This window comes from Colwellia sp. Bg11-28 (genome assembly GCF_002836245.1).
Classification (GTDB): domain Bacteria; phylum Pseudomonadota; class Gammaproteobacteria; order Enterobacterales; family Alteromonadaceae; genus Colwellia; species Colwellia psychrerythraea_A.
Genome location: NZ_PJBA01000001.1, coordinates 57,672 through 173,014 on the forward strand (window position 1 = coordinate 57,672; position 115,343 = coordinate 173,014).

The window sequence follows — 115,343 nt, forward strand, 5'->3', positions numbered from 1 at the left end:
TAAGTATCTAAAAGAATGGCAACCTGATTTCATCGTCGTTGGTTTGCCACTAAATATGGACGGTAGTGAGCAACAACTGACTTTAGATGCTAAGAAATTCGGTAACCGAATCCATGGCCGTTTTGGTATACAAGTTGAGTTTCAAGATGAACGATTAACCACTGCCGATGCCAAAGAGCAACTATTTGCTCGCGGCGGTTTTAAAAATTTGAAAAAAGATAATATTGATGCTGAATCAGCTAGGTTAATTATTGAGAGCTATTTTGAGCAACAGTACACTTAATAACTGTGTTTAAACTGCCCTTACCTATTCAACTTAGCCTTCCCTCAATCTAGTCTCTAGCTAGAGAATAAATTGACTTTTAACTCATTGAGATTACACTAAAAACTAGTCTACATTTCAATGAGATTAATATTCATGTCTACGAAGTTTTTCGGTACTTGCCCTACGTTATTTATGCTGTTTTTCACGCTAATATTCCTCAACGCTTGTGATAACAGTAAACCTGGCCTTGCCCTTGGTACATTAGAGCGAGAGCGCATAGCTCACACAGCAACAGTGAGTGAAATCATCACCGCTTTACCTGTTAGTGCAGGTAGCCAAGTCAGTAAAGGCACTGTACTGGTAAAGCTCGATGATACCATTCAAAAAGCGCTGGTTGCTAAAGCCCAAGCGGAAATGCAACAAGCTAAGGCTAATTTAGAAAAAGTGCACAATGGTGCTCGTGAAGAAGAAGTTGCTGCGGCGTCTGCACAAGTTGCTGGTGCTAAAGCAGCGCTAGTAAAAAGCGAAGCTAATTATCAACGTACTAAAATACTCATTAGAAAAGAATTAGCGAGTCAAGCAACACTTGATAATGCCCTTGCGTCGCGTGATGAAAACACCGCTAAACTTCACAATGCACAAGAAAAGTTATTACAACTTATTAATGGCGCCCGCATTGAAGATTTACAAATTGCCGAGGCTATTTTAGCGACAACCATTGCCGTAATGGATAGTGAAAAGAAAAAACTTAAAGATTTAACCATTACCGCCAAGCGTGATGGTTTATTAGATAACTTACCCTGGAACTTAGGCGAACGAGTGACGCAAGGTAGTCCTGTCGCAATTGTATTGGCGGGCAACGCTCCTTTTGCGCGTGTTTATGTGCCAGAACCTTACCGTGTAAAAATAAAAGTCGCCGATAGATTAATGGTACACGTTGATGGCTTGAACGCTCCGATTATCGGCACTGTACGATGGATATCTTCCGAACCCGCGTTTACCCCTTATTATGCGCTAAACCAAGAAGAGCGCGCCAACCTCATGTATTTGGCCGAAATACAATTACCCAATAGTGCAGCAGATTTACCTATGGGTGTCCCAGCGCAAGTTCAAATGCCATGATTATTTCAACCCGAGTCGCGGCCAACAATCAAAATTACAGTCCTGAATTTGCTATAAACGCTAAGAACCTTTGCCGAAACTTCGGTCAATTAGCTGCGATATCGAATTTAGATTTAACCGTCGAAAAACAAACTATTTACGGATTTTTAGGGCCTAATGGTTCAGGTAAAACCACTGCTATTCGATTACTCACTGGCTTATTAAAACCTACCAGTGGTCAGATTAGCGTATTGGATTGTCATTTGCCGCAAGAAGCCAATAAGCTGCGCCTACAAATTGGTTATATGACACAAAAATTTTCACTTTATGATGATCTTACTGTCAAAGAGAACTTACAATTTATCAGTAAGATTTACGGCTTGACCGCTAACGAACAAAAGTCACGTTTGAGCGAGTTATTAAGTACTCATCAATTAACCCAACAAAGCCAGCAACTTGCTGGCAGCATGAGTGGCGGTCAAAAACAACGTTTGGCCCTTGCCGCTGCAGTGATACACAAACCTAAACTGCTCTTTTTAGATGAGCCAACATCAGCAGTTGATCCACAAAATCGCCGAGAGTTTTGGGAACAGTTATTTGATCTTTGCGATCAGGGCACCACTATTTTGGTCTCAACTCATTACATGGATGAAGCTGAACGTTGCCACAAATTAGCCATTTTAGAAAACGGTGTTAAAAGAGCAGACGATACACCTCAAGCATTAATGAATAATATGGCGGCACAAGTTGTTGAGATTGCAGCAAGTGACTTACGATATATAAAAGACAAACTGATCCAACTACCGCAAGTCATCTCAGCCGCTCAGTTAGGTACGCATTTACGCGTTTTAGTTAATAAAGCAGAAAGAAATCCGGTAGGGCTATTACAGCGTCAATCCTGTATTAAACCAACAGATCAACTTGCCATTGTTAGGCCTAGTTTGGAAGATGTCTTTGTCAGCTGCACGGGTCAAAGGGAGGCATTGTAATGAAAACATCTTTATTGAGAATTCAAGCAATCGTCACTAAAGAGTTATTGCAACTTAGCCGCGATAGAATGACCTTTGCCATGGTGATCATGATCCCCCTAGTTCAACTATTGTTATTTGCTTTTGCTATTAACACCAATGTACGGAATATTCCCGTTGGCGTAGTTGACCATAGCCAAACATCGCTAAGTCGCATATTACAACAAACAGTTTCTGCAACAGGTATCATAACCTTCACCCACAGCTATCACTCGGTAAAAGCGGCACAAAAAGCGATTGATAGTAACGAAGTGCGCGCGGTACTGATTATCCCACAAGACGTTAGCCAGCGATTGGTTCGTCATCCCAGTGTCGGCTTTGGTTTACCGCCATCAAGTAAACAAGAAACCAGCAGGCCAATTGCACAATGGTTAGTCGATGGCTCAGACACCGTTATAGCGGGTAGTATAAAGAGTTTGCGCAATATGCCACTAGTTGAACTTCTAGATAAACCGGCCAACCGAAATACCCCGACGTTTGAAGTGACCTTACTCTATAATCCAGAACAACGTAGTGTAGTGAATATTGTACCTGGCCTTGTTGCCGTAATACTGACAATGACGATGATAATGTTTACTTCGGCAGCTATTGTCAGAGAGCAAGAGCGCGGGAATATGGAGATGCTCATTACTACACCACTTGCCCCCATCGAATTGATGATTGGTAAAATATTTCCGTATATTTTCATTGGCGCGATTCAAGTCAGCATTATTTTAGGACTCGGTTATTGGCTTTTTAACGTGCCTTTCAATGGTGGATTGGCCCAACTTGCTATTGCTACCTTGCTGTTTATTTGCGCCAGTTTAGTACTTGGATTAGTCATATCAACCATAGCTAAAAATCAATTACAGTCAATGCAAATGACCATTTTCATTTTGCTCCCCTCAATATTATTATCTGGTTTTATGTTTCCTTATGAAGGTATGCCACTGCCTGCGCAATACATTGCAGAGGCGTTACCCGCTACGCATTTTATTCGCTTAATTAGGGGCGTTGTATTACGTGATGTGGATGTTATTGAGATGAACTTTGATATGTTTTGGTTAATTGGTTTTACCTGTTTTGGCTTGCTCGTTGCCGCATTGCGTTTTAAGAAGACACTTGATTAACTACCTTCAAGTTTAAGGCTTGCTGGCACCAACCATAATCATTGCACGTTTTGGGGTAAATGCCGTGCCTTTGTTATCAACAAACTTAAAAGGTATGGCGATATTTTTTAGTCCTGCATTTTTGATGATAGAAAAGTGCAAGTGAGGGCCAGTGGAAAAGCCTGAGGACCCTGATCGAGCTAACTTATCACCCAGTGCGACTTTATCTCCCTCTTTCACTAATGCTGTATCCATCAAGATATGGGCATACGATGAAAAAGTACCATCATCATGTAATATCTTAATAACATTCGCTTTATCTAAAAAATAGTTTGTTGTGCCACTCATATGGTAATCATCTTTAACCCAAACGACTGTTCCTGCTCGCACTGCCGTTAAGTAAGTACCAACATCCATTGCAATATCTACTGCATACTTATTGTAATCATTGGTATGCGAAAACTTACCATTAAAACCTTGCGTGATTCGATGCCCTTTAGGTGAGCTAAAAGGGGCATGATATTGGTAATTTTCGGCAACGCTGTTTGGAGCCCCTAGCGCCCACCGGTGATCAAGGCTAAGTATTTTGTTTTTGCTTTCAAGTAGAGCGATACGGCCCCTTGCAGGGATAACTTTACTGATAAGCGTTTGGCTAATTGGGGAAGTAAAACCGACTTCGATAGGTGCATAAAAGTCATTTTTAGCATAGAGAGTATAACCTTGTTTGTTCTTTACATTATACAGTTGAACTTTATAGCTTGGTTTTTTCGGGCTAATAAACTGTACTGTAGAAAAGTCTTGCTCTATTACTGGTGGTTTATCGCTAAATACCCAGTTACCATTAGCATCTTTATATTTATACATTTGCCCTGCTTGGCAAAGAGTAAAGCACCCCGCTAACAATAATAGAAACCATAATCCCTTCATAGAAACTTTCCTTGTATTATACCAATCAGACTAACTAAATGATCTTTTTGAATGGCCTAAATATCCAATAACATTGTTGCTTTCAATCCCAATAGCCAGCTATTGCTCAATCAAGCGCCTTGTTCTTGAAAATTTGTACTCATAAAAAATTGATCCATTAATTAATCTAATTGGTATTACTTATCCTGAACTTAGAGTATTGGATGTTTGGTGTATTAAACTTGAAAAATTAATCATATCAAGCTGTCACATCCTAATAAAGCTATGTTATGGTTTTAATCGTGGAGTGAATTAACTCTTCCAATTACACCGTAAACATTATATTAACAGTATTTAGATGCTATTTATGTGCACGGTAATAATAGGTAAAGTATTAAGATACAGACATTAGGTTACAAAGGGAATTTATGAAAAACTTAACACGATTAGTCATTATTTTACTAGCTGCAAGCAGCTGTTTGTCATTTAATTTAAGTGCCGAAATTTATACTTGGACGGATAAAAACGGTAAGGTCCACTTTAGTGACAAACCAATAAATGATGAAAAAGTTACTACAATAAAACCGAGAGAAAATAATAATATATCAAAAACTGTTAGCAGTAACAGTCAATGGCAACAAGACTATAATAAGACTAAGCAAGCTAAAGCAAAAGAAGCACAAACAAAGGCTAAGCAAAAGCAAAAAAATACAGGTTACTGCAATCAACTAAAAAGCGAACTTGCCCTGTATCAGCAAGGTGGACGTCTATACCTGATGTCAGCTGATGGTGAGCGAAATTATCAGAGTGAAGAACAACTAACCGCTAAAAAGAAAAAGTTTACTAAGTTAATTAAAAAAAACTGCCATTAGGCTTTTTAGCAAAATATTAGCTCTGAGACTTAGCAAAGAAAAAGTCAGCGAGAGAGGTAATCATGACCAGAACATTACCTGTTATCAATATTAAAGCGCAGAGTAGTCACCATGCGCTTTTTCTAATGCTCGTTGCAGTAATTATCGCTTTCTCCACCCTAGTATTTAGCCAAGGCTATTGCCGACAATTTCAGTTGGTGTTCACCTTTATCTACCTGTGTTCATTAGTGACTTTTATAACTGGTTTAGCAAAGTACCTAGAACCTAAATACAGTCTATGCCTTAATCCTAAGAGCATAAAATATCAGCATAGATATGGTCACTGGAAAATTGATTGGCAACAAATTCAACGGATTTCATTAATAAATGAAACCTCAGGGCTAACGAAAATACAATTACCCTATATTGGTATTCGTTTAAAAGATGTATCTACGCTGGCTGATAAAATATCACCACGCTTAGCTAACCGTCTCATTCATGAACAAAAACCGCTAGTCGCTTTTGCAATGAGTCAGGATTTGCTTCCCCTTGGGCAAAGCCTTCTTAATTTCGAGCCTTTTATTTTACCTTCGGGTGAAACGTTGACTGGGCCACTAGCTGCATTCCTACATCACTGTACCCTTTTGAATCAAGCGTTGGGCTATCACTTGTTTTTACCTGAAACAGCCATAGACCGTGATCTTAATGAGTTCTATACTTTGTTGATGCAATGTATGAGATCTTCTACTGAATATAACTGAGCATAACTGAGCATAATATAGTTCAGTTATAGGGTCGATCGGGGCATTTTATCAACAAGTAAATCAATAAAGCATCGCACTTTAGGTGATAAGTGTTTTCGGCTTGGATAAATTGCGTAGACATCAATGGTTGGCGTAATGTAATCATTAAATAATATGGCTAGCTTATTATCTTTCAATTCTTTTTCCATGACAAATGCAGGCAACCTGCAAATACCATGACCTGCCAGTACCATGGCTAACTCCATACTGGCGCTATTACATAATAATTTGGCTATTACTTCAACTGGGTTATCAGTGCCATTGTTATGGCTGTAAATCCATTTATTAGCTTGCTTTAAGTTACTGTAACAAATGCACTGATGCTCACTGAGTTGCTCTGGTGATTGCGGTAGACCAAAGCGCTTTAAATAATCATGTGATGCGACAGTATAAGCTTTACAGCTATATATTTTGCGACAAACTAAACTTGATTCCGCTAGTTTATCTGTGGCTCTAATGACTAAATCAAAACCATCTTGCACCAAGTCGACATGGCGGTCATTTAAATCTAAAACCAAATTGACTTCAGGGTATTGGTGCATAAATGCTGACACTACCTCTTGTAAATGGTTTTCTGCAAACGACGTTGGACAGCTTATTTTAAGCACGCCTTTAGGCTCTATATGACTTTGTGTTAACAACGATACCGCATCATGGGCATCAAGTACTAACTGTTGGCATTGTTCATAATACACTTGCCCCTCTGGGGTCAAACTGATTGATCGAGTCGTTCGATTTAACAAACGAACACCGACCCGTGCTTCAAGTTTATTAAGTGTTTTACTGATATAAGAATTTGAATGGCCTGTTGCTATCGCGGCACCAGAAAAGCTTCCGCATTCAACTACTTGGGTAAATATCACCATGCCATCAAAAAGTTTAGAGTCGTTATTATGAGTCATATGGAAAAAGTTATAATCATTAGAGGCTATTAATTACATTTGATTATAGCTATATACTAGCTACATATTAAGTTTTAAGTCTAAATCAAAATGTTTAGGCTAAAGTTGTATACCATTAAACCATCTAATTTATAAATACAATAGGAAGCCATTATTATGAAATTATTAGCCTTTGCAGCCAGCAGCAGTTCAAAATCTATCAACAAACAACTAGCCTCATACGCCGCTTCATTAGTGCCCAATGCTACTGTTGAAGTATTAGATATAAATGAATATGAAATGCCATTATTTAGTCAAGATAAAGAAGAGTTATTAGGTCAGCCAGAAGCTGCAAAATCTTTTTTCGCTAAGCTAGGTCAAGCAGATGCTATTATCATTTCATTTGCTGAGCATAACGGTTCATATACTGCAGCTTACAAAAACTTATTTGATTGGACTTCTCGTATAGATCAGAAGTTATTTCAGAACAAACCAATGGTATTACTGGCAACTTCACCAGGTCCTGGTGGCGCTCAAACGGTATTAACTGCCGCGACAGGCTCTGCGCCTTATTTTGCTGGTGATGTGAAAGCTAGTGTATCGATCCCTAGTTTTTTCGATAATTTCGATAGCGAAAAACAAACAATCAGTAACCCAGTTATCCTAGATGAATTAAAGTCTGCTCTTGCCCAATTAAGTTAAACCTAGCAATCGCTCTGATTTAACAGCATAAATAATAACCACCAATCTGTTTTAACAAGGTTGATGGTTACTATTATGGTGTCAAAGGCTGATTTCAATCAAATTCACTTACTGAGAACTAAAAAACATTGGCGGAAGCCTTCCTCAATTGATTCAAGTTATGAGCTATAACATTTTACCTTGTCGATATTGCACTTAGCCCTTGAATAGTGCGACAAGTTAGCATAGATTTAGTTACATTCTGTTTGCTCAATACTCAATGATTATTCTATGACTCCTGTTAGCTATTTCCCGCACAAAAATAATGATATGTTTGTTGAAAATATTGCTCTTAGCGATATTGCCCAGCATGTACAAACTCCCTTTTATTGCTACTCAAGCACAGCCATTGAAACAAGCTTTCAAGCATATAAAAATGCTTTTAGCAGTCAAGATGCTCTGATTTGTTATGCCGTAAAAGCCAATAGTAACCAAGCGGTACTTGCCACCTTAGCTAAATTAGGCTCAGGTGCAGACGTGGTATCAATGGGTGAAATTCGCCGCGCAATTACGGCAGGCATTCCAGCGGATAAAATTGTCTACTCTGGTGTTGCGAAAACTGAAGAAGAAATTCACTACGCGTTATCGTTAGGTATTTTCCAGTTTAATGTTGAGTCTGAGCCAGAGCTAGAGTTGATATCAAAAGTAGCCACTTCCCTTAACAAAACAGCTGCGATTGCTTTTCGTATTAATCCTGATGTTTGTGCGCAAACCCATGCAAAAATTTCCACAGGGAAAGCAGAAAACAAGTTTGGCGTCCCCATTTCTAAAGCCCGAATTGCCTATAAACGAGCCGCATCATTACCTGGTATAAAAGTGCAAGGTGTTGATGTACATATTGGTTCTCAATTAACTAGTCTGGCTCCTTTTGAAGAAGCGTACCAGCGAATTGCTGAACTAGTTAATGAATTAAGAGCAGATGGTCATGAAATTAGTGTTGTTGATGTTGGCGGTGGTTTAGGTATTACTTATCTTGATGAAATCATCCCGAGCAAGCAAAGCTACGCTGATTTAGTTAAGGCACAACTTGGTCACCTTAATTGCAAAATTATTATTGAGCCGGGTCGTTCATTATTAGGTAATGCGGGCATTCTTGTCTCAAGTGTGGTTTTTATAAAAAATGGCGAAGAACGACAATTTTTGATACTTGATGCGGGTATGAATGACTTGATCAGACCGAGTATGTATGAAGCATATCATCAAATTATTGCCGTGAATAAAGGTGCTAACGAATTAAAAACCTACGACGTGGTAGGCCCTGTTTGTGAAACAGGCGATACTTTTGCTAAAGCAAGACAAGTACATAAATCAGATGCAGGTGATTTGATTGCGATTATGAGCAGTGGTGCTTACGGTTCAGTTATGTCATCTAGCTATAATACGAGAATGTTGGCGCCTGAAGTGATGGTGAAGGGTAATGAATTTGCTATAGTAAAAAAACGCCCGAGTTACGAAGAGATTATCAAACAAGATATTATACCAAGCTGGCTGTAATAGTTACTGGTGATTACCCCTTATTATTAGGTAGCTATCATCACACTTATCGTATCAATGATTTTCCTCTACAGTTTCCACATAAAAAATGGCTTTAATCTTACCGATTGAAAGCCATTTTTACCGATTAACTTTAATTATCAACCAGAAGTAGTTAACACCAACTTGCTTCATTAGTCGGTGTCTTCAACTGCTCTTCAATATTTGCCAATAAGACCCGATAACCTACATTGCCATAAAGTACTTGTCTGCCATTATCAATGATATACGTTGGGCTACCTTTTAAAGACAACAATTTGGCTTGTTGATAATCGGCCATCAAAACAGCTATTGCTCTGCCATCATCTATCGATCTTTTTACTTCATCCGCTTTATAGCCAGCTTTTTCAATAAGCCCAAATAATACGGCTAAATGGCTGATATCTTTACCATCAATAAAAAATGCCTGACGAAATAAGAGCGCAAGCTCGATACTAACGTGTGCCCCCAGTGTTAACTCAACCCCCTTTAAAACAAGGTGTGGGTTAGCCGAAGATTTAGGACGAACACTTTTCCACAATTCAGTATTAATAGGCGCATCTGGATACGGGGCCGCTGCCTTTTGAATATGATTAGAAAATCCTGTGAATCCCTCCTTCTCTTGCCACTGGTTAGGAATTTTATTACTCGCATCACCAAATACATCAAGGTAATGATAGCGCCACTCTATTTTGCCCAATAATTTGTCGTTTAGCTCTTCATTGCGTCGCTGTGCTATCCATGCCCAAACGCATAAAATATCACTGTAATAGTCAATTACAACAGGGGATGCCATGTTTACTCCACTTTACTTAACTAAAATTAATTTACTTAGTATTTACCAAACTAACACCAGGCATTGCAAATATCATCTAGGGTTGAAGTGATTACTGAAACATTTAGATAGCCTACTCGCTTCAATTGCTCCGCAGAAAAGATAGCACGTGCGCCGGTCGCGCAGTGTAAAAAAATAGGCTTCGCTTCATTGGGATACATTTGAAGCATTTTCATTTCAAGCAAACCACGAGGAATATTGATAGTGCCCTCGGCTGATTTTTCAGCATACTCACTGGGCTCACGTACATCGATGATCACACCATTTTCTTGTTTGGCTAACAACATAGCCTCTTCAACAGTCATGATGGTTAATGATTTTCTCGCTTGTGCTATTACTTCAGGTATCGTTTTTAACATACTCATTCCTCTATCATTTATTTTGGCTAAATTTTGTTGGCTTATCCACTACAGCTGACGTTCTTATCTCTTAAGCCTAATTTTTTTAAAATTGTCATCATTAAACACCATTTAGTGAAAGATGATTGTATTAAGTTAACAGCAATAAAAGCAGTAAACCATAGCCAATTTTGAGAGTAATTAACCGCTAAAAAAAGTGATAGTAAAATCATGGTACCGGCAATTAACCGGAGCGCTTCGTTGATTGTCATAACTATTTCCTTATGTTGAAGCTAATATTTCAACTTTTTTTCACATACATTATAAGTAAAAAACAAACATTAGAATTTGCTAATAAATACTATATTAGCCTTTACTAATTTAGAAAACAAGTATAAAGTAAAATACATACCTGCAAACAGATTATTACGGATAAAATTATGAACACTGAACAACAGAAACTTTTAGAAAATGCGACCGAAGTCGCTGGAATTTTGAAGCAATTATCCAACCCTTACCGGTTAATGATCTTGTGTTGTTTAAGTGATAATGAATTGACTGTCGGTGATTTAAATCACCGCATTGATCTTTCACAATCTGCGCTTTCACAACATTTAGCCAAATTAAGAGAAAGTAATATAGTCACAACAAGACGAGAGTCGCAGACAATATTCTATCGTATTGCTAACCCAAAAATAGAAGAATTGCTGCGAGTGTTACATGAGAAATTCTGTAGCGATGAGCCAGGTATTAAAGTTTAACAAGTGGATTAATTATGACCATTAAAAAGACTTTTACCACGACGTTACTGAGTAAAGTACTTAACAGTAAAATCCCGCTCTTTATTTTGATCTTATCAATACTGGCTGGCTTGATGGCACTTAACTTTACTCCACGTGAAGAAGAGCCACAAATTGTTGTGCCCATGATCGATATTATCGTCGATGCCCCAGGAGTTAACGCCAAACAAGTAGAACGTTTAGTTACCACTCCACTGGAAAAACTATTAGCGCAAGTAAAAGGCGTAGAGCACGTTTATTCAGTCAGTAATAGCAATCAATCTGTGGTTACACTGCGATTTACTGTTGGTGAAAATCGCGAACGAGCACTGTTAAATACTTATAACAAATTACACGCTAATACTGAGAAAATTCCTGCCATTGTTAGTAATTGGCGGGTTAAACCTGTTGAAGTAGATGATGTCGCTATTGTCATGTTAGCGTTATACAGCACCGATAGTAGCCAAGTGGATGATTTCGCTTTAAGACGACTTGCACAAGAAGTATCTACCTTTTTACAAGCGATTGAAAATACTAGTGAGGTTACTATTGTTGGTGGTCGCGCCCGCCAAATACAAGTAAATATTAATCCCGAACAAATGACAGCACGACAAGTTACTGTCGATGATATTTTTAATGCCATTAAAGTGTCAAATGTACTTGAAAACCACGGAAATATTACCCTATCGAATCAATCAATAACGCTTGAAAGTGGTGACACCTATCGCGATATTAACGCGCTAAAGCAAACTCCTATAAGTGTTATTGATGGCAGCGTTATTTTACTAAAAGATATCGCTAATGTGATAGATGGACCCGCAGAACAAACTAGTTATACTTGGCTCGATTATGCTAACAACTCAGCTAACGGTGCCAATTATGACCTTCCTATGGTAACCATTAGTATTGCCAAACAACGCGGTAGTAATGCAGTAACTGTTGCCAACGCGGTGCATGAGAAAATAGCACAATTACAATCAGCTATTTTCCCTGCCGATGTCGAAGTACAAGTATTACGCGACTATGGTGCAACCGCTAACGAAAAAGTAAATGATTTAACCACCAGCTTAGCGTTTGCTGTTTTTACCGTGGTAGTATTTATTGGCGTATTTTTAGGTTGGCGATCTGCGTTAGTGGTCGGCTTGGCGGTACCTATTTGTTACGGTATCACCTTATCGCTAGATTTAATTTTTGGCTACACCATTAATCGAGTTACTCTGTTTGCGCTGATTCTATCATTAGGTTTATTAGTCGATGACCCGATTACTGGCGTCGATAATATTGAACGGTATTTAGCAAAAATTAAAGGGAAAGCTAATACTAAAAATATCCAAGACGCCATTGTCTCAGCCATCAACGAAATACGCGTGCCTTTGTTAATGTCTACCGTCACTATTGTACTTGCCTTTATTCCACTTGCCTTTATAACCGGAATGATGGGACCTTATATGGCACCAATGGCCTTTAATGTGCCGCTAAGTGTCATCAGTTCAACCTTGGTCGCTTTTCTAGTTACCCCTTGGTTAGCTGGAAAACTTATTAAAGCTAAACCTGCTTCAACCAACCCCCCTCAGGAAGTAAACCAACAAGGTTTTCAACGCTTATACCGTAAAATATTAACGCCACTGTTAGATAGTCGTGCAAAAGGAAAAGCAATGCTCGGTTTGGTATTAGTGCTATTTTTACTTGCCGCTTTGTTACCTGTTATGCGCTGGGTGCCCCTTAAACTATTACCTTTTGATAATAAAAATGAAGTACAAGTCATTATTGATATGCCCGAAAGTGCCACCCTCGAGCAAACGGCTGCCATGGCAAAAAAAGTGTCCGTCATATTACAAAAAATTCCCGAAGTAACCACCATTGCCAGTTATGTTGGGCTGCCCTCACCGATAGACTTTAACGGTATGGTTAGACAGTACTACCAACGTCATGCACCTTATCTCGCTGATTTGCGAGTACTACTGCTTGATAAAAGCCAACGTGAACACCAATCTCATGCCATTGTATTAAGAATGCGAGAGCACTTAGCACTACTAAATAATGCTCTAGCACAAGACAGCGATATAAAAATACGTGTGGTAGAAGTGCCTCCGGGTCCACCCGTATTAAGTACATTGGTGGCAGAAATATACGGCAATGAATTTACCCAATATGCAAGTTTACAACAAGCAGCAAGCTTAGTTGAACAGCGTCTAACGTTAGAGCCTTTTGTGGTCGAGATAGACTCTACTGTCGGCGGTGAACAAACACAATTACGCTTTGTTAGTGATAAAACCAAAGCAGCACTGTCTGGCATATCAACGGCAAGTATTAATCAAACCATTGGCGTGGCAACAAAAGGACAAGTTGCTGGTTATTTACACCTTGATAATGAAGCATCTCCCTTAGCTATTAATATAAAATTACCGCTTGAACAACGCCAGTCATTAAGTGATTTACAACGCTTATCTTTGAAAGGGCAAGCAGGAATAGTACAAACCAGCACTCCGCAAGGCATTGATATGGCGCCACAACCTCTAGTGTCTTTAGGAGAGCTTGGCGAGTTTATTAAACACACCCGTGATAAACCGATATTCCATAAAGATTTAAGACCTGTTGTTTATGTCACTGCTGATATATCAGGCAGAACACCTGCAGAGGTAATTGCAGACATTAATAGCGATTTAGTTCAGTACCAACCTGATATCAATAATGAGAATATTGAGCCTAGCGATCAAAAGAACTGGCAAGACCGAAGTTTCTTCGCTAATGGTGGCGGTACTGTTTGGCAGTTACCCGATGATATTGAGCTTTCATTTAGTGGTGAAGGTGAATGGCGCATAACCATCAGAGTATTTCGTGATATGGGACTAGCTTTTGCATTCGCACTAACAGCCATATTTATTGTTCTTCGCATACAAACAGGCTCAGCAGCATTATCAGGCATTATAATGTCAGCCATTCCATTAACGGTTATTGGTATTATGCCAGGGTTCTTTTTATTAAATCAATTTGGCGAACGCCAAGTTGCCGGTGCCCCTGATCCTATTTTATTCACCGCAACAGCAATTATAGGCATGATTGCCCTAGCAGGCATAGTAGTTAGAAACTCCTTAATCTTAATTGAATTTATAAACCAAGCTCAACAGCAAGGAGCCCCAATAAAAGAATCATTAATTCAAGCAGGCGCAGTAAGAATGAGACCGGTGTTACTGACCGCAGGGACAACACTGCTGGGGAATTTAATTATCACCTTAGACCCTGTATTTAGTGGACTTGCCATAGCCATAATATTCGGCATTATCTCTTCAACGGTATTTACCTTGCTCGTAGTTCCTATCGTTTATTCCTTAGTTTTTGATGGTAATAAAGCGATAGACAACGAAGTAGATCACCAATTAGACGCTCCATTAGATAATACATTGAACGATTCATTAGAAAATAAGGCTTCATCATGAGTACACCTCAAGTTCAAAAAGAGAATACAGCTAAAAAAATTATTATTCCTTTATTAGCACTTATTATATTACTCGTCATGGTGGCTTGGTTAGCAGGGGCTTTTAACAAAAAAGTATCCCCTGGTTTTGAGGCCCCTTCCCCTACATTAGTTAATTCAATTAGTTATGTTGTAAAAAGCAGCACAGAGGCAATATTTGAAGGTGTTGCTGCCAGTATTACCGCAAAGCAAACAACGATTATCTCTTCAAGACTGCTGGCACGTATCGATAAAATTAACGTACGAGCAGGTGATATTGTTAAACGAGGCGACGTATTAATCACCTTAGAAAATAACGATCTATCATCCAGAGTTATTGAAGCCCAAGAACAAGTTAATGCCATGATTGCAAGATACACAGAGGCACATCAAAATTTTCAACGGGCTAAGGAGTTATTTAATAAAAAAATTGCTTCTCAGTTTGATTTAGATAAGAGCAAGGCTGACTATCAAAGCATTAAGGCGGAGCTTACCGCTGCCAAACAAAGCTTAGCTCAAGCGCAAACAACATTAAGCTATGCAACACTGCGCGCGCCAATTAATGGCAAGGTTGTTGATCGTTTTGCTGAGCCGGGTAATACAGCGCAAGCGGGCGAGAAATTATTATCACTATACAATCCTCTTTCTTTACGTGTTGAAGCTCAAGTGCGTGAACAACTTGCACTTACCCTCACTCAAGGACAAAGTATCAAGGTTGAATTACCAACGATAAAGCAAAATATAGTAGGTCTAGTCGAAGAAATAGTACCTGCAGCAAATACTGGATCTCGTAGTTTTTTAATAAAAGTAAGCTTACCCTACCAAGAAAACTTATTACCTGGCATGTATGCTCGCTTATTAATTCCTGCCGGTCAGGCACAAAAGCTTTATCTACCAAAAAATAGTGTATCTCATGTGGGTCAACTCGACTTTGTTCATGTGCTTATTGATGGGCAAAGTCAAAAGCGTTTTGTACGAATAGACACAAAGGTTAAACCAGGCTTTATTTCAATTATCTCGGGTCTTGTTGATGGAGATATCATCGTTACTACCGATTAAAAATTTGCGATAACTATTCATTGGCAATGATTGGGCATTGAAGATCTTTTTGGTATCAGTGATGATCGAGCATAGCCATTCGCCCGCAAATAAAGTGCTAATACGTGGTCTTATTAGCTGAAATACGCCGATAATGCAAAACTTGATACAATTTATCCTCTCACACTTAGTTACACGTTGGCTATATAGCCAAAATTTGATAGGATCGCGTAAAATTTAATACATCAAAATTTTAATCATTTAATAATCGATTAATAAACCATTTTTTAAGGATGAACATGAAATCTAAAATAGCCATGGCTGCACTGCTTTTATTACCATTTTCAGGTCAATACGCTCTAGCGGAAGAAGCGGCGACTGAAGAAGCATCTGCTTTCACTATTTCTGCCGAATTAGGTATGTTATTTAAAACAGGTAATACTAAAAGTGGCGATATCAAAGCTGGTTTAAACATCAAACATGAAGAAGGCCGCTGGTTAAGCTTATTAGCTTTCAATGCACTAGCTAAAAAGCTTGAAGAAGAAGATGAAATTACGGGTAAAGATTCATTTGAAAGCACTGATAATAAGTGGGACATCCTAGGTCAAACTAACTACTCACTAGAAGAAGGTGGTAAAAACTACATCTACGGTAACGCTTATTACGAACAAGATAAGTTCAGTGGCTTCTCTTACCAAACTTCTGCCTCTGTTGGTTGGGGTCGTCACTGGTGGGAAACTGAAACCAGCTCACTTTTTGCTGACATTGGTCCAGGTGTAAAATATGACGTTCTTCGCGCTATATCTGCAACAGGTACTGATCCTGCAGTTAAAGAAACGGGTGAATCAGCTGTTATTGTTCAAGCTCAAGCTTTATATACTAAACAAATCAATGACTTTGTTGAATTTAAACAGTATTTTGTTGCTAAGCAAGCATTTGAATCTGATAAAAACAGTGTTTATAAATCAGAAACCTCATTGACTACTAAGTTAATTGACTCATTACAGTTCAAATTCGCTTTTCGTGTTGATTACGATACTGAAGTAGAAGAAGGTTTTGAAAATACTAACACTGAAACATCAGTAACTTTAGTTTATAGCTTCTAAACTGTAAGCAATACCTCAGAGGTTGTTGCTTGTTTACTAATAAAAAAGGCTGTCACTTCATTTTAGAAGGCAGCCTTTTTTTGTGTCTTAATTATTTATTCATCAACTAAAACGTACTTCTCATTCTGCTAAAAACAAAAAACCAGCCACTAAGGCTGGTTTTTATTAGTCAATTAGGAAAACCTAATTGGAACTAGTTTCTATTAAAACTGGTTAGACGTATTGTTAGCGCCGCCTGCTTTAAGTGCGTTCTCACCAGCAAAGTATTCTTTGTGATCATCACCCATGTCAGAGCCTGACATGTTTTGATGTTTAACACAGGCGATACCTTGACGAATTTCTTTACGTTGTACACCTTCAACATAACCAAGCATACCCGCATCACCGAAGTACTCTTTAGCCAAGTTATCAACAGACAATGCCGTTGTATGGTAAGTAGGAAGTGTGATTAGGTGATGGAAAATACCGGCTTCACGTGACGTATCAGCTTGGAAAGTACGGATCTTGTCATCAGCTTTAGCAGCTAATTCACTTGAATCGTAATCTTCATTCATTAAGTCAGCACGAACATAGCTAGATACATCTTCACCAGCTTCAACCATTGCGTCGAATGCTTGTTGACGGAAGTTTAACGTCCAGTTAAATGATGGGCTGTTGTTGTAAACAAGCTTAGCATTTGGAATCACTTTACGTACTTCATTCATCATACCCGCGATATCTTTCACGCTCGGTGTTGCAGTTTCAATCCAAAGAAGGTCAGCGCCGGCTTTAATTGCTTCGATGCTATCAAATACACAACGCTCTTCACCAGTACCTTGACGGAATTGGTATAAACCAGAAGGTAAACGCTTAGGACGTACTAATTTACCGTCACGATTGAAACATACATCGCCTTCAGCCATATCAGCTACGTCAATTTCTTCAACGTCTAGGAAAGAGTTATATATATCGCCTTGATCACCCGGTTCTTTAACAACAGCGATTTCTTTAGTAAGACCAGCACCTTCAGAATCAGTACGTGAAACGATAATACCGTTGTCGATACCTAGTTCTAGGAAAGCATGACGTAATGCACGAATCTTAGAATGGAAATCAGCGTGAGGAACCGTTACTTTACCGTCTTGATGTCCACATTGCTTTTCATCAGCAACTTGGTTTTCAATTTGAAGAGCACAAGCACCCGCTTCAATCATTTGCTTAGCCATTAAGTAAGTCGCTTCAGCATTACCAAAACCAGCATCAATATCAGCAATAATTGGCACAACATGAGTAACATGGTTATCAATTTGATCTTGGATAGCAGCTTTATCGCCAGCATTTGCTGCGTCTAGTTCACGGAAAAGACCACCTAGTTCACGTGCATCAGCTTGACGTAGGAAGGTATAAAGCTCTTCAACCAAAGAAGCTACAGAAGTTTTCTCATGCATAGATTGATCAGGAAGAGGACCAAATTCGCTACGTAGTGCTGCAACCATCCAACCAGAAAGGTATAAATAACGACGGTCTGTTTTGCCATCAAAATGCTTCTTGATAGAAATCATTTTCTGTTGGCCAACAAAACCATGCCAGCAACCTAGAGATTGAGTGTATTTAGAGCTATCAGCATCATAAGCTTCCATGTCAGCACGCATAATGTCTGCAGTATACTGAGCAATCTCTAAACCAGTTTTGAATTTGTTCTGTGCACGCATTCGAGCTACAGATTCTGGGTTTATAGCATCCCAAGAGCTACCTGCATTTGCTTTAATCGCTTGAACCGCTTCTATTGCACTTTGATAGTTAGACATAACATTCTCCAAAAGTCTTGTTGTAGATAAAATAATATTTATTAGTAAAGGCTGATTAACGTTCTACTTAGAGTAACTAAGCCAGAGGTATAAACCTCCGAATGAATCTCAAAAAAGAAGCTTTCACACCGGACTACAAAAATAATACCCATGTTCTCAGTATTTTTGAAATATATAACCTACATTGCCGTCATTCACGACATGAATAAACATCGTCATTGATCGATCTAATTAGGTACTTCTTATTACTATAATGATAAAATTTCATTGAATTAGCCCCGCATTTAGCTTATATCTACCTGACTTATATTTATTAAGAGAGCCATTAATCACATGAATATTTCTAAAATTGATTTAAATTTGCTTATTTATTTAGACGTATTGCTACGAGAGAAGAATGTTACCCGGGCAGCCAGCCAACTTAACATCACACAACCGGCAATGAGTAACGGCTTAAAACGACTAAGGACTTTATTTAACGATCCTATTTTAGTACGAACTTCTGACGGTATGGTTCCCACAGAGCGGGCTCGAGCGTTAGCACCTAGTATTCGTAAAATATTGCTTGAATTAGAAGAAGCATTGCAAGGTGAAGAGGAATTTAACGAATTAAAGAGCCAACGTGTATTTAGAATAATGGCCAGTGATTATGCCGCATCAACCTTAATTCCCACTCTATTAAGATCTTTAAATAAAGTTGCTCCCAACATTACTCTTGATATCATGACTCCGAGTGATGTGACCTTTCATGATGTTGAGGCAGGTAAAATTGATATGGCGATTAATCGCTTTGATGAATTACCGCAATCCTTTCACCAAAAAGCCATTTGGCGTGACTCTTTCTCTTGTTTATTAAGTGCTGATAGCCCATTGGTGAGTAAATTTAACTTAAATGCTTATCTAGGTGCAAAACATGTCTGGGTTTCAAAGACCGGCTTTGGTGTTGGCGTGGGGATGGATCCTAAAGATGTTCAGAAACTCGGTTGGGTTGATGAAGCACTTGCCCGTTTAGGTAAGAAACGTGACATAAAGGTTTTTACTCGTAATTATCATGTTGCTATGCAGTTGGCTTATGAAGATAACTTAATTGCAACGTTGCCGACCAAAGCTGCGCAGTTACACAAGAATGACAGCAACTATACTATTATAAAACCGCCTTTTGAAATCCCTGAAATAGAATTAAAAATGATCTGGAGCCCTTTGCTTCATCACGACGCCAGCCATATTTGGTTTAGACAATTAGTGATTGCCGCGGCCCTAAAATGCCAGGAGAATATGTAACTCACCATGAAGAATGTGCTCTATACCATTTTCGCTATCAGTATATGTTTGATGCTAGGAAAGCTTGCTAATTATCTATTAGCAGCTTTACCGGCTAGTTTATATGGCATGATTATTTACGCGCTATTTTTACAACTCAATTGGTTTAGTCCCGATAAGATAACCAAAACTAATCAGTGGTTTATTAAGCATATGGGGGTCTGTCTAGTACCTGCAGGCATGGGGATAATCAACCATTTCCAACTCATTCAACAACATGGTATTGCTTTAGTGGTTATTATTTTTAGCTCAACGTTTATCTTACTCACCGTTATTGGCTACTTGAGCGAGCGTTATTTAATAACGCCGGATAATATCAAGAGCAAAGCACCGACAGGCTCAAGATAATGCTGACTACTTTCATTGTTAACAGCCCTATATTGGCAAGCATAGTTTTTACCTTAATCACTATAGCAACTTATCAGTTTGCCTCCGCTTGCCAACAAAAATGGCAATACATTTGGTTAAACCCTATGCTGTTTACTATTAGCATATTGGTTCCTTTCTTACTGTTAATTGATATTAATTACCAAGAATATAGTCAGACAACAGAGATACTTAACCTTTTACTAGAGCCAGCTATTGTTGCCCTCGGCTTGCCTCTTTATCAGCAATTTAAGCAGATACGCTTCTATTGGCGAGAAATGACCGCTATTTTAGTCTTAGGTATTACAGTCGTTATTACCGTAAGCTTTTTACTTGCTATGTGGTTAATAAAAGCACCAGAGATTGCCATCGCTTTGTCATTAAAATCTGTCACAACCCCCATAGGCATTACTTTAACAGAACAGTTGTTTGGTGATAGCTCTATCACGGCTTTTGCTATCTTGATTGCTGGTTTATTTGGTGCATTACTGGGACCTCAATGGCTGAGTTTTATTGGCATAAACTCAGCTAAAGCACAGGGGTTAGCCATTGGTAGCGCCAGTCATGTTATTGGCACTGCAGTACTCGTTCGCAAGAGCGCAGAGCATGGCGCATACAGCTCTGTTGCACTGATTTTATCCGCTATACTCACCGCACTGATCAGCCCTTGGTTAATACCTCTATTACAGCGGTTAGTTACCTAGTCCTTTAAAGTAAGCTCAAACACAGGCAATCATCAAACACCATTCACAATATGAATGGTGTTTATCATAAAGTACAATAATGTGTATTAATGTACTAGTGCGTCACTTAAAATTAAAAAATATTAATATTTAACAAATACTTACTATTTGATGTGCTCTAATTAATGTTTCTCAAGTCCCTTAGTTATTCTAAAGCACTATTGCCAGCAGTGATAATAAACCATAGGATTATCACTAATATGTATTTCTAGCGCTACTTTGACCTAATAATTGTTAAAGTGGTGATTATATAGCAGTGTGTATACCCGATCTACTTGAAGATGCTCGTTTCAGGGAGTCTGAGCGATTCATAATCAAGGCGCATTTTTTTATTAAGGGTCATTCCCTTAAAAAGAAATGTAACACAGAGTATGATTTGCTCAGCCTTCCCCAAGGGGCTGTTTTAGAAACGCTTTATGCTGCGTTATTGATTTCGACAATAGAATAACTATTCTCTTCAATCAATGCCTTGCCTAAAGGCGTTTCTAATTCCAGCTGAATCATGCATCCTCAAGTGGAACGGGTATAAACAAACATTCTTGACGCTTTAACATAAAGTTTTTGAAAATAAGGTGAAGTAATAATGGTAGCGACAGTAACGATAGAGAACTTAACAGTAAGCCAATGTCTTTTTGATTTTATTGAAAATGAAGCCCTACCTGACACTTCTATTAGCTCAAGTCATTTTTGGCAGCAATTTTCCAGTATAATTCATGATCTGAGCCCAGAAAACAAACAGCTTTTATTAAAACGTGATGCCTTACAAGCAAGCATAGATAGCTACCATCAAGACAATAAGCCACTTGATTTTTCTCACTATAAAAAATTCTTAGCGGATATTAACTACCTTGTACCTCAAGTAGATGATTTTAGTATCAACACCAGTAATGTTGATAACGAATTAGCGTTGATGGCAGGGCCACAACTTGTTGTGCCAATAATGAATGCTCGTTTTGCGCTAAATGCCGTAAATGCTCGTTGGGGAAGTTTATATGACGCACTCTATGGCACTGATGTAATCAGCCATGAAAATGGTGCACAACCAGGAAAAACATATAACCCGGTGCGTGGTAAAAAGGTTATCGCGTTTGCCAAAGATTATTTAGATCAAGCCATTCCGCTGCTCACTGGTAATCATAGCCAAGCAATTAGCTACCACTTAACCGAACACCAATTAATGGTAAGTTTGGCTGACGGTCAGCAAAGTCCTCTGAAAGACCCTTCTGCATTTATAGGCTTTACTGGCAGTATAAATAAGCCAGATTCTCTGATGTTTACTCATAACGGTTTACATTTAAACCTACTGTTTAGCGATGACAGTGCAATAGGCAAGGAAGATGCTGCCGGATTAAGCGATGTAGTACTTGAATCAGCGTTAACGACCATTATGGATTGTGAAGATTCGGTTGCGGCTGTTGATGGTGAAGATAAAGTAATAGCTTACCGAAATTGGTTAGGACTAATGACGGGCAAGTTAAGCGCCAAACTGAATAAAAATGGTAAAACCATAACCCGCACCATGAACAATGATTTGAGTGTTCAAACACTAACTGGCGACACAGTTACCCTCAAAGGTCGTAGCTTGATGTTCGTACGTAATGTTGGCCATTTGATGACGAACAATGCCATTATCGATAGTCAAGGTAATGAAGTACCTGAAGGTATACTCGATGCTATGATCACTTCTTTGATTGCCCTGCATGATTTAAAAGGTAATAGCGCATTTAGCAATAGTAGTGAAGGTTCTATTTACATTGTTAAGCCCAAAATGCACGGACCTGAAGAAGTTGCTTTTGCTGATACATTATTCTCACGTGTAGAAACTGCATTATCATTACCTCAAAACACCGTCAAAATGGGCATAATGGATGAAGAGAGACGTACCAGTGTTAATTTGAAAAACTGTATTTTTGCTGCTAAAGACCGTGTGGTTTTTATCAATACTGGCTTTTTAGATAGAACGGGTGACGAGATTCATACCTCTATGATGGCCGGACCTATGGCAAGAAAAGCAGATATAAAACTAACACCTTGGATTGGTGCTTATGAAGATAACAATGTAGATGTTGGCCTCGCTTGTGGTTTTAGTCAAAAAGCACAAATAGGTAAAGGCATGTGGCCTATTCCAGATCAAATGGCAAATATGATCGCAACCAAAATCAATCATGTTGAAGCTGGAGCAAACACTGCTTGGGTTCCTTCACCTACCGCTGCTACATTGCACGCGCTGCACTACCATAGAGTGAATGTATTTGAGTTACAAAAGCAACTTGCTAAACGTCAGCCGGCTAATATAGACGATATTTTAACAATTCCATTAGCAGAACATACTAATTGGACTGAGCAGGAAATTAGTGATGAGTTAGACAATAACTGTCAAGGCATTTTAGGCTATGTAGTTCGCTGGATAGATGATGGCGTTGGCTGCTCTAAAGTTCCGGATATAAACAATGTCGGCTTGATGGAAGATAGAGCCACTTTACGTATTTCTAGCCAACACATCGCTAACTGGCTTACTCATAACATTTGTACTATTGAACAAGTTCAAGCCAGTTTAGAGAAAATGGCAAATATTGTTGATAAACAAAACGCTAGTGATAGTAGTTATCAAGCGATGAGTAATGACTTCACCCATAGCATTGCTTTTAAAGCTGCCGCTGCATTAATATTTTCAGGCGTAGAACAACCTAATGGTTATACTGAACCTTTACTGCACCAATATCGCTTAGAAAAAAAGCGCCAACTTAGCTAACTTCTAATTATATTAAAATTCAGCAGTTCAAATTGAATTGTGAAAATAATCAACACTGTCGCTATATTGAGTTCAACAATAGCGCCAGTGTTGATTTTCATTTTTAGGCATCATATTAATCATTGTTGTTGTTATTTGTACTGGTATAAACCAGTCATAAAAAATGATAAAAGTAACTAACTCAAATTTGTTGTTACTCATTAAAATGATTTGAAATATTTAATTGCTTTAACAGTTCTAATATTAAGAATGCTTCTGTTTAATGACTGACGGTTTTTATTTAAAATGTTGCTTTAAAAGGCTTATGCCATCTACCGTATGAAAGAAGCGACTTGTCTCATCTTGCTAGCATAATGATTGAATAGACCTTAAAGTAATAATTGTAACAATTTAGTAAAAATAAATAGCACGATACTTAAACATAGCCAGGCATAGCTACAAGGATATAAGCAATGAATTCATTTAAATTACTATTAGTTAGTTTTACCATCACATTCATAGCCTTGATGACTATTTCCCCTGCCAATGCCAAACATGCAGTTAACGTACAGCATTTAAATGTTAATAATACACTGACGACCAAATTTAATAACAACGATATGATTAACATTACTGGTAATTATGGTAGTAGTTTTTCAACGGGTTTAATTTTATCTGCTCCAATAGTACTCAGTGATAGAAACTCAAAACTAACAATAGATGTTGTTAATAAGTCCAATGATTTTTTTACTAGCGCAATGGTTTTTAACGATAAACTGCATCAACTCATTTCGTACTTCACTACTCCTAATAATGAAACACTTATTGAACCAACAACTTCAACGCCTGAAAGTGAAGTGATAGAAAAGAAATGTGAAAACACTTTTAGTTTTAATTTTAGCTAAGAGTCCATCACTCCCCTCAAAATAGGTCGTTCTGTAGCAGCCCTTAGGGCATTCACCTAGTCGTGTTCATAGTAAACACTATTTTGGACCACCCCGACAATCATCAATTCTAAAATAATGGGTACTTCCCCCCATCCGATAACCCTGCTCTTCATTTTAAAGCTTTTTTTAATAAAAATGTTAACTAAAAATATTCTCAAGGAGTATTTTACGTTACTCTACTTTACTCTTCTTTAATAGCTTGTTTACCTATGAAAAAATTGAAAAAAGTGCTCACTGGCTCTTTACTCATCAGTCTGTTGGTTATAGCAACAGCATCAACTTGGCTTTACAGCAAAATTGATGGTGCTTTACCGGTACTCAATGGGGAAAAAACAGTCTTTGGTTTAAAGAAGTCAGCCATCATTGAGCGTGATAAACAAGGCATTGTCACGATTAAAGCTCAAAATCGAAGTGACATTGCTGTAGCACTTGGTTTTGTTCATGCTCAAGAACGTTTCTTTCAAATGGACTTACTAAGACGAAACTCTGCCGGCGAATTAGCTAGTTTATTTGGTATTCGAGCACTTGATTATGATAAATCAATTCGTAAACATCGCTTTCGAGAAAGAGCAAGAGCCATAGCGGCTCAATTACCCCACAAAGAACTCGAATTAATTAAGGCGTACACTCGAGGGGTAAATCAAGGGTTAAAATATTTAAACTCATCTCCATTTGAGTACCTCCTATTGCAACAAGAACCCGTTCAATGGAGTGAAGAAGACACCATTTTGACAGTTTTTAGTATGTACATAGACCTGCAATATCATGATGGAAGACGCGAACGTACACTCGGTTTAATGGAAGCAGTCTTATCCGGAGACGTTTACGCATTTTTAGACCCTAAAGGCAGTATATGGGATGCTGCTATTGATGGTAGTCAATTCACTCAAGCTCCAATGCCCACAGATGCTTGGCCTTCAGCTTCAAGCATCAACATTGACAACAAAAATCGAAATAACACTAAATTAGCCAATCTCAATAAAGATAAATATCAAGGCGATCATTTACCAGGTTCAAATAGTTTGGCTATTTCTGGGGCTTTAAGTACTACCGGAAGTGCTGTCATTGCAAATGATATGCACCTTGGACTACGTATACCTAATACTTGGTTCCGCGCTTCTTTTGAATACCCAGCCACCATGCCTGATAGGTCAATCACAGCTAAAGATTTGATCAAAGTTACTGGTGCCACTTTACCGGGTACTCCTAATATAGTTATAGGTAGTAATGGTAATATAGCTTGGGGATTTACCAACAGTTATGGTGATTATAGTGATGTTATCCTCTTAACGACTAATCCTGATAATAGCCAATATTTGACACCGTCAGGCTATCAAAACTTTACGACCCACAAACAAATAATTGCTGTTAAAGGTCAAAAAGCACAAGAAATAACTGTCACTGAAACTATTTGGGGCCCAGTTATTGGTAAAAATCATCAAGGGAAGTTGCTAGCATACCGTTGGGTTGCACATGATAAAGAAGCAATCAATTTGGTGGCAACTGAGTTAGAACAAGCACAGAATGTCTCACAAGCTTTTAATATAGCTGCCCGTTCAGGTATACCTTCTCAAAATATGCTGATTGCCGATAAACACGGTGATATTGGCTGGACAATTATAGGGCCTATCCCCAACAAAAATGGCATGATTGGCGAAACACCTAAATCATGGGCTTCAGGGGAGAACAGCTGGCAGGGCTATTTATCGCCAGCACAGTACCCAAAGATTATTAACCCAGAAAACCATAGACTTTGGACAGCAAACTCCCGAGTCATTGGTGGTGATATGTATAAAAAACTTGGTAATGGTGGTTACGCACTCGGTGCTCGCTCAAAACAAGTTAGAAATAACTTATTCGCTCTAAAAGAATTTGATGAACAGTCCCTGCTTAACATTGGCTTAGATGATGAGGCTATTTTTTTACAACGCTGGCAGCAGTTCATTCTTGACGACGTGTTGACGAAGAATGTTGTCGCAAAAGATAAAAGCTTTAAACAAATAAAGAAATTATTAGAAAGCGCCCCCAAATTAAGAGCAAGCGTAGAATCTGTTAGTTATCGCCTAGTTCGAAATTTTAGAATAAACATCAGGGATAGCGTTTTTCTCGAATTAAATAAAAGCTTGAATAAAATTGATGAAGCTTTCAACTTCAAAAGCATTCGCCATCAAATAGAAGTACCTTTATGGCAACTAATTAATGAGCAACCAGAAAACTTTATGATGCTAGGTGAAAGTAGTTGGCAAGATTTATTTATTAAGGCACTAGAAGTAACGATTGCGGACATGACGGTCAACCAAACTTTAGATACTGCCACTTGGGGCCAACAAAATAGTTCGGTAATAAAGCACCCACTCAGTAGTGCATTACCTTTTCTAAACCATTGGTTGGATATGCCAAGTAAAGCATTAGCAGGTGACAGTTATATGCCAAGAGTACAAGGTAAATCTTTTGGTGCATCAGAACGAATGATTGTATCTCCTGGTTATGAAAAAAATGGCATTTTTCATATGCCAACTAGCCAATCAGGTCATCCGTGGAGTCCATATTATGGCATGGGCCATAGTGACTGGGAAAATGGTATAGCCTCATCATTTTTACCCGGTAAAACGCTCTACAAGCTGACTTTACTGAGCTATTAAATTACATCGTATTTATACCAATAAACTTACCAATGAGAAATGACGAGGAAAAATGACTATTCTGATTATTTGCTTATTTTTAGCACTACTTTTACCACTGCTTGCAAAAGGCCCTGTAGCTTATGCTATGGCCAAACTAGGTGGATATAATAATAGCCACCCTAGGGAGCAACAAAGCAAGTTAACCGGGTTTGGTGCACGTGCCCTAGCAGCACATCAAAATGCCTTTGAATCGGTTATCCTTTTTGCTCCTGCAATTATTTTAGCACTGGTAACAGGTAATACCCACCAAACAGTGCTCGTATTGGCCATTGTTCATATCATCTCAAGGGTGCTATATAACATTTTCTATTTATTAAATATCGGCCTATTAAGATCAATCGTATGGGGAATTGCGACCTTGTGCAGCTTTGCCATAGTCTATCAATGCATTCCTTAACATGCCCTCAGGAACAAAAAACGTCTAAAGAAACAGTTGACACTATTTAGCTAAGCTAGCTAGAGTAACTACTCAAAGTAGATAATTCACAATAAAAAGGTAAGCAAGTGAGCGAAAAGTTAGATTTAAATGAAATACGCCAAGAAATAACGCTTTTAGATCAAGATTTATTAGCCTTGTTTGCTAAACGTCGCGCGTTAACACTCAATGTGGCAAAGAGTAAAGTACAGCAAATTCGCCCTATTCGTGACCAGCAACGCGAACAAGAGCTTTTAATACGTCTAATTAAGCATGGTAAAACCTTAGGTTTAGATGCTCATTATGTTACCAGTGTATTTCAAACTATTATTGAAGACTCTGTATTAAACCAACAAGCTTTTTTACAGAGTTTAGCCAATCCAGATATTCAAGTGCCAACGGTTAGCGTTGCATTCTTAGGTGATAAAGGATCATATAGTTTTCTTGCTAGCCACCGATATTTTTCACGTCGTGCAGAAAAGATTATCGAATCAGGTTGTCAAAGCTTTTACGATATATTGCAGCAAGTTGAATCTGGCCAAGTTGATTACGGTATGCTCCCTATAGAGAATACTAGCTCAGGTAGTATCAACGAAGTTTACGACTTACTACAACACACGAATCTTTCTATCGTAGGTGAAATTACCCAACCAATCGAGCATTGCTTGTTAACATCTGTAAACACTAGCTTAGATAAAATCAAAACAATTTATGCGCACGGACAGCCGTTCGCACAATGCAGTAATTTTCTAGATAAGCAGAGCAACATACGCATTGAATATTGTGATAGCACAGCTGATGCTATGGCAAAAGTGGCAGAATTACAAGATGATACGATAGCTGTAATTGGCAGTGAAGAAGGTGGACAACTTTATCAACTTCATGCTCTTGAGCAATCTATTGCTAATCAAACTGAAAACCATTCACGCTTTATATTAGTTGCTCGTAAATCTGTCGATGTAGCGGAACAAATACCAGCCAAAACAGCTATCATTTTATCTACAGGTCAAAAAGCGGGAGCCTTAGTTGAGTGTTTATTAGTACTCAAAGATAAAGGTATTAACATGTGTAAACTCGAGTCTCGCCCTATTCAAGGACGACCTTGGGAAGAAATGTTCTATATTGATGTAGAAGCCAACTTAAAGAGTTTTGCTTTACAAGAAGCAATTAACGACATTACTCCTCACACTAATTTTATCAAGGTATTAGGCTGCTACCCTATCGAGCATATCAGCCCGACGAGTGTCCCTAGCGGTGAGATTTAAATAAAATAACATATAGTGCTGTATTGTCGTTCATCGTAACGATATATAGCACTAGCGAGTTTAAGGGGGAAATGTTATATATATTAGATTAGTTGTATTAGTTGGTTAAATATTATGTGTGTCTTCTCTTTAAATTCAAATAAAAAAAATTACGATTACTTATCAAAGTTACCCGCTCCTTCCTTAAAACCCAAAATACTCAATAAGACTGAAAACCATCATCAGAGCCGAGGCTTTACCATAGTAGAGCTGATGATAACGATAGCCATTGCCGCAATAGTGATAACAATAGCCATTCCTAGCATGAGTGGTTTAATCGCAAGGATGCGTGTTGATAACGAAGTAAGTCAACTTAATAGACTCGTATTAACTGCGCGTAATAGTGCCATTAGCATGGAGCAAAACATTATTCTTTGCCCATTAGATAATGGTGCTTGTACTAATAATTGGAATAATGAATTATCTGCTTTTATAGATGATGATGGCAATGGTGTATTTAATGATGATGGTAATGATGCAAACCTTGTAGCTAATGATAGACTTTTGAAAGTAAAAGCCGCCACTACATCAGGGGACAACATTACTTATGCTGGTCAAAACAGAGTTGCTTTTGCACCTACCGGAGCCTTAGCTTCTGTAGCAAGTGTTTTTGTATACTGCCCGAGTAGTGATAACACACTAGGCCGTGCTGTTGTATTATCTATTTCAGGGCGAAGCTATGTCACTTCGGATAATAATGGTGATGGTAGGGATCAGGATAGAACAGGTGCCAATGTGGTTTGCCCATAATTAATTAGTGTTGATGTAAGTTAATTAGACCTCTGATCAAAAGAGAAAGCACGTTTATTAAGTCTGGTAACATCCTCTTCCTTTGATATAGGTATTGACTATACTATCTTGCCACTGAATTATTTAGGCTCTTTGCTCGACTACTACTAAACTGCTCAGTGGATTCAACACACTCATTTACTTTAAATATGCTCTTGTTGATGGTGCCATTCATTTTAATAACTTTACGGCCATGCAATATTCCTTTTGCTTGATTTGGCGTTTTAAAATCTCCAATAACAACGCGTATATCATCACCACCACCTCGATATTCTACATAACACTTTACTGTCATCTTTGTACCTGTGGCCCCTACATGCTTTTGTAGCTGTTTCTCTTCAGCATTAGCGGCAAACGAACTGCTAACGACCAATATAGCTAAAGTGACTGAGAAAATTAATTTAAGTGTTGTCATATTATTGCTCCCAACAATTGCCTGTGGTTGGGATTTTTTGCCCAACTTCATTTAGAGTTAATGAAGGACACTTTGTGTCCTTTATTTGGCCATTTATCGCAGTAGCCGTTAAAGTAAATACAGTGTTATCTGCACTAACTGCTGTAATACGGTAATTAGCTGATGGTGTTTCATATGGGTCAGCCACCCCCAGATCCGTTAAATCAGCAGTATAAGCTCTCCAATCAACAAATCGTTGTTCCTGCAAGTTAGCTAGACGCATTAGCTCACGTTGTGCTTCGGCTCTGTTTGAGCGCAAAGCAAAGTCATTGTATGAAGGGTAAGCAACTACGGCTAAAATGCCAATAATCGCCACAACTATCATTAACTCAATTAAGGTAAAGCCTCTAGCTTTGATAACTTCAATCATTATTGTTGTTCCGTGCGGTAAAGGTAATTTCGTGAGGTTGATAAATCAAAACCAACAGGGATGACTCCATCGCCAACAATGATATCTCCCTTGCCGTCGTCTTTGGTAGTGATGTCACCATCATCTTCAGGTAAAACAATCAAGGTAGGTGAGCCTAACCACTCGTCATTTATTTTAATCACCCTATCATCATTTTCACGTACATCTGTTTTGACTAGGTGTTTACTTACCCCTAAGACGAGATCAACTGCATAGAGGTTGCCGCTCCCTTCTGGGGGTTTGCAATCAACTAAGCCACTAAGTACTGCCGGAGTGTAAGTGGTGAAGTAAGCGATACCATTTATAACAAGTCCTGATGCAGAGTTTTTCTCACCACTTTGTAATAAGTCCATATACCAACCAGACTGTGCACTAACCGCAACTTGCAACGTTTCTTCTTCTTGCGTGGTCATCGTTTTGCTAAAAGGATTGTTAGTATAATTATACAAATTAGTTTTAGTAAAAGCTGTTGGTGTTGGCGGTATCGTAATGCCAGAGAAGGTTTGACTAACAATATAATTATCCTTAATCATGTAAAGCGTATCCTTGGTATCCTTACCAAGTGGATTTGACCTATCTCCTGAGCCAATGAGCACAGCATCATAAGGAATTTCCTGATGGACTGTTATAGTTTCAGTACCACCATTGCCATCACTTACTGTAGTTTCGACTGTTTCAGAAATAAAAGTTCGAACTATAGTAGGTTCATAGAAAAATCGCTGGTCATGTAAATCATCTGTTTCACTACCAAAACTGGCTAATTTAAAAACTGAAAATTTAGTTTTATCCGCTCCAGGCATATCCACACGCCAAACATTGCCACCAGTATCTCCAGCATACAAACGGTCAACCAAGCCATCACCACTGCTATCTAACAAACCAATTGTCGATGGAATGCTATCTGTACCGGAAAATATAGTGGTTGCATCAGCTGGAGCCATGCTCCATAAAAGAGCGCCAGTCTTAGCATCGAGCATGTAAATTGCTCTACCTTTTTCATCTTCAGAACCCAGACCTAAGTAATCTTTATTCGTATCGTAGCCGCCACCAATAAATAATACCGGACTTGCCGTGTAGCCTGATGTATTTAATTTTGAATAACCTACTTTAGGCTGCGACCAAGACTGCCCTAACTCTCCAAAGCCAGTACTAGTGTTATCAATTCGCCACATTAATTTAGGAGCTGTTGGATCAGAAATATCTACTCCGTAATATGAATTACCACCTCGTCTTAAGCCAAAAAATAGCCATGCTGTATCATCACCATCAATCTTGCCATCTCCTTTTATATCATTGAGGTGCAAAGTTATTTCACCATCAATACCATAAACTTTATTAGCAGAAGTATAATTATCACGCAGTGACTTAATATTATGAACCAATTCTTTTGGTAGAAAAGCCCAGTTTTCCTTTACAGTAGTACCACTATCTTCAAACATATGTAAAGCACCTGCATTGGTACCGACCACAACTCTAATACCATACGTTTCGCCGTAATTGACAACGAGAGGCTTGGAGTGTAACGGATCCGCAAAGGCGTCCTCGCGCATGTCTACATAACTTCCATCATTATCCTCATCATCGACATCAAGACCTTTTGCCCAACTTATTTGCTGATCGATATTGGCACTTTCAATTGAATTACCATTGTCATCTTCAAGCCCTAATACACCTAACTCTTTCGCCAAACCCGTAGCATCAGTAAAAGCGGTTTCAAGATTTGCACGGTTAAAATCGACTAATGTCCCGACACCAGCATCCATATAAAATTTTCGAGTGGTGGTTTTATCATCGGTAAACCAAGAGGCCACATCCCAAACTGGTGCATCGGTATTATCAGCACTGCAGACATTACTATCACTTCCGTAGCCTACTATTTCACCGTCTTTAGCTTTATATTTTTTCAAGTTACCTTGCCATCTAGAACCAATTTGAGGCTCAAATAATGAAAAATAAACTGAGTCTAAGGTTTGTGTTCTATCTAAGTTATTTGCCGCAACAGAAGCTGAAGTTAAACTACTTGTTGACGGTGGCAGCTGATTTAAAATACCAGTTATTGCATGTGTTAATTGCGAACCATTTTTTGCTTCAATAAACTTACCTTGTCCCTGCTTTGCTGTTTCTTTTAATAATTCGATCGCCTGAGCAGCTCCCTCACTAAAACCTATAGTATGAGTAATGACTGTTTGTTTGCCATCATGAGTAAGGTTTATATCATAATTACTCATCCAACCAGCTAAAGCAGGTAAGTAACTATTACTACCGTCTAGAGTATAACGTTCGCCACTAAACGTAACATCCTCAAGTGTACAGACATCACCTACTTTTGGCGCTTTAGACGTCAGGCCTTCAATTTTCGCATCAGCACCAAAATCATTAGTTGGTACACCATCAGTGATTAGAATAATATGTGAGACACTCGAAGAACACTTAGTAAAAGGAGTATTGTAGTTGCCATCAGTGACAACATTGGTATCCATAGGTGGTTTGTTTTTCTGGTACGAACCACCAATATTTATGTCATCATCGCCGAATTCAACAGGTTTACCGGCAAAATATTGTGAAGCCTCATAAACTGATTCACAAAGTGGTGTCCAAGTATCGGCACTGACTTGATTATTGATAATATCAAGCAAGCTAGCCTTATTAGCCGTTGTCATTTCTGTTATGCCCTGAGCAATACGACCACCATTGCCATCGCTATCCCCATCACCTTTATTATAGTTAAAGACCTCTATACCAAAATCTATTGACGGAGTACTATTAATAACAGAAGTGATACTATTTTGGGCTGATTGCAAACGAGAGGTGGGCACTTCTGAAACACTTTGACCATAGTAGTAGCGTAAGTATTTAGCAGTATAAAGTGTGACATAGCCGCCTGAAGACCAGTCGACAGTAGATGTGCCTTCGTCGGTAGTATGATATTCAGGGGAGCCTTTATTGCCTTTAAAATTAACCGGATAACCCTTTGGAAGCCCTGTTGCATTTTCTGTAGAGCCTACATTTACGCCATCGACAAGCTTGTAAGCGTCATCCTCACAATCAAGTACTTCAATATTTAAACCATTGTTATCAGGAACTTCATTCCAAGTACCTTTATTACCTTTAAAGGAGTACTCACGAATTCGACCATTATAAAAGCCCTGAGTTGCTAAAATTTGTTTTGAGGCTTCACAACTGTTAATTTCAGCTAAGAATCGACGGGCATCACTAGGACTAGTAGGAATAGAGCTACTATCATCTGCGCCACCTTTATTGAAATAAGTAGCTTCATCATTATAGGCATGTGAGGCACCCTCAGCAAGATATTCTTCAAGCGGATCAAACCGTGGCAACTCATCAGAAACTGCCCCCATACTACCAGAGTTATCAAAGATAATCAGTACCTTAGTACTCTTACCTGCCTCTCTAACTTTTTCGCTGACATAAAGTTCAATATCTTCACTTAAGCTCATGTTTGACACACAAGCAAGTGATATTGCCAGTAAACTTCTTAATTGAAACTTGTTCATTGTTAGATCCCCATACAATTGTTATACAATTGCAATATCATCGTAATAGTTGCTGAGCGATACCCGAATTAACCTGGATGGTGCTATTTTGTTTTCGACCATATACTTTTATTATTTGCACTCTAAGCATGTTACAAGTGAATACTTGAGTTGAAGAGGCTGATCTTGAGTGGGGACAGTCAGATTCTAATACAAATTCATTATTCGCTAAGCCTATTGTTGCTGAAGTAACATCATTTTGAGTATTACTTTGCACTAAATCAACTAAGACATCCCTATTACCATTTGCAAAGGTGATAATGGGTAAAGCAAAATCATTTCTTCCACCTGCAGCTGGTCTAACCTGTCGAAATATAAGTTCATCAGTGGCAGCAAAAGCCTCTTGATTGGCAACTACCTTTGCTTCACTTGCCCCTGACATTTTCATATCTGTAGTGGTATTTAACATCAAAGCAGAAGCTACTGCTGTTAATGCTACAAGAAATACCAACGATACCACCAGCACAACACCGCGCTGCTTATTTCTGCTTTGATTTGAACTATGCCCATATTGGATGGGCTGTTTTTTAACTTTGTTAGCTTTTACCATGTGTCAGCACTCGCATTATATAAAGTTACCGTTGAGCTAAATAGTAAACGTCGAAAATTATCATTTACAGGAAACGCCACATTACCAAGCTGATATGTGTTAGTGTTTTGATATTTATTATCGGGTAATATACCTCTTGCTAAAACATATATCTTAACAGCTAAAATTCGTGTACCTCCAGCATGATCCCATAAACCTGCATTCATAGTCCCCGCAGAGACAAATCGATCAACGACACCCGTTGCTTCAGGACCAATACCATACATAAATCGAATGACTTCAATACCATCAATAACTGGTGCAAAGCCCATTCTTAAATTGGCAATACGCCCTTGCATTAAAACAGGTACTACATTATTACCAACAGTTTCATCTCTGACATAATAAACATGATGCTGATATTGCCAAGTTCGGGCATTATTAACCACTGGAGCTGCGCCGCCAAAAGGGAATATTCCCCCTGTAACTGTATTGGTTGTTAAAAAATAGTTGCCCGCAGTAGCTACAAGTAAAGGAGCGGGGCCTACAGGGTTAGCAATAACTCTTTTTATTTGAATAACATCAGAGCCTACGCTAGCTTGACTTCCTGCTGGGAAGCAGCCAAGTGGGTTAGGTTGCGCAGCAGTTAATGTTTGCCCCCAAAGTGTTCTAAAATGACCTACAGCTAACGGGAATGTCGCGTTATTCCCCTGCGCACCGACACAATCATTGCCTGGTGGTGCTGGAACAAGAGTTAAATTAGCTGTGCCAAAGGTACCTGGATAATCTCCCCAAAAATTCTGATTTAATAGATCATCCGTTAACACGCTGATAGCAAAACGACCATTTTCTTGTAATTCACCATAGCTTGAAGTTTCTTCTGTCGTTACTCTCATACCAACAAAAATACTCATCACACCAGCAAATAATATTAGGCCGATAGCCATTGAAATCATTAACTCGACCATAGTAAAACCCTTTGAAGACTTAGTTATTCTTCCGGACTTAGTTATGAACCGACGTATTAATGGCTTACTTATTTCACTATGATTACTCATTAATATGCTCATCTAAAAAATAAAAGCTTGTACAATAACTTGACGCCGCTTTGTTCCGCTTATCCCACAAGCTCCAGCCCCCGCACCAGCATCAACTGTATTTGTTCTGCCTTGCCAGCTAACAACGACTGTATAAGCATTGCCAACTTGGGTAATGCAGCCCCTGCCACCAACTAAACCACCAACACTTACTACACCTAACATGGTATCGCCCCCCATTAGCGCACGTTCCCATTCAAACATATCGTTAGCTGCCATCTCTGCTACTGTGCAGGCAACTATCCCAGCACAACGATTCCCAGGAACGGCATCTAGCGTGGAACCATAATCAGTTCGTGCATAAGTATTTAATGCTAAATTAGGATTTAAAGAGGGTGCATGTGCACGCATTCTAGCGATAATATCTTGTGCTACACTCGAAGCTAAAGAGCGTTGCATGGCATCAAAACTGCCTTGTTTAGCGGTAACTTGCATAGCAACAGCACCTAAAATACCCGTTACCATAATCACTAAAGCTATAAGTACCTCAAGGAAAGTCATGCCCTTTTGAGTACTCTTATAACTAGATAGCGTTGAAAATTTATTCATATTTACTCCACAAGAGGTATAAATTAATGTTATAGATAAATAAAGAAGAAAATATTTTATTAATAGAAAAGTGGTGAGAAAAACTCAACGAGGGAAAATAACAAAAAGAGAATAGAAGTCGATAAAAGTTTTTTGTGAGAAAACTAAAGAGGTTTTGATTTACTGTAAAATTCACCTGCATAACACTACTACCCTACCACTTTAGTGGCTATATTATAGTTAAACTGAATGCAAAAAATCAGCACAACCTATTAAGAGTAGTATCCTAACACTTCATCATTTTTTTAATGTTTACAGCGACTACTCACGATTCAAGTCTAAAAGCTAACCACAACAAAAGCTTTTATTTAACAAAAGCATAACGACTAATAAGACAAAAACCGACGTCTGTACATTAACACCATACCAAACAAATTTACTGCACAGTGATAACATAATAAAAAGTTAACATAACAATTTATATTAACTTTTTACAATTGAATTAAGACTAGCGTAATTCAGCTGGGACTGCAAATACTATACTTTCTTCTTTGCCTGGATGTTCAATAACTTGATGGCCACCATAAGTTTTGAGGGCTTCAACCACTTGCTTGATTAGCACTGCTGGTGCCGACGCACCTGCGGTTACCCCGACTTTATTAACACCTGTTAACCAGTCCGTTTCAATATTCTCTGCCGTATCGATTAAATATGAGGTGACACCCATTTTACTTGCTAGTTCTTTAAGACGGTTAGAGTTAGAACTATTTTTGGCTCCTACAACCAACATAAGATCAACTTTATCAGCTATTTCACGTACCGCATCTTGACGATTTTGAGTGGCATAGCAAATATCATCTTTACGAGGACCTTCAATCAAAGGAAATTTAGCTTGAAGAGCAGCGATTACGTCCATAGTATCATCTACAGATAGCGTAGTTTGGCTACAAAAATATAATTTTTCTGGATTTTTAACGACTAAACTTGCGACATCTTCAGGTGATTCAACTAAATAAATACCCGCAGAGTCACTACTATACTGGCCCATAGTACCTTCAACTTCAGGATGTCCTGCATGACCTATAAGTATACACTCAATATCTTTACGGCTAACACGGGAAACTTCCATATGAACTTTCGTTACCAGTGGGCAGGTAGCATCAAATACTTTTAATGCTCTCGTTTTAGCTTCTTGTCTTACAGCCTTGGAAACGCCATGAGCACTAAAGATAACCGTATTATCATCAGGTACTTCATCAAGTTCATCAACAAAGATAGCACCGCGGTCTTTTAGACCATCGACTACAAACTTATTATGAACAACTTCATGACGAACATAGATAGGGGCACCAAATAAGTCTAAAGCGCGTTCGACAATACTAATGGCTCTATCAACACCCGCACAAAAACCACGAGGGTTAGCTAAAATAATTTCCATACTTTTCCTTCAAAATAAGCGACAACAATTGCTGTCATGCATTATATCAATGAAACTAAATAATTATATATATATTAACGGAAGTTATTCAGCTGACACAACTGGGTATAAATTAAAGTGGTAAGAATAACTGAAGTGTAATGGAGCGAGGTGAAATGAATAGGGCTAGCTAGCGTTATAGCTTGCCCTATTAAAGGTACTAATAGTTGTAAGAATTATAGACCTAATTTTTTATATTCTTTGGCAACAACTTTACTTGGTAAAGGTATATAACCATCTTTTTCAACAATTTTTTGACCTGTTTTAGATAAAATCATTTTTAAAAATTCAGCTTCCATTGGTGGAAGCGCTTTATTCGGGTGCTTGTTGACATAGACGTATAAATAGCGTGATAACGGGTATTTACCTGAAATTGCATTTTCCATATTAGCTTCAATAAAAACTTGGCCTTTTTTAGCTAACGGTAAAGCTCGCACTCCAGAAGTACGGTAACCTATACCTGAATAGCCAATTCCGTTAAGTGAGGCGGATACTGATTGCACAACGGATGCTGATCCAGGCTGCTCATTCACACTGTTTTTAAAGTCACCTTTACATAGCGCTTTCTTCTTAAAGTAACCGTAGGTGCCAGAAACAGAGTTTCTTCCATATAATTGTACATCTTTACCTGTCCATGCGCCCGATAAACCAAGATCTCCCCAACGGTCAATATCTTTATCAGCACCACACTTACGGTTATTAGAGAAAACAGCATCAACTTGCGCAATCGTTAACCCTTCTAATGGATTATCTTTATGAACAAAAACAGCCAAAGCATCGATAGCAACTCGAACTCGAGTGGGTTTATAACCATAGCGCTTTTGAAAAGCTTCTATCTCACGCATTTTCATTTTACGACTCATAGGCCCAAGATTTGAAGTAGCTTCAGTTAAAGCAGGTGGCGCTGTTGACGAACCAGCAGCCTGAATTTGTACATTTACATTTGGGTAAGTACGCTTAAAATCTTCTGCCCAAAAAGTCATCATGTTCGCTAAGGTATCAGAGCCAACTGAAGATACATTGCCAGAAATACCACTAACTTTTTTATATTCTGGTAATTTTTCATCAAGGGCAAAAGCAGATAAACTAACAAGACTTGATAAACTAATAATACTTATAACTTTTTTAAAACTCATGGTCTCTCCAATAAGAGCTTGAACTGTTTGATTGGTCACACTATACGAAGTGAACATGACAATTATATGTCTATTTTATGACAGAATTATGACGAAACGAGAGGGGTTAATTTTATATTAGTTCTTATGTTCACTAGTCAATAATTACCGTGAGGGGTTAGACAAGGTACTCGGATCAAAATAGATTGAGAATTCACTCCCTTGTCCCCAGTGGCTATTAATAATTAGTTCAGCTTGATGGTGATGCAAAACATGCTTAACTATCGCTAACCCTAAACCTGAGCCACCAGTATCTCTAGATCGAGATCTATCTATACGATAAAAGCGCTCAGTTAATCGATTAACATGCTCAGGTTTAATACCATCGCCATTATCTTTGACCGAGAAAATAGCTTTATTGCCCATTAAACGCCAACTGACTTCGATACACCCTTTAGGCGGAGTATAAGCAATAGCATTAGATAATAAATTGGCACAAGCACTTTTTAATTCAGTTTCAAAACCTAAAACAGATACATCAGTAGAAATATCTAGCATGATTTGGTGCTGTTTTTCCTGATTAAGCCAAGTAACCTCATCAACTAATGTGCGAATTAATTGTGCCATATTGACACATTGTTTTTCATCATCACTATTATTTTCTACTTTAGCTAAATTAAGTAATTGTTCAACTAAACGATCCATCCGAGAAACTTGTCCTTCAATTGTTTGAAATGCTTTTTGCCAATGGGGATCAAATGCTTCTGGTGAAGCTTGAATCATTTCAACATATCCGCGAACAACGGTTAAGGGGGTTTTTAATTCATGTGAGACATTGGCAACAAAATCACGCCGCATGTCCTCTAAACGCTGGAGATTAGATATATCTCTTGCTAAGAGTAATACATGTTCGCTGCCATAGGCCATAAGGCGTATTTCAAGTTGCACGTCAGAGTGAATGGGTGAGACTAATAAACAAGGGTATTCGAAATTCTCATGCGCTAAATAATCTGAGAATTCGGGTGCTCTAAGTAAGTTATCTATACGCTGACCAAAATCATCTGGCCAACGAACCCCCAAAAGCCGTTGTGCTTTTTTATTTCCCCACTCAATGGTGAGCTCTTCAGATAACATTAATGCTGCATCAGGAAGCGCCTCAGCGCCATCTCGAAAACGTCGGATTTTTTCATTTAATTGTTTTTGCTTATTGCGTTGCTGCTTAACTTGTCGATATAAGCCATCATATAAATATCCCCAGACCCCTTTTGCTTGTGGAGGAGATAAAGCTTTCGATTGCCAGATCCAATTAATCAGTTTAAACAAATGGTGATAATGCCAAACCAATAAAAATATACTGGTTGCAAGCATGACTAACAAAACATAATCGAATAACCAGCCTACAAAAGCACTTGCCAGCAATATGCCTAGTAAACGATAAATAATACTTATAAATGATAAACGAAAATGCATACTTGCCTAATTACTTTTCAACAGAGAAACCGTTACAGTTAACTAACTTTTTTTAATTTGCTTGAAAAACGATAACCAGCGCCACGGACAGTCTGCACAAAGTCTTCATGTCCTTCACCAGAGATGGCTTTGCGTAAGCGTCTGATATGAACATCAACAGTTCGATCTTCAACATAAATATTTGTGCCCCAAACATTATCAAGTAATTGTTCTCGTGAATATACTCTTTCTGTATGGGTCATAAAAAAGTGCAATAAGCGAAACTCGGTAGGGCCTAAATCTAAGCTATTACCGTTAATAGCTACACGATGAGCAACAGGATCTAATTTAAGACCATGAAAATCAACTTCTTCTTCAAGAGATGTAGGGGATACACGACGGATTACCGCCTTAATACGCGCAATTAATTCTTTTGGTGAGAAAGGTTTAGTTACAAAGTCATCAACTCCGGCCTCAAAACCTTTTACTTTATCATCTTCATCACTTCGAGCAGTCAACATAATGATTGGAATATTACGAGTATACTCATTTTGTTTTAGTTTTTTTGCTAACGAAACTCCCGTGCCACCAGGCAACATCCAGTCGAGTAATATTAAATCGGGGTACGGTTCGTGAATTTTAGCTAGGGCTTGTTCTATATCACAAGCTTCAATCGCATTAAAACCATTTTGATCCAATACAAAGCTAATCATCTCCCTGATAGGAGTTTCATCCTCAACAACTAAAATTTTTCTACTCATGATAAACATCCTAATAATATAACTAACTGATGCAATCTACTGTTAATAAACAAACATTAACAAAAATTCACACTTGATGAGTTATTGTGCAGAAGTTAAGTGACAGTTTTATGACAAAAACAAAATTATCAAACAAGCTTAACGTTTTAGCAAGTAAATACCCAAACTACATGAAGTTGCAGGTTTCAGCTGGAATTAGAAACACCTTTAGGCAAGACATTGATTGAAGAGAATGGTTATTCCCTTATTGAAATCAATAACGCGGCATAAAGCGTTTATAAACCAGTCCTATGGGGACGTCTGCGCAAACCATGCACTTCGTTGTCTCCTTTTTTAAGGGCGATACATGGATGTTGCTTCTTAGAGAATGCAGGAGCATATTCTCCTGAATACCCCTTAATAAAAAGAGACGTCTTGAGCATGAATCGCTCAGGCATCCTGAAATACGCATCTTCAAGTCGCTTGGGTATACACAAACAAAGCCGTTAATTCACAAGAAATTAACGGCTTTGTTTGAATTAAAGATTAAATCTCGCGATAAACCTTAGAATTTTTGTTCCATACCAAGGGCAAAATACTGTCCTTTTGTGGCAAGAATGTAATCAACGCCATCATCACCGGCAGTCACTTCATTGCCTTCTCTATCTGTAAACCAAGCATATACTTTAGTATTTTTACCTAGTTTATAATCTGCACCAACACTTATCGAATCAGCGCCTGAAAACTCTTGATATTGAACCTTCGCAAGCACCTTGCCTATTTTATAAGAAACATTGGCCGCATAGCCTGTTTCAGACTTACCTGTATTGACAACTTCAGTATCTACAAACATCGCCCCTAAACGTAAATCACCAAATTTATACATACCCGTTACACGCGTATTTGCTAATGCTTCAGTTCTTGAACTCTCACCTGAATCTACCGGTTTAAATTTAACTGGCATATTTTCATCATGAGCAACGGATAAGAAAAAATCAGTTTTTTTCAAGCTCAAATCACCAAAAAATATCCCAACAGAGTATGGGTCATCGGCTTCGATATCATCGGAAATTATATAACTGGTTAATAGTTGAACATTACTAAAAACAGGTGATTTATAGGTAATTGAATCAGCTACACGGTTTTCACCGATAAATAAGTGCTTTAAATCAGCTTCATAATCATTGAATAAGTCAAATTTTCCTTGTGAAACTTTTAAGGTTGTATCTGAACGACCTACCGTAAGCTCACCAAATCCACCTCTGACACCAACCCACTGATTACGCGCAGTTAGTGTATCTTTACTATCATCATTAACATTAACCTGCCATTCAAGTTTATAAATAGCCGTTAGATCATGGTCTAATTCATATTTACCCTTTACCCCTACTCGAGAAGCATTACTTTTTAGCTCATTAAAAGACTCACCTTTTTCTTCGCTTGCCTGTAATGAAATATTTAATTTGCCATAAAAATTAATAACTTCTTCTTGTTTCTGTGTCTTCTCAGATGCTTTATCGGCCGCAAATGTTGGCGCTGATAATAAAGAACAAAGAGTTATTGCAATACAGCTTTTAACCAGTTTCATAAATATCCCTAGATAATTAAATTTTAAATTGTTGAGTAATAGAACTAATACGAAATATTTTACAACACATACATTACAGTTTTGTTACAGATGTAAGGTTATATTCATAAAAAACACCTATTTTTGTCATAGTATCTATTTTTTTTAAATAATGTTTCAATTGAGTAATAGCTGTTAATCTTTCAGCGTTGTCATTAGTTCTGTCGCTAAATGAATCTACGTATGGATAAGCAAGATGAGTAAAGAGGACTCAAAACATGGCCTTTTTTTTAAATCATTCTAGAAAAAAATAGCTGTAAATTATATGAAAAAATAATTTGAAATTTTTTATATTTATTTACTAGAATTAACAATAACTTCCTAAACCAAGCCATAAGATAACTGATAATGAAAAGAACCAGCATATCGCGTAAGCTGCTAACAAGAGTACTCTCTGTTTATTTTATTTTAACTATCAGTGTTACTGGCATTCAGATAATTGCAGAATATTTTAATACCAAAAGTCACATAAACAGTGAGCTACTTACTTTGCAAAAAACCATTAGTGGTAGCTTAACCCGTGCGGTATGGGAACTTAATACTCAACAAGCTGTTGATATTTCTGAAGGCTTAATCGCCATACCAATGATAAAAGGGATAACTGTAACTGACGAAGCGAATAATGTTATCACTCAACTGGGTGAGGTATTATCAGCCCCCTCTGAGACCTCGCAAGACACGTTCAGTGAACACCAAAGTATAAGCTCCTTAGCAGAAGGCCTATTCGGTCACTCTTTTCCATTAATATTTGAATTTTCTGGGCGAACAACAACGGTTGGTACTGTCACTTTATTATCAAGTAATGATGTTATTTTTAGCCGTATTGAGGTCGGAATTTACTTTCTAATTGGCAATGCCATTGTAAAAACAACTTTTTTAGTTTTCTTATTTTTATTGGCTTTTTCTAAGTTGTTGACCGAACCTCTACAAGAGCTTACCGATCAAATGAAGCAACTTGATTTACATGATCCCGAAGCTTCTAAATTCCATATTATGAACGACGAGAAAAACGAGCTAAATATCCTTGAAGATGCTTATAACAATTTAATTGATGAACTTGTTGAATTCAAAGATAAACTTTCATTATCCCAACGAGAAACTAATTTAGCTAATGACAAATTAGATGAACAAAATTTATTGCTTGAGCAGGAAGTCGCTAGAAAAACGTCGACATTAAGTAGCACGTTATTACGAATGGAAGTTCAACAAAAAGAAATGCTAGAGCAACAAAACGAATTGAAAGCAGAAAATAATCGTCGCCGAAAAACAGAAAGTACGCTTATGACGACTAACAAAGAGCTAAAGAATTCAATATTAGAATTAAATAAAGCTCAAGATAGATTGTTAGAAGCAGAAAAAATGGCATCGTTAGGCCAACTAAGCGCTGAGGTTTCCCATGAAGTTAATACACCTATTGGTATTAGTATCACTTCAACAAGTTATTTAGCTGATATTATTACTAAACTTCAACAAGACATCAGCGCTCAAAAACTATCAAAGCGGACAATTGACTGTTTTATAAGTAATGCTCAACACAGCATTACGTTATTATCAAATAACTTGCAAAGGGCTGCTGAATTAATTACTAGCTTTAAGCAGGTTGCAGTTGATCAAACCAATGATAAAGTTAGATTAATAAATATCTCAAAATATCTTGATGAAATCATCCAGTCAATTCATCCCAAATTAAAAAAAACCAATCATTGTGTCAAAATAAATTGTGACCCACATATAGAAATTTATACTCACCCAGGTGCTATTGCCCAAATAATTATTAATTTAATTATTAATTCTATAATCCATGCATTTCATGATATTAACCGAGGCACAATCACTATAGATGTGACCGTAGAGCAGCAAAGGTTAATAATACTTTACCGAGATAATGGCACTGGCATTAATGAAGAGCAGCTTGATAAATTATTTGACCCTTTTTATACCACTCAAGCAGATAAAGGTGGGACGGGTTTAGGGACTCATATAATTAAAAATTTAGTAGTTGGTACACTTAATGGCTCTATTGACGCTTACTCAGGATCAGAAGGCGGCTTAAGCTATCGCATGACTTTACCCGACATGAGGTATAGCTAAAAGCTGCTGTCTTAACATTAGAATTCAGGTATGATAATCGACAAAATACTCTTATACCCGTTCTACTTCAAGATGCAAGTTCAGGAACACAGAGCAATTTCACTGCTAGGCACACCAATGAAGTCATGGCACTCCCTTACAAATTGGTGTAACAACGAAGTGATGTTGATCTGTGTTCCCCTTGGTGGGTTTTAAAAGACTTTATTCAGCGTTATTCATTTTCAGAAGGGATAACCATTCTTTACTATGAATGCCTTGCCTAAAGTCTTTTAAATTCCCACTGAATCCTGCATCCTGATGTGGAACGGGTATATATCAACCTAGGATTTACTTATGTGGTTTAAAAACCTTTACTTTTTTGCTTTTACTCGCCCTTTTGAATGGTCAGAGCAAGACTTAGAAAAACATTTATCTGAACATCTTTTTACTCCGCTAGGCTCCACAGAAATATCTCATTTTGGCTGGATAAACGCATTAGGAAAACATGGTGATACAAGTGTTCATAGTGCAAACGGTAACTTTCTAATTTGTGCACGCAAAGAAGAAAAAATGCTTCCTGCTTCTGTTATTAAAGATATGATAGAAGAGAAAGTTAATTTACTTGAACAAGAACAAGGCCGTGGTGCTACGAAGAAAGAAAAGGAACAATTCAAAGAAGATATAACTTTTGAGTTACTCCCTCGCGCTTTCTCTCGGATAACAGATACTCATGCTTATATAAGCCCGGTTAATAATATTATCGTTATCAATTCAAGTTCTCGTGGTAAAGCAGAAGATTTATTAGCTTTATTACGTAAAGTACTTGGTACCTTACCTGTTAGCAGTTTGGAACCTGACGTTTGTGCCGATGAAACAATGACTGACTGGCTGAACGAAAAAAGCTTAGGTGGTAAGTTTACTCTAGGCATGGAAGCTGAATTTAATGCTTTAGGCGATGATGGCGCAGTTGTTCGTGTAAAAAATCAAGACCTCTTAAGTGAAGAGATTAAATCGCATTTAGATGCCGATAAGTATGTGGTAAAGGTAGCTCTAGAATGGGATGAATCGTTATCATTCATTTTGTGTGATGACTTAGCGATAAAACGAGTGAAGTTTTTTGATGTTATTCACGAACAAAATGATGATATTGATAGTGATGATGTAATTGCTAAGCTTGACGCAGATTTTGCTCTTATGTCAGGTGAGTTAAACCGTTTTATTATCGAACTATTAGCTGAGTTTTCTATGAAGACGACGGACTTATTAGAAAAAGATTAAACGATTACTTTTTATTAAATAAAAATGGCAGCTTACCGCTGCCATTTTTATTACTGTTATATTTATTCATAAGTTAAGTAATAATTAAATAAACATAGCTCTTACGTCTTCACACATGCCTTTAAACTCATCACTATCCATGTAATCAACTTCAGGTAAAATGCCTTTTTTGGTATAATTGTTCAATAATGCTACTTTGGTTGACTCATTTTTAAAGACATTATGATAAATGGCCCCTGCTCTAATGAAATCCAAATAATGCACTTCGCTAGGTAAAATAGTTAAATCACTCCAACTTTCGGCTAATAACGTAAATTCTTCAGAAAACCCCCACTTTCGAGTTATAGCTCCACCTACTCGCCCTGATAACTTAATAATGGCTTGTTGTAAAAAAGTCGGGTTGGCAAAAACATCAGGATGGTTTTCTGCTTCAGTTAAAATAGGTAAAACACCAATATTATGTATTAACGAAGCTAAAGTAATAGTATCTAAAGAGAGTGACGTATGTTTGTTTTCTTTTAGGTATATATTCATCAAGCTAATGGCAACTGATGCTATATCAATAGTTTTAACCCATGCCTTGTTCATATACATAGCCACAACATCATTGTTAGAAACAAAGACTTGTTCAATAGCCATTGCTGTAGCAATACTTTTAATTTGGATTAAGCCAATACGAGTTACAGCTTGTGGTACCGTTTCTACTTTTATACTACGACCCATAAGAGCATTATTGGCAACTTTGAGCATACCTAAAGATAAAGCGGGGTCTTGAGCAATGATGTCACTCATTTGATTTAAATTAATATCAGGATCATCAGCAGCACTTCTAACTTTCAATGCCACTTCAGGTAAAGTTGGAAGTACAAGCGTGTCTTGTTTTATTTTTTCAGTCAAAATCTCATATAGAGCATTTTCAGTTGCCATAAATCCACTTTCATTTTTATTGTGATGATTATTTAAAGTAGCACATTTTTTTACAATGTAATTATTTTTATCAATATTTTTCAAGCTAATAGAAATAATAAGTCTTCTTTTTGCCAAAATAAATTGCAAGCTCTCCTTGCCCAAGAAAAAGTAAGTCTTGATCTAGATCACGCTTGGTATGATTTGAAATAGTCGGCATGGACCATATTGAGTATAATTCGCCGCTGATTTTTTCTTACGTTTTCATTCCATCATACATTTGAGTACCCCATGATAAAACCTGAACTTCTCTCTCCTGCCGGTAGTTTAAAAAATATGCGGTATGCTTTTGCTTACGGCGCAGATGCTGTTTATGCTGGCCAGCCTCGTTATTCCTTAAGAGTTAGAAACAATGAATTCAGTTTAGAGAATATTCAAATTGGTATAAATGAAGCACACCAATTAGGTAAAAAGTTCTATCTCGTTAACAATATCGCACCACACAACGGAAAACTAAAAACCTTCCTTAAAGATATTGCACCTATTGTTGCCATGAAGCCAGACGCATTAATTATGTCGGATCCCGGCCTTATTATGTTGGTAAGAGAGAAATTTCCTGACATGGCAATACACTTGTCAGTACAAGCCAATGCAGTCAATTGGGCAACAGTTAAGTTTTGGCAACAACAAGGCGTTGAACGAGTAATACTATCTAGAGAACTTTCCCTTGATGAAATTGAAGATATTCGTTTTCATTGTCCAGAAATGGAATTAGAAGTATTTGTCCATGGCGCGCTTTGCATGGCATATTCTGGTCGCTGTCTACTCTCTGGTTATATCAACAAAAGAGATCCTAACCAAGGAACATGCACTAACTCTTGTCGTTGGAAATATGATATTCATGAAGCTAAGGAAACAGAAACTGGCGATATTATTGCAGTAAAACCTGAGCCTGTTGAAGTTTATATGCCTGAGAAAGAGATCATTATACCTGAGCAAAAACCTATTGATGATGTAATTTTACTGCAAGAACAAGGTCGCCCTGGCGAATATATGCCTGCTTTTGAAGATGAGCATGGCACATATATCATGAATTCAAAAGATCTGCGTGCTGTTGAGCATGTTGAACGCTTGGTTAAAATGGGTGTTCACTCCTTAAAAATTGAAGGCCGAACTAAATCCTTCTATTACTGCGCAAGAACAGCGCAGGTATATGGTAAGGCGATTAATGATGCGATTGCAGATAGAGCATTTAATCCAAGCCTTAATACCGATTTGGAGCATCTAGCGCATCGTGGTTATACTGAAGGCTTTTTAAAGCGACATCGCCCTAGTGATACTCAAAACTATGAGTATGGTTACTCAAAAAGTGACACTCAACAATTTGTTGGGGAAGTGCTAGGACGAAATGAAATAAATGGTCTAATACAAATTGACGTTAAAAATAAGTTTCTTGTTGGTGACCAACTTGAGTTGATGACACCTAAAGGCAACCAGACCTTTACATTAAACAAGATGATCCATAGTAAAACGGGTGAAAGCATTGATGATGCTAAGGGCTCTGGTCATAAGGTAGAAATTGAGCTTGATACTGAATTAGAACTAGATTTTGGTATTATCATGCGTTATTTAGATGAAGGTGGCACTACCCGTCACCCATTCGCACAAAACCAAAAAACTTAGGCGCTTATCAATTGCTAATGTTAAAAGGTCAACAATGATATGGCATTAAAAATATTAGACTCATGCATCAATTGCGATATGTGCGATCCAGAATGCCCCAATGGTGCAATTACCCTTGGCGCTAATATTTACGAAATAGATGTGGATAAATGCACTGAGTGTATAGGTCATTATGACCAACCAACGTGTGTCAGTGTCTGCCCTATTGATTGTGTTAAACCTGATCTGGACCATGTTGAAGATGAGGATGCATTACTAGCAAAATTTGTTCGATTACATGGATAGTTAGCAATTAGAGTTTGCAAAGGTGTTATGGCGAACTACGAGTAACAAAAATCATTACTCGTAGTTACTACGACTTTTAACGAGTCGGTAATTTAATATCTTTTAAAAATTCATCAACTTCATGGTTATTTTTCAATAACATCGCACGAGTGACAATGTCTTTGGTTAAATGCGGTGCAAATCGTTCAATGAAATCGTACATATAAGCACGTAAGAAACTACCGCGTCTAAAACCAATTTTAGTTGTACTTGCGTTAAATAAGTGACTCGCATCAATGACAACAAGATCACTATCAATACGTTCGTCAATCGCCATTGAAGCAATCACACCAACACCTACACCCAAACGTACATAAGTTTTTATGACGTCTGCATCTGTGGCAGTAAATGCTATTTTAGGTTTTGCTCCAGCAGCATCAAAAGCAGCATCGAGTTCAGAACGACCAGTAAAACCAAAAACATAAGTGACTAATGAATATTTAGCAATGTCGACAATAGTGATATTTTGTTTTTTAGCCAATGGATGATCAGGTCGAACAATTATACTGCGGTTCCAATGGTAACAAGGGAGCATGACCAAATCGTTATACAAATGCAAAGATTCAGTCGCTATGGCAAAATCTGCTTCACCTTTGGCAGCCGCATCACTAATTTGTGCAGGAGTCCCTTGAGACATATGTAACGAGACTTTGCTATATCTCTTGATAAACCCCTGAATAACATCAGGTAAGGCGTAACGAGCTTGAGTATGTGTGGTAGCAATCCGTAATTTACCTTCATCAGGCTGAGTATGTTCTCGAGCAACCGCTTTAATACCTTCAACTTTCGAAAGTATTTGAGTGGCAATATCAATCACATCTTGGCCAGCTTCAGTTACATGAGTTAGATGCTTACCACTACGACCAAAAATTTGAATACCTAGCTCATCTTCAAGCATTCTTACTTGTTTGGAGATGCCCGGTTGTGAGGTAAACAAGCTATCTGCAGTAGCGGATACATTCAAGTTGTTATTTAATACTTCAACGATATAGCGTAGTTGCTGCAATTTCATATAAATACTCATTAGCATTAAAATGCGTTATTTGTAACGTTCTTATAATAAAATAATATACTTAATCCAACATTTATTCCATTATATTTTTTAGTTTTTGTAAATAAAATCCTCCACTTTGCTATTAATTTCATAAAGATTATTCTTTACTTAGTTATACGCGACTGCAGAACAACTTTTATAGGTCATTTTTAACTTAAATATACAACTAGTCCTATGCTAACCAAAACATTTTTTGTAGACTGCCTAGTAGTTTATTTATTCAAGAGAATCTTAGATGATTGCTATTATTATAGGGTTAATTGTTGCCTTAATTGTAATTGTTGTTGTAGTTAGCTCTATTCAACAACATAAAGAAAAATTAGAAGCAGAAAAACGCATTAAAGTCGCAAAACAAAAAGCAGTTATTGATGAAAGTGAAGACCTTATTTTTAACTTAGCAAATTTACCAAATAACCCAAATATCGTTAATATATTAAATCGCCGTAGCCTCAATGCAGCTAAAACTATGCAAGAACTTATGCCTGAAGTTAAAGGCATCAAAAAAAGAGTTCAAGAATTACAGTCTCGATTAAAAGCCTCAGAAGATCTTGCTAATAACCAAGCTTCGGTTGAGGAGCATTTTACTTTACCAGACAATGAGCAACAGCTTGTTGGCATATTACAATGCATTAAGAAATTACGTGCGGTACTTAAATCTGAACAAAATAAAGGAGCTCTTGACGCACAAACTTTTACTGCAGAAGATCAACGACTAGCGACCATGCAATTAAAAATCAATATTGAAAGCTTAGTTAAGCGCGGTACTCAAGCTTTTAATAAAGAAATGCTTGGCTCTGCTAGACAATATTTTGAGAAGGCCTTACAAAGTTTAGCGAGTAGCACGGTAAAAAATGATTATGTCACAACAAGGCAATCTGATATTTCTCAACAATTAGAAGAAATTACTGATGCGTTAAAACATACCAATGCTAAAGATGCTGCGAAAAAAGCAAAAAGCGAAGAAAATGAATTGGATTTATTATTTCAACCAAAGAAAAAGTGGTAAATTATTTTTCGTACTTTTATACCATTAGCTTACTTTAACTTTCAAGGTTTAAAGTCCTGTGGAAAAAATCAACACAATTAACCTGCCCTCCTTTCTTCGCCGTACCTTGAAAGCATATGCTTTGAAAGCTCATATCAGGCAGTTAGGCTGTGATCTAAGTCGTATTGGTCGTTCAAGGAACTGGCAACTAAAAGCCAATTTTGATCAAATTCAAAGCATCATTGAGTATATTGAACAAAAAGATGAAAAGAGCTGGCTATGGCTTGCCAAGTTACTCAAAAAAGAATATCAGCATTTAAGTCACGATAACCTTTTAGTCCTAGCGACACGCCTGGAAAGTGTAACTATTACTGCCTTGATAGCACAAACTGACTGTACTTTAGCACAGGCAAGAAAAGTATTAGATGAGTTAGAAGGCTTAGATTAAAGTACTAAATAAAAAATTAAGTTAAGGTCTGCATTAAGAGTAGAGTAGAGTAGACAAAAAAATAGATACCCTAAGGTATCTATTTTTATTTTCTAGCAAGGAATATTTTATTCTGCTGCTGTTTTAGCTTTTTTCTTTGCTGCTGGTTTTTTGGCTACTTTCTTTTTAGCCGCCTTTTTCTTGGGAATGTCTTCAACCCATTTGCCATCAATGTATTTTGCAGTCCAACCTGTTGCTTTAGGTTTGCCTTCTTCAGTCGCAATCTCGGTCATCACGTACTGCTCTTTCGTTTTACGGCTGTAACGTACTACCGATAAATTTCCTTCATTATCTTCTGCAGGTGCATCAGCTAAATAATAGAATTTTTCTGAAATACGATCTCTGAACCTTTGCAATTCTGCTACTTTTGGCGCTCGAGTTTCTCTTGAGCGAGGAAAAGTGTGCGCAGCTAAAAAGATACCTGCAGCGCCATCACGAAGCACAAAGTGAGCTTCAGACTTTTCACACTCAAGCTCAGGTAATTGCACTGGGTCTTCTTTTGGCGGCGCAGCTTCACCACTTGCGAGTAGCTTACGAGTATTTTTACATTCTTCATTGGTACAATCGAAATACTTACCAAAACGGCCAGATTTCAACTCCATCGGCGATTCACAACGGTCACAATCTAAAATTGGTCCATCATAACCTTTAATTTTAAATTCGCCTTTTTCAACTTCAATGCCATCACATACGGGATTATTACCGCAAACATGCAACTTACGTGTTTCGTCAATAAGGTAACTATCCATCGCAGTGCCACATTTATCACAACGACGCATTGCCATGAGCGCTTCAGTTTCAGCATCTTCAGCTAAAATACTTACCGCTTCTTCACCAGCGGTTAAGTTCATAGTTTTTGTACAGCGTTCTTTTGGTGGTAAGGCATATCCAGAACAGCCTAAAAACACACCTGTTTGGGCGGTTCGAATGCCCATTTTACGATTACAGGTAGGGCAATCAATATCCGTTAATACGGGTTCATTGGTTTGCATACCACCATCTTCAGAGGGTTGGTCAGCTTTTGCTAATTGTTTGGTAAAGTTTTTATAAAACTCGTCTAAAACCCCTTTCCAATCAGCACTACCACCTGCTATTTCATCAAGTTCTTGTTCCATGTTTGACGTGAATTCGTAGCTCATTAACTTTTCAAAGCTACCAGATAAACTGTTAGTAACAATTTCACCCATTTTTTCAGCATAGAAACGTTTTTTGTCCAACCGAACATAACCACGATCTTGAATCGTTGAAATAATTGACGCATAGGTTGACGGACGACCAATTGAGCGTTTTTCTAATTCTTTAACTAAAGAAGCTTCACCAAAACGTGCTGGTGGCTTAGTGAAATGCTGGCTTGGTTCGATTTTATCTAACGTTAACGCTTCGCCAACTTGTAAATCAGGTAAGTGTGTATCATCACCTTTACTCAGTTGTGGATGAACAATTGTCCAACCATCAAATTGCATCACTCGGCCTTTAGCTTTTAAGTCAAAGCTAGCAGCACTAATAGTTAAAGTACTAACAGTATAACGAGCAGCGGTCATTTGACAGGCCACAAATTGGCGCCAAATTAACTCATACAGCTTCTTCGCATCTGGTTCAATACCCTCAAGAAATGCAGCTTCAAGCTTAACATTTGATGGGCGTATTGCCTCATGCGCCTCTTGTGCCCCCGCTTTAGAACCGTAAGTTTTTGCCTTTTCTGGTAAGTAATTATCACCAAAACTATCGCTGATGTACTTACGACACATTTCTACCGCATCTTTACTTAAGTTTGTTGAATCGGTACGCATATAAGTTATATGACCGGCTTCATACAAACGCTGGGCTAAGCCCATAGTACGCTTGACACCATATCCCAGTTTAGTACTGGCGGCTTGCTGTAGCGTTGAGGTAATGAACGGTGCAGATGGTGTACTTTTTGACGGCCTATCTTCACGTTTACTAACAGCATAATCCGCTGGCTTTAAGATTGCTAAAGCAGCATTAGTCTCTTTTTCAGTAGTCGGTTTAAACGCTTTGCCATTTTCATGGGTCACATCAAGGGTTAGTACTTCACCTGTCGATGCGTGCGTATCTACGGCAATTTCCCAAAATTCTTTGGGATCAAATGCTTTGATTTCACGTTCTTTTTCAACGACTAATTTTACAGCAACAGATTGAACACGTCCGGCAGATAAACCACGGGCTACTTTTTTCCACAATAATGGACTGACCATAAAGCCAACCACACGATCGAGAAAACGTCTTGCTTGCTGAGCATTAACACCCGGCATACTCAACTCACCCGGTGTAGCAAACGCCTGTTGAATTGATGATTCAGTTATTTCATTGAAGACAACACGACGGAACTTTTCATCTTCCCCACCGATAATCTCTTTTAAATGCCAAGCAATCGCTTCTCCCTCGCGATCCAAATCCGTTGCGAGATAAACAATGTCTGCTTTATCCGCTAACTTTTTAAGCTCAGCAACAACTTTTTCTTTTCCTGGCAGTATTTGATAATCGGCTGCCCAGTTTTTATCTGGGTCAATGCCCATACGATTAACCAGCGCTTGTTTATCACGCTTGGCTTTGTATTTAGCTTTTGCTGCTGGTTCCATTTTACGCACTTCCGCTGGAGACTTGGCAGCAACTTTTTTACCTGTGCTACTGTGCGGAAGATCACGTACATGACCAACACTAGACTTTACAATAAAGTCATTACCTAGATATTTATTAATTGTTTTCGCTTTGGCTGGCGACTCGACAATAACTAGTGATTTTGCCATAAAAATTTCTAATCCTTCGATAAAGACAAATTATTTTTTGCCTTTTTATTCAAACGCTAAATTAATCAAAAAAGTGCGAGCGTACTTGTTCTGACTTTGCTAGCGATAAAAAAAACATTTTATTTAAAGTTATTCTTTGCATAACTATTTATAGGTATATCTATAAATATGCAAACTGACAAGTAATTATTTTACTTCACAGTAATTGCTATTCACCCAGTTACTGGTTTTAGCTATAATGGGCAATAATTAATATTACTGTGCGCTTAGTCACATTTTGCCTACATTTAGCGGCAATCATAATCGACTTTACGATAAAACATAAGAGCATAATGTTAAAAATATTTAAATAGTGAAAGCATAGGGGTCACCTTCCTCAATCGATAACTCATATAAATAATCAAATAGAGACCTTAAATGACAACAATTACATCAACATTTTATAACAAACTAAGCAATTGTTTGTGTCCTCCCGGCAATGGCGTATTTACCGTAAATACCGCTAAAGAGCGTAAAGAGCAATTACACCAAACTATTTTCGGGCAAGCGGTCGGAGTTGAGGATTTGTGGAAAACATCATTAAATCAACTGCCAGAAGCGTCTAAAGCAGTTATTTTAGGTATAGCATCAGATTGTGGTGGTGGTATTTTGCGTGGTGCTAACTGGGGGCCTTTATTTTTACGTTCAACTTTACTTGCAACTTACCCTGAATTAACTGCATTTGATTTAGGTGATGTCCGTGTTATTCCACATTTATTATCAGATAAATATTTAAACGAAGCGACGTTAGCTAACTGTAAAAAAGCTTTATATCAAGATGAGCATAGTAAATATGCCATTAGCCCATTAAGCATAACAGAAGATGTTTTACATGACTTTTATGCTGAATTCCCGGAAAAGGGCATTTTCGGCATTGGTGGTGATCACAGTGTTAGTTACCCTTTAACCAAAGCCTATCTGCAAGCTAAAAAGAAACAAGGTAAACGTGCAGCAATAATCCACTTTGATGCCCATACTGATTTATTGGTTGAAAGGTTAGGGATAGATTTATGTTTTGGCTCTTGGTGTACCCATATTTTAGATGACCTGCATGAAAAGCATCACCTTATTCAAGTGGGTATTCGCTCAAGTGGCAGACCTCAAAGTCATTGGGAAGAGACTTTTGGTGTGAGACAGCATTGGGCAAAAGATATTAAAGCACATGGTATTGACCAGACGATTGACAATATTTTTGCTCAACTTAGAGATGAAAATATTGACGAGCTTTATGTAAGTTTTGATATTGATGCTATTGATGACAGTTTTGCCTGTGCAACAGGTACGCCAGAGCCTGATGGTTTAATGCCAGAAGATGCCATGGACATATTACGCGCCTTAGCTGCTGAGTATCCAATTACAGGTGCTGATATGATGGAGATAGCCCCGTTTACAGATAGTTGTGGTCAAGGTGTCGCTGGACAAGAAAAAACCTTAAAAGTAGGCGCTGAGATTTCAGCATTTTTACTTAAAGAGATGGCTAAGTAATTTATTCTTAGTTAATCTATCAACTAAATTTGTATTACTCATTTAGTTGATAGATACAAAAAAGGCTCCTTAGGAGCCTTTTTAATAAGTACTATTTAACTTAAGTAAAGTTAGCCTTCATCAGCAATACTCTGACTACAAATATTACTGTGTCCAAATGGACTTGTAGTACCAATACCTTGACTAGGAGGAGATATAGCTTCTTGAATTATATGTGCATTTAAAACAGGTAGGGTAAAAATAGTCTGAGTAGAGCCTTCACTACCGGTGACTTTCCCTGAAACAATTAGCTTAGCATCTAACCAATGTGCATAACTTTGTGGGTAATTTATACGTATAACTGATCGCCCATCGCTATCGGTAACAAAATTACCACTGATAGAAACTATATTACCAGGGGTGAGTTCATCATCTCCATTAAAGTCTTCGGTATCTAAAAGTCCATTTAAGTTAACATCTTCCCCTGGATTTAAAATATTATCATTATTAATATCTTCAGTATCTAAAATACCGTTAAAATTTATATCTTCATTACTACACTTTTTCTTTATTGCCGAAATCGTAGTAGGTTTTATTGCAAATACATCACCTCTTGCAGCCCAGCTAACAAACTTTTCTTCTTCATAAATTCTTGTCCAAGAACCTTTATAATAACTTTCAGGAATGGCAGAGACTTTGAGCTCAACGTTTTCAACTGCATTAGAATCAACATCAGTAACAAAGATAGAGTATTCTTTTATATAATCGGTGGTGCCAAGTTCTTCAATATAATTACCAGTACCTAATGATATAAATAACTCACGATCAGATACAGTTAATTTGACAGTATCACTAATTTCAGGAGAATCCTCAACAATGGCTGTTATTGAAACGGCATCTTTCGCAGATGTACTATTTGAAGTATAAATAGTTGAAGCACTACCGTTACTATCTGTCACAGATGTAGCAGGAAATATTTCCCCTCCACTGGTATCGTCTAAAACAAACTTAATTTTTTTATTTTTAACTAAATTACCGTTAACATCTTTTACTACAACAGATATGCTCGAAGTTTGCTTATTAGGACCAATAGAGTTGGGTGATGCCTGTGCCTTTATTGTCGAAGCAGTATCAGCAAAGAATTCAAATTCGAGCTGATTAGTGAGCTCTATAATTCCATCTGAACCCACTAAAGTAACCAATGCTTTACCTGCATCGTCAGATGTAAGGTATACAGTTACTTCACCATTTATATTAGTAGTTTCTTCACTTATTATATCGCCAATTTCATTCTTTAGAACGCCTCGAGTGGTTGTAAATGTTACTTCCTTTCCCACTACAGGTGCTGAATTTCTTTGCCAAGTAAGCGTTACTAAAGCCGATTTTTCTAAAGATACATCAGGGACAATGGGAGTATTAGAAGGATTTACTGTCTCTACGCCATTATTAAAATTAGTAAATAGAAAGGAATCTGATTGAACTGAAACGTCTTGACTTGCTGATGCATTCAATGCTTCCACAATAATACTGTTAGTACCGCCACTCGTACCCGTTACTTTTATTGTCGCTTGACCGTCACTGTCTGTAGTTACAATGCTAGAACTCGGAATTGTTATTTCAGCAACATTCCCCGCAGGAACCTCAGTCGACACACCGGATAACGAAATCGCTACATCTGTTTTTGCAACACCATTACCATCTGAGTCTAAGACATTGACAATATAAATTGCTTCATCGTTAAGTGCTAAAGAGGTTGTGCCTGTTAAGGTTAAAGTCGTACCAAGTACTTCTATTTCTAACGAATCAGAAATATCCCCACTGATAACAGTTACCGTTATAACTCTATTACTTGGCTCTGCTTGAGTAGATAACGTCATAACAACTTTACCATCAGGACCCGTTATATCGGAACTATCACCACTTTCATCAAGTATTTTCCCAAGAGCACCCGAATCAGTTGAAAAGTTAATGGTAACGCCTTCGAGCAAGTTATTACTTTCATCTTTAGCAATGGCGGATAATTCAATGAACTGAGCACCACTTGAAGCCAGTTGTTGAGAGCTGGCAAATAATCGAATAGAAGCTGCAACAGGTTCTCCTTCAACTACTTTCACACCATCACCAGCACTGGTAAAACCAATACTAGTAGAAGCTGAATCTGAGTCGGAACCTGTAACAGTAGCAGTTACTTCAACACCGCCAGCAACATCGGTTACTTTAACCGTCATAGTTGCGATACCCGAATCATCGGTAATAGCAGTACCTGTAATAGGGTCAAAAGTTGCGACCGTAGGGTCATTCAAAGTAAAAGTAATGAGTTTACCTGCCACACCAGCACCGTTACTATTTAATAACAACGCTACAGAAAGGGTAATATCATTAGTCGCCGATAAGTCCCCTTCTGACTTTGAAATGGAAATTTTTGCTGAATCCGATGCTCCGCCAGTATCATCATCGCCACCCCCACCTGTTAGGTCACCATCTCCACCACCGCACGCTACGAGTGTCATCATTGACATCAATAACATGGTAAAACTTAAACGTCGAAATAACTGCATAGAAGCATCCTAATTTTTCTTTTTATAAATAGACCTAATAACTCATATTAACTGATAAATAACAAAAAGGTACTGCTTATCATAAAAAAATCACAATCAATGACTAAGTTAGTGAGTTTTTAGTTATGAGTACGCCTAAAACGGTCAAAATAAATTAGTTTTTAATCTACGCGATTATTGCTAACCTAGGTGATTAAAATTATTTGTATAGTAGATACATAATAATCACAACTTAACCTTATACCAGTCAAAGTAACTAAGTGATCTATTTTAATGCCCTAAATGCCCAATAAAATCGTTGCTTTCAATCCCAATAGCCAGCTATTGCTCAATTAAGCGCCTTTTTATTGAAAATTTACTCTCATTAAAATTTGAGCCATTAATCAATCTGATTGGTATTACAACCTAGCTGAAGTAACATAGACCCTATGACAATTGAAAAAACAATGTCCCCACCCTCCAAAAAAAATAGCTTAACCAGCCGCATTGTTATCGGTATGGTTGCTGGTATTTTATTAGGAACTTTCTTGCAGTGGCTTATGCCCAATGGCTCTGACAAAGTTATTAACCTTTATTTATTTGATATTTCTCTTAAGGGCTTATTCGTAGATGGCATATTAGAAGTGATTGGCCAAGTTTTTATGGCCAGTTTACGTATGTTAGTTGTTCCCTTAGTTTTTGTATCGTTAGTCTGTGGGGTATGCTCCTTAAAAGATACCAGTAAGCTTGGCCGCATAGGTGGCAAAGCGGTAGCCTTATATCTCGCCACTACAGCTATTGCTATAAGCTTTGCTATTTTTGTTGCGCTAATTATTGCTCCGGGTGAAGGCGTTAATATGGTAGCTAACAGTAGCTTTTCAGGTAGAGAAGCACCTTCTTTAGCACAAGTTATTATTCAAATGTTTCCTACCAATCCTTTCGCATCCTTTGCACAAGGTAATATGCTACAAGTAATCGTTTTTGCATTACTTTTTGGTATTGCTATCGCTCTTTCAGGCAAAGCTGGTGAACGTGTCGCTTTATTATTTGAAGATTTAAGTGAAGTGATCATGCGTCTGGTAACTATTTTAATGAATATCGCTCCTTATGGTGTATTTGCATTATTGGCAACCCTATTTACGACTGTGTCATTAACGACTTTTGGTAATTTAATTGAATATTTCTTAGTAGTATTTTTTGTTCTTGTTGTTCATGCTTTGGTTACTTACCCTATTATTTTAAAATTATTTACGGGTTTAAATCCGATAATCTTTTTAAAGAAAATGCGTGACGCAGCTATTTTTTCTTTCTCTACCGCCAGTTCAAATGCCACTATTCCTGTTACTTTAGAAACAGCAACAAAGAAGATGGGCGTAAAAAACTCCATCGCATCATTTACCGTGCCGCTTGGCGCCACCATTAATATGGACGGCACAGCAATCATGCAAGGTGTGGCTACTGTCTTTATCGCGCAAGTTTTTACTCAGGATTTAACCCTAGCTGACTACTTAACAGTTGTGCTTACTGCAACCCTAGCTTCTATAGGCACAGCAGGTGTACCTGGTGTTGGTTTAATCATGCTAGCTATGGTGTTAGAGCAAGTAGGTTTACCTGTTGAAGGTATTGCCCTTATTATTGGTGTTGATAGATTACTGGATATGACACGTACTGCGGTCAATGTTACTGGCGACAGTATGGTGAGTCTTGTTGTTGCTAAAAGTGAAGACCAATTTGACCATGAAATGTATCTTGACCCACAAGCAGGTCATAACATCGAAGAAATCGACTTTAAGCACCTAAAAGATAATTAATATTTTGTAGAGTGTCTTGTAAAAAAAAATGTAATTGTTAAACAAAAAAAGCCTCACTGAGTTAACTCAGTAAGGCTTTTTTATATCACTTAGTTTCTTAATTTAATAATTAACTAATCCCGTGATTGATAACTAATGGTCAACCAACTGCTAACTAGGGAAGATATTATTGCGCTGTATTAGTTTACCTAAAAAGCTTTCAGCTGATAACGAAGCTGCTTTAGAGAACTTTTCAGCCAAACCTTTTTTCACTTCATATTTTATAGCAACGACTTTATGGCTTTTACTTTTACCTTGTAAATAGTCATCACTTGTTTGGATACTATCAACTAAGCCAAGTTCTAACGCTGTTGTGCCAAACCAATGCTCGCCCGTTGCAACTTTAACAATATCTAAACTTGGTCTGCGCTCACTAACGAAGTTTTTAAATAGAACGTGAGTTTCTTCTAATTCTTCGATGAATTTTTCTTTACCTTTTTCTGTGTTCTCGCCGAACATAGTTACTGTACGTTTAAATTCGCCAGCAGTAAATTGCTCAAAATCGATATCATGCTTCTTTAGTAGTTTATTGAAGTTTGGTACTTGGGCAATAACACCAATAGAACCTAAGATAGCAAAAGGTGCAGAAATAATATTATTTGCTACACAAGCCATCATATAACCGCCACTAGCAGCTACTTTATCTACTGATACTGTCAGTGGAATATTGTGCTGACGAATACGATCAAGCTGTGAAGATGCTAAACCATAACCATGTACCATACCGCCACCACTTTCTAAACGAACAAAAACTTCATCTTCAGGTTTCGCCACAGAAAGTATCGCAGACACCTCTTCACGTAAAGAACTAACTTCTTTAGCATCAATACTGCCGTTGAAATCAACCACAAATACATGTGATTTGCTAGGTTCTTTGTCTTCACCAGCTTTAGCTGATTTTTTATCTGCTTTCGCCTGCTCTTTAGCAAGCTTTTTATCAGCCTTTTCTTTCTCTTTAAATTCATCTTTGCTCAATAACGCATGAATAATATCTTCTTCAGTCTCAGTAAACTGCTCAGATAAATCGGTGATATCAAGCTCACCTTTTTTGTGCTGCTGTTTCGTCGCTGCACCAGCAATCGCAATAATAATGGCAATAACAGCCAAAACAAAAGTAATGGCTTTCGCTAGAAACAAGCCGTATTCATATAAAAATTCCAAGGTAACTCCTGAGGATATATTGGTAAATATAGGGATAAAAATAATTGACGTAATTCTACACTATTTTTATGTCTTGAAAACCATTGATAAAACGCAAGAAATTCTAGACAAAAAAAAGCCCTCATCAGAGGGCTTATAAAACAACTTAATAATCGAAATTATTGAACAACGTCAGTATTGGTTACTGTTATCAGTTGTCCCATTGTAGCAAAGAACCCTGCAACTTGTCCTTGCATCTCTTGAGTGGCTGCACCAGTCACTAGAGGATCTTGAATAGAAGAACTGTTAGGAGCTGGACTTAAGATAGAGCCATGATGACCATAAATAAAACGTACCGCACCAGAGCCTTCGGTTGTACTACTAACACTTGGTAAACCTAACAAGGCAATTGCACCTTCAGTACCACCAAATGGAGTAGTTGTAACAGTATTAGGTATAACTTGGTCAGAACAGTTATCTGTATCTAATATATCTTTACATACCACACCATTACTATCGGCACCGTTACCAACTACTTCAATTAAGTGTGTTGGTGTTTGAGTCGCTTTAATAATACTTGCATAGTTAGCTGGGTCACCCGCATCTGTCACTGTTTGCGCCGCAAAAACAAATTTACTAAACACAGCTTCTATACCTGCTTGCTGTTCAGGTGTAAGTGCAGCATAAAACGCTTGATATGCTCCAACTAACTGAGCTTCAGTAGCAGTAGAGTTTCCATTTTCATCAAGAGGATAAGCTGCATCAACCATGCCCTTAAATTCAGCAGATGAGCTATATACCAAGTTCGACTTAATTACATCACCAAATGCACCAGACTCCATTAAGAAGTTTGCAATCATCACACCAGGCATTGCCTGCGAATTAGAGGTGATTTTGAACATAGGATCTAATGGATCTAATGGTGAATCAAGTGGTGCATTAGCTAACGCTACTAAATTAATACCTGTAATAGCACCTAATGAATGACCTAAAAAGTGCACATTCTTTCCATTGATCTTCGCGCCAGAAACAGCATTCAACCCTAAGCGTAAACCTAACATATCACTTGCAGATTGACGTAAATTATCACGTGTGGTCAGTAGACTTGCTAAATTCATGTAATGCGTTGCTGAAACAGTAGAAGCATTAATATCATCAATGCCATCAGGAACTTTGTTAGGACCCGTTATATCAAAGCCTCGGCTACCATGTAAAGGGTGGTCAATGGCTACTGTAGCAAAACCAAAGGTTGATAAAACACCGGTAATTGCTAGCATCTGTTCTTTTGTTCCGGTGATACCATGCTGTAAAATAACAACAGGCCAACCATCCGTAGGCTCAGCAACCAATGGAGGTAAACCATAACTAGCACGTACAGCATCAGTAAGGGGAGCAATAACTGGAGTAGTCATTTGTACGGCCAGTATAGATGGGTCAGTTACACCTGGAATATCACTTACACCACTTGGTTGAGGTACAGGATTAAACTTAGTTAAATTACGTTCTACATCTAACTCAATACCTGCAGGTCTTAAATCACGTAAACCTACTGCCGAACAAACAGCATCAGACCGAGAACCTGCAATAGGACCTTCAGGAATAGCACCTGGATTAGCAGCTGCTAAACCAGCTAACATAACACCTGAATCACATAAGGCTTTCCACCAATCAGTAATAGGAGCTTTAGGGTTAGCTTGAGTTGGCACGCCTAAATAATAAGGTAACTTGATAGAACCTGAATATAATTGAGCTGTTGAGTATAGATTTTTTAAGTTATCTGAAAGTACTACACCTTGCATTTCCAGAGCTGTAGCAACATTGATCATTGTATCAGTAACAGAAACAACAGGTGGCATACCACCCTGTGCTAAAGGTGCAGCAAGTAATTTTTTAACCGTAAATAATACATCAACGGTTGATTGCGTAGTCATAGCAAATGTATAAATTAAACTATCTTTATCAGCACCAGCACTAACAATCGCGTTTTCAAAACTATTTACTAAACCTTGGAGTTGTAATTGGCTTGCTGTTGCCAATGGTTTAGTTGCTATATCTTGTCGAACAAGATCATAGGTTATTGAAGCAGCAACTGATTTACCATTGTTATCTTTCAGATTATTGGTTAACGCAACCACATAAGTGGTTTTTCCTTTTAACGGTTTCATTGGAACAATAGCAATACTATTGCCTTTAGCTTGCGCGACAAAATCCACACCAAAAACTAACTCACCAACAACCGTGCAAGCAGCACCGCGTGGAACAGCTTCACAGCCGGCATCGCCACCCATTAAGGTTTCATAAATTTTTACAGAATTGCCATCAAAAACACTCACGGCATCTAATGAAGACCCTGCTGGAAAATCTACGGCAAGTACAAACGGGTTAGTCGTTGACCAACCATCCAATGCACTCATCGCTACGGTAGGATCACTAAAGTCAGTTGCATCAGCTACAGGTAAATTTAGCGTACCATCTTGTGTCCCTGAAAATAATAAGTCATTAGGGATAGATAAACGTGGCGTAGCAGCACCAGGATCAAAAACGACTCGTGCAAGGGAGGTAACAGCCGTGCCATTATCTGCGACTTCTTTTTGTACATCTTCGATAGTTTCGCTATCACAGGCACTTAAACCAAGTGCGCTAATAATCGCAAGACTGAGAGCTAGCTTTTTCATATTGAATTCCCCAATGCCGTAATTTTTATTATGTATTTTTTAAGTTATTTTTATTTTATCGTTCAAATCAAAATTCAAACTGATGTTTTAATAACTAGTAAGACCAGTTAAAGTTACCCCAAGATGTCGCAAGGTGCTAGTCATTTTTTACTTTTTCGTCGAATATTTTCATGTTAACCAACTTTTCTCTCGTCAATGAAAATGTCAACGCGTAGAATAGGGAAGTAACTTTCTCACTCCTAACGATAAGACCTTAAGATGTTTAATTATTCAACAAAAGATGCCAATTTAAGCAACAAAACCATTCTAGTTACGGGTGCTGGTGCCGGTATTGGCCGCACTGCAGCATTAACCTATGCACAACTTGGTGCTACTGTTATTTTACTTGGTAAAACGGTGAGTAAACTTGAAGCTGTGTATGATGAGATTGTTGCTTTAGGGCTTGCTGAACCCGCCATTATCCCCCTTGATTTGAAGGGTGCGACCAAACAAAATTATATTGATATGTCTTCGACAATTTCCAGTCAGTTTGGTCATTTAGATGGGGTATTACTAAATGCTTCTATTTTAGGTGAACTAACACCGTTCACTCAAATGCATGAGCAAGTATTTAATGATGTGATGAAAGTCAATGTAACAGCACAATGTTTATTAGCTCAAACATTAATACCGACTTTATTGTTAGCACCAAATGCTTCTTTAGTATTTACTTCTTCAGGCGTTGGTAGCCAAGGTAGAGCTTACTGGGGTCAATATAGTATCTCAAAATTTGCCACTGAAGGCATGATGCAAGTAATTGCAGATGAATATGAAGGATCAAATTTACGTACCAACGCGATAAACCCTGGTGCTACAAATACCAACATGCGCTCGTGTGCTTTTCCAGCAGAAGATAAAGACGAACTTGCTACACCAGAAGACATTATGCCTTTATATGTTTATTTAATGTCTGATGATAGTTTAGAAATAAATGGTCAAACGTTAAAGGCTCAATAACCTTTAATGTGATATGTAATCTTTGTGCTAATGCTCATTTTAAAGCTCAAAAAAAAGGCAAGCTATTACAGCTTGCCTTTTTGTTTATTGATTCGAATTTATTACGTAAGTCATATCCGTTTTATTTCTAGGTTGCCTTAGCGTAACTCTCTTCTTAAAATTTTACCTACATTGGTTTTAGGTAATTCTTTTCGAAACTCAACCAGTTTTGGCACTTTGTAATTAGTCAGGTTTTCGCGACAATGTTTGATAAGCGTTTTTTCATCTAAATCATCTGATTTTTTTACCACAAAAATTTTGACAACCTCGCCTGAAACTTCATGGGGTACACCAATGGCCGCAGATTCTAAGACGCCTTCATGCATGGCAAGCACTTCTTCAATTTCATTGGGATAAACATTAAAGCCAGAAACGATTATCATATCTTTTTTACGATCAACGATAGTGAAGAAACCTTTATCATCCATCATGGCAACATCACCTGTAGCAAACCAACCGTCTTTCAATACTTCTTCAGTCGCTTCTACACACTTGTAATAACCTAGCATTACCTGAGGGCCTTTAACCCACATTTCACCTGATTCGCCAATATCAGCTTCACTACCATCTTCACGCATGATTTTAACATCCGTTGAAGCCGCAGGAAGACCTATGCTTCCGTCATAAGCGGCAAGATTATAAGGGCTTATCGTCACTAAAGGTGCGCACTCAGTTAAACCATAACCTTCTAACAATCTGGTACCCGTTATTTGCTGCCAACGCTCTGCAACAGGTCGTTGTACTGCCATTCCACCACCAAGTGACATTTTCAACGTGCTGAAGTTAAGTTCACTAAAGCCAGGCGTATTCAATAAGCCGTTAAATAAGGTATTTACACCCGTAATGGCTGTAAATGGGTATTTTGATAATTCTTTTACAAAATTAGGCATATCTCTTGGGTTGGTAATTAATAAATTAGTACCCCCCATGGTAAAGAACGTTAAACAATTCGCCGTCAAAGCAAAGATATGATAAAGCGGTAACGCTGTTACCACTAGCTCATTGCCCTCTTCTAACAATGGGAAAATAGCAGCTTTAGCTTGCTGTAAGTTTGCCACCATGTTTCGATGCGTTAACATGGCGCCTTTAGATAAACCTGTTGTACCACCGGTATATTGCAAAAATGCGAGATCATCTCCACACAACTCTACCGGCGATAATTTAAGTGCTAAGCCTCGCGATAAAACAGTATTAAAACGTACCGCGTGTGGCAGTTTAAAAGCAGGTACCATTTTTTTAACGTATTTGACCATGCAATTGACAACAGTGCCCTTAACTAGGCCCAACCGATCACCTAAAGATGTCATGATGACATGTTTAACCGCTGTTTTATCAACTACCTTCTCAAGAGTTTGAGCAAAGTTTTCTATAATCAACATTGCTTTAGCGTCTGAGTCTTTTAATTGGTGCTCAAGTTCACGGGCTGTATATAAAGGGTTTACGTTTACAACAGTAAGCCCTGCTAATAAAGCGCCAAATAATGCTATTGGGTATTGTAAGCAATTAGGCACCATGATGGCGAATTTATCACCTCGCTCTAAGCCTAAATCTTGTTGTAAGTATGCTGCAAAGGCGGTTGCTTGAACTGAAAGTTCTGCATAAGAAATAGAAGCGCCCATATTGATGAAAGCTGTTTTGTCACTAAACTGAGTAGAGTATTTTGTGAACATAGCCACAATGGATGGATATTTATCCGCATCTATTTCAAACGGCACATCACTAGGGTAACTTTTTTCTAACCAAATCTTTTCCACAATGGCTTCCTCAATAGGTAATTATGTTGCAACTGACTTAATAATTATTTTATTTGCAGCAACTCTTATTTTAATACCACTGTTTTATCAAATTTTTTAGCAATGCGCCACAAATTTAAACGCTTGTTTTAATTTCACTGAAAAAATGATGAAGAATAGGCAATAACTCTTCCGCTTTTTCCATATGAACGTGATGACCGCCTGACAGCTTGGTAGTTTGTAAGCTATTAACACCTGAAGAGAAGTTTTTCAGCCCCGTGACAACCATTTTCATGCCTTTATCACCATAGATAAGTTGTAAAGGACACTTAATGTCACTAAACAATTGTTGCCCTTGTTTTAGACTTAAGCGATAAGGTGAAACTGACCGTAAACGCGGATCTGAACGCCAACGATATAAAATACTCGCGCTATCAACACCCACTGTATCCATTGACTTAGGTTCAATTTCTATCAATGATCTTTTTACTATTAATTTTGCATGTTCAACGGTCAAGTCTGAAACATGCAGCCGTGCTTTTACAGCCGTTTCTTCAGTAAATGATCGGGTAGTATTAGCTGATTTCACTCGACTTAGCAGACCACGTCGAAGCTGATCCGTCATTTGTTCTTCTGGGGCACAAATAAAACCAAATGAATCGATTAAGGTGAGTGATTTTACTTTTTCAGGAAAAGCTGCGGCAAATGCACTTGCAATCATGGCTCCCATTGAGTGCGCAACAATATCAATTGCTTGCCAATTATTAAGTGAAAATAACGTAACCAAATCACTAACATAATCAAAAAAATGGTAATGAGCACCGACACTTCGATGTTCTGAGTGACCGTGGCCGGGCCAATCTAGCGCAATAATACGCCTATCACTTAGTAAATCACTTTTCTGCATCATTTGCTGCATTAAAGGTAAGTAGCTTGCGGCATTATCCAAATAACCATGTAAACATAGTACTGGTTCATGGGCTTTATTCCCACAAGCTAATGCGGTAAGCGTTAAGTCATCTAGTTGGTAGCTAAGCTCATAAATTTCGTTGGTATCTGCCATTGGATTGTACCTTTAAGAATGCAACTTTAAGTTAAGCCCTTGATTTAATTATAAGACTTTTTGTTCGTTTTTATTAAGGAGTAGAGCGCAACAACAGCCAGCACGCACCATAACAATACCCAAACTAATTCAGGGACCATTGTAATTGAAGCTAAAGCAGCACCATCACCTAGATCACGACCATCAAATAAATACGTTGGGCTAAACAAACTATTTAATAAAATACTCAAACCAAAGAATTTTAACAATACCTGAAGAGTGTATAATCGGCGCATTTTTATCGTTAGCACAAACATGACAGCTAAGCTTGAGATAATAATTATAGTGAGGAGATCTCTTGCCCAAAAAATAATTGAAACAAGCAGTAAAACGATCATGAAGCCAGAAACAATCTGCGCAGTCCGTTGATGACTATTTGCTAACTTAAAGAGTAACCAGCCCCAAAAGGTGGCTCCAGCATAACCAAAGAAACTAATAATGAAACTTAAACCACCTCGAGTAGTACATAAACCAGCACCATTGGCAAACAATTGAATGCGCATAATTTCGCCACCTGTTAATAGTGCAGCAATGCCATGGCTTATTTCATGAAAGTAACTTTCCAGCCAATTAAGCGGAATAGATACGATAGGAATTTGCCTGATGATAATCGCGGCTACCAGGAGAAAATACAGCTGATATTTTTGCCAAAAACTGGCTGAGCTATTGTGCGAGGTACTTGCCATAATTTGCTTCCAGAATTTGCTACCGTAAGAATTTTATATTATTTACCCGGAAGTTTTTGCCAGGAAACTGTATCGCGAACATATACTGGTTGAGCATGTTCTGCCGAAACGCCCTGCCCTAGCTCTAGTTTTACTTTACCTATTGCTAACATTGCTTCAGCGCTCGGGAAAAGTATATCTGGGCTACCTTCATTAATTTTCAATGCCAACAATTGTTCGCCTGATTTTTCACTTAACTTTTCAGGGTACGCATCCCAACCTGTACCAACAGCATAGAAAGGAGCAACGACAACGTCTGATAGTTGTTGTGCTAAATTCTCAGGCGGGGTAACGGCTTCACCTTTCTGCGCTTGCATAACATTGTTTTCATCAAGTACAAAATAGCCATTATAAACTTCCGACATACGGGCATCTATTGCTGCTAAGACCTGTTTTTGACCATGTTTTATATAAGCTAATTGAGCCATAGCCTGTAAACTTGATACACCAACAACAGGTAGGTTAGCAGAAAACGCTAACCCTTGAGCTACGCCTACACCAATGCGGACACCGGTAAAACTGCCAGGTCCTTGACCAAAAATAAGGCCATCGAGCTCAGCTAACTTTATACCCGCCTCGTGAAGTACTGCATCTATCATCGGCAGTAGATGTAAACTATGCGACTGTGGGCAAAGCTCATAACGAGAAAAGGTTTTACCGTTCACTTGCAACGCAACAGAGCATGCTTCAGTTGAGGCATCAAGAGCCAAATAATTCACTATATTTACTTACCTATATAAAGTTGGACAGAGACTTAGCATTAAAGACTCATTAAATTAATATTTGTTCGAATTAAATACTTTTTTTCACGGCGCTAGAAATGAAGCATAGTTTATCTATGTGAATGCCTAGCAACAAAGAAAAAGTGAATTTAAGCGAATAAATTAGTTTAAAGGATGTCTACAAGGTCAATTACAAACGTTACTGTTTGACCTGCAAGCGGGTGATTAAAATCAATAGTAACCGAGTCACCATTGATTTCTTTAATCATGCCCGGTAAATCACCACCTGGTTGAGAAAAAGTAATAATATTACCTATTTTTGCTGGCACCTCAGCGGAAAATTTATCAAGACCCATATAATGAATATTGTCTGGGTTTGTCTCACCGAAAGCATCTTTTGCTTCAAGGGTGAACTCTCTTGAATCACCTTTATCCATACCAATCAGCTGAGCTTCGAAAGCCGGTGAGATACTGTTATCGCCCATGATTATTTTTGCTGGTTTATTATTGACTTTAGTACTATCTGCAGCCGAACCATCACTTAATTTCATAGTTATATGAACAAGAATACTTGAGTCACTTTGAATCTGAGCTTGCGTTGAAACGGTCATGATTACTTCTCTACCTTATTTGTTTAATTCTTTTGTATTTTGTTATCACTATTGCTTCAATAATGACTTTCATAACTATTTTATTTCTTGTTTTCTTGACTAGGTTCTTTATTAGCTTCTTTATTATTTCCCTGATTAGAGAAGGATTCAAAAATCATTAGTGCTGCACCAATGAAAATAACTGAGTCGGCAATATTAAAAGCGGCAAAGTGGTAGCCCGCCCAATGAAAATCAAGAAAGTCGATAACGTAACCAAATAAAGCTCTATCGATCAAGTTACCTACGGCGCCGCTTAAAATCAAAGCAAAAGCAATACTTAATAAACGTTGCTGTTTAGGTGTTTTTGCCATCCAAACGAGAAATACAATACTAGCTATACTGGCAATCCCAGTAAAAAACCAGCGTTGCCAACCACCTTGGTCAGCTAAAAAGCTAAAGGCTGCACCAGGGTTATGAACGTACGTGAGGTTGAAAAATGGCAAAACCGACAAAGTTTCACGATAATCAAATGTACCTGCAACCCAATGTTTACTCACCTGATCAATGATTAAGCATAGTAAGGTTAGCCATAACCAACGTAATCCGGTATCACTAAATAATTTTTTCAATGGTGGTAATCTCATATAGCGCAATTAAATAAGCTACTAGCCACTACCTATGAATTGATAGTGGCTAGTAGCCCGATTAGTTACTTAAGTTAGTTAAGTTAGTTAACAAAGTTAAGCAACTTTTAATGCAATCTGACGGTTCGAATTAAGCAAACTGTCTTGTTTCACCTTCACCATCAATATTAGTTATGCAACGACCACATAACGTTGGGTGTTTTTCGCTTTCGCCAATGTCAGTAGTGACATGCCAACAACGCTCACACTTAATACCTTCAGCAGGTGCCACAGTTAACCATAAACCTTCAACCTCAGTTTCAAGGGCATTTTCTGGTGCCGACGTTACTGTTTCAATAGTCGCTTTAGAGGTGATTAAAACAAAACGAAGCTCATCACCCAATTTAGCTAATTTAGCGGCTAGGTCAGCAGTTGCGAACAAAGTAACTTGCGCTTCTAGTGCTTTACCAACAGACTTATCTTTTCTTGCTTGCTCTAACGCGCGGTTAACTTCACCACGAACAGTCAGCAATTCAGTCCAGTACTCATTACCAAGCTCATCTGAAGATTCAGTGCTTTCGTCTTGCTTACTTTCCTGCTTCATAAGGCCATCAAACCAAACACCAGTGAAAACAAACTCATCGCGTTCACCGTTTACAGGTAAAGGCAGTGCTTCCCAGATTTCTTGTGCAGTAAATGACAAGATTGGTGCCATCCATGCAGTCATGGCTTCAGCAATTAAGTACATAGCTGTTTGACATGAACGACGTGCATTTGAATCGCTCTTAGCTGTGTATTGTCTGTCTTTGATAATATCTAAGTAAAAGCCACCCAATTCATTCGTACAAAAGTTCATTAACTTATGTACAACTACATGAAATTCATATTCATCATACGCGTTGATAATTTCTTCTTGTAAACGAGCTGCTTTATCGATAACCCAGCGATCAAGCGCAACCATATCTTCAACAGCAACCATGTGGTTAGCTGGTTCAAAACCAGTTAAGTTAGATAATAAGAAACGTGACGTATTACGAATACGACGGTAAGCATCGGCTTGACGTTTGAAGATTTCATCACCCGCAGTTATTTCTTGCGTGTAATTTACTGAAGCAGTCCACAGACGTAAAATATCAGCGCCTAAGTTGTTAGTAATTTCTTTTGGCGTAATAACATTACCTAACGACTTAGACATTTTGTGACCTTTAGCGTCAACCACAAAACCGTGAGTAAGTACTTGCTTATATGGCGCTGCACCATTCATCGCTACTGATGAAATCATTGATGACATAAACCAACCACGATGTTGATCAGAGCCTTCAAGATATAAATCTGCAATACCGTCAAATTCGTCACGCGCTTTGATAACTGATTCATGGGTAGTACCTGAATCAAACCATACATCTAACGTATCAGGTACTTTAATGTATTCTTTCGCATCATCACCAATTAACTCGCTCGCCTCTAGATCGAACCAAGCTTGAATACCTGATTTTTCAACAAGAAGAGCAACTTCTTCAATAAGCTCAATGCTACGCGGATGCAATGCACCCGAATCTTGATGAATAAACAATGCCATAGGCACGCCCCACGTGCGTTGACGTGAAATACACCAATCTGGACGACCTTCAACCATAGATTCTATACGGCGTTGACCCCAATCAGGGATCCACTGTGTTTTTTCGATTTCGTTTAATGAATCTTGACGTAAACCTTTTTTGTCCATGCTGATAAACCACTGCGGCGTAGCACGGAAAATTAGTGGTGTTTTATGTCTCCAACAATGCGGGTAAGAATGATCTAACGCATGATGATGTACTAAAGCACCCTTTTCTTTTAACAATTCAACAACACTAGCATTGGCTTTAAATACATGTTGTCCAGCAAGTAATGGCGTATCTTCAAGGTATACGCCGTTAGCGCCAACAGGGTTAGCCACTTCTAAGTCATATAGTTTACCAACAACAAAATCTTCTACACCGTGACCTGGTGCAGTATGTACACAACCGGTACCTGAGTCTGTCGTTACATGTTCACCTAAAACAACAGGAACCGTGAAGTCATAGAACGGATGTTGACATTGTACTAGCTCTAACTCGCTACCTTTACAGAAACCTAATGCATGGTATTTATCAAAGCCAAAGCGATCCATACAGGTAGTAACTAAATCAGAAGCAATGATTAAACGTTGCTTTTCACCTGCCTGTTCACATTGAACTAAAGTATATTCAACCTCAGCATTCACTGCTATTGCACGGTTAGCTGGAAGTGTCCAAGGTGTTGTTGTCCAAATCACAGCGCCGATTTCACCTTCGCCTTTATGGCCTTCTGGGTGAGAGAATTTATCTGCTACGGTTTCGTCGCTAATAGTAAATTTCACATCAATAGCTGGAGATTGCTTGTCTTTATATTCAACTTCAGCTTCAGCTAAAGACGAACCACAATCAGTACACCAATGCACAGGTTTAAAACCTTGATGTAAGTGACCATTTTCAGCAATTTTACCTAATGAACGGATAATATTGGCTTCTGTACCAAAATCCATGGTTAAGTATGGCTTTTCCCAATCAGCGAAAATACCTAAACGTTTGAAATCTTCACGTTGACCATTAACTTGCTTAGCGGCGTATTCACGACATTTTTGACGAAAGTCGCTAGCGCTAATCTTATGACCAGGTTTGCCTACTTTTTTCTCAACCATTAATTCAATCGGTAAACCGTGACAATCCCAACCAGGTACGAAAGGAGAATTGAAATCAGATAAGTTTTTTGATTTAACAATAATATCTTTTAAGATTTTATTAACGGCATGGCCTAAGTGAATATTACCATTGGCATAAGGAGGACCATCATGAAGAATAAATGACTTTTTACCTTTTTTGGCTTCACGAATCTTGCCATAAAGATCTTTAGCTGCCCAATCTTTGAGCATATTAGGTTCACGGTTAGCCATATTGCCTTTCATAGCAAAGGAGGTGGCTGGTAAATTCAGGGTCTGTTTGTAATCACTCATTTAAATCATTATCCGTTTATGTTGGCTGATAAACTTAACAAAACGCTATAAATATCAACCAAGTTTATAACTGTTAATTGAATATATTATTTTTAATCATTACAAGTAAAGCATTAAGCTAATACTTGTTTTGCTTGTTCACTGTCTTGACGAATTTGCGCGGTAAGCGCTTCAAGGCTGTCAAACTTAATCACTGGGCGTAGTTTTCTTTTAACGACCACTTCAATGCATTGCCCATAGAGATTTTCATCAAAATCAAAAATATGTACTTCTAATTGTTGCCTAATGCCGTTAACTGTTGGCCTAGCACCAATATTTGCAACCCCTTTAAATTCGCCATTATTTGTTTTTACCATCACAGCAAAAACACCACTAAGGGGAGAAACACGCCTTTTAAGTAAGACATTAGCGGTTGGAAAACCTAACTGTCGACCTCGCTTGTCACCATGGAACACGCGACCAATTATCGAATATTCTCTGCCTAGCATCTGTTTAACTGACACTAAATCATCTTGTTCTAATGCTTGACGAATAGCGGTTGAACTAATGCGGCAATCCGCCATTTTATAACTTGCGGTATCTGAAACATCGAAGCCAAACTTTTCTCCTGCTTGACGTAACATAGAAAAGTTACCGGTTCGATTCTTACCAAAATGGAAATCATCGCCGACGATAAGATGCTTTATTCCTAATTTAGCTACCAACAAATTTTCTATAAAATGTTTAGCGCTTTGATTAGCAAATTTAGCAGTAAAATTGACACAAATAAGTCGCTGCACACCAAGTTTTGCTAATAAATTATATTTATCGCGTAGACGGCATAATCTAGCAGGTGCTGTTTCTGGTGAAAAAAGCTCTTGTGGTTGTGGTTCAAAAACTAACACTGCAGCCACACAATTCAAAGCTTTCGCTTTACTTACCAACGCCTTAATCACTTGCTGATGTCCTAAATGAACACCATCAAAATTACCAATAGTTAACACACAACTATGATCATTTAATTGAATATTATGTATTCCGCGAACTAACTGCATTAGCTATTATTCTGCCTTTTTACTATCACGCTAAATGACTCAAATAAGTCACTGACGAACATCAACTTTGACATTCGCATAAATAGTACCACTCCATATAAAGAAGTAACCACTTAGAATGACATGGACGACATTAAAACAAATAAAATATGTGTAGGTATAGTTATTCTATATCAAACAAATTTTGTGCTGTTATCATGGTGTCCATGCATTCCCGAAGGGTGGTTTTAAAGGCTTACAAGCTTCGTTATTGACCTTGATAAGGAAGTACCATTACCTACGTTCAATGTCTTGCCTGTAAGCCTTTAAAATCTCACTAAGAGGCCACTTTCTTATATGGATTGGTACAAATCGACGAATTATATAACAGCGCGCGCGAATAATCAGTAGCCCGAGCACTTTATTTATGCTTATTTTTATCTTTTTATAACCTTAAAGTCACTAAAACGTACACCTAACAAAATAATCATTACCAAATAGCTAGCAACACCGGCAACAATGCACAGGGTTAGTTGCTCTACTTGTTCTAAAAATTTCATCGTTAGCCAAACATCAAAGCTGCTGGATAATTGATAAACAACCAATGCCATAACCCCAGCACTTAACACTAATTTAGCAATAAAAATGAGTGTTTTAGCCGATAATTGATAAACACCTTGTGCCTTTAAGCCTCGATATAACAGCCAAGCATTTAATGTTGCAGATAATGAGGTTGCTAAGGCAAGCCCTACATACCCGATAAAAGGTGCCAGCATTAAGTTAAATATCATATTGGCAACCATAGCTATAATGCCGATTTTAACTGGTGTTTTGGTATCTTGTCGTGCGTAATAACCGGGAGCAAGTATTTTGATAAACATAAAACTCAACAACCCTGATAAATAGGCAAATAATGCCATGGAAACTTGTAATACAGTTTGTTGGTCAAACTCGCCCCGCATAAATAGCACCATAATAATAGGCTGAGCTAACACCATTAATCCTGCCAACGCTGGCCAGCCAAAAAGACAAATCACTCGGATCCCCCAATCTAAGGTGGCACTAAATTCTTCTGGGCTATTTTTACTGTGTAATTTTGACAAGCTAGGCAGTATCACTGTCGCAATACCAATACCAAAAAGACCCAGCGGGAATTCAAGTAGTCTATCGGCATAATAGAGCCAGCTGATAGATCCTGTAATTAAAAAGCTGGCAATAACGGTATCAAGCAATAAATTAATCTGTGTTACTGACACACCAAATAACGCAGGCACAATCAGTTTTCGAATCTTTGTGACTCCTTCACTGTGCCAAGCCCATTTAGGTTTTACCAACATGCCCACTTTGTACATAAAAGGAATTTGAAAAAGAAATTGTATAAGACCACCTAAAAACACGCCCCAAGCTAACGCGTGAGCAGGACTTTCGGCATAAGGGGAACCAAAAATGGCCATTCCGATAATAGCAATATTTAGCAGAACAGGCGTAAAAGCAGCAACGGCAAATCGGCCCAAGGTATTAAGCACCGCCCCCGTTAGTGCTGCAAAACTAATAAACCATAGATAAGGGAAAGTGATTGATAATAAGTTACTCGCTAAATCAAACTTCTCGCCTCCTGGCGCGTCATTTAACCAATCGATAAACCAACCAAAGCCAAAAAGCATTACAAACAGAGGTGAGGCTAACATACCGAATAACGTCACTCCGGTGATAATTATGCCTAGCGTACCGGAAGCCTGTGCTATCAGTAATCGTGTTTGCTCATGGGCATTTTGTTTATCGTTTTGCTCTGCTTGTTGTTCATCTTTTACCTGATATTCACTGAGTACAGGTACAAATGCCTGAGCAAATGCTCCTTCAGCAAATAGTCGCCGAAAAAAGTTTGGGATTTTATTGGCAAATAGAAATACATCGGCCATCACCCCTGCGCCCATCACATTGGCAATAACGACATCTCGAATTAATCCTAATACTCGAGAAATCAACGTCATCACACTGACAATCATCCCTGATTTAATTAACTTTTTACTCAAAAAAACATCCTCAAACCCAAGTTAAACATGGCTATTTTATAACTATTCACTCATGTAAAAGTAAAAAAAAACACAGCAAAAATAAATAATGTGTATTATGTGATGATTTTAGCTATTTAAACAATGTATACTTAACGCTGTTCACAACATGTTTTGTTATATCGGCATAGTTCTAGTCGTAAACATCAACCATATTCTTTTTAATTGCTTTTTATCGTTAACTTTTACCGTCAACATTAAATTAAACAATTAAAACATTTGACATATAGCAAAAAAAAAGGCATATTTCGTCGCCTTAAATTTAAGCTTATAATCACTCTTTTAGGAGAATACCTTGGCTAACTCAAAGCAAGCTAAGAAGCGCGCAGGACAATCTGAAAAGCGCCGTCAACATAATGCAAGTCGTCGCTCAATGATGCGTACTTTAGTAAAAAAAGTACTAGCAGCAATTGAAGCTGGTGACAAAGAAGTAGCAACTAAAGAATTAGCTGCTGCTACACCAACTTTAGACCGTTACGCAAGTAAAGGTCTTATTCATAAAAACAAAGCAGCTCGTTCTAAGAGCCGTTTAAATGCAGCAATCAAAGCACTTTAATTATTGCTTTAGCTGTACTGTTTTATGAAGTGAAAATATGGTGCACCTTATTTTCCATTGAAAAACCGACTTAGGTCGGTTTTTTTATGCCTAAAATTCCTCGTTCATGCCTATTTGAACATGCCCTATTGAAGTACACCGTTAGCTTTACAGTCAATACCACATTATATTACCCTCCACTATTGCACTCCCGTCAGTTTTTTTTTAACCTTTACGCAACTTATATGTAGAGATCTCTTATGAAAGCACTAAAACTTACAAAAATAGCCGCCGTGGTATTACTTGCAGGCGCAACGTTAACCGCTTGTAACTCTGCCACTGAAAATAATGCCAAAGACAAAACGAGTAAAGAAAACATCACCCAAAAGGCTGCTGTAGATGCACAAAGTGATAACCTCTCAAGCCAACCTGAACTTCTTTCAGGTTTTGAACAACGTTTAAATATATACAAAGAAGTCACCTTAACAGCAGATTTAAGCCACTTATCTGCAAACCAAAAGCAGATGGTAGCGCTACTTATTGATGCTTCAAAAATAATGGATGACTTATTTTGGCAGCAAGCTTTTTCACAAGACAAAGCAAGTTTTTTAGCCAGTATTAGCGATTTGACCGTAAGACGCTTTGCTGAAATAAACTATGGTCCTTGGGATCGTCTGAATGGCGACAAAGTATTTTTAAGTCAAACGACGACAAAAGCACATGGCGCCGAATTTTATCCTGCAGATATGACTAAAGCAGAGTTTGAACAAAGTGAATTTAGCGATAAGAAAGGACTTTACTCCGTTGTTCGTCGTGATAATGACGGTAAATTGATGAGTGTTCCTTTCTCTGAAATTTATCATGACCAAATGGCTCGTGCAGCAGCCATTCTTGATGAAGCTGCAAAGTTTGCCGACGATAAAGAATTTGCTAACTACCTAACTATGCGAGCTCAAGCATTACGCACTGATGAATATCAAGCATCAGATTTTGCTTGGATGGATATGAAAAACAATCCAATTGATGTTGTTATAGGGCCTATTGAGAGCTATGAAGACCAACTTTATGGTTACCGCGCCGCTTTTGAATCATACGTATTAATTAAAGATTTAGCTTGGAGCGAAAAGCTTGCTAAATACGCCCAGTTCTTGCCTGAATTGCAAAAGGGTCTACCTGTAGCCAAAAAGTATAAAGCAGAGGTCCCAGGCTCTGACGCTGACTTAAATGCCTATGATGTTATTTATTATGCGGGACATTCTAATGCGGGTAGCAAAACTATTGCGATCAACTTACCAAATGATGAAGAAGTACAGCTGAAAAAAGGCACCAGACGTTTACAATTGAAAAATGCCATGCGTGCCAAGTTTGATGCCATCATGTTACCTATCGCTGATACGCTTATCGTGCCTGAGCAGCGTAAGAACGTAACTTTCACTGGTTTCTTCGCTAATACCATGTTTCATGAAGTTGCTCATGGCCTAGGCATTAAAAACACCCTTAATGGCCAAGGCCCAGTTCGCCAAGCATTAAAAGAGCATGCATCTGCATTAGAAGAAGGTAAAGCCGACATTCTTGGTTTATACATGATTCGCCAACTACTTGTTAAAGACGCGATCACTGACGGTACATTAGAAGATTACTACACCACCTTTATGGCTGGAATTTTCCGTTCAATTCGCTTTGGCGCAAGTTCAGCACATGGTAAAGCCAACATGGTTCGTTTTAATTACTTCCAAGAGAAAGGTGCTTTTAGCCGAAATGAACAGGGCTTGTATAGCATTAATGTTGATAAAATGACCGCTGCAATAGACTCTTTGTCTGAGCTTATCTTAACCTTACAAGGTAATGGTGACTATCAAGGCGTTGATAGCTTAGTAAAAGAAAGTGGCGTTATTGGTGAAACACTTGCTGCAGATTTAGCCCGCTTAGAGGAAGCTAAAATCCCGGTAGATATTGTCTTCAAACAAGGTAAAGAAGTTTTAGGCCTTTAACGAAAAAACAAAAAAGGCGCTGTTCGAGTTTAATCGATAAGCGCCTTTTTATTAAGTAACCTGAACTATGGATAAGCAGCACTTGCTCAACATTCCTCTTCATCCAATTCTCAGCGTTAAAACGTCGATAAATAGCCGGCTATTCATAAACGTTTTGCCTTGATAATTGAATAAAATGAAACATTGGTAAAGCTTATAACTACTTTAACTTTATTACTTTTTATACGTAACAATCTAAGTTGTTGATTTTACTTAAACATCAAACACTCATTATCCAGAGTTCAGGTTAAGTAAGCAAAAGGAAGTTAGCGTTTACCTAAGCTAACTTCTTAAAGCAAATAGCAGCCTAGAAAGAAAAATCATCTGCATCGAGTGCCATCATCGATTCTGCACCATTTTCAACACAAGCGGCATGGCCATTGGCACGTGGCAGTATACGTTGAAAATAGAAACGTGCTGTTTTAATTTTTGCTTGATAAAAAGCTTCATCATCACAACCCTCTTTGAGCTTATCTTGCGCAACTTTTGCCATTTTAGCCCAGAAGTAAGCGAGGGTTAAATAACCTGAATACATCAAATAATCAACAGATGCAGCACCAATTTCGTCTGGGTTTTGCATTGCTTTTTCACCAACTTTTTCTGTCATTTTCTGCCAATCACCACCAAAACTCATGATAGGTTGAATGAACTCTTGCATAGCATCGTCTTCAGCATTTTCTAAGCAGAACTTAGTAACTTCACTACCGAAAGGTTTAAGAATTTTTCCTTTTGAGCCCAAGATTTTTCGCGCTAATAAGTCTAATGCTTGAATCCCTGTAGTACCTTCATATAAACAACTAATTTTTGTATCGCGCATTAGTTGTTCCATGCCCCACTCTTTGATGAATCCATGACCACCAAATACTTGCACGCCATGACTAGTACATTCTAAACCAAGCTCTGTGAGGAAAGCTTTAGCAATAGGTGTTAATAAAGCCAGCTTAGCTTCTGCCGTTGCTTTTTCTTCTTCGCAGGTACTCGCATGACCAATGTCTACTAACTGTGCTAAATAGGCGATCAGTGCTCGACCTCCTTCTGCAATAGATTTTTGCGTTAATAACATACGACGAACATCAGGATGAACTATGATTGCATCTGCCGGTCCATCAGGATTTTTAACACCCGATAAAGATCGCATTTGTAATCGGTCTTTTGCATAAGCTAATGCACCTTGAAATGATGCTTCTGCCGCTGCAACGCCTTCAGTAGCTACGCCTAAACGCGCAACATTCATAAAGGTAAACATGCAGTTTAAACCACGATTTACTTCGCCAATTAAATAACCTTTAGCGCCATCAAAGTTAATCACACAGGTTGCGTTAGCGTTGATACCCATTTTGTGCTCAATAGAGCCACAACTAACCGCATTACGATCGCTCGTTTCACCTTCGTTAGTAACATTAAATTTAGGCACAATAAATAGCGAAATGCCTTTACTGCCTTCAGGGGAACCGGGGATCCTTGCAATAACAATATGAACAATATTGTCTGATAAATCATGTTCACCCGCAGAGATAAATATTTTAGTACCGGTTAACGAGTAACTACCATCATCGTTTAACTCGGCTTTTGTACGCAACATACCTAAATCTGTACCACAATGAGGTTCAGTTAAACACATGGTGCCTGTCCAGCTACCCTCAACTAACTTAGGAATGAACTGATTTTTTTGCTGTTCGCTACCATGTGCTTCAATGGTTGCTAATGCTCCATGACTCAAACCTGGGTACATAGCGAAACTATGGTTCGCACTAGAGAAAAGTTCTGTAATTGCAGTATTTAATGAATGCGGTAAACCTTGACCACCAAAATCTACATTTTGTGCTAATGTTGGCCAACCACCTTCAACATATTGTTGATAAGCCTCTTTAAAACCATCAGGCGTCGTGACTTCACCATTTGTCCAAGTACAACCTTGTTCATCACCACTTTGATTGATAGGGGCAATAACTTGTTCAGTGAATTTTGCCGCTTCGCTAATTATGGCGTCAACCATATCTAAACTAGCATCTTCATAACCTAACTTTTGATAATGATTATCGCAATCAAGTAATTCTTGCATAACAAACTTAATATCTCTGATCGGTGCTTTATACTCTGGCATGACTTTCTCCAATGGTTAACTTTTTTGGCTTAACAAAAGCCAACTGGTCCGAGGTCTGACTTTCAAACAGGTGTTTGATTAAATCACGTTATTAACACTTTTTAAAGTATAAATAACAAAAGCTGTGATATTTCACTCATTTTAAGTCACGATTTTTTAAATTTAAGCGATAGAACACTTTAATATCCCAGTACATTTTCACCTATTTCATTTATATCTCATCGCCTTATCAACTGGGCTACAGCGAATTTAAAACTCAACACGAACAAAATTATCATTTTCGAAAAACAGTTTACACACCAACATAAAATCATCATTTTTATAGGGTTCAATTGAAGGAGCACCTAAAATATCTTTAGCAATCTTGACTGAATAATTTAAATTTCTTTGTCTATTTACGAGCAGAAAAACAAAAAAACCAGCTAAGTGAGCTGGCTTTTTACTAAAAGTGGATAATAAAAAAGCTTAGTAACGTTAATTACTAAGCTTTCTTTGTCTAAATTTTTATTTCAAATAGATTCATTTAAAATGAATGATTTAAAACTTATAGCGCGATAAAATATTAATCTTCTTGATTATTATCTTCAGAGTCTACTCTATAGGCATTGTTTTGCGATTCTAAATAAGCAAAAACAGTAGTAAATGCTTGCTCTTGAAATTGCTTTAAGCCAGTATCACGAAAATCAATGTCGATTTGACTTTTCGATAATTCTTTCTTAATAAAAGTACCTGATAAAACTTCAACTTCTAGTTCAGCAATTAATTGAATAGCGGCTTCAATTTTAAAACCAATAGGTCCGCCAGCAAACTTACCTTTTAAAGCACGACCTTTAATTTGCACATGAGTAACTTTGTAATCTTCCATTAACTTGGCAAAAGTAAATTGAAACTTTTTCACTTCTTCTGCATCGCCTGCATTATCAAGGCTAATTTTTTGTACGCGCGTATGAGGGATATCATACAAGTTGTTTTCTTTTGACACGATACAAATAATCGCATCATTACTTTTAATTTCTACGCCACAAGCTCTCATGGAAAAACCTCATTAATCTAATTGCCAATATTATATACTCATTATCATTCAAAGTGCAGGATTTCAGTGGGAATTAAAATGACTTTAGCCAAGAAAAATAATTCAGGCATAGTCATTCTATATTTTGATTATTTAGCTGGGTATAAACACGCAAATTATACAAAGAAGTAATTGGAACTGAACTTTATGGAACTTGATGGTGCTTACAGGTATCATTTCTACTAATTGCGTTAATTGAGTAAATTTAATGAAAAAAGTGTGTGTAATCACCGGTGGAAGCTCTGGCATTGGTTTAAGTATTGTAAAATTATTCATCAAGAATAATTACCAAGTCTTTAATTTAGATTTGTCCCCTTCTGCTGAAGGAGATTTTCGCCAGTGTGATGTTACTAACGTTAGCCAGGTAACCGAGATAATTAATGATATTACTAAGCAACACACCATAGACGTTTTAATTTCAAATGCCGGCATTCACTTTTCAGCCACGATTGAAAATACCAGTGAAGCTGATCTAGATAAAGTATTTAACATTAATGTTAAAGGTGCTTATGCTGCAATTAAAGCGGTGTTGCCATCAATGAAAGCTAACAAAAATGGGTCGATTTTGTTGATGGCCTCTGATCAAGCATTAATCGCCAAGCATAATTCGTTTGCGTATAACTTAAGTAAAAGTGCCCTCGCCTCTATCGCTAAAACAACAGCGCTTGATTACGCAGCTTTTAATATTCGAGCTAATGCCGTTTGCCCGGGTACCATTGAAACACCGCTGTACCACAAAGCCATTGATAACTATTGTCAGCAATCAGGTGCTGATAAAAGCGAAGTGCATAGGGATGAAGAGAAGTTGCAACCGTTGCAGCGCATAGGTCAACCAGAAGAAGTTGCTGAGTTAGTACTATTTTTAGCATCAGATAAAGCTAAGTTTATCACCGGTAGTTTACAAGTGATCGACGGCGGTTATACCGCACAATAGTTTTACTTGAAACTAAAGTTGAACTTGAACCTGCTAGCCATTGAAATAATAGAAAGTTAAACACTATGACCGTAAATATTATTGATCCACATCTGCATTTATTTGATCGCTCGCGTGGAGATTATCATTGGCTTAAATCAGAAAACCCACCCTTTTGGCCCGATAAGTCACTTATCCAACACGATTTTGATATTGAAGCATTAAATAATACCTTACATACCAACAGTAAAATAAACTTGGCTGGTTTTGTTCATATTGAAGCAGGTTTCGATAATGCAGAGCCTTGGCGTGAACTTGAGTATATTGAAAGTTTACCCTGTCAAAAAAATAGAACTATCGCTAGCATCGACTTATTAGCAACGCCCGAGCACTTTCAAGCAACATTACAAAGATTACAGCAATATCAGAGTTTAATTGGCGTTCGTCATATTTTAGATGAACAAGCGGCGGCTATTTTAACGAATAAAAACGCACAACAATATTTTGCCAAACTTAATGAAATAACTGACTTTATTTTTGAACTGCAATTACCATTAGCTGATGAAAGTGCGATTAACCTTATACCGCTATTAACCCAAACCATCACCACAAATAGCCAACTCCGGTTCGTGATCAATCATGCTGGCTTCCCTCCTAAAAGAGTACCTAAAGACATAAACTGTCATGCTTGGCAGTTATGGCAACAACATATCAGTGAACTTGCGAAGTACCCCAATGTCTTTATTAAGTGCTCTGGTTGGGAAATGCAAGACCGAGAATATAAAATGTCATGGTTTAGTGAAGTAACCAGTTTTTGCATCAGCACCTTTTCAATTGAGCGAGTGATGCTAGCCAGTAATTTTCCGCTGTGTTTACTCGGTAAAAAGCTAGGTAAAGAGCTAAGGCATAAGAGCTATGTTAGTTATTGGCAGGATATTCTTGAATCCACAGTAATTGAGCAATGCAGTAAAAATGAAAAAAACGCATTACTTTTCAGTAATGCGCTTCGTATTTATCAACTTTCTAACTGACAAAGCTAGCAGCTTAAACTATCTACTAATTCTTTATTTGATAGTTACGTTTGGCGACTTCTTAACGATTGCATCATTAAGTTCTATACCAATACCTGGTACTTCAGTCACTTGGAAAAAACCATCTACTGGTTGTGGATCTTGCAAACATAACTCCCTGTTCCAGTCTTTAATCGCGTAAGTATGGTGTTCATGAATCAAGAAGTTTGGGATAGCAGTTTCTAAGTGTAATGATGCCGCTGTTGCCACCGGACCACCACATACGTGCGCTTGTATACGAATATCGTAAACGTCAGCATAATCACAAACTTTTTTCGATTCAGTAAAACCACCACATAAACCCACATCTGGTTGTAATACATCGATACTCTGATCTTCAAAATAAGGTCTTACATCCCAACGATGATACAAACGTTCACCACCGGCAATCGGTACATTAACGTTATCAGACACTTTTTTATGTACGGCTGGATTCAAATAGTTAACCGGCTCTTCGTACATCATACAGCCAACTTCTTCGACAATTCTGCCCATTTGTATTGCTGAGGCTGCGCCCATTAATGAGTGCGATTCAAATATAATATCAACATCTTCGCCTACAGCATCACGAATAGCACGTAGTCGGTTACCAAATAAACGCATTTGCGGTTTGGTAAATAATTTTGTTCTATCAAAAGAAGAACTGCCATCACCGTTATAAACTATTGGGTCAACTTTAACCGCATCATAACCTTGTGCAATGGCTTTTAATGCGGCTTCAGCATATTGCTCTGGTTCAATTAGCTTACTTATCTCAGTATCCCAATCAAACTGAAGTTGGCTAGCATAAGTACGCAATTTATCATTTACTTTACCACCCAATAATTGATAAACCGGCACGCCTAGTGCTTTACCTTTAATGTCCCAAAGTGCGGTATCAATTGCGCTCATCGCTGAATATAAAACAGGTCCGCCGCCTAAGCCCCAAAAACTTTCGCGTAACATGCGAGACCATAAAAGCTCGGTATTAAACGGATTAAAACCAATAAGTACCGCTTCACTGATTTCTTTAATCATGGCTGCGGCGGCACTATGCCCCCAATCATAAGCTAACCCTGCCTCACCAACACCACTAATACCTTCATCAGTATGTATACGTATAAAAACTGGGTTCCAACCAATGCGCTTAGGACAGTGGATATCAAAAACTTCAACGTGAGTAATCTTCATATTTTTCTCAACTAAGTTAATTCTTTATTTAGTTAACCTCTATTTAGTTAACTCTCATTTTCAAATAATTTGTTATGTAACGTATTCATAAAACTAGAGACAGTAGTTGCTTATCTTGAAGGTGTATCATTCTATTTAAAGGAAAACGCACGGAGTTGACGTTAGTCAATGAGTACTTTTGACGTGTAAATTGGACGATACAACAAAAAGATAATAACTACTCTGCAAAGGTTGGATCATTACGATAAACTCTTCGTAACATCGCTGGCCATGCTTTTTGACCGCCAGTTTCCCCATCGTGCACAATATTAGCTTGCGCTTTAATACCATCAATAATGCTTTGCGGGGCATAAATAGGTTTCATACCCGTTGCCATTACTTGCAACTGTATTTGGCAAGCACGCGTTAAATCGTACATATGCATAAAAGCATCACCAATGGTTTTGCCCATGGTTAAGGCACCATGATTTCGCAATAACATAAAGTTTTTATCACCTAAGTCATTTTGTAATCTAAGCTTTTCATCATCATTCACCGCTAGGCCTTCATAATCATGGTAACTCATCGAAGCTAACGCAAACATAGAATACTGGCTTAACGGTAACAAACCTTCTTCAACACTAGCAACGGCAATGGTTTCATTGGTATGCACGTGCAAAGCACAAATATCATCATGGCGTACTTCATGTACTGCACTATGAATAGTGAAACCAGCAGGGTTTATTTCAAACGGGCAGTCTTTGTCGATAATATTCCCCTTGATATCAATTTTAACTAAATTTGAAGCGGTTATTTCTTCAAAAGCTAGACCAAAAGCATTAATCAAAATATGTTCTGTACCAGGAATACATACAGAAATATGGGTATGAATAAGGTCATCCCAACCATGCATTTGCAATAATCGATAACAAGCCGCTAAATCAACCCGTAATTGCCATTCTTGGGCTGATACTTTATTTTTTAAGTCGAGTTTAGGCAATTGTTGCATCACAGATCTCTTTGTAGGTAAGACAAGGGGTTTATTGCACCATTTTACCTGATGATGAATAAGCAATAAAGTCGTTTAAAACATGGTTTTGATAATAGCTGCCACTATCAGAACAAATACCAATATTCGTATGATTTTACTGTATTTACCTTGTTGCTCATCGGTCATGGGTTTACCAAATTTTTCCCCCAAAGTAACCATCAAAAATACAGCAATGAAGACACAAGCCAAAATAATTATCAATGTCATTTTTATCTCTCTTCTCGTTATTTTTTTATACCCAGTTTTAGCAAAATCGATTACCATAGCGAACAGTGCAACTTACCATTTTATATCGCAATGCAGAAAACCGATAATTTTTACCAAAAACGCCGTTTTATCATCAAATTAGGCAAAGCTTTACATAAGCTGGGTTCTACGGCTTATCGCCTAGAAGACAACTTATTATCTATTGCTAAGTTTCTCGAACTTCGAGCTTCTTTTATCATCACGCCTACCGCATTAACATTCATCTTATCTGATGATGAAGATGATCAACAATATAATCACTTAGTTCGAGTGAGCCCTGGCGATATTGATCTTGGCTCTTTAGCACGTATTGATGAACTCGTTGATGAGTTAATTGATGGCCAACGCACGCTCGAAGAAGCGATCGAGCGTTTAGCCGAGGTAAAAAATAAACCAGCGCCTTACGGCACACTGTTATCTTTTTTAGCTTTTGGTGCATCAAGTGGCGCTTTCGCCATGTTAATGCATACCAGCTGGCACGATGTCTTTTGGTCAACTATTTTAGGTTGGGTTACCTTTGCCTTTGTACTTTGGTCAGAACGTTCACGGCGCATGTCAGATTTACTCGAGCCTATGGCAGCGCTCACGGCATCTCTATTAGCCTCCGCAATTTCTATGATTGACCCTAGTATTAATATTCCTATGGTTATTCTATCTAGCATCATTGTTTTTATTCCAGGTTTGTCTTTAACGGTCGGTTTATCTGAACTTGCCGCTCGACATTTAATGTCTGGTACAGCACGCATCATGGACAGTATAATGGTGCTGTTTAAGCTTTATTTCGGCGCGGTATTGGGTATGGCTTTAGGTAACTTAATGTGGGGAACCGCAATATTCCTGCCCCCTGAAACAATGCCTGTTTGGACTTCTTGGTTAGCGGTAACCACGTTATCAGTAAGCTTAGTTATTCTTTTTAAAGTCCGATTAAAAGATGCACCTTGGGGTATGATTGCTGGTTATATTGCTTTTGGTGTCAGCATATGGGCTACCGAATATTTAGGCGTGGCGCTAGGTGCATTCGTTGGCGCTTTTGCACTTGGCTTATATAGCAACTTATTCTCTCGACTGATGAACCTACCTTCTAGCATTGTAAGACTGCTTGGTTTAGTTGTGCTTGTGCCGGGTTCAAAAGTATATATTGGTTTAAACAGCGCAGTATCAGGTCAAAATATGCTAAATGTACCCGATTTAGGCTCACAAACATTTTTAATATTTATGTCTCTGGTCGCAGGTATAATATTCTCCAACGCAGTATTGCCCCACGGTAAAAACTTATAATGAGTTAGCCGTTAACTAATGTTGTGAACATCAATATTAGTTCCAATAAGGCTTGTTAACTCAATGTTGCAAGCCTGTTAACCAAACAAAACCAACGACTTACCTTCAATAGCGCTTTCATCATGAATTCTGGCTATTTTTCCAAATAAAACAAATATGTAAAATGATGTTTCACTTGCTGGAAATCCTTAAAAATTCCCCGTAGAATCGAGAAATCGTGCGCATAAAGCATGTTATAGCAAACAAATTAAAAGTATAAATAATTAAAAAAATTAAAATACGATTTATATTGTGCGCACTTAAACACATTCTATGACTTATAAATAAGGACTTTTCATGAAAGCAATTATTACTAGTGCAATTTGCTCATCATTATTACTAATGAGCGGTTGTACTACTCAAGCTGATAGTAGCAATAACGCACCATTAGTGACTCAAAAAACGGCACTGGCTTCAGGCATCGAAAAAGCTAATTTAGACACCAGCGTTCGTCCACAAGATAATTTCTATCGTTATGTAAATGGTAACTGGCTAAAAAGCCACGAAATTCCAGGTGATAAAACGGCTATTGGTTCATTCTATGATCTTCGCGATCAAGCCGATGATGATGTTAAAGCAATCATAGAAGAGCTTGCTGCAGAAGATAACTTAGCTAAAGGTAGCGATGAACAAAAAGTAGCTGATATTTTTCGCTCATACATGAACACGGAAAAACGTAATAATTTAGGTGTTAAACCAATTCAACCTGTTTTTGATGCTATTAACAATATTAATGACAAATCAGAATTAGCGACTTTTTTTGGTAAATATCAAGCCGTAGGTGTAGGCAGCCCTTTAGCTTTTTACATTAGTGTTGATGCTAAAGACTCTAGCAGCTATGCCACTCACATCTGGCAAAGTGGCCTAGGTCTACCTGATAAAGACTACTATTTTAATGAAACAGAACGTTTTATCGCTTTACGTGCTGGTTATATTGCCCACATTGAAAACATGTTCAAACTAGCTGGTCTTGCTAATGGTAAAGAAGCCGCTGAAACTATCATGTCACTAGAGACAAAGTTAGCTAAATTTCACTGGACCCAAGTTCAAAGTCGCGACAGTGAAAAACGCTACAACAAGTTTGCTGTTAATAAGTTAAATGAATTAACAGATGCTTTTGATTGGTCAGCTTATTTAGCTGCGCAAGGTGTTGCCTCTCAAAAAGATATTATTATCAACCAACCAGATTTTGTTGCTGGTTTCGGTGGCATATTTGCCGAAACTTCGTTAGAAGATTGGAAAACCTATTTGAATTTCCACAGCTTAAGTAATTTCGCTAGTTACTTAAGTACTGATATTGATAACGAAAACTTTGATTTTTACTCTAAACAATTAAGTGGTAGACAAGAGCAACGACCACAATGGAAACGTGGCGTTAGTGTCGTTAACTCAAATTTAGGTGAAGTCATTGGCAAAGTATATGTTACTCGCCACTTTACTCCACAAGCTAAAGCACGCATGAGCGAGTTAGTTGAAAATTTACGTACCTCTTATGGCAATAGCATTGATGATCTTGAATGGATGTCAGCAGATACCAAAAAAGCAGCCCATGTTAAGTTAGCCGCTTTCACGCCTAAAATTGGTTACCCTGATAGATGGGAAGATTACTCTGGACTTAGCATCGACGCTGACGATTTAGTGGGTAATATTCTACGTTCTTCACGCTTATCTCATGATAAAGAAGTTTCAAAACTTGGTGGTCCAATTCAAAAATGGGAATGGGGCATGACACCGCAAACAGTTAATGCTTACTACAACCCAACGGTAAACGAAATCGTTTTCCCTGCAGCTATATTACAAGCGCCATTTTTTAATATGAAAGCTGATAGCGCTGTTAACTACGGCGGCATCGGTGCAGTAATTGGGCATGAGATGGGCCATGGTTTTGATGATCAAGGTAGTAAATATGACGCAGAAGGCAACCTTAGAAATTGGTGGACTGAGCAAGATTTAGCTGAGTTTGCTAACCGTACTAAAGCCTTAGTTGAACAGTATGATGCATATCACGTTTTTGACGACTTAGCTGTAAATGGTAAATTGACTTTAGGTGAAAACATTGGCGATTTATCGGGTGTAACTATCGCGTATAGAGCCTATAAAGCATCATTGAATGGTAAAGAAGCACCTATTATTGATGGTTTAACCGGCGATCAACGTTTCTTTATGGGTTATGCTCAAATTTGGCGCGCAAAAATTGTAGAGAAGTCTGCACGTAATCGTGTAGCGACTGACCCACATTCACCTGCTGAATTCCGTGCACTTGGCTCTCTTTCAAACATCAATGAATTTTATGAAGCATTTGATGTTAAAGAAGGGGATGCTATGTATATAGCACCAGAAAAACGCGTTAAAATTTGGTAATTAGTTTACGAATATAACGATAAGAAATAACAATTAAAAAAGGAGCTTCAGCTCCTTTTTTTTGTCCTCATTTTAAAGCTAAACTCGGAAATATTCCCTATACATAAAAATTAAAGCAGATAGAGAACCTGACTTTCATTCAAAATGAGTTATTAACGTCCCTGATTGAGAAAAACTTTATAGAAAACTCTCTTTGATTTAACACAAAAAGACTAACTTATTAATTTCATTACGAAACAATCTTATTGATAATTGTTATCATTAAGGTTACTATATGCATCATTAATTAAGCAATATTTTTTGAGTCGAGAGTTTTTCTATGTACGTTTGTATTTGCCATGGTGTTACCGATACCCAGATAGAATCCGCTATTGATAATGGCGTAGAAACTATGAAAGGGTTAACCCAAGAGCTTAATGTAGGATCGCAATGTGGTAAATGTTGTCAATGCACTAAACGCGTACTCAACAGAAAGTTAATACAAATTGCTGAGGCACAGCCACAGGTCGCTTAAGTCCTATTTAACGGATAAAATAATTAGCTAACGTTAAAGCTGCACCTCGCATATTCAAATAACATAAAAAATTAACTCATCATGGATTGTAAGTAATTCTCGATACCTGCATGATCAATTATGTATTGTTGCGATTCAATCCAATCAATTTGCTCTTCTACATTTTCCAGTAAGTCTTCAGCTAAGTCTCTACTGATATAATCTTGCACTTTCTCACTTTCTACAATTAATGTTTGTAAAGCCTGACGAGAGACATACTCTAAATCCATATTTGATTGCAGCATCTCTGTCGTATGTTCACCAATATGTAAGCGGCCTAAATCTTGTAAGTTTGGCAGGCCTTCTAAAAATAATATACGTTCAATAAGATCATCTGCTTGCTTCATTTTCTCAATGGATATTTTATAATCTGTTTTATTGAGCTTTTCTAAGCCCCAATTTTTATACATGCGTGCATGCAAAAAATATTGATTAATCGCGATGAGTTCAATTGCCAACGCACTATTTAATAACGCAATAACTTGTTTATTACCTTTCATGACAACCCCTTAACCCGGTAAATGCTGACCCATATGAGATTGGATGTAATTTTGCAGCCCTATTTTATTAATAAGTCCAAGCTGCTTTTCAAGCCAGTAAACATGATCCTCTTCGGTATCTTCCAGTAGTTTTTCTAACATCTCTCTACTTTGAAAGTCCCCTTCGCTTTCACACAAGGTAATAGAGGCTTTTAATGCAGCGACAACTTCCATTTCAAGTGTTAAGTCATTAGTGAGCATGCTAGGAACATCGTCACCTATAATTAAATCTCGGCGGTCGGCTAAGTTAGGAATGCCTTCAAGAAATAAAATCCGCTTTATCAAAGCATCTGCATGAGTAATTTCTTCTTGCATTTCATGATCAAGTTGGTCAAAAAGTTTATCTAGTCCCCAATCTTGATACATTCGAGAATGAATAAAATACTGATCAATTGCGGCTAACTCGTTATGTAATAAGCCATTTAGACTTGCTATAACTTTTGGATTACCTTTCATTTTATACCTCTTTAATATTTTGAGAACATATTGAGAATACTGAAAATCAGTTGCCTTAAAGCGTAGTAGATGGATAAGAATTTATCGAATTATTAAGAAGAATTAATGTTACTAACTGTTTATATTTTAAGTGAAAATAATTTGTATTTTCATTAGGTATAAATAATGAAAAGTGTATCTAAGAATATCAAAGGCCCTCCTAATTATAAATATAGGCAAGCATAACTAATAGCCATCTAAACATCTAAAGTTTGCTAATGATTCTGATTCAAGATAGAATTCGTTCTCAAAGGTTTTATTGTGTTATCGAAGATGGTGTAAATCCATCGCTGTACCCGCAACTGTGAATGAACTGATGTTTATTTTTACAATAAATATTAAATCAAAGTCAGATAGCTAACGAACAAAACTATACTTATTACCGTGCGGGAAAACACGAGTCTAATTATGTCTACTCTGCTAAATATCTCTGGGCTCAGCTGGAAAGTTCTAAATAAAACGATCTTGCAAGACATTAATTTTACTGTCCGCAAAGGTGAAGTGATCGGTATTATTGGCCCTAATGGTGCAGGTAAAACCAGCTTATTACGTTGTATAATAAACCAAGCCAATATTCTTGCCAGTGCAAACGTTAGCGGCTGTGTACATCTTAAAAATCGTCTTATAACACAATTCAGTGCTAAAGAAATTGCTCAACACTTCGCTTTAGTTATGCAAAAAAATGACTCTATCTTTGCTTTATCAGTACAAGACGTGATGAAAATGGGTCTCTTACCGCACAAAAGTTTGTTTTCACTCGATAGTGATTATGATAAGTCTCAGATTGAATTAGCTCTAAGTAAAGTAGGATTAAGTCACGCCCAAGAGAGTCTCTTTAATCAACTCTCTGGCGGTGAACAGCAACGCGTATTAATTGCTCGAGCACTGGTTCAGGCTAGCCAAATATTAATTCTTGATGAGCCGACCAATCACCTTGATGTTTATTACCAGCATCAAGTATTACAGTTAGTAAATAAGCTCAATATTACCGTGATTATGACAGTACATGATCTCAATTTAGCCAGTTTATATTGTCAGCGATTGTTGCTATTAGATAAAGGCCAATTAATTTGCGATGGTTCCCCTAAAGAAGTTTTGGCTCCAGAGCAACTAAGCAGAATTTTTGGCTTACCCTGTCAGCAGAATGTTGATGTTATCACTGGTGCCACTCAAGTCTCTTTTTATCTTGAAGAAAACAGCATGCAATACAGCGCCATTTCGGAGCCTTTAAGTGAATAAAGTATCAACTAGTTTATTCGCATTAGCGATACTAGTCATTCTATCTGCACTCGCAGCCATAACATTTGGCCCTGCCGACATCGATTCATCTCAGTTGATGGCCTGCTTAGTCGGATCTTGCCAAAACCAAATAGCGAACATTGTTATTTGGCAAGTACGTATTCCAAGGGTATTAGTTGCGCTAGTTGCAGGAATGGGCTTAGCTATAGCCGGTGCTATTTTACAAAACACTACACGTAATCCGCTCGCCGACCCTTATCTTTTCGGGATTGTTTCTGGTGCCGGTTTAGGTGCAACAATCGCGAATATTTCCTTGGCCGATAATCTCACTATTGCGCTACCACTAGCGGCATTTCTCGGAGCACTCTTTTCAGTCATCATAGTGGTATTCATTGCTAAGGTACTCCAACGTATGGAGCAGTTATTACTCGCTGGTGTAGCCGTATCATTCATGCTTGCATCAATAACCCAATTCATTCTCTATTTTGGCGAACCTTTTGCCACCAATCGTGTCATTTTTTGGTTAATGGGCAGTTTAGCGCGCGTTGAAATGAGTAACTTTTATGTCATCGCCAGTATTTTATTAATCGCAATGATCACCGTATTTGCACTACATAGACAAATTGACGCGCTATTATTAGGCGATGAAAGTGCTGCTAGTTTGGGCGTTGATGTAGATAAGTTACGTTTACTGATGTTAGGTATTTGTGCTGCACTTACCGCGACTATAGTGGCTTATTGTGGAGGTATTGGCTTTGTTGGTTTGATGATCCCTCATATTGTTAGGCAACTCATTGGCGTAACAACGCTAAAATTAATTATTGGCAGTGCGTTAATCGGCGCTATATTTCTTATCTGGGTCGATGTAATTGCCCGATCATCACTACCTCATGCCGAGATCCCTATTGGTATTATTACCTCAGCACTAGGTAGCATATTTTTCTTATTTATCATGTATCGCTCGAGAGCGACAACTTAATCAACTTATGTTTAACAAACTAATCTTTAATAAATTAGCACAGTGGAGATAACCCTATGACTGATAAAAAAACAACTGACAGCAACATTGCTGATAACCACAAACAAAGAATGCAAAAATTAAAAGAGAAAGTTGATTCTCGCATTGATAATGCAACGGATGAGCGCGGTTTACTTATTGTAATAACAGGTAATGGAAAAGGAAAAAGCACCTCTGGTTTTGGTACGGTTGCCCGTGCGGTTGGCCATGGTCTTAATGCTGCAGTAGCCCAATTCATTAAAGGTACATGGGCTTGTGGCGAGCGACAATTACTTGAAAATGCTGGTGTAAAATTTAGTGTCATGGGTACAGGTTTTACTTGGAATACTCAAGACAAAGAAAAAGACATCGCCGCTGCGAAACAAGTATGGATTAAATGTAAAGAGTTACTCAGCGATACAAATCTTGATGTGGTTTTACTCGATGAAATGACCTACATGCTGTCGTATAAATACCTCGATTTAGATGACGTAATTGAAACATTAAACAACCGTCCTAAACATCAACATGTAATTATTACTGGCCGCGCATGTCATCGCGCCATTATAGAACTTGCCGATACGGTTAGCGAAGTACAATCTATCAAACATGCTTTTGATAACGGTATAAAAGCGCAAAAAGGTATCGATTGGTAACGACTGTTCCCTTTTGAATTAACTAAGAGCTAACGTTTTATGAGTTAGCTCAATAATTGATGACCACATAGAAACAACCTAATGAAATTAATCTCTCTACTTTTTATTTTACTCTTTATTTCAAGCGCATCGTATGCTGAACAGAATAAAGAAACTGATAAAAAATTAACTAAAGAAAAAAGTAAACCTACCATTATCGCCCTTGCCCCTCATATTGTTGAAATGCTTTATGATGTTGGCGCCGGCGAGCAAATTATTGGTACAACATCATTTGCTGATTATCCCGAAGCAGCTAAGAAAATACCGAGAATTGGTAATTATGTACGTTTACAACTAGAACGAGTGATTGAACTACAGCCTGACTTAATTATTGCTTGGAAAAGTGGCAATCCAAGTGATGACTTAGCGCGATTAGAGCAACTTGGTTTCAACATCATATACTCCCAACCGCACACGTTTGAAGACATAGCAAACGAAGTACGCAGCTTTGCTAAAATTACTGGTCACACGACACGGGGTGAAGAAGTAGCAACAAAGTTTGAACAAGCGTTAATAAAAATAAAGCAGCAATACCAACATAAAACAGAGATAACTGGTTTTTACGAGCTTTGGTCTAGACCTTTAACAACGGTTGCAAAAGGAAGCTGGCCTCAGCAGTTCTTGAACATATGCAAAGTAAAAAACCCATTTGAGCATGTGATCACTCCCTACCCTCAAATTAGTATTGAGCAAGTACTACCCGCGTCAGTGGAACTTATTATCCAACCATTATCAGTAAATCAAAAAGAGCGCGAAGCCTTTAACTGGCAAGATTGGTCAATAATACCAGCCGTAGCTAATAAACAAATACTACAGCCTGATGCCGATGCTATGCATCGAATGACATTACGTAGCTTAACGGCATTAAAAGATTTGTGTGCAGAAATAGATCAAACAAGATCATTTCTACAACAAAAGCATAGCTAGCCTCAACGCTAGTCACTAAGAAATATTTTAGGTGCCTATTAGCTTTACATGTGAGTAAGAGAATAACTTCAGTAATAGCTAAAGGTGAAACGGGAAATTGGTTAAACCAATACTGCCCCCGCAACGGTGTGAGCTGCCAGCTATACCCAAACTACATGAAGATACAGATTTCAGCTGGAATTAGAAACGCCTTTAGGCAAGGCATTGATTGAAGAAAATAGTTATTATATTGTCGAAATCAATAACGTAGCTTAAAGCAATTCTAAACCAGCCCAACGGGGACGTCTGAGCAAAACATGCTCTTCGTTACCTCATTTATTAAGGGGATAACCCTTAATAAAAGGAAGCGCCTTGATCATAAATTGCTCAGGCGTCCTGAAGCACACATCTTCAAGTAGTTTGGGTATATTGGTAACTCAAGTCCGGAGACCGGCCTGAAATTTAATTTATCATTGTAAGCACGGTGGGTGCTTATAACTGAGGAAAACATGAACAAAACAATAATAGCACTAAGTATAAGCAGCCTACTTTACTCATCACTTTCTTTTGCAGAGCAAACTAGCCCTACAACGATTGATAAAGCAGACGAAACCATTGTCATTACTGCTAACCGCAGTATTCAAGACAAATTTGATACCTTAGCTTCGGTGAATATATTCACTAGAGAAAACATAGAACAAATTCAGCCTTTATCTATTAGTGACTTACTTGGCCGAGTTGCCGGTATCTCTATTAATACGCAAGGTACTTCTGCGCATAAAACGTCTGCCTTTGTACGTGGTACTAATTCAGACCACGTATTAGTATTAGTTAATGGAGTTCGGATTGGCTCTGCCACACTTGGCTCGAAAAGTCTTGCTTCGATACCGGTACAGTTGGTTGAACGTGTAGAAGTCATTAAAGGACCTAGAGCTGCCTTGTGGGGATCTGATGCCATTGGTGGTGTAATCCAAATTTTTACCCGTGACTTAGCTGCAGGTGAAGGCCAGGTAGGAATAAAAGTAGGCAGTGATAGCTTATACCAAGGTTATGGTGCATTAGGCTTTGGTAATAAAGAACACGGTTACACATTAAGCGCAACGGCAGAAAAATCTGATGGTTTTGATGTAGTTGTCCCTGATGGTAGTAGCCAATATACCGTAGATCAAAACGATGACGATGGTTATGACCGTCAATCAATAGCACTTTCTGGTACCAGTCAGTTTACTCAAGCCTATGCACTTGAGTTAAATACACAGTACGACCAAGGCACTACTGAATTTGATGCTAACACCAAATACGGTGGTGACGAAACCACGTATGAAAACTACCACTTTCTATTACGAAACCATCTTCAGCTAGAACAGGTGTATTTGCAATTAGGTTTAAGTACTTCAGAAGACAGCACTGAAGATAACTACAGCAAATACAACAGTCAAAATAGCGCCAGTAATGCAAATAGCTTATTCACTACCAATCGTGAGCAAGTTACCGCGTTAGCTCAACTGCCATTAGCTGACTCATCAGAAATCACTGCAGGATTTGAGTGGTATACAGAAAGCATTGAAAGTAATAAAGAATATGATGAAACCGATAGAGATGCTAACGCAGTTTTTGTCACGGGTCGTCATGATATTGAGCAAGTGAAATTAGAAGCTTCTGTTCGTTATGATAAAGTAGGCGACATTGATAGCGAGACAACGTATCAAGTAGCTGCGGGTTACCAAGTTAATGATCAACTACTATTCTCACTAAGTCACGGAACTGCTTTCAAAGCGCCTAGCTTCAACGACTTATACTACCCTTGGCAAGGCAACCCTGATTTAATATCAGAAACCGCGGATACCTCGGAATTTTTAGCACGTTTTCAAAACGATACTCTTTCTGCTGAAGTATCTATTTACCAATCAGATATTGATAACTTAATTGAGTGGGCTCCTACTGCATCAGGTGCATATAAGCCTTCAAATGTTGCAAAAGCTAAAATATTAGGTGCTGAAGCAACTTTTACTGCTGCTATTTACAACACCAATAACACATTAACATTGAGCCATGTTGATGCTGAAGACAAAACGACAGATCATCAATTAGCTAGACGACCAAATTTTTCTGCAAATTATAACTTCGTTTACTCACTCAAGCAGTTTGATTTCACCTTTGATGTAGACTATCAAGGTAGTAGATATGATGGTGCTAACGATCCAGTAAAAACATTGAAAGCCTTTACTTTGCTTGATGTTGGTTTAAATTACCGACTAAACAACCAAGTAAGTTTACTAGCGAAGGTAACAAATCTAACTGACAAAGATTATCAAACATCAAGTGAATATCCTGGTTCAGAGCGTGGTTATACCCTTACTGTAGATTATAAGTTTTAACCTAACCTTGTATTAATCAAAGCCTAATTTTCATTCACAAAAAAGCCTGCAATTGCAGGCTTTTTTTATGTAGAAATAATTAAACTATTTCAGCTTAATGCTAATTTCAACTTCATTAAGGTTTTTAACAAAATCATTGCTAGCATCTAAAGCATTCTCAACCGTATTGCCGGCTTGATAATACTTTATATAGTCTTGATAGTTATTTGTCATCATACTTTTCATTAAGTGGATATCAGTAGATTTTTTATCGGTATCAATATTAATAATGTCGGTATAACCTGTCAGGTCAGCACTGATTGCCAACATGCCTTGCTCTGGCCCGTAGAATGTCCATTTAGCAGGCATTAACAATTTAGTTGTCGGATCAAAAGTGGTAAAAGTAAAGCTTATCACTGCCACAGGGTAACCTGAGACGGCCGAATAATCGTAACTACCATCTTCTTTTATTTCTGAAAAATTTCTATCATCAATAGGTGGTTTTTGCTCATTTGCATTCACTAAAAACGAGTCTTTTGCAATGGTCGAAATCAATTGATGATGGGTCTTAATGACTGAACTACCGAAGATAGAACTGCTTTCATCAAAGGTCACACTGGCTTGAGATTGATAAAAAGTTTTACTGATATGATCATGGGTGCTAAAAACTAAGACACTATCATCGTCTTTAGTGACCGCTATAGGAAAATGCGTAGTGCCTTCAATCAACTGATTAGTATTAAAATCCTGATGTGGCATGACTAAGTCAACCGCATCCGCTACTTGAAAAGCCGATAAAGTCCAAACGCCTGCTACATTTTCCGTAAAGTCATCTGAAAAATCGGCAGCAGCTATCGCTTTTTGATTTGCATCAGTGCCCTTCACTGAAAAAGAATGTAACGGCCATTCACCCTCTACAGCACGACACACCTTCACATCTTCAAATAAGGTTGTACTATCATCAACCTCTTTCCAGTTATCAAAGGGTAATGAACTAGTTACTTCCGTTTGTGTAACAAAAGGACGATGTGAAAGTTCAAGGTTCTGCGTTACACACTCACAGCTAGTATTATCGACTAACTCATCAAACTGGGCTTGATAGTGCGATGGCGTGGCACTGCTTGCTTGATAAAAACTCACCACATTCAAGCCTTGTGCTTCACTACCTTGCTGATCTTTCGCCACTAGCGTGTAGTTTATAAACTCACTGGTAGTAACAAAACTGATCACACCACTGTCATCTGCTTTATAGGTATTAAGCGTTTGCCAAGTATCATCTTGAAGTAAAAGTTCCACGTCACTAAAGGCACTTGCCACGCCACAATCGTTAGTCAATTGTGCGGTTAATGAGAAAGTGTATTCAACTGGGTCTACTGGCACTTCAGGCGATGATGATGAACCACCACCGCAACCTTGAAGAAAAAGGGTTAACAATAAAGGAGAGATTAAATGTTTATGCAAGGGGGAGATCCTCAAGATGTTATTTCAAAATAACGGATAAGTGAAAATAATATATACCCGCTCTACTTCAAGATGCAAGTTCAGGAACACAGAGCAATTTCATTTCTAGGCGCATCAATGAAGTCATGGCATTCCCTTACAAATTGATGCAACAACGAAGTGATGTTGCTCTGTGTCCCCCTTCGGGTGGGTTTTAAAAGACTTTGTGCAGCGTTATTCATTTTAAGAAGGGAATAACCATTCTTTGCAATGAATGCCTTGCCTAAAGTATTTTAAATTCCCACTGAATCCAGCAGCTTGAAGTGGAACGGGTATAAGTATTGTATTTTTCGCATACGAATCAAAAATTTAATATGGTAAAGACAACGTAATGCCTACCGAATTATACCCAACTTTAACTTTAATTAGCTAACTTTGTTACCTCTATGCCGATGTAATCATCTAAGAAAGACTACAAGACCATTCTTTTTGTAAAGCATACTTGACTTACAAAACAAAACCCCTACAATAAAGTCAAATAAACTTTACAAAAAATCAAAGAGAGCTGACTTATGACAAAGCAAGATTGTGAACATAAGAATTACCAATCAAAAAATAATGCTAATACCAGAACATTAAGAAATTGGACAACTGTTTGGGTTATTACTATGGCCATCGCCGCTTTTGCGCCAAGATTTATTTGGGATTTTAATACAAGCTTAACCATTATTACCTTGTTAATTAATTTAGCTGTTGGTTTTCGAATGTTAGTTGCTAATAGAGACTATTTACGTGGTTTAGACGAAATGCAGCAAAAAATACTTTTCGATGCAATGGCTTTCACCTTAGGTGTTGGATTAGTATTAGGTCTAAGTTATGAATTGTTAGAAGATATTAAACTGATTGGCTTTGAGCCTGAAATATCTCATTTAATTATTGTTATGTGCCTTACCTACTTAACTGCGATTATTGCTGGCCATAGGAAATATCGATGAAAAATCGTTTAAAAGTACTTCGCGCTGAACGAGACTGGACTCAAGCACAACTAGCTGAAGCCTTAGAGGTATCAAGGCAAACAATTAATGCTATTGAAAAAGGTAAGTTTGATCCAAGCTTACCACTAGCATTTAAAGCAGCAAGACTATTTAATTTAATGATTGAAGATATCTTTCATGATGAAGTTGAAACACTATAACTTTGTTTGAAGATACACTAGGTTACAAAACTGTCGCGCTAACCATGGTTAACACGACTTCAACCTATCCACTACTAGCATTAATCACTACCCATTTAGTTTGTTAGTCTCGATAACTTGATATGCCTAGCGCAAGCCCCCATCTAACACCAATAAATATTAATCACTACCAGATACACTACCCTATTATGCGTTTACTCAAATCAACTATTCACCCTGACATCAACGATCTTTCTGCCAAACGTTTCACCCGGAATGCGACTAGAGCGATTGTGCTTAATGGGGATAATATATTACTGCTATATACGCAGCGATATCACGATTACAGTTTACCTGGTGGCGGTATAGATGAGGGTGAGAGTAATATCGAAGGACTCATTCGTGAGCTAAAAGAAGAAACGGGTGCGCATAGTGTTAAAGATGTTGAGGCGTTCGGTCTTTATGAAGAATTCAGGCCATGGCATAAAGAAAGCTTTGATATTATTCATATGCAATCTTATTGTTATACCTGCACCATTGATGATGAGTTACTTGAACCTGAACTTGAAGCCCATGAATTAAGTAACGGTATGCACCCTGTGTGGATGAATATCCATCAGGCCATTGAACATAACGAAGAAACAATCGCTAAAAGTGATAAAAAAGGTCTATCGATAGAACGTGAGACTTTTTTATTAAAGCGTATTGTCTGTGAATTATTAAGCTGAGCTAAACGAAGCAGAGCCTGCTATATCTCGTTAGACCTCTCATTAGTTAGCACCAAATAACACATCTTGCTGGTTATCTAGCCACAAAGGATGCTTCGCCATCACTTTCGTAAAAACAGGACTTTGCAAATAGCTATTTAACCATCGCCTTACCATAGGGTAAGGTGATTGCAAATACCACTGACGCTCAACGCGAGCAAACTGTCGAATGAAAGGGACTAGCGCAATATCCGCTAAACTTTCTTTATCTGACATTAAGAATGTATGTTCAGTTAAACATTGTTCTAATTGTTCAATATACTGCTGACAAACAACTCGGCACTGGGTAACATTATCTTCTTGATAACGCTTAGCGCACTTGTAAGCTTCTAAACTGGTTTTAAAGTCATTATCGAATTCATTAATAAGTGAGAGCATTTCAGGTAATGCGCCCTCTTGTTGACAATGAAGCAGATCATCAGGATCCGTTTGTTGTAATGCCCATAACATTACCTCTAAACTTTCTTCGATTACCGTGCCATTAGCTAGCACTAATACTGGCACTGTGCCTTTAGGTGAAACCGCTATCATTTCTGCTGGTTTATGACTTAATACCAAATCTCGTAGTAATACCGCCTGCTTCGCTTTAAAAATAGCGAGTCTTGCCCGCATGGCATAAGGACAATTTCTTAGCGAATAAATAATGGGTAACATACTCGTGTCATTAGTCTTTTTATTACTTTTTTCATGAAAAGTGTCATTCATTGATAGGGTATTCCAGTACAGTAATTATTAATGATCATAAAAATCAGAATAAATAAGCGACTTAAACGGTATTCATTGCCTCATTTTACCAGTAAAATCCCCCCTTTGAAATTTAACCGCCGTTTAATTGGCTAAAGTTGTAAAATGAGTCCTAAAATAGAATTATTAGCCCCCGGTGGTGATATCGATGCGATCAAAGCAGCCATTATTGCTGGCGCAGATGCGGTGTACTGCGGTTTAGATACCTTTAATGCTCGAAATAGAGCTGCTAATATTTCTTTTGATGAACTCGTTGGGATTATTAGACTTGCACATGAGTATGAATGCCAAATATTCTTAACGCTCAATATCATTATTCTAGAGCGAGAATTTAAAACGCTTGCTAAATTATTAAGTAAATTAGCAAACACCACGCTCGATGGTGTCATTGTGCAAGATTTGGGCATGCTTTATATCCTTAATAAGCATTTCCCTACTCTAGATATTCATGCCTCGACGCAATTAACAACCCATAACATTGGTCAAATCCCTTTTTTGAAAAAACTAGGTGCTTCACGTGTTAACTTATCTCGTGAATTAGACTTAAAAGAAATCAGCGCCATTACTGCCGTATCACAAAAAGAAGAAGTACTTACCGAAGTATTTGTGCACGGCTCATTATGTGTTGCCTTCTCAGGTTTATGTTATTCCACCTCAGCAAGTGTTGGTAATTCAGGTAATAGAGGCCGTTGTAGTCAAGCGTGTCGTGAAGAATATAAACCTACCGAATCAGGTAATAAATTTCCATTAAACATTAAAGACAACTCGGCATTTTTTGATTTACCTGCCCTAATCGAAGCAGGTGTTCATTCATTCAAAGTTGAAGGACGCATCAAGGGTGCTAGTTATGTGCATACCGTTATTGATAGCTTCCGTAAACAAATAGACGGATTTGTAGAAACAGGTGAATTACTTGAAGATGGCGAACGCCTTTACAAAGTATTCAACCGTGATTTTTCTAATGCCTTTTTACGTGGTGATTTAAACCAATCCATGTTTATTGAAAACCCGCGTGATAACTCTAAATACCACGCCATTGATAAAAGTAATGCTATTTCTGTCGTACAAATTCAAGACGTTGAACAAAGCTTAAATGATGAAAAAGAACAAATACACGCTGATGTATTTGATAAAATAAAACACCTAAGTATTGATAAACGTAAGCTTTCATTAGTATTCTCAGGTGAAGTAGGCGAACCATTAGCAGTAACCATAAAAATTAATGAGGCCCATGACCAGAAAATAACCCAAGGATTCAGTGAAGAAACGGTACAAGAACAAGTGCATGTTATGCATTCACAACGCGCACTTGTCGCGAGTGATAAAAACTGCATTGATCATAGTGCCATTGAAAAGCGCTTTAAAAGCTTCAATAACGCAGAATATAACTTAACTGAGCTAAGTACTGATGATATTCCAGCAAGTGCTACTATTCCTTTTAAAGAGCTTACTGCGCTTAAAAATAAAATAGCAGCTTTACTCAATGATGGTAAATCGGTATTAGCTGAAGTGGAGTTACCCAAACTAGTACGCCATGCTAAAAAAGAAACTGGTGCAAAATTATCGCTGTTAATATGCGATGAAAATGACATCAACCTTGGCGATGTAACTGATGCCGACATCTATTTCAAACTGCCTGATGCGTATAAACGTGGCTGTACTAAATACGTTAGCTTTTTCCAAGAAAACCCTCGTCTTATTCCATGGTTCCCGTCGGTATTAATTGGCAAAGACTACGATGTTGCGGTAAATATCTTAGAGCAAGTTAAGCCTAAGTTAATCGTCACCAATAATACAGGTATCGCCAATAGAGCCTTTGAGTTAGGAATCGAGTGGATTGCAGGTCCTTTCTTAAATACCACCAACTCCTATGCATTATTAGCGATGAAAGAGAGCTTTAACTGTAGCGGCGCCTTTATTTCAAACGAAATAAACCGTCAACAAATGAAAACTATCGCCCGTCCTGAAAACTTCAAAATGCTCTACAGCGTTTACCACCCTATTTTATTAATGACCAGCAGACAGTGTTTCTTCCAGCAAAGTGTTGGTTGTGAAAAGCCACGTATTGATAATGGTTGTATGTTGTCGTGCGATAAATCAACGAGCATTACTAATCTTAAAGGCGTATCTTTTGCTATTGATAAACAAAAAGCTGGCTATCCAAGTATTTATAATAAAGATCAATTTTTAAATACCGAAATTATCCAAGACCTAACGCAGTTATTTGATGGTTTCATGATTGATTTAACTAATATTGGCGCTGGTGATAAAGAATCACCTGATAAAACAGTGCTCATCAAACAATTTGAACAATTACTTAACAATGACAGTAACAAAGAAAATAGCGAATCGGTTGGTTACTCAAATACATTATCAAGCGAGCAAACAGAAGCACAATCAATTGCAAAAGAAACGCTAAACTCACTAGTGCCAGATTCAACCAATGTGCAATACCATAATGGTCTGTAATTAACTCTACTGTGATTAATCGAATTTGACAGAAATTGAAAAATAAAAGAGCCGCCAGCATTACCTGTTAGCGGCTTTTAAGTTATAAATAACGAGTGAATCATAGGAACTAAGCTATTAGCACAAGTATTATAAGTTCATTTCTATAACACTTAGCAGAGCCAGTGCATCTAACCCAGACTAACCGTATAATGCGATACCACTAAGACTTTACGATCAAGACCAAGTTAATGCCTACCACTAACCAAAGCAGTTTAACAGAACTCGCTAAGCCTACTGAAAATCACCAGCACTTCAAAATATTTAAGCCATATGGTTTTTTAAGTCAGTTTGTACCCGAATCACGCAAGAAGAAACATCTACTAGGCGAACTATTTAATTTCCCCGATAAAACGATGGCCATTGGGCGATTAGATCACGACTCTGAAGGGTTATTATTACTCACAACTGACGGGATGATGAGCTACAAAGTCAGAGACAAAAGTATAGAAAAAGAGTACTACGTACAAGTTGATGGAGAGATCACGACAGACGCAATATCACAGCTGCAAAATGGTGTTGAAATTGGTATCAATAGCACTAAGTATCTAACCATGCCTTGTAAAGCATTCAAGCTGGACTGTGAACCTCAACTCCCCGCACGTGGTCGTAAAATCCGCGATCCGAAACATGGCCCTACTAGCTGGATCTCTATAACGCTCTGTGAAGGAAAAAATCGTCAGATAAGAAAAATGACGGCTGCTGTGGGCTTCGCCACATTAAGACTGGTCAGAGTTCGAATTGGCGACATAGGTATCGATAACTTAATTGCCGGTGACGTTGTTGCACTACCTAATTTTGGCGCTGCACTTAATCGCTAACGCATTACGCATACTCCTTTATTCTTCAGAACACCAACTCGATAACCTTCCCTTTAATTAATTATCATATTTGCAGCCATAACTAACAATAACGCCGAGAATATTCTTTTAATCGTTGAAACAGGTAAATAATGTGTCGCTTTTGCGCCTAACGGCGCGGTAAACCAAGAAGTACACACAACACCTAATAAGGCAGGTAAATAGACAAAGCCAGCAAAACCATCGGCTAAAGAAAAATGAGCACTACCTGAGCTGATGTAACCTATCGAACCAAATAATGCGATGACAATGCCGCAAGCAGAAGCACATCCTATGGCTTTTTTCATATCCAGCGAGAAGAACGTCAACAAGGGCACTAAGAGTGCGCCACCACCGATACCTATCATGGCAGACAAGCCACCGGTAATCGTGGTAAAAAAGGTTAACAGACCTTTATTAGGTAGTTGACGTTTGCTAGGAGCATCACTTTTACTGCTGTAAAACATTTTCACCGCAATAAGTACCACAGTCACGGCAAACACGATACGAACAACTTGCTCTGGTAATAGTGCCGCTATAAAACCACTGATTAGCGCGCCGAGGGCAACGCCCGTCATTATCCAAGGGGCTAGGTTCCACGGCACATTACCATTTTTATGATGAGCTATTGCTGAAGAGGTTGATGTGAACAATATTGACGCCAATGATGTTGCAATGGCAACGATAACCACCTGCTCTGTTGGTAAAACGTCAAAGTATAGTAAAAGACTGCTCAGCACAGGAACAATAACTAATCCTCCGCCAATACCTAACAACCCCGCCAAAAATCCTACGCCACTGCCAAGTATATAATCAATAATATTAATTCATTCATTCAATTTACTTCTTTATTTACTCTAGGGATTATTTACTACATAACTGCTGTTATGTTCACATTATGCTAATTAATATAACTGAAAAACATCCGAACATTCAATTAGATAAGACATGAATATTTCTCATGTACGGTGTGAAATAAATGCGCTTTTCATCATGCATCTATCCAAGTATAAATCCTACTCAGCTATTAATTCTCGACAAAATCACCATTGATTCTTAGTTAGGTTAGAAGCACAAATCAAATAAGACTGTGAAGATGACTGATTAAGAACATTAGAAAATAGGATACGGATCACAATGAATAAAGATTTCAGCTTTACTATCAAGAGCATTTGTCTCGATGAAAATTATCACCCGTCAGACAAGACGCGTATCACTACTAACTTTGCTAATTTGGCAAGAGGAAGCTACCGTCAAGCAAACTTACGCAACGCTTTAAAGATGATTGATAATAGCTTTAATGCCTTGGCGCATTGGGATAACACCAAAGGAGATCGTTATTCTGTTGAACTTGAAATCATTTCCGTTGATATCGATATTAAAGGTAGTGGTCAAGCTTTCCCATCGATTGAAATATTGAAAACGAATATTGTCGACCATCAAACTAACAAACGCATTGAAGGCATTGTAGGGAATAATTTCTCCTCTTATGTGCGAGATTATGATTTTAGTGTATTACTGTTGGATCATAATAAGGATCAACCTAAATTTAGCATTCCAAATAACTTTGGCGAACTACATGGCAAACTCTTTCAGTATTTTGTTAATTCAGATGTTTATAAACAAAATTTTACTAAAACACCTGTTATATGCCTCAGTGTTTCGGATACCAAAACCTATCATCGAACTGAAAATCAGCATCCGGTATTGGGTGTTGAATACCAGCCAAATGAATCTTCTTTAACTGAGCAATATTTCAAAAAAATGGGCTTACAGGTTCGTTATTTCATGCCGCCAAACAGTGTTGCGCCTTTGGCTTTCTATTTCTTTGGTGATTTACTTAATGATTACACTAGTCTTGAGCTTATAAGCACTATTAGCACGATGGAAACTTTCCAAAAAATATACCGACCTGAGATTTATAATGCGAATGCTGTGGCTGGAAAATCCTATCAACCAAACTTAAAGAACCTAGATCATTCATTAACTCAAATTGTTTATGATCGAGAAGAGCGTAGTCAGTTGGCTAATGAGCAGGGAAAGTTTACTGAGGAACACTTCATTAAACCGCACCAAACTGTACTTGAGCAATGGTCTGCTAGTTATGTTAATAGTTACGCTCAATAGCTAGGTTAAATACTTACCTTCAATCATTACGTTCAATACTTACCTCAATAAAAACGTTCAAAAGTTAACCCTTAATACGGCATCATTTATTATGAAAACTAATATCCTTAAAGCACTACTACCTACTTCAACTGCTGGCAGTTTACCTAAACCTGCTTGGCTTGCAGAGCCTGAGACACTTTGGTCACCTTGGAAATTGCAAGGTGAAGAATTAACAGAGGGCAAACACGATGCATTACGTTTGTCATTGCAAGATCAACAGCAAGCAGGTATTGATATTGTCAGTGATGGCGAACAAACGCGCCAACATTTTGTCACTACATTTATTGAGCACCTCAACGGCGTTGATTTTGAAAAGCGTAAAACCGTTAAAATTCGTGATCGTTATGATGCAAGTGTACCAACAGTCGTTGGTCCGGTTAGTCGTCAAAAGTCTGTTTTTGTTGAAGACGCCAAGTTTTTACGCCAGCAAACCAAGCAACCGATTAAATGGGCCTTGCCTGGTCCCATGACGATGATAGATACGCTTTATGATGACCATTATAAAAGTCGCGAAAAGCTTGCTTGGGAGTTCGCCAAGATTCTCAATCAAGAAGCTAAAGAATTAGAGGCGGCTGGTGTTGATATTATCCAATTTGATGAGCCTGCATTTAATGTCTTTTTTGATGAGGTAAATGATTGGGGCATTGCTTGTTTAGAGAGAGCAATTGAAGGACTTAACTGTGAAACTGCAGTGCATATTTGTTATGGCTATGGTATCAAAGCCAATACAGATTGGAAAAAAACCTTGGGGTCAGAGTGGCGACAATATGAAGAAGCTTTTCCCAAACTACAAAAATCGAATATCGATATTATCTCACTAGAATGTCACAACTCTCATGTGCCAATGGAGCTACTTGAACTTATTCGCGGTAAAAAAGTGATGGTCGGCGCCATTGATGTGGCAAGCAATACTATTGAAACACCTGAGGAAGTAGCCAATACGCTACGAAAAGCACTTAAGTTTGTAGATGCCGACAAGCTCTACCCTTGTACTAACTGCGGCATGGCACCTTTATCTCATCAAGTAGCGAGAGGCAAGTTAAATGCATTAAGTGCAGGTGCGGAAATTGTTCGAAGAGAACTGTCGACCTAGGCCATGATTGATAGCTTTGCTGTCTATAGAATGAAAGTAGACTACGTCTTTACGCTGTAAATAGCCCAGTCCTTTTGTCGGGTGAGATGTCGTTAAAAGATATAGTCGCTTCCAACAATAAACATCAATGCTATCTCGGTTTTTACCTCGTTCACTGTTATGTTCAATTGGTAGCTGGTTAAGGGAGTAAAACTCCCCTTCTTCGCTAATTAATGACTACACGTACTGCAAGTAATAGTAAAACTATGCCAGTAATTTTATCAATAATATGACTATTCGCTTTCAATTTTTCCAATACGGGCCCTCTTGTTAAGCCAAAGACCACAAGGCAGTACCATAGTGTATCGAGCCCACCAACGGTAAAAATCATAATTAATTTATGGGTTAAGCTGGCATTAACATCAACAAACTGACTGAATAAGGCTAAAAAGAATATCGCCAACTTAGGGTTTAAAAAGGCCAATAAAAAACCGTCGCGCCAGCCATTTATACGTTTATCGTTTTGACCTTGTACAACATCAAGGTCAATATTACTGCCATTGCTTTTTAGCGCGTTGAAGGCCAAATAAAGTAAAAAGGCGGCACCTGCATACTGAATAATTTGAAAAACTATGGGTGACTGGACAATCACAAGGCCAATGCCAGTTACCGCAATAGCCGCATACAAGCCAACGCCAAAGCCATGACTGATGGCGGTAGCTAAACCCGGTTTATGGCCACCCAACATAGTATTACGCACAACTAATGCCAATGAAGGACCGGGTGATAATGCTCCTAACACACAGATAACAACTAACGATAACCACAACTCTAAACTCATAACTCATTCTACTATTTGATTAAAATTACATTTAATTAATACCAATTTGCTTAATTAAATGAGCTACTTTTTCATAAGAAAAATGAGCAGATAGTTATGCAGATTGGTACGGATACGGATATATACCCGCTCTACTTGAAGATGCTCGTTTCAGGAAGTCTGAGCGATTCATAATCAAGGCGCATTTTTTTATTAAGGGTTACTCCCTTAAAAAGAAATGCAACGCAGAGTATGATTAGCTTAGCCTTCCCCAAGGGGCTGGTTTAGAAACGCTTTATGCTGCGTTATTGATATTAAGAAGGGAACAACCATTCTCTTCAATCAATGCCTTGCCTAAAGACCTTCAAATTCCAGCTGAATCATGCATCTTCATGTGGAACGGGTATATGCTTATCTAACCATAAAAATCGGTAATAAAAAACAGGCAACTTACTATAAAGAAGATGATTACCAATCAAGGCCCTTTTGCGCCTTTACCCCAGCTTTAAATGCATGCTTTATTGGTTGTACTTCTGAAACGGTATCAGCCAGCTCTACCAGTCGGCGGTGACAGGCACGTCCAGTAATTAATACATGCTGCATTTTAGGCCGATTATTTAGTGCGTCGATAATATCATCTAATTCAATGTAACCGTACTTGACCATGTAGGTCATTTCGTCCAGTAACACGATATCAAGGCTTTCATCCTTCAACATCTCTTTACTTTTTTGCCACGCAACTTTGGCTGCAATGGTATCTGTTTCAGTATTTTGTGTTTCCCAAGTAAAACCCGTACCCATGACATAGTGTTGAACATCGAATTGCTTTAAAATATTCATTTCGCCACATTCCCACTTAGTGCCTTTAATAAATTGCACTACACCTGCTTTTTGTCCATGGCCAATAGCGCGTAATACCGTACCAAAACCAGAGGTACTTTTACCTTTACCATTACCAGTTATCACAACCAATACACCGCGTTCTTCGGTGGCTTGAGCAATACGTTTATCGACATTTGCTTTAATCTTTTTTTGTCGCTCAATATGTTTTTGTTCTTTAGCTTCAGCTAATTCATCTTGTTTTTCAATTTCAGTATCTTTTTTAATATCATTCATCACTTTCTCACTCTCTATTTATTCATAGCAATTAGAAAACACACCACGTTTTTATTATTTTTCATTACTAATCAAGATTAACTTACCTGTTTCAGGGGCGAGATACACTTGCCCTATAGATTGATAACCTTCTTGGCTATACAGCTTTTTTTTAAGGCTTCTGGCGCTGAGGTTAGCTCTTTACCAACAAAGTCTACCGGCTGAATTTTGGCCGACGACTATTTACTTGCTGAAGACTATTGATTAACTGCGGACTGCTGATTTACCTAAAAATGTTGTTATAAATATGGACTTAACGCGACAAGTACCGCGATCAATCCCTACGAAAAAACGAGCATAATATCAATTAAGTTTGCTAACGGACTTAAAGGCTGTTTTGCTTGACTGTCTAACTGGCTGCTGCGCCATTACTAGAGCTAACGACTACAAGTAACGTGCTTTATCGAAAATTCGTAACGTTAGACTCGGGTTGCTTGGGAAATACCAATGCATATATGAAGCTAAAATATTGTTGTGTTGGTAAACATACTCGCCTGCACGCTCACTTGGATGATGAGTAGTTTGACTGCTAGGCTCTAATTCAATCTCGGCGCAAGAGTAATGGAAGCTATGCCCTCGCATAATGTTGTCTGCGCTATCTTCAGCAGCATCAGCAAATGAGGGTAAAGGAACCCATTGCGATCCAATGGCCGCAAGTTTTTTCTGCATAGTGGCTTTACCCGGCATAAGACCTAGCATTGAAAACTGTTGCCCTTCCATATCGGTAAGCTGTTCAAGCAAATACAACATGCCACCACATTCAGCAACAATGGGTTTATTACTGGCAGAAAATGCTCTTATATCACTAAGAAAAGTTACATTGTTCATGAGTTGTTCGGCATAAAGCTCAGGGTAGCCACCTGGAATATATAAGATATCGCCATCAGGTAAATGGACATCAGCCATTGCCGAGCAATAAATTAATTCCGCTCCTGTTTGCGTTAAGAAGGCAATATTGGCGGCATAAATAAAGCTAAAAGCACTATCTCTAATGATAATAATGCGCGTACCCGCTAATGCACCTTCAATAATGTTTTCTTGGTTATCATCTTCTTGAGCAAAAAACTCAACTTGCGACGGTAACTCTGTTAAACCGGTATTAGCAATGTGACTGGCCGCTTTATCAAGCTGAACATCAATATCACTAAGTTCTTGTGCTTGCACTAAACCTAAATGACGCTCGGGTAATGTTATGGTGTCATCTTTAGGAATTCTGCCATAGAAACGAAACGCTTTAGGTAAACTAACACTGAGTAATTCTGCATGACGTTCGGTATTTACTCGATTTGCAATTACGCCTGAAAAGGGCAAGTCTTCGCAAAATTTTGCTAAACCAAAGGTCACTGCAGCAAAGGTTTGTGCCATCGCTTTTGCATCAATTACGCCCAGTACTGGGATATTAAAATACTTAGCTAAATCGGCACTGCTGGGTGTGCCATCAAACAGCCCCATAACACCTTCAATTAAAATAAGATCTGAATCCATAGCCGCTCGATGCAGCAAAGCTCGACAACCTTGCTCCCCGACAAGCCACAAATCTAATTGATACACTAACTCACCACTGGCTTGGCGTAATATCATGGGGTCAATAAAATCGGGACCGACTTTAAACACAGTGACTTTACGCCCTTGATCACGATGATAACGCGCTATTGCGGCTGTTACAGTCGTTTTACCTGAGCCAGAATGTGGTGCGGCAACAACAAGGGCCGAACACATAACACCACTGCCAATTTGCTGCTCTGGCTTATGTTGGAATGCTGTATTTTGAATTACTTTATTTTTTGCTGATGACATTAAATTTGCCTTTAAAACACCTGTAATATGAACTTAGCCGTTGTGAGAGTAACCGACTAAAGTTTGCCGCTGTTATTAGCACTTTCACTAGCCGCAGTACTGGTATTTATCGCTTTGTCAGTGAAAAAATGACTGACAGTATAATCAATAACAACCGCCGAAATCACATAGAAAACAGGATTAGAAATAGATTTAAAATAGTACTTATCAACACGTGTGCCATATTCTGCCCACGATAACTCTGGGAACTTACCCGACAGTGTGTAATAGCTACCATTTGAAATAAAGAAGGCAATTGAACTGGCAATAAATAAAGCGAGTGCCACTTTAATAATATTGATTTGCCAACTATTTTTTTGCCAGTTTGGTTTGCTGTAATAGCCAACCGTAAACATAGCGCCATAACTTAGCACTAACATAGGGTAAGAAGAGGTGATGCAATCGCCAAACTGACCGCGAGAATAGGATGAAGCCAAATCGATGGTGATTGATAAAGTATAAAAAAACCAGAAGGCTTTAATATTTCTCAAGTACATTCCTGCGAGGAAAAAAATTGCAATTGATGCGCTTGGCAGGTGATTTAAACTGGCAAAGTGATGTGTACGAGTGGCAAGCATAAGTAATGTTAACAAGGCAAATACAGCGATAAGCAAGCTAACAGGAGATGTTTGGTTGACTGATTTCATAACGTTCCCGTTGTCAAAAATGTACAAAAGAGTAACGGTGTAGGAAATCAAAGTCAGTAAATGCTAAGGAGCAGGCCTACGCTATATCCTATATGATAAAACGCTATCAACAACTCAATCATCGAGCAATCAATAGGTAAAATCAATAGTCAGGTAAATCAATAAACACGTGTTCATGCGTTAACGATCACTCTTTATAGCTATTAATTGCTGTAATTCAGCGCATTTACTTTTCTCTGAATTACCGCCCACCGCAGTTGTCGAGTAATAGTTATTTATCATTGATAAATAACTATAATTTAGGCCGGTCTCCGGACTCCTGATCATCGCACTTGCAACACCTTCCCATACGTTCATTATTGTGATGACCTAATAATGATTCAATACAGTGGTTTTGTTGCTGCTCACAGTTACCGTTGCGGGGGCAGTACTGGTATTTAACCAGTTTCACGTTTCATCTTCATTAGTGCCATTTACCTAATAACGTTTATCAGGATAAATTAACACCGAAGACACCTAAATCTGCGCGGATACTACGTTATACATGATACTTATTCAACAATTAACGATGTCATAGTTAAACATGTTAATGAAAAGAGAATAGCCACTAGAAATAATATTTGCGTTGAACCTATGTAACGATTTAGTTATCCTCCCTCGCTTAAAGGATAAGAAAGCGTCATAATTGCTATTGGAATAAAATGAAAACAACTTTATATTTAGCTCGTCATGGGCAAACAAAATGGAACAAAGTCCAACGTTTTCAAGGCCAATTAGATAGCAATCTGACACAAGTAGGTAAACAACAATCTGAACAGCTTGCCTTAAGCCTTGCCAACCAACAAATTGATTTAATTGTTTCATCAACCCTAGGACGTGCTGTTGATAGCGCTCTAATTTGCCAGCGCATATTAAATACTCCTATTGCACGTTTAAATGACCTCACGGAAAGAGATTTGGGGTCTTGGCAAGGGCAATATATTGCTGCCATTAAATCCGACGAAAACTACCATGAAATATTGCATCAATTTACCGAGATAACACCGCCAAGTGGCGAAAGTGCAATAAGCTGTGGATCACGTATTTATCAAGCACTTAAAGAATTAGCCAATAATCATTGTAATAAAAACATATTGGTTATTTTCCATGGTGAAGCGTTGCGCTGTTTTTTAGCTAAATTAGGCCATAACTCAACCGATAATGCCTATGAGTTATTCGATAATGCTTGTCTATTACCATTAACTTACCGCCATGATGATGATAGTTTTCAGCTAGCAAGATAATTTATTTTTATACCTCAAAAAGACGTAAAAAAAATTAATATAACGAAGCATTTAATTACTCAACCTTGAATAGTACTAGAGCGTCTTAACTTCATGTCAGAATTTATCGCAAACATCTACCAGCAAGCCATAACGCTACTACCTGATTTTGCTACGTTCATTACCTTACTACTGGCGCTATTGCTTGATAAATATTTAGGTGAAGCAAAGCGTTTTCATTACTTAGTTGGTTTTGGTTGGTTAGCAAAAAAACTAGAGACTAAACTAAATCCTTATCAGAAAAAAGCTCAATATCAAGAGAGTAACACTGGCGATAAAGCTACTTTAAAAGCAAAGTTACTGGGTACTTTGGCTTGGTGCCTATTGGTTTTACCTTTGCCGCTGATTTATTTTTATCAGCTGACTCATCTAATATGGTATTGGCAAGTATTGCTCGATGCTAGTGTGATTTATCTAGCCATAGGTTTAAATAGCTTGCATCAACACGCTATGCAAGTATACAAGCCCCTTAACGCTGAAGACTTAACAAGCGCCCGGCATTTCACCGGGTATCTGGTAAGCAGAGATACCTCCAACCTGTC

General features: G+C 38.0%; 97 protein-coding genes and 3 riboswitches (2 of these 100 cut by a window edge). Of the genes, 51 read left to right on the forward strand and 46 right to left on the reverse strand.

Features of this window, described 5'->3' with window-relative positions; translation table 11 throughout:
• The 4 genes from ruvX to CXF79_RS00235 form a co-directional block, all read left to right on the forward strand.
• Positions 1–283, forward strand: the 3' portion of a protein-coding gene (gene ruvX, locus CXF79_RS00220; RefSeq protein ID WP_011042088.1) for a Holliday junction resolvase RuvX. It extends 164 nt beyond the left edge of the window; the window shows 283 of its 447 coding nt (coding positions 165–447); its start codon lies off the left edge, out of view; its stop codon occupies positions 281–283.
• A 135-nt stretch (positions 284–418) separates the two neighbouring features.
• Positions 419–1,387, forward strand: coding sequence for an HlyD family secretion protein (locus CXF79_RS00225; protein ID WP_011042087.1), 969 nt, complete (start codon positions 419–421; stop codon positions 1,385–1,387).
• Complete coding sequence (locus tag CXF79_RS00230) at positions 1,384–2,355, forward strand: ABC transporter ATP-binding protein (RefSeq protein WP_011042086.1); 972 nt, start codon at positions 1,384–1,386, stop codon at positions 2,353–2,355. Before CXF79_RS00225 ends, CXF79_RS00230 begins: the two co-directional genes overlap by 4 nt.
• Positions 2,355–3,503 carry an ABC transporter permease gene (locus CXF79_RS00235; RefSeq protein WP_011042085.1) on the forward strand — a complete coding sequence of 383 codons (1,149 nt, stop codon included), beginning with the start codon at positions 2,355–2,357 and terminating at the stop codon, positions 3,501–3,503. Before CXF79_RS00230 ends, CXF79_RS00235 begins: the two co-directional genes overlap by 1 nt.
• A 12-nt stretch (positions 3,504–3,515) precedes the next feature.
• Here CXF79_RS00235 and CXF79_RS00240 read toward each other — a convergent pair whose 3' ends face one another.
• The gene (locus CXF79_RS00240) at positions 3,516–4,409 is read right to left on the reverse strand and encodes a peptidoglycan DD-metalloendopeptidase family protein (protein WP_101153480.1); all 894 of its coding nucleotides are present in this window, start codon (positions 4,407–4,409) and stop codon (positions 3,516–3,518) included.
• 407 nt (positions 4,410–4,816) lie between these two features.
• Here CXF79_RS00240 and CXF79_RS00245 point away from each other — a divergent pair, with 407 nt between their 5' ends.
• Positions 4,817–5,260 carry a DUF4124 domain-containing protein gene (locus tag CXF79_RS00245; protein WP_101153481.1) on the forward strand — a complete coding sequence of 148 codons (444 nt, stop codon included), beginning with the start codon at positions 4,817–4,819 and terminating at the stop codon, positions 5,258–5,260.
• Between the two features lie 62 nt (positions 5,261–5,322).
• On the forward strand, positions 5,323–6,000 hold the full coding sequence (locus tag CXF79_RS00250) for a DUF2982 domain-containing protein (protein WP_101153482.1): 678 nt from the start codon (positions 5,323–5,325) through the stop codon (positions 5,998–6,000).
• A gap of 26 nt (positions 6,001–6,026) precedes the next feature.
• Here the strand turns inward: CXF79_RS00250 and CXF79_RS00255 are convergent, their stop codons facing one another.
• Positions 6,027–6,944 (reverse strand): LysR family transcriptional regulator, encoded by a 918-nt coding sequence (locus CXF79_RS00255; protein WP_198560012.1) that lies wholly within the window; start codon positions 6,942–6,944, stop codon positions 6,027–6,029.
• A 156-nt stretch (positions 6,945–7,100) separates the two neighbouring features.
• Between CXF79_RS00255 and CXF79_RS00260 the strand changes: the two genes are divergently transcribed.
• On the forward strand, positions 7,101–7,625 hold the full coding sequence (locus tag CXF79_RS00260; RefSeq protein ID WP_101153483.1) for an NADPH-dependent FMN reductase: 525 nt from the start codon (positions 7,101–7,103) through the stop codon (positions 7,623–7,625).
• A gap of 270 nt (positions 7,626–7,895) precedes the next feature.
• Entirely contained in the window at positions 7,896–9,158 is a 1,263-nt protein-coding gene (gene lysA / locus CXF79_RS00265; protein ID WP_101153484.1) for a diaminopimelate decarboxylase, read from the forward strand.
• 154 nt (positions 9,159–9,312) lie between these two features.
• Here lysA and CXF79_RS00270 read toward each other — a convergent pair whose 3' ends face one another.
• From CXF79_RS00270 to CXF79_RS00280, 3 genes are read right to left on the reverse strand one after another with little or no spacing between them, the layout of a single operon-like run.
• Positions 9,313–9,972 carry a DsbA family oxidoreductase gene (locus CXF79_RS00270; RefSeq protein WP_101153485.1) on the reverse strand — a complete coding sequence of 220 codons (660 nt, stop codon included), beginning with the start codon at positions 9,970–9,972 and terminating at the stop codon, positions 9,313–9,315.
• A 50-nt stretch (positions 9,973–10,022) separates the two neighbouring features.
• Positions 10,023–10,370 (reverse strand): rhodanese-like domain-containing protein, encoded by a 348-nt coding sequence (locus CXF79_RS00275; protein WP_101153486.1) that lies wholly within the window; start codon positions 10,368–10,370, stop codon positions 10,023–10,025.
• A 41-nt stretch (positions 10,371–10,411) separates the two neighbouring features.
• Positions 10,412–10,621 (reverse strand): YgaP family membrane protein, encoded by a 210-nt coding sequence (locus tag CXF79_RS00280; protein ID WP_101153487.1) that lies wholly within the window; start codon positions 10,619–10,621, stop codon positions 10,412–10,414.
• A 168-nt stretch (positions 10,622–10,789) separates the two neighbouring features.
• Between CXF79_RS00280 and CXF79_RS00285 the strand changes: the two genes are divergently transcribed.
• From CXF79_RS00285 to CXF79_RS00300, 4 genes are all read left to right on the forward strand, one after another.
• Complete coding sequence (locus CXF79_RS00285) at positions 10,790–11,110, forward strand: ArsR/SmtB family transcription factor (RefSeq protein WP_101153488.1); 321 nt, start codon at positions 10,790–10,792, stop codon at positions 11,108–11,110.
• A gap of 14 nt (positions 11,111–11,124) precedes the next feature.
• Complete coding sequence (locus tag CXF79_RS00290) at positions 11,125–14,565, forward strand: efflux RND transporter permease subunit (RefSeq protein WP_101153489.1); 3,441 nt, start codon at positions 11,125–11,127, stop codon at positions 14,563–14,565.
• Entirely contained in the window at positions 14,562–15,641 is a 1,080-nt protein-coding gene (locus CXF79_RS00295) for an efflux RND transporter periplasmic adaptor subunit (protein ID WP_101153490.1), read from the forward strand. Before CXF79_RS00290 ends, CXF79_RS00295 begins: the two co-directional genes overlap by 4 nt.
• 278 nt (positions 15,642–15,919) lie before the next feature.
• Positions 15,920–16,726: a DUF481 domain-containing protein gene (locus CXF79_RS00300; RefSeq protein WP_101153491.1), complete on the forward strand. Its 807-nt coding sequence runs from the start codon at positions 15,920–15,922 to the stop codon at positions 16,724–16,726.
• A 203-nt stretch (positions 16,727–16,929) separates the two neighbouring features.
• Here CXF79_RS00300 and CXF79_RS00305 read toward each other — a convergent pair whose 3' ends face one another.
• A complete protein-coding gene (locus tag CXF79_RS00305) occupies positions 16,930–18,513 on the reverse strand; it encodes an isocitrate lyase (protein ID WP_101153492.1) in 1,584 nt (527 codons plus the stop codon).
• Between the two features lie 333 nt (positions 18,514–18,846).
• On the opposite strand from CXF79_RS00305, the gene CXF79_RS00310 reads away from it, so the two are divergent.
• From CXF79_RS00310 to CXF79_RS00355, 9 genes are all read left to right on the forward strand, one after another.
• Entirely contained in the window at positions 18,847–19,794 is a 948-nt protein-coding gene (locus tag CXF79_RS00310; RefSeq protein WP_011042068.1) for a LysR family transcriptional regulator, read from the forward strand.
• A 6-nt stretch (positions 19,795–19,800) separates the two neighbouring features.
• Positions 19,801–20,181: a CidA/LrgA family protein gene (locus CXF79_RS00315; protein ID WP_101153493.1), complete on the forward strand. Its 381-nt coding sequence runs from the start codon at positions 19,801–19,803 to the stop codon at positions 20,179–20,181.
• Positions 20,181–20,903, forward strand: a complete 723-nt coding sequence (locus CXF79_RS00320; protein WP_101153494.1) for an LrgB family protein — start codon at positions 20,181–20,183, stop codon at positions 20,901–20,903. Before CXF79_RS00315 ends, CXF79_RS00320 begins: the two co-directional genes overlap by 1 nt.
• 622 nt (positions 20,904–21,525) lie before the next feature.
• Positions 21,526–23,694, forward strand: a complete 2,169-nt coding sequence (locus CXF79_RS00330; protein WP_101153496.1) for a malate synthase G — start codon at positions 21,526–21,528, stop codon at positions 23,692–23,694.
• A gap of 452 nt (positions 23,695–24,146) precedes the next feature.
• Entirely contained in the window at positions 24,147–24,578 is a 432-nt protein-coding gene (locus CXF79_RS00335) for a hypothetical protein (RefSeq protein ID WP_101153497.1), read from the forward strand.
• A 251-nt stretch (positions 24,579–24,829) separates the two neighbouring features.
• The gene (locus CXF79_RS00340) at positions 24,830–27,262 is read left to right on the forward strand and encodes a penicillin acylase family protein (RefSeq protein ID WP_101153498.1); all 2,433 of its coding nucleotides are present in this window, start codon (positions 24,830–24,832) and stop codon (positions 27,260–27,262) included.
• 52 nt (positions 27,263–27,314) lie between these two features.
• Positions 27,315–27,701, forward strand: a complete 387-nt coding sequence (locus CXF79_RS00345; protein WP_101153499.1) for an MAPEG family protein — start codon at positions 27,315–27,317, stop codon at positions 27,699–27,701.
• Between the two features lie 107 nt (positions 27,702–27,808).
• A complete protein-coding gene (pheA, locus tag CXF79_RS00350; protein WP_011042058.1) occupies positions 27,809–28,984 on the forward strand; it encodes a prephenate dehydratase in 1,176 nt (391 codons plus the stop codon).
• 114 nt (positions 28,985–29,098) lie between these two features.
• On the forward strand, positions 29,099–29,773 hold the full coding sequence (locus CXF79_RS00355; RefSeq protein WP_101153500.1) for a GspH/FimT family pseudopilin: 675 nt from the start codon (positions 29,099–29,101) through the stop codon (positions 29,771–29,773).
• Between the two features lie 103 nt (positions 29,774–29,876).
• On the opposite strand, the gene CXF79_RS00360 is transcribed toward CXF79_RS00355, so the two are convergent.
• From CXF79_RS00360 to CXF79_RS00410, 11 genes are all read right to left on the reverse strand, one after another.
• On the reverse strand, positions 29,877–30,227 hold the full coding sequence (locus CXF79_RS00360) for a hypothetical protein (protein WP_101153501.1): 351 nt from the start codon (positions 30,225–30,227) through the stop codon (positions 29,877–29,879).
• Between the two features lies 1 nt (position 30,228).
• Positions 30,229–30,636, reverse strand: a complete 408-nt coding sequence (locus CXF79_RS00365) for a type IV pilin protein (RefSeq protein WP_101153502.1) — start codon at positions 30,634–30,636, stop codon at positions 30,229–30,231.
• A complete protein-coding gene (locus CXF79_RS00370) occupies positions 30,636–34,190 on the reverse strand; it encodes a pilus assembly protein (RefSeq protein ID WP_101153503.1) in 3,555 nt (1,184 codons plus the stop codon). Before CXF79_RS00370 ends, CXF79_RS00365 begins: the two co-directional genes overlap by 1 nt.
• 37 nt (positions 34,191–34,227) lie before the next feature.
• A complete protein-coding gene (locus CXF79_RS00375) occupies positions 34,228–34,779 on the reverse strand; it encodes a PilX N-terminal domain-containing pilus assembly protein (protein ID WP_232769033.1) in 552 nt (183 codons plus the stop codon).
• Positions 34,773–35,816, reverse strand: coding sequence for a PilW family protein (locus CXF79_RS00380; protein ID WP_101153687.1), 1,044 nt, complete (start codon positions 35,814–35,816; stop codon positions 34,773–34,775). The genes CXF79_RS00375 and CXF79_RS00380 overlap by 7 nt, the downstream gene beginning before the upstream one ends.
• 12 nt (positions 35,817–35,828) lie before the next feature.
• On the reverse strand, positions 35,829–36,404 hold the full coding sequence (pilV, locus tag CXF79_RS00385) for a type IV pilus modification protein PilV (protein ID WP_101153504.1): 576 nt from the start codon (positions 36,402–36,404) through the stop codon (positions 35,829–35,831).
• Between the two features lie 487 nt (positions 36,405–36,891).
• Positions 36,892–37,821 (reverse strand): 4-hydroxy-3-methylbut-2-enyl diphosphate reductase, encoded by a 930-nt coding sequence (gene ispH / locus CXF79_RS00390; protein WP_101153505.1) that lies wholly within the window; start codon positions 37,819–37,821, stop codon positions 36,892–36,894.
• Positions 37,822–38,036: 215 nt separating this feature from the next.
• Complete coding sequence (locus CXF79_RS00395) at positions 38,037–38,996, reverse strand: PstS family phosphate ABC transporter substrate-binding protein (protein WP_011042047.1); 960 nt, start codon at positions 38,994–38,996, stop codon at positions 38,037–38,039.
• A 144-nt stretch (positions 38,997–39,140) separates the two neighbouring features.
• Positions 39,141–40,445: a phosphate regulon sensor histidine kinase PhoR gene (gene phoR, locus CXF79_RS00400; protein ID WP_011042046.1), complete on the reverse strand. Its 1,305-nt coding sequence runs from the start codon at positions 40,443–40,445 to the stop codon at positions 39,141–39,143.
• 38 nt (positions 40,446–40,483) lie between these two features.
• On the reverse strand, positions 40,484–41,185 hold the full coding sequence (gene phoB / locus CXF79_RS00405; protein ID WP_011042045.1) for a phosphate regulon transcriptional regulator PhoB: 702 nt from the start codon (positions 41,183–41,185) through the stop codon (positions 40,484–40,486).
• Between the two features lie 544 nt (positions 41,186–41,729).
• Positions 41,730–42,752 (reverse strand): porin, encoded by a 1,023-nt coding sequence (locus tag CXF79_RS00410; protein WP_101153506.1) that lies wholly within the window; start codon positions 42,750–42,752, stop codon positions 41,730–41,732.
• Positions 42,753–43,139: 387 nt separating this feature from the next.
• Between CXF79_RS00410 and CXF79_RS00415 the strand changes: the two genes are divergently transcribed.
• Positions 43,140–44,882: a sensor histidine kinase gene (locus tag CXF79_RS00415; RefSeq protein ID WP_011042042.1), complete on the forward strand. Its 1,743-nt coding sequence runs from the start codon at positions 43,140–43,142 to the stop codon at positions 44,880–44,882.
• Between the two features lie 333 nt (positions 44,883–45,215).
• Positions 45,216–46,139 carry a recombination-associated protein RdgC gene (rdgC, locus tag CXF79_RS00420; protein ID WP_011042041.1) on the forward strand — a complete coding sequence of 308 codons (924 nt, stop codon included), beginning with the start codon at positions 45,216–45,218 and terminating at the stop codon, positions 46,137–46,139.
• Between the two features lie 84 nt (positions 46,140–46,223).
• Here rdgC and CXF79_RS00425 read toward each other — a convergent pair whose 3' ends face one another.
• Entirely contained in the window at positions 46,224–47,066 is an 843-nt protein-coding gene (locus CXF79_RS00425; RefSeq protein WP_101153688.1) for an HDOD domain-containing protein, read from the reverse strand.
• A gap of 270 nt (positions 47,067–47,336) precedes the next feature.
• Between CXF79_RS00425 and trhP the strand changes: the two genes are divergently transcribed.
• Together trhP and CXF79_RS00435 are read left to right on the forward strand one after the other, a co-directional pair.
• On the forward strand, positions 47,337–48,728 hold the full coding sequence (gene trhP, locus CXF79_RS00430; RefSeq protein ID WP_101153507.1) for a prephenate-dependent tRNA uridine(34) hydroxylase TrhP: 1,392 nt from the start codon (positions 47,337–47,339) through the stop codon (positions 48,726–48,728).
• 39 nt (positions 48,729–48,767) lie between these two features.
• Positions 48,768–49,013 carry a YfhL family 4Fe-4S dicluster ferredoxin gene (locus tag CXF79_RS00435; protein ID WP_101153508.1) on the forward strand — a complete coding sequence of 82 codons (246 nt, stop codon included), beginning with the start codon at positions 48,768–48,770 and terminating at the stop codon, positions 49,011–49,013.
• A gap of 76 nt (positions 49,014–49,089) precedes the next feature.
• On the opposite strand, the gene cysB is transcribed toward CXF79_RS00435, so the two are convergent.
• Positions 49,090–50,064, reverse strand: coding sequence for an HTH-type transcriptional regulator CysB (gene cysB, locus CXF79_RS00440; protein ID WP_011042037.1), 975 nt, complete (start codon positions 50,062–50,064; stop codon positions 49,090–49,092).
• A 277-nt stretch (positions 50,065–50,341) separates the two neighbouring features.
• On the opposite strand from cysB, the gene CXF79_RS00445 reads away from it, so the two are divergent.
• The gene (locus CXF79_RS00445) at positions 50,342–51,112 is read left to right on the forward strand and encodes a hypothetical protein (protein ID WP_101153509.1); all 771 of its coding nucleotides are present in this window, start codon (positions 50,342–50,344) and stop codon (positions 51,110–51,112) included.
• Positions 51,113–51,170: 58 nt separating this feature from the next.
• The gene (locus CXF79_RS00450; RefSeq protein ID WP_101153510.1) at positions 51,171–51,539 is read left to right on the forward strand and encodes a ribosome recycling factor family protein; all 369 of its coding nucleotides are present in this window, start codon (positions 51,171–51,173) and stop codon (positions 51,537–51,539) included.
• Between the two features lie 107 nt (positions 51,540–51,646).
• Here the strand turns inward: CXF79_RS00450 and topA are convergent, their stop codons facing one another.
• Positions 51,647–54,346, reverse strand: a complete 2,700-nt coding sequence (gene topA, locus CXF79_RS00455; protein WP_101153511.1) for a type I DNA topoisomerase — start codon at positions 54,344–54,346, stop codon at positions 51,647–51,649.
• Between the two features lie 417 nt (positions 54,347–54,763).
• On the opposite strand from topA, the gene CXF79_RS00460 reads away from it, so the two are divergent.
• Complete coding sequence (locus CXF79_RS00460) at positions 54,764–55,870, forward strand: arginase family protein (RefSeq protein WP_101153512.1); 1,107 nt, start codon at positions 54,764–54,766, stop codon at positions 55,868–55,870.
• Between the two features lie 110 nt (positions 55,871–55,980).
• On the opposite strand, the gene CXF79_RS00465 is transcribed toward CXF79_RS00460, so the two are convergent.
• Positions 55,981–58,407 carry an Ig-like domain-containing protein gene (locus tag CXF79_RS00465; protein WP_101153513.1) on the reverse strand — a complete coding sequence of 809 codons (2,427 nt, stop codon included), beginning with the start codon at positions 58,405–58,407 and terminating at the stop codon, positions 55,981–55,983.
• A gap of 446 nt (positions 58,408–58,853) precedes the next feature.
• Here CXF79_RS00465 and CXF79_RS00470 point away from each other — a divergent pair, with 446 nt between their 5' ends.
• Positions 58,854–60,197 carry a dicarboxylate/amino acid:cation symporter gene (locus CXF79_RS00470; RefSeq protein ID WP_101153689.1) on the forward strand — a complete coding sequence of 448 codons (1,344 nt, stop codon included), beginning with the start codon at positions 58,854–58,856 and terminating at the stop codon, positions 60,195–60,197.
• Between the two features lie 150 nt (positions 60,198–60,347).
• Here CXF79_RS00470 and sohB read toward each other — a convergent pair whose 3' ends face one another.
• Together sohB and CXF79_RS00480 are read right to left on the reverse strand one after the other, a co-directional pair.
• Positions 60,348–61,397 (reverse strand): protease SohB, encoded by a 1,050-nt coding sequence (gene sohB, locus CXF79_RS00475; RefSeq protein ID WP_011042030.1) that lies wholly within the window; start codon positions 61,395–61,397, stop codon positions 60,348–60,350.
• 158 nt (positions 61,398–61,555) lie between these two features.
• Complete coding sequence (locus CXF79_RS00480) at positions 61,556–64,051, reverse strand: VolA/Pla-1 family phospholipase (protein WP_101153515.1); 2,496 nt, start codon at positions 64,049–64,051, stop codon at positions 61,556–61,558.
• Between the two features lie 258 nt (positions 64,052–64,309).
• Between CXF79_RS00480 and CXF79_RS00485 the strand changes: the two genes are divergently transcribed.
• On the forward strand, positions 64,310–65,047 hold the full coding sequence (locus CXF79_RS00485; RefSeq protein WP_011042028.1) for a YciK family oxidoreductase: 738 nt from the start codon (positions 64,310–64,312) through the stop codon (positions 65,045–65,047).
• 137 nt (positions 65,048–65,184) lie between these two features.
• Here the strand turns inward: CXF79_RS00485 and fadD are convergent, their stop codons facing one another.
• The 9 genes from fadD to murJ form a co-directional block, all read right to left on the reverse strand.
• A complete protein-coding gene (fadD, locus tag CXF79_RS00490; RefSeq protein ID WP_011042026.1) occupies positions 65,185–66,840 on the reverse strand; it encodes a long-chain-fatty-acid--CoA ligase FadD in 1,656 nt (551 codons plus the stop codon).
• 115 nt (positions 66,841–66,955) lie between these two features.
• A complete protein-coding gene (locus CXF79_RS00495; protein ID WP_101153516.1) occupies positions 66,956–67,882 on the reverse strand; it encodes an alpha/beta fold hydrolase in 927 nt (308 codons plus the stop codon).
• Between the two features lie 44 nt (positions 67,883–67,926).
• Positions 67,927–68,607, reverse strand: coding sequence for a M50 family metallopeptidase (locus CXF79_RS00500; RefSeq protein WP_101153517.1), 681 nt, complete (start codon positions 68,605–68,607; stop codon positions 67,927–67,929).
• A 38-nt stretch (positions 68,608–68,645) separates the two neighbouring features.
• A complete protein-coding gene (tsaB, locus tag CXF79_RS00505; RefSeq protein ID WP_101153518.1) occupies positions 68,646–69,365 on the reverse strand; it encodes a tRNA (adenosine(37)-N6)-threonylcarbamoyltransferase complex dimerization subunit type 1 TsaB in 720 nt (239 codons plus the stop codon).
• A 170-nt stretch (positions 69,366–69,535) separates the two neighbouring features.
• Complete coding sequence (gene fkpB, locus CXF79_RS00510) at positions 69,536–69,979, reverse strand: FKBP-type peptidyl-prolyl cis-trans isomerase (RefSeq protein WP_011042021.1); 444 nt, start codon at positions 69,977–69,979, stop codon at positions 69,536–69,538.
• Positions 69,980–70,059: 80 nt separating this feature from the next.
• Positions 70,060–70,602 carry a signal peptidase II gene (lspA, locus tag CXF79_RS00515; RefSeq protein ID WP_011042020.1) on the reverse strand — a complete coding sequence of 181 codons (543 nt, stop codon included), beginning with the start codon at positions 70,600–70,602 and terminating at the stop codon, positions 70,060–70,062.
• A 130-nt stretch (positions 70,603–70,732) separates the two neighbouring features.
• Complete coding sequence (gene ileS / locus CXF79_RS00520) at positions 70,733–73,594, reverse strand: isoleucine--tRNA ligase (RefSeq protein WP_101153519.1); 2,862 nt, start codon at positions 73,592–73,594, stop codon at positions 70,733–70,735.
• Positions 73,595–73,707: 113 nt separating this feature from the next.
• On the reverse strand, positions 73,708–74,628 hold the full coding sequence (gene ribF, locus CXF79_RS00525; protein ID WP_101153520.1) for a bifunctional riboflavin kinase/FAD synthetase: 921 nt from the start codon (positions 74,626–74,628) through the stop codon (positions 73,708–73,710).
• A gap of 416 nt (positions 74,629–75,044) precedes the next feature.
• Positions 75,045–76,640, reverse strand: coding sequence for a murein biosynthesis integral membrane protein MurJ (gene murJ / locus CXF79_RS00530; RefSeq protein WP_101153521.1), 1,596 nt, complete (start codon positions 76,638–76,640; stop codon positions 75,045–75,047).
• Between the two features lie 334 nt (positions 76,641–76,974).
• On the opposite strand from murJ, the gene rpsT reads away from it, so the two are divergent.
• Together rpsT and CXF79_RS00540 are read left to right on the forward strand one after the other, a co-directional pair.
• A complete protein-coding gene (gene rpsT / locus CXF79_RS00535) occupies positions 76,975–77,235 on the forward strand; it encodes a 30S ribosomal protein S20 (RefSeq protein WP_011042016.1) in 261 nt (86 codons plus the stop codon).
• A gap of 239 nt (positions 77,236–77,474) precedes the next feature.
• Positions 77,475–79,205, forward strand: a complete 1,731-nt coding sequence (locus CXF79_RS00540; RefSeq protein ID WP_101153522.1) for a dipeptidyl-peptidase 3 family protein — start codon at positions 77,475–77,477, stop codon at positions 79,203–79,205.
• A gap of 346 nt (positions 79,206–79,551) precedes the next feature.
• Here the strand turns inward: CXF79_RS00540 and CXF79_RS00545 are convergent, their stop codons facing one another.
• Entirely contained in the window at positions 79,552–81,348 is a 1,797-nt protein-coding gene (locus CXF79_RS00545; protein WP_101153523.1) for an acyl-CoA dehydrogenase C-terminal domain-containing protein, read from the reverse strand.
• A gap of 562 nt (positions 81,349–81,910) precedes the next feature.
• Complete coding sequence (locus CXF79_RS00550) at positions 81,911–82,381, reverse strand: DUF3010 family protein (protein ID WP_011042013.1); 471 nt, start codon at positions 82,379–82,381, stop codon at positions 81,911–81,913.
• Between the two features lie 247 nt (positions 82,382–82,628).
• Here CXF79_RS00550 and CXF79_RS00555 point away from each other — a divergent pair, with 247 nt between their 5' ends.
• Both CXF79_RS00555 and CXF79_RS00560 read left to right on the forward strand, forming a co-directional pair.
• Positions 82,629–83,354 (forward strand): SDR family NAD(P)-dependent oxidoreductase, encoded by a 726-nt coding sequence (locus CXF79_RS00555; RefSeq protein ID WP_101153524.1) that lies wholly within the window; start codon positions 82,629–82,631, stop codon positions 83,352–83,354.
• Between the two features lie 65 nt (positions 83,355–83,419).
• Complete coding sequence (locus tag CXF79_RS00560) at positions 83,420–84,364, forward strand: amidohydrolase family protein (protein ID WP_101153525.1); 945 nt, start codon at positions 83,420–83,422, stop codon at positions 84,362–84,364.
• A gap of 33 nt (positions 84,365–84,397) precedes the next feature.
• Here CXF79_RS00560 and CXF79_RS00565 read toward each other — a convergent pair whose 3' ends face one another.
• The 3 genes from CXF79_RS00565 to CXF79_RS23455 form a co-directional block, all read right to left on the reverse strand.
• Positions 84,398–85,573, reverse strand: coding sequence for a mandelate racemase/muconate lactonizing enzyme family protein (locus CXF79_RS00565; protein WP_011042010.1), 1,176 nt, complete (start codon positions 85,571–85,573; stop codon positions 84,398–84,400).
• Between the two features lie 217 nt (positions 85,574–85,790).
• Positions 85,791–86,561: a class II aldolase/adducin family protein gene (locus CXF79_RS00570; RefSeq protein ID WP_011042009.1), complete on the reverse strand. Its 771-nt coding sequence runs from the start codon at positions 86,559–86,561 to the stop codon at positions 85,791–85,793.
• A 75-nt stretch (positions 86,562–86,636) separates the two neighbouring features.
• Positions 86,637–86,810: a hypothetical protein gene (locus tag CXF79_RS23455; protein WP_187148291.1), complete on the reverse strand. Its 174-nt coding sequence runs from the start codon at positions 86,808–86,810 to the stop codon at positions 86,637–86,639.
• Positions 86,811–86,900: 90 nt separating this feature from the next.
• Here CXF79_RS23455 and CXF79_RS00580 point away from each other — a divergent pair, with 90 nt between their 5' ends.
• From CXF79_RS00580 to CXF79_RS00590, 3 genes are all read left to right on the forward strand, one after another.
• Positions 86,901–88,127 carry a threonine/serine ThrE exporter family protein gene (locus CXF79_RS00580; RefSeq protein ID WP_011042008.1) on the forward strand — a complete coding sequence of 409 codons (1,227 nt, stop codon included), beginning with the start codon at positions 86,901–86,903 and terminating at the stop codon, positions 88,125–88,127.
• 336 nt (positions 88,128–88,463) lie between these two features.
• A complete protein-coding gene (locus CXF79_RS00585) occupies positions 88,464–90,527 on the forward strand; it encodes a M13 family metallopeptidase (protein WP_011042007.1) in 2,064 nt (687 codons plus the stop codon).
• A 319-nt stretch (positions 90,528–90,846) separates the two neighbouring features.
• A complete protein-coding gene (locus tag CXF79_RS00590) occupies positions 90,847–91,041 on the forward strand; it encodes a (2Fe-2S)-binding protein (protein WP_011042006.1) in 195 nt (64 codons plus the stop codon).
• A gap of 71 nt (positions 91,042–91,112) precedes the next feature.
• On the opposite strand, the gene bfr (CXF79_RS00595) is transcribed toward CXF79_RS00590, so the two are convergent.
• Entirely contained in the window at positions 91,113–91,580 is a 468-nt protein-coding gene (gene bfr, locus CXF79_RS00595; RefSeq protein ID WP_101153527.1) for a bacterioferritin, read from the reverse strand.
• A 9-nt stretch (positions 91,581–91,589) separates the two neighbouring features.
• Positions 91,590–92,075 (reverse strand): bacterioferritin, encoded by a 486-nt coding sequence (gene bfr / locus CXF79_RS00600; RefSeq protein WP_011042004.1) that lies wholly within the window; start codon positions 92,073–92,075, stop codon positions 91,590–91,592.
• A gap of 264 nt (positions 92,076–92,339) precedes the next feature.
• A riboswitch (cobalamin riboswitch) is annotated at positions 92,340–92,493 on the forward strand.
• Positions 92,494–92,522: 29 nt separating this feature from the next.
• On the opposite strand from bfr (CXF79_RS00600), the gene CXF79_RS00605 reads away from it, so the two are divergent.
• The 5 genes from CXF79_RS00605 to CXF79_RS00625 all read left to right on the forward strand — a co-directional run bounded on the left by CXF79_RS00605 (position 92,523) and on the right by CXF79_RS00625 (position 98,329).
• Positions 92,523–93,353, forward strand: coding sequence for an ABC transporter ATP-binding protein (locus CXF79_RS00605; protein ID WP_101153528.1), 831 nt, complete (start codon positions 92,523–92,525; stop codon positions 93,351–93,353).
• Positions 93,346–94,332 carry a FecCD family ABC transporter permease gene (locus tag CXF79_RS00610; protein WP_011042002.1) on the forward strand — a complete coding sequence of 329 codons (987 nt, stop codon included), beginning with the start codon at positions 93,346–93,348 and terminating at the stop codon, positions 94,330–94,332. The genes CXF79_RS00605 and CXF79_RS00610 overlap by 8 nt, the downstream gene beginning before the upstream one ends.
• A gap of 56 nt (positions 94,333–94,388) precedes the next feature.
• On the forward strand, positions 94,389–95,006 hold the full coding sequence (gene cobO, locus CXF79_RS00615) for a cob(I)yrinic acid a,c-diamide adenosyltransferase (RefSeq protein WP_011042001.1): 618 nt from the start codon (positions 94,389–94,391) through the stop codon (positions 95,004–95,006).
• Between the two features lie 81 nt (positions 95,007–95,087).
• Positions 95,088–95,972 carry a cobalamin-binding protein gene (locus CXF79_RS00620; protein ID WP_011042000.1) on the forward strand — a complete coding sequence of 295 codons (885 nt, stop codon included), beginning with the start codon at positions 95,088–95,090 and terminating at the stop codon, positions 95,970–95,972.
• Positions 95,973–95,984: 12 nt separating this feature from the next.
• Positions 95,985–96,424: riboswitch (cobalamin riboswitch) on the forward strand.
• 36 nt (positions 96,425–96,460) lie between these two features.
• A complete protein-coding gene (locus CXF79_RS00625) occupies positions 96,461–98,329 on the forward strand; it encodes a TonB-dependent receptor domain-containing protein (protein ID WP_101153529.1) in 1,869 nt (622 codons plus the stop codon).
• Positions 98,330–98,413: 84 nt separating this feature from the next.
• On the opposite strand, the gene CXF79_RS00630 is transcribed toward CXF79_RS00625, so the two are convergent.
• Positions 98,414–99,769 carry a hypothetical protein gene (locus tag CXF79_RS00630; protein ID WP_101153530.1) on the reverse strand — a complete coding sequence of 452 codons (1,356 nt, stop codon included), beginning with the start codon at positions 99,767–99,769 and terminating at the stop codon, positions 98,414–98,416.
• 551 nt (positions 99,770–100,320) lie between these two features.
• On the opposite strand from CXF79_RS00630, the gene CXF79_RS00635 reads away from it, so the two are divergent.
• From CXF79_RS00635 to CXF79_RS00645, 3 genes are all read left to right on the forward strand, one after another.
• On the forward strand, positions 100,321–100,743 hold the full coding sequence (locus tag CXF79_RS00635; protein WP_101153531.1) for a hypothetical protein: 423 nt from the start codon (positions 100,321–100,323) through the stop codon (positions 100,741–100,743).
• Positions 100,740–100,943, forward strand: coding sequence for a helix-turn-helix transcriptional regulator (locus CXF79_RS00640; RefSeq protein ID WP_101153532.1), 204 nt, complete (start codon positions 100,740–100,742; stop codon positions 100,941–100,943). The genes CXF79_RS00635 and CXF79_RS00640 overlap by 4 nt, the downstream gene beginning before the upstream one ends.
• A 188-nt stretch (positions 100,944–101,131) precedes the next feature.
• On the forward strand, positions 101,132–101,650 hold the full coding sequence (locus tag CXF79_RS00645) for an NUDIX hydrolase (protein WP_101153533.1): 519 nt from the start codon (positions 101,132–101,134) through the stop codon (positions 101,648–101,650).
• Between the two features lie 42 nt (positions 101,651–101,692).
• On the opposite strand, the gene CXF79_RS00650 is transcribed toward CXF79_RS00645, so the two are convergent.
• On the reverse strand, positions 101,693–102,394 hold the full coding sequence (locus tag CXF79_RS00650; RefSeq protein ID WP_232769036.1) for a glutathione S-transferase: 702 nt from the start codon (positions 102,392–102,394) through the stop codon (positions 101,693–101,695).
• A gap of 144 nt (positions 102,395–102,538) precedes the next feature.
• On the opposite strand from CXF79_RS00650, the gene CXF79_RS00655 reads away from it, so the two are divergent.
• Together CXF79_RS00655 and CXF79_RS00660 are read left to right on the forward strand one after the other, a co-directional pair.
• A complete protein-coding gene (locus CXF79_RS00655; RefSeq protein WP_101153534.1) occupies positions 102,539–104,902 on the forward strand; it encodes a peptidase U32 family protein in 2,364 nt (787 codons plus the stop codon).
• A 230-nt stretch (positions 104,903–105,132) separates the two neighbouring features.
• Entirely contained in the window at positions 105,133–105,762 is a 630-nt protein-coding gene (locus CXF79_RS00660) for a pseudouridine synthase (RefSeq protein WP_101153535.1), read from the forward strand.
• Positions 105,763–105,815: 53 nt separating this feature from the next.
• On the opposite strand, the gene CXF79_RS00665 is transcribed toward CXF79_RS00660, so the two are convergent.
• Positions 105,816–106,607, reverse strand: coding sequence for a sulfite exporter TauE/SafE family protein (locus CXF79_RS00665; RefSeq protein WP_232769050.1), 792 nt, complete (start codon positions 106,605–106,607; stop codon positions 105,816–105,818).
• A 310-nt stretch (positions 106,608–106,917) separates the two neighbouring features.
• Here CXF79_RS00665 and CXF79_RS00670 point away from each other — a divergent pair, with 310 nt between their 5' ends.
• Together CXF79_RS00670 and CXF79_RS00675 are read left to right on the forward strand one after the other, a co-directional pair.
• Positions 106,918–107,907, forward strand: coding sequence for a DUF1852 domain-containing protein (locus CXF79_RS00670; RefSeq protein WP_011041989.1), 990 nt, complete (start codon positions 106,918–106,920; stop codon positions 107,905–107,907).
• Positions 107,908–107,998: 91 nt separating this feature from the next.
• Positions 107,999–109,042 carry a methionine synthase gene (locus CXF79_RS00675; protein WP_011041988.1) on the forward strand — a complete coding sequence of 348 codons (1,044 nt, stop codon included), beginning with the start codon at positions 107,999–108,001 and terminating at the stop codon, positions 109,040–109,042.
• A 205-nt stretch (positions 109,043–109,247) separates the two neighbouring features.
• On the opposite strand, the gene CXF79_RS00680 is transcribed toward CXF79_RS00675, so the two are convergent.
• The 4 genes from CXF79_RS00680 to CXF79_RS00700 form a co-directional block, all read right to left on the reverse strand.
• Positions 109,248–109,862 carry a LysE family translocator gene (locus tag CXF79_RS00680; protein ID WP_101153536.1) on the reverse strand — a complete coding sequence of 205 codons (615 nt, stop codon included), beginning with the start codon at positions 109,860–109,862 and terminating at the stop codon, positions 109,248–109,250.
• Between the two features lie 447 nt (positions 109,863–110,309).
• Positions 110,310–110,957: a cob(I)yrinic acid a,c-diamide adenosyltransferase gene (gene cobO, locus CXF79_RS00690; protein WP_011041985.1), complete on the reverse strand. Its 648-nt coding sequence runs from the start codon at positions 110,955–110,957 to the stop codon at positions 110,310–110,312.
• Between the two features lie 423 nt (positions 110,958–111,380).
• On the reverse strand, positions 111,381–112,793 hold the full coding sequence (locus CXF79_RS00695) for a cobyrinate a,c-diamide synthase (RefSeq protein ID WP_232769037.1): 1,413 nt from the start codon (positions 112,791–112,793) through the stop codon (positions 111,381–111,383).
• 56 nt (positions 112,794–112,849) lie between these two features.
• Positions 112,850–113,479: a hypothetical protein gene (locus CXF79_RS00700; RefSeq protein ID WP_101153537.1), complete on the reverse strand. Its 630-nt coding sequence runs from the start codon at positions 113,477–113,479 to the stop codon at positions 112,850–112,852.
• A 283-nt stretch (positions 113,480–113,762) separates the two neighbouring features.
• Positions 113,763–113,975: riboswitch (cobalamin riboswitch) on the reverse strand.
• A gap of 205 nt (positions 113,976–114,180) precedes the next feature.
• Here CXF79_RS00700 and CXF79_RS00705 point away from each other — a divergent pair.
• Entirely contained in the window at positions 114,181–114,762 is a 582-nt protein-coding gene (locus CXF79_RS00705) for a histidine phosphatase family protein (protein ID WP_011041981.1), read from the forward strand.
• 93 nt (positions 114,763–114,855) lie between these two features.
• On the forward strand, positions 114,856–115,343 hold the 5' end (the start) of the coding sequence (locus CXF79_RS00710) for a cobalamin biosynthesis protein CobD/CbiB (RefSeq protein WP_101153538.1). 547 nt of this gene lie beyond the right edge of the window; only the first 488 of its 1,035 coding nucleotides appear in the window; its start codon is at positions 114,856–114,858; the stop codon falls past the right edge of the window.

Coding starts and splice junctions, on each gene's coding strand:
- rdgC (WP_011042041.1), top strand. CDS start 45,216: ATGTGGTTTAAAAACCTTTACTTTTTTGCTTTTACTCGCCCTTTTGAA.
- ileS (WP_101153519.1), bottom strand. CDS start 73,594: ATGAGTGATTACAAACAGACCCTGAATTTACCAGCCACCTCCTTTGCT.
- ribF (WP_101153520.1), bottom strand. CDS start 74,628: ATGCAGTTAGTTCGCGGAATACATAATATTCAATTAAATGATCATAGT.
- CXF79_RS00270 (WP_101153485.1), bottom strand. CDS start 9,972: ATGGCATCCCCTGTTGTAATTGACTATTACAGTGATATTTTATGCGTT.
- fkpB (WP_011042021.1), bottom strand. CDS start 69,979: ATGACCGTTTCAACGCAAGCTCAGATTCAAAGTGACTCAAGTATTCTT.
- CXF79_RS00495 (WP_101153516.1), bottom strand. CDS start 67,882: ATGGCAGATACCAACGAAATTTATGAGCTTAGCTACCAACTAGATGAC.
- CXF79_RS00635 (WP_101153531.1), top strand. CDS start 100,321: ATGACAAAGCAAGATTGTGAACATAAGAATTACCAATCAAAAAATAAT.
- CXF79_RS00235 (WP_011042085.1), top strand. CDS start 2,355: ATGAAAACATCTTTATTGAGAATTCAAGCAATCGTCACTAAAGAGTTA.
- CXF79_RS00230 (WP_011042086.1), top strand. CDS start 1,384: ATGATTATTTCAACCCGAGTCGCGGCCAACAATCAAAATTACAGTCCT.
- CXF79_RS00445 (WP_101153509.1), top strand. CDS start 50,342: ATGATTGCTATTATTATAGGGTTAATTGTTGCCTTAATTGTAATTGTT.
- CXF79_RS00555 (WP_101153524.1), top strand. CDS start 82,629: ATGAAAAAAGTGTGTGTAATCACCGGTGGAAGCTCTGGCATTGGTTTA.
- CXF79_RS00415 (WP_011042042.1), top strand. CDS start 43,140: ATGAAAAGAACCAGCATATCGCGTAAGCTGCTAACAAGAGTACTCTCT.
- CXF79_RS00250 (WP_101153482.1), top strand. CDS start 5,323: ATGACCAGAACATTACCTGTTATCAATATTAAAGCGCAGAGTAGTCAC.
- CXF79_RS00340 (WP_101153498.1), top strand. CDS start 24,830: ATGAAAAAATTGAAAAAAGTGCTCACTGGCTCTTTACTCATCAGTCTG.
- CXF79_RS00395 (WP_011042047.1), bottom strand. CDS start 38,996: ATGAGTTTTAAAAAAGTTATAAGTATTATTAGTTTATCAAGTCTTGTT.
- ispH (WP_101153505.1), bottom strand. CDS start 37,821: ATGGAAATTATTTTAGCTAACCCTCGTGGTTTTTGTGCGGGTGTTGAT.
- cobO (WP_011041985.1), bottom strand. CDS start 110,957: ATGAATGATATTAAAAAAGATACTGAAATTGAAAAACAAGATGAATTA.
- CXF79_RS00320 (WP_101153494.1), top strand. CDS start 20,181: ATGCTGACTACTTTCATTGTTAACAGCCCTATATTGGCAAGCATAGTT.
- CXF79_RS00225 (WP_011042087.1), top strand. CDS start 419: ATGTCTACGAAGTTTTTCGGTACTTGCCCTACGTTATTTATGCTGTTT.
- CXF79_RS00315 (WP_101153493.1), top strand. CDS start 19,801: ATGAAGAATGTGCTCTATACCATTTTCGCTATCAGTATATGTTTGATG.
- CXF79_RS00670 (WP_011041989.1), top strand. CDS start 106,918: ATGAATAAAGATTTCAGCTTTACTATCAAGAGCATTTGTCTCGATGAA.
- CXF79_RS00245 (WP_101153481.1), top strand. CDS start 4,817: ATGAAAAACTTAACACGATTAGTCATTATTTTACTAGCTGCAAGCAGC.
- CXF79_RS00290 (WP_101153489.1), top strand. CDS start 11,125: ATGACCATTAAAAAGACTTTTACCACGACGTTACTGAGTAAAGTACTT.
- cobO (WP_011042001.1), top strand. CDS start 94,389: ATGACTGATAAAAAAACAACTGACAGCAACATTGCTGATAACCACAAA.
- CXF79_RS00285 (WP_101153488.1), top strand. CDS start 10,790: ATGAACACTGAACAACAGAAACTTTTAGAAAATGCGACCGAAGTCGCT.
- phoR (WP_011042046.1), bottom strand. CDS start 40,445: ATGCATTTTCGTTTATCATTTATAAGTATTATTTATCGTTTACTAGGC.
- CXF79_RS00660 (WP_101153535.1), top strand. CDS start 105,133: ATGCCTACCACTAACCAAAGCAGTTTAACAGAACTCGCTAAGCCTACT.
- CXF79_RS23455 (WP_187148291.1), bottom strand. CDS start 86,810: ATGACATTGATAATTATTTTGGCTTGTGTCTTCATTGCTGTATTTTTG.
- CXF79_RS00585 (WP_011042007.1), top strand. CDS start 88,464: ATGAAAGCAATTATTACTAGTGCAATTTGCTCATCATTATTACTAATG.
- trhP (WP_101153507.1), top strand. CDS start 47,337: ATGATAAAACCTGAACTTCTCTCTCCTGCCGGTAGTTTAAAAAATATG.
- topA (WP_101153511.1), bottom strand. CDS start 54,346: ATGGCAAAATCACTAGTTATTGTCGAGTCGCCAGCCAAAGCGAAAACA.
- CXF79_RS00640 (WP_101153532.1), top strand. CDS start 100,740: ATGAAAAATCGTTTAAAAGTACTTCGCGCTGAACGAGACTGGACTCAA.
- CXF79_RS00605 (WP_101153528.1), top strand. CDS start 92,523: ATGTCTACTCTGCTAAATATCTCTGGGCTCAGCTGGAAAGTTCTAAAT.
- CXF79_RS00655 (WP_101153534.1), top strand. CDS start 102,539: ATGAGTCCTAAAATAGAATTATTAGCCCCCGGTGGTGATATCGATGCG.
- CXF79_RS00345 (WP_101153499.1), top strand. CDS start 27,315: ATGACTATTCTGATTATTTGCTTATTTTTAGCACTACTTTTACCACTG.
- CXF79_RS00625 (WP_101153529.1), top strand. CDS start 96,461: ATGAACAAAACAATAATAGCACTAAGTATAAGCAGCCTACTTTACTCA.
- CXF79_RS00560 (WP_101153525.1), top strand. CDS start 83,420: ATGACCGTAAATATTATTGATCCACATCTGCATTTATTTGATCGCTCG.
- bfr (WP_011042004.1), bottom strand. CDS start 92,075: ATGAAAGGTAATCCAAAAGTTATAGCAAGTCTAAATGGCTTATTACAT.
- CXF79_RS00550 (WP_011042013.1), bottom strand. CDS start 82,381: ATGAGAGCTTGTGGCGTAGAAATTAAAAGTAATGATGCGATTATTTGT.
- lspA (WP_011042020.1), bottom strand. CDS start 70,602: ATGAGATTACCACCATTGAAAAAATTATTTAGTGATACCGGATTACGT.
- bfr (WP_101153527.1), bottom strand. CDS start 91,580: ATGAAAGGTAATAAACAAGTTATTGCGTTATTAAATAGTGCGTTGGCA.
- CXF79_RS00280 (WP_101153487.1), bottom strand. CDS start 10,621: ATGACAATCAACGAAGCGCTCCGGTTAATTGCCGGTACCATGATTTTA.
- CXF79_RS00330 (WP_101153496.1), top strand. CDS start 21,526: ATGGTAGCGACAGTAACGATAGAGAACTTAACAGTAAGCCAATGTCTT.
- CXF79_RS00570 (WP_011042009.1), bottom strand. CDS start 86,561: ATGCAACAATTGCCTAAACTCGACTTAAAAAATAAAGTATCAGCCCAA.
- CXF79_RS00360 (WP_101153501.1), bottom strand. CDS start 30,227: ATGACAACACTTAAATTAATTTTCTCAGTCACTTTAGCTATATTGGTC.
- CXF79_RS00540 (WP_101153522.1), top strand. CDS start 77,475: ATGAAAGCACTAAAACTTACAAAAATAGCCGCCGTGGTATTACTTGCA.
- cysB (WP_011042037.1), bottom strand. CDS start 50,064: ATGAAATTGCAGCAACTACGCTATATCGTTGAAGTATTAAATAACAAC.
- CXF79_RS00295 (WP_101153490.1), top strand. CDS start 14,562: ATGAGTACACCTCAAGTTCAAAAAGAGAATACAGCTAAAAAAATTATT.
- CXF79_RS00485 (WP_011042028.1), top strand. CDS start 64,310: ATGTTTAATTATTCAACAAAAGATGCCAATTTAAGCAACAAAACCATT.
- CXF79_RS00365 (WP_101153502.1), bottom strand. CDS start 30,636: ATGATTGAAGTTATCAAAGCTAGAGGCTTTACCTTAATTGAGTTAATG.
- CXF79_RS00310 (WP_011042068.1), top strand. CDS start 18,847: ATGAATATTTCTAAAATTGATTTAAATTTGCTTATTTATTTAGACGTA.
- CXF79_RS00380 (WP_101153687.1), bottom strand. CDS start 35,816: ATGAGTAATCATAGTGAAATAAGTAAGCCATTAATACGTCGGTTCATA.
- CXF79_RS00375 (WP_232769033.1), bottom strand. CDS start 34,779: ATGGTAAAAGCTAACAAAGTTAAAAAACAGCCCATCCAATATGGGCAT.
- CXF79_RS00695 (WP_232769037.1), bottom strand. CDS start 112,793: ATGTCATCAGCAAAAAATAAAGTAATTCAAAATACAGCATTCCAACAT.
- CXF79_RS00650 (WP_232769036.1), bottom strand. CDS start 102,394: ATGAATGACACTTTTCATGAAAAAAGTAATAAAAAGACTAATGACACG.
- CXF79_RS00705 (WP_011041981.1), top strand. CDS start 114,181: ATGAAAACAACTTTATATTTAGCTCGTCATGGGCAAACAAAATGGAAC.
- CXF79_RS00275 (WP_101153486.1), bottom strand. CDS start 10,370: ATGTTAAAAACGATACCTGAAGTAATAGCACAAGCGAGAAAATCATTA.
- CXF79_RS00545 (WP_101153523.1), bottom strand. CDS start 81,348: ATGCCAGAGTATAAAGCACCGATCAGAGATATTAAGTTTGTTATGCAA.
- CXF79_RS00700 (WP_101153537.1), bottom strand. CDS start 113,479: ATGAAATCAGTCAACCAAACATCTCCTGTTAGCTTGCTTATCGCTGTA.
- CXF79_RS00645 (WP_101153533.1), top strand. CDS start 101,132: ATGCGTTTACTCAAATCAACTATTCACCCTGACATCAACGATCTTTCT.
- CXF79_RS00300 (WP_101153491.1), top strand. CDS start 15,920: ATGAAATCTAAAATAGCCATGGCTGCACTGCTTTTATTACCATTTTCA.
- CXF79_RS00240 (WP_101153480.1), bottom strand. CDS start 4,409: ATGAAGGGATTATGGTTTCTATTATTGTTAGCGGGGTGCTTTACTCTT.
- CXF79_RS00470 (WP_101153689.1), top strand. CDS start 58,854: ATGTCCCCACCCTCCAAAAAAAATAGCTTAACCAGCCGCATTGTTATC.
- CXF79_RS00460 (WP_101153512.1), top strand. CDS start 54,764: ATGACAACAATTACATCAACATTTTATAACAAACTAAGCAATTGTTTG.
- CXF79_RS00580 (WP_011042008.1), top strand. CDS start 86,901: ATGCAGAAAACCGATAATTTTTACCAAAAACGCCGTTTTATCATCAAA.
- CXF79_RS00480 (WP_101153515.1), bottom strand. CDS start 64,051: ATGAAAAAGCTAGCTCTCAGTCTTGCGATTATTAGCGCACTTGGTTTA.
- CXF79_RS00590 (WP_011042006.1), top strand. CDS start 90,847: ATGTACGTTTGTATTTGCCATGGTGTTACCGATACCCAGATAGAATCC.
- CXF79_RS00500 (WP_101153517.1), bottom strand. CDS start 68,607: ATGGCAAGTACCTCGCACAATAGCTCAGCCAGTTTTTGGCAAAAATAT.
- CXF79_RS00305 (WP_101153492.1), bottom strand. CDS start 18,513: ATGTCTAACTATCAAAGTGCAATAGAAGCGGTTCAAGCGATTAAAGCA.
- CXF79_RS00565 (WP_011042010.1), bottom strand. CDS start 85,573: ATGAAGATTACTCACGTTGAAGTTTTTGATATCCACTGTCCTAAGCGC.
- CXF79_RS00425 (WP_101153688.1), bottom strand. CDS start 47,066: ATGGCAACTGAAAATGCTCTATATGAGATTTTGACTGAAAAAATAAAA.
- CXF79_RS00465 (WP_101153513.1), bottom strand. CDS start 58,407: ATGCAGTTATTTCGACGTTTAAGTTTTACCATGTTATTGATGTCAATG.
- phoB (WP_011042045.1), bottom strand. CDS start 41,185: ATGAGTAGAAAAATTTTAGTTGTTGAGGATGAAACTCCTATCAGGGAG.
- CXF79_RS00335 (WP_101153497.1), top strand. CDS start 24,147: ATGAATTCATTTAAATTACTATTAGTTAGTTTTACCATCACATTCATA.
- CXF79_RS00370 (WP_101153503.1), bottom strand. CDS start 34,190: ATGAACAAGTTTCAATTAAGAAGTTTACTGGCAATATCACTTGCTTGT.
- lysA (WP_101153484.1), top strand. CDS start 7,896: ATGACTCCTGTTAGCTATTTCCCGCACAAAAATAATGATATGTTTGTT.
- CXF79_RS00260 (WP_101153483.1), top strand. CDS start 7,101: ATGAAATTATTAGCCTTTGCAGCCAGCAGCAGTTCAAAATCTATCAAC.
- CXF79_RS00675 (WP_011041988.1), top strand. CDS start 107,999: ATGAAAACTAATATCCTTAAAGCACTACTACCTACTTCAACTGCTGGC.
- CXF79_RS00410 (WP_101153506.1), bottom strand. CDS start 42,752: ATGAAACTGGTTAAAAGCTGTATTGCAATAACTCTTTGTTCTTTATTA.
- CXF79_RS00355 (WP_101153500.1), top strand. CDS start 29,099: ATGTGTGTCTTCTCTTTAAATTCAAATAAAAAAAATTACGATTACTTA.
- CXF79_RS00620 (WP_011042000.1), top strand. CDS start 95,088: ATGAAATTAATCTCTCTACTTTTTATTTTACTCTTTATTTCAAGCGCA.
- pilV (WP_101153504.1), bottom strand. CDS start 36,404: ATGAATAAATTTTCAACGCTATCTAGTTATAAGAGTACTCAAAAGGGC.
- CXF79_RS00435 (WP_101153508.1), top strand. CDS start 48,768: ATGGCATTAAAAATATTAGACTCATGCATCAATTGCGATATGTGCGAT.
- CXF79_RS00255 (WP_198560012.1), bottom strand. CDS start 6,944: ATGACTCATAATAACGACTCTAAACTTTTTGATGGCATGGTGATATTT.
- CXF79_RS00680 (WP_101153536.1), bottom strand. CDS start 109,862: ATGAGTTTAGAGTTGTGGTTATCGTTAGTTGTTATCTGTGTGTTAGGA.